A 115,343-nucleotide genomic window follows, 5' to 3' on the forward strand; every position below is an offset into this window, starting at 1 on the left:
GATTACTCACCAATATGGACGTAAAGCCGGTTGCTCACTGTTTCCGGACGCGACACGCCGATGGAACGGGCTGTACGTGGCGGAAAATAGTGAGCGACCGGCTTGGTGGCGGATTTGGTGAGTTACCAGGGGAGCCGGTGTGCTCACCAAATCGGTTGGTCGCGGGAAATCAGGCGATCTGGGCGATCAGGGTCGGCAGCTCGGCCATCGTGTTGATGACGGCGTCGGCGCCGGCCTCGGTGAACGCGGCCTTCGCCTTCGCACGGGCCTCGGCCTTCTCGGCTTCGGACAGCGCCTCGAACTCCTCCTGGCTCAGCGCCAGCTGCGAGCTGCCCTCGACCACGCCGATCGTGAACACACCCGCGTTCTTGCCCTCGCGGATGTCGGACAGCGTATCGCCGACCTTGGCGGCCGCGTGCACGGAGGAGACGCCCAGCTTCTCAAGGTTCCTGAAGATCATGTACGGGTAGGGGCGGCCGAAGCCGTTCGTGCCGTCCGGGCTGATCCAGAAGTCCGGGGCGTAGCCGTTCTCCTTGGCCTTCGGTACCACGATGTCCATCATCTTGTCGGTGTAGCCCGTGGTCGAACCGATCTTCAGACCGGCCTCGCGCAGCGCGGCCACCGCATCAAGCACACCCGGCTTCGGGTCGGTGTAGCCGTCCAGAATCGACAGCAGCTTCGGCTCGAAATGCGCGTACACGTCATCCACGTCCTTGTCGGTGGGGGCGTGGCCGTGCTCGTCCTCCCATGCGCGGGCGATGCGCTCCATGTGCAGCATCGTGTTGATGTGGTCGTGCTTGAGCATGCCCATCGGCTTGCGGGTCTCCGCCATCGTCGGATCGATGCCGAACTCGCGGAACGCCTCCTGGAAGGCGCGGACGGGGGCGAAGCAGCCGTAGTCGACGGTGGTGCCGGCCCAATCGAAGATGACGGCCTCAAAACGGTTGGTCATAGTGATGTTTCCTTTTTGCTGGTTTGTTGATGATGTCATGTAACGCGCGGTAGGCCGGAGTCGAGATTGGCACCCTTGTTCGACACACTCAAGGCCGTTCGGCCTCGCTCCGTCGTTTGCTACGCAAAGCGTAGCAAACGACTTCGCTGCTTACGGTCGAACAAGGGTGCCAATCTCTCCAGAGGATTCCACGTTGATGCCCGGCCTGTTTTGATCGGGCCGGGGAGCGGGAGGGTCAGGCGGCGAGCTTGACGCCCATGGGGGCGGCGGCCTTGATGGGCTCGCCGGCCTTGTCCATGGCGGCGATGGCGGCCGGCACGGAGGCCGAGCCGGTGGCGGCCTCAAGCAGGCCGCGTTCGCCCATGTACATGGCCAGCAGCTCGGTAACCTTCTCGATGTCGTCGGCGTAGATCTCGCCGATGTTGCCCAGACGGAACGTGTCCTCGTTCGTCAGCTTGCCCGGGTAGATGGCGTAGCCGCGCTCCTTGATGAACTCGTACATGTCGTGGAAGTCGAAGCTCGTGCCCTTCGGGTAGAGGAACGTCGTGATGATCGGGCCCTGATGATCGGCGAGGAACGTGGAGAAGCCCAGCGCCTTCATGCGGGCGATCAGCAGGTCGTTGTTCAGCTGGTAGCGGGCCGAACGCACGGGGATGCCGCCCTCCTCGAACATCTCGTCAAGCGCCTTGGAGAAGGCGAGCACCACGTGCGTCGGCGAGGTGTAGCGCCACTTGCCGTTCGCCTTCTCCAGCGTGTTCCACTGGTCCCACAGGTCCAGTGACAGGCTGCGGGCCTTGCCCTTCGAGGCCTCGAGCTTCGCCTTGTTGCAGATGATGAAGCTGAAGCCGGGCACGCCCTGGATGCACTTGTTGGCCGAGGAGACGATGAAGTCGATGCCCCAGTCGGCCACCGGGATGTCCACGCCGCCGAAGGAGCTCATCGCATCCACCATGAACGTCTTGCCGTGCGCCTTGACGACCTTCGCCACGGCCTGGATGTCGTTGAGCAGTCCGGACGTGGTCTCGGAGTGGATCATCGACACATGCGTGATCGACGGATCGGCGTCGAGGTACTCGGCCACCTTCTTGGCATCCGGGATGCGGTCGTACGGCTCGGCGTACTGCGTGTACGCGATGCCCGCGTGCTCGCAGATCTTCACCTGACGGTCGCCGTAGGCGCCGTTCGTGCACAGCAGCACCTTCTCATCCTTGCCGACCACCGAGGTCAGCACGCTCTCCACGCCGAACGTGCCGGAGCCCTGCATGACCACGACGGTGTACTCCTGCGGATCGCAGTGCGCGAGCTCGAGCAGCTGGCGGCGGATCTTCTGCGTGATCTGCTGGTAGTCCTCGTCCCACGTGCAGTGGTCGAAGAGCATCTCCTCCTTGACCGTTCGGGTCGTGGTCAGCGGTCCGGGGGTGAGCAGCTTGTATTCGTTGGTCATTGTTGTTCCTTCTCTATTGGTTGGTTGAATTATGGGATGAAAGGTTGGGCTGTGCGGGAGGGCTGCCTTCGAAGGGTCAGCCCTACTTGGCTGCGCGCTTGCAGGCCTCGGAGAAGTCCTGGTGCTGTTGCAGCAGGTCCACCGTCAGCGGCTTGTCGAAGGTCTTCGGATACTTCGAGCCGTTGGCCGGTTCCTTCTCGCCCTGGTAGAGCGGCGTCGGATATGTCTCGAGCAGTTCCTTGCGGCCCTGGTCGATGATCACGCCCGCCATCTTCTGCGCCAGAGGATTGGTCTTGGAGCCCTTGTCGAGCACCGCCACCGATTCGGTCAGCGAGTAGTTGCCCTCGGTCGGGTCCACGTAGTCGATGGGCAGACCCTTCTTCTTGTCGGCCGCGGCCTGATGCCTCAGACCGAATCCGACGGCCACCTCGCCCGAACGCACGGACTTGAGCGGGCCGGAACCGGACTGTTCAAGATGCGGGCCGGCGTTCCTGTAGATGTCGGTCAGGATCTGCTTGCCCTCGTCGCCGGTGCCGTAGGCGCCCACGATGGCCTGCACCATGAGCCAGCCAGTGGAGGAGCCCTCCATGTCGGGCACGGAGATCAGGCCCTTGTACTTCGGGTCGGCGAGGTCCTTGAAGCTCGTCGGCACGGGCACGCCGGCCTGCTTGATGGCCTCGGTGTTGTAGAAGATCGCGCCCTCCTGGGCGGTGGTCGGGCGGCGGTAGTCCGGCGCCTTGGTGTTCACGTTCGTGTTCAGCAGCCTCGACTTCACGTCGGTGAGCGGCTGGAACATGTGGTTGCGCTCCTGGGCGGAGTCCACGTAGTAGGAGCTCATGGTGATCATGTCGGCCTCGAGGCTCCTGCCCTCGGCCAGCATCTTGCCGCCGAGCTCGGAGGTGCCGAAGCCCTGCATGATGTACTTGCCCTTGTAGCCGTTGTTGTCGAGCGCGTGCTCGAACGCGGCCACGGCCTCGTCGTCGGCGTTCGTGTAGATGACGACCTGCTGGCTGGCGGCGGCGGTGCCGGAGAAGGCGCCGAAGCCGAAGGCCACGAGAATCGCGGCGGCCACGCCGGAGGCGATGCCCGTCACCACGTTGCGGTTGCGCGAACGCGGGTTGATGGGAGGCAGTGCGAAGCTGCCGGCGGCGACCTGCTCGGTCGTCCTGCGGGCGCCCTGCTTCACGGTGGCGGCCGCGGCCTCGGTGGCCTTGACCTTCACCGGCTTCTTGCGGGTGGCGAAGGCGATGACGCCCTTGACCACGAGGTTCGTCACGAGGATGAGCAGCGACAGGGCGAAGATGTCGTCGAACTTGGCGAGGTGCTGGAGCGCGGAGATCTTCGTGGTGATGACCTGCGTCTTGGCGCCGGTGAGGAACACCACCGCGGAGATGGTGACCATGGCGTTCACGAAGTAATAGCCGAACACCTGCAGCACGGTGGGCCACGCGTTCGGCGTGACCACGCGCACGATGGTCTTGAACCAGCTGTCGCCCATGAGCTTGGCCGTGGTCTCCCACGAGGCGTTCATCTTCGACAGCGAGTCCTTCATCATCTGGTACGGGGTGGCGAAGTAGTGGATCATGTTCGCGATGATGAGGATCCAGAAGGTGTTCTGCATCGGCGTGCCGCTGAACGCGAACAGGAACGCGATGCCGAGCACCATGCCCGGCACGGTGTTGATGATGGAGCTGATGGAGTCCACGAACCGCTTGGCGGCGGCCGGCAGCTTCGAGCGCGACGTCACCAGGGCGGCGGCGTAGGCGAACACGCAGCCGAGGATGGCGGTCATCACGGCCACGTACACCGAGTTGGTGAACACGGCCGTCAGCTCGGAGTCGGCGAAGATGCCGGTGATGTGGCTGAGCGTGAAGTTCAGCTTGAACGGCCACATCTCGACGAACGGGATGAGCAGGATCACGGCGAACACGCTCAGCACGCACACGAGCACGACCACGGAGGCGACGGCGCAGAACGTGTCGCGCTTCCTGCCTTCCGGCAGGTCGATCTGCGAGACCTTGGAGTAGCGGATTGAGTACTTCTCGAGGATCGTCATCAGGATGATGGAGATGATCGACGGGATGAGCATGAACACGGCGATGACGGCGCCACGGTTGAAGTTCGGGATGGAGCCGAGCATCTGGTTGAACAGCGTCATGGCCAGCACATCGTAGGTGCCGCCCACGGAGGTCGGGATGCCGTAATCGGTGAAGCTCAGGAAGAAGCTCTGGATGAACGCCACGCACATCGTGCCGATGAGCGGGCGCACGGTCGTCATGAAGAACGTCTTGACGTGGCTGTCGCCCATGATGTGGGAGACGATGATGAACTTCTTGTCGACGAACTGGAACGAGTTGTTGATGAGCAGGAAGCAGGTCGGCAGCGTGTAGATGACGTAGCCGATGAGCAGGCCGTTGAACCCGTAGATGTCGAACAGCTGGTGGCCGAACAGCTTGGTGATCAGGCCCTCCTTGCCGAATGAGTAGATGATGGCGAAGCCGTACGTGATGGTCGGCAGCAGCATCGGCACCTGCGTGAGCAGGGCGATGGCCTTCTTGAACTTCGGCGGCAGGTTCGTGCAGTTGACGGCGTAGGCCAGCAGGAACGCCAGCAGCATGGCCACGAGGGCGGCGGCCGCGGCGACCTTGAGGCTGTTGAACACGGAGGTGAGGAACTCGGGCCGTGCGAGGATGGCCGCGTAGTTCTCCATGGTGGCCGCGCCGCTTCCGGTCTGGAACGACTTGGCGAGCACGAGGATCATCGGCACCACCAGGAAGATGGCGAAGATGACGGTGACGGCGACGAGCAGGGCGGTCAGCTCGGGCTGCCGCGGCTTCATCGGGCGGGGTTCGTGGTTTTTGATCTCAGGCGCGATGTTCGGCAATTGCTTGCCGGCCTGAATGGATTCGACGCTCATGCTCAGGCCTCCTGTCCGGCGAGGGCGGGCTGCTTGGCGGCGGGGGAGCCGTCCTCGTTGAACAGCGTGTAGATGTTGTTGCGCTTGACCTCCAGCTGGTGGAGGATGAACTTGCGCACGAACTCGCTGGCCGGATGGTGGATGATGTCGTCGGGCGAGGCGAACTGGGCGATCCTGCCCTGGTTGAGGATCAGTACCTTGTCGCTCATCGTGCAGGCCTCCTCGGGATCGTGGGTGACCATGATCGTGGTGAGGTTGTACTGGTTGACGATCTGCTTGATCTTCGACTTGATGGACTCCTTGATGACGCCGTCCAGTGCGGAGAGCGGCTCGTCGAGCAGCAGCAGCTTCGGCTTCATCACCAGCGTGCGGGCGAGGGCCACGCGCTGCTTCTGGCCGCCGGAGAGCTCGTCGATCTTCTTGGTCAGATGCTCCTCGAGACCGAGCAGCGAGATCATCTCCTTGATCTCCTTCTCGGTGGAGATGCCGGGGTTGTTCTTCAGACCGTACGTGATGTTCTCGTAGGCGTTGAGGTTCGGGAACAGCGCGTAGTCCTGGAACACGATGTTGAATCCGCGCTTCTCCATCGGCACGTTCGTCAGGTCCTCGCCGTTGTAGACGATCTGCCCGCTGGTCGGCTGCGAGATACCGAGGATGATGTTCAGCAGCGTGGTCTTGCCGCCGCCGGAAGGACCGAGGATCGACATGATCTGGCCGTCCCCAATGGCCAGTGAGATGCCGTTGAGCACATGGGTGTCACCAAACGACTTGGTGATGTCCTTGAGTTCCAACATGATGTTGCCTTTCACGGAACATTGACCGGTTCCGCACGGTGTGATGGTCTGTATGTCTTTACTGCAAAATTCGTGACTTACACATGTTCATTTGTATGGAGATCAGGTGTTTCCCCGACTTCCTCTACGATTCTGGCATCGAAATCGGCGGCGATGGGAGGCCTGCGCTGAAGCTTTGAGGAAACCAAGGTGAACAGCAAACGAACTTACGCGTCGAGCATGTAGTTTCTTGTGTTTTTCGATTGACTATGTAAATGGATTACATATGAAAAGGCCTCGGATTCGCAAGGAACCCGAGGCCTTGATATGAAAACCGTTCAGCCGTGGAACACGCGGTCGCGGATGTAGCGTCCGGAGTCGTCCAGCGCGGACGAGTACCTGGTGTAGTTGCTCAATATGAGCCCCATGTACAGCATGTCGACGATCGCGACGTGCGAGACCCTGGAGAAGATGGCGTTGCCGTAGATCGTGCGCTCGCCATGCCCGGCGCACAGGCAGATGTCCGCCCAGTTGGCGAGCGGCGTGCCCGACGAATTGGTCACGGCGATGGTCTTCGCCCCCTGGTTGCGTGCCAGACGCAGCGCCTTGACGGTATCGTCGGAGCTGCCGGAGTACGAGAACGCCACCGCCGCGTCCTCGTCGGTGAGATGTCCGGCGGAGATCTGCTGCATGTAGGCGTCAGTGTGCATGCGGCACTGCAGGCCGAGATACGTGAGCTTCGTCAGCAGGTCGTTGGCCGGGACCATGGAGTTCTCCACGCCGTAGATATCGATGACGCGCGCCTTGCCCAGGGCGTTGACCGCCTTGTGGAATTCCTTGAGCGACAACGAATCGAGCATGTCGTCCAGCATGGATTTCGCCCCGGCCGCGGCGCGCGCCGGAACGTCGTCGATGCTGTCCCACGGATGCAGGTCGAATCCTTCGAGCGGATCGAACGACTGCGCGTTGTCCGTCGGATGCCGGAGCACATAGCGCATCTCCCGGTAGCCGTTGAACCCGAGCTTTCGGGCGAAGCGGATGACCGTCGGCTGGCTCACCGACGCCGCGTCGGCCAGCTCGGAGACGGTGAGCGAGGCTATCTCGTCGTAATGGTCCCGGATGTACGAGGCCACGGACTTCTCCGCGGGACGAAGCGCGGAATAGATGTTGCTGATGCGCTGCCGAATATCGACCGGAACGCCCACGTCGTCCCCTTTCGTGTCCCGAACATGCGGATTGAGAGCGGATTGAAATACCAGAACCGACAATAGCGGTCGTTTGCGTATGCATGCCCCCGCCAATCTGACGGCAATATGAATTGTTGATGAATCCGCTCCGCACGGTCCCACGCCCGTGAGTTACAGTTGACCCATGCCATTGACTCAAGGAACGATGACCAATCCCAATGCCGACCGCGTCCGCCGCATCGCCGAGCTGACGCGCGCCAAGACCCGCCGCAAGGTGGGCAGGATGCTGGTGGAGGCGCCCCAGGCCGTGCGCGAGGCCGTGACGTTCCATCCGGAACGCGTCGAGGACGTCTACATCGCCATCGACGAGGACGGCAACACCGTCAGCGCGAGGGCCGCCGAGATCGCCGCATACATCATGGGCCACAAGGACGAATGCGGGGGCATCTATGTGCACTACGTCACGCAGCGTGTGATGGACGCCATCAGCGGCGACGCCCAGGGCATCGCCGCGGTGGCGTCCACGAAGGGCATGGCCGGCCGCCTCGCCGATTTCGCCGCCGGAGGCGATAACGACGTCGACGGCCGGCGCGGCCCGTTGACCATCGCCGCATTCTGGCAGGTGCGCGACCCCGGCAACGCCGGCACGGTCATCCGCACCGCCGACGCGGCGGGCGCCGACGCCGTGGTGTTCGTGGACGACTGCGTCGACCCGCTCGGCCCCAAGGTCGTGCGATCCACCGCCGGCTCGCTGTTCCATATTCCCGTGCTGCGCGCGAGCGTCGACGAACTGTTCGCGTGGAACACCGACCACAACGCATCCGTGCTCGCGGCCGACGTGCGCGGCACGGGAGACCTGAAGCCGGTGCCGCTGCCCGAGCTGCTCGCCGCCGAACCGAAGGACGATGCGCACACGTCGCGTTCGATCCTGTTCGGAAACGAGGCCCGCGGATTGGACGACGACATCCTCGAGAGATGCGACGGCATCGTCTCCATCCCCATATACGGCAAGGCCGAATCGCTGAACCTCGCCACCAGTGCGGCGGTGCTGCTGTATTCCCTCGCTATGTCTAGTCATGTGGGGAAAATGTGAGATTGGTGTTTCGCGTGTATGCCACGCGATATGCAGTTGTGTAAGCGAAATTTTGCCAACGGAAAGGTGTCCCTGTGGCAGATATTGCAACCTTCGACGCCCAGGCGGTGACGGCAGACGTCGCCGAGGGTATCGAAAAGATTCAGAACGCCTCCACACTGGAGGAATTGAAGGCTTTGAAGTCCCGCTACGCCGGGGCTGATTCGGCGATGACCAAGGCCAGCAAGGCCATCGGCGGTCTGCCGAAGGACCAGAAGAAGGACGCGGGCAAGCTCATGGGCAAGCTGCGTGCCGATTTCGGCCGCGCGTTCGGAGCCAAGGAGGCCGAGGTCAAGCAGGCCGCGGAAAAGGCCAGGCTCGCCGCCGAGACGGTCGACATGACCCAGCCCGTGCGCCGCCACCCGCTCGGCGCCCGCCACCCGCTGCCCAAGCTGCTCGAGGACGTCGAGGACTTCTTCGTCTCCATGGGCTGGCAGATCGCCGACGGTCCCGAGGTGGAGACCGAATGGTACGACTTCGACGCCCTGAACTTCGGCCCCGACCACCCGGCCCGCCAGATGCAGGATACCTTCTACGTCAAGGGCAACCAGGCCAAGGACGCCGCCGGATTCGTCGGCTCCAACATGGTCATGCGCACGCAGACCTCCTCCGACCAGGTCCGCGCCCTGCTCACCCGCGGCGTGCCGCTGTACATCGCCAGCCCCGGCCGTGTGTTCCGCACCGACGAGCTCGACGCCACGCACACCCCGGTCTTCCACCAGTGCGAGGCGCTCGCCGTCGACAAGCACCTGACCATGGCGAACCTCAAGGGCGTGCTCGACAAGCTCGCCGTCGCCATGTTCGGCCCCGAGGCCAAGACCCGACTGCGTCCGAGCTACTTCCCGTTCACCGAGCCGAGCGCCGAGCTCGACCTGTGGTTCCCCGACAAGAAGGGCGGCGCCGGCTGGCTCGAATGGGGCGGCTGCGGCATGGTGAACCCGAACGTGCTCAAGTCCGCCGGCATCGACCCGGACGTCTACACCGGCTTCGCGTTCGGCGTGGGCATGGAGCGCACGCTGCTGCTGCGCCACGACATCAACGACATGCACGATCTGGTCGAGGGCGACGTGCGTTTCAGCGAACAGTTTGTTATGGGGGAGTGAATCCACATGCCAATGATTGATATTGACTGGCTCAAGGACCATGTCGAAGTCCCCGAAGGCCTGACGTACGAACAGCTCGCCAAGGACCTGGTGAGGGTCGGCCTTGAGGAGGAGGAGATCCACCAGTCCCAGGTGACCGGACCCATCGTGGTCGGCTACGTGGTGGATGCCACCCCGGAGCCGCAGAAGAACGGCAAGACCATCAACTGGTGCCACGTGGACGTCGGCGACGAATACAACGACGTCGACGAGAACGGCAACAAGGTGCCGCGCGGCATCGTGTGCGGCGCGCCCAACATGGCCGCCGGCGAGAAGGTCGTCGTGACCCTGCCGGGCGCCGTGCTGCCGGGCGACTTCCGCATCGAGCCTCGCAAGACCTACGGCCACATCTCCGACGGCATGTGCGCCTCCGAGCGCGAGCTCGGCCTCGGCGACAGCCACAACGGCATCATCCTGCTGCGCGAATACGGCTTCTCCAAGGAGGAGTATGAGGCGCTCAAGCCGGGTGACGACGCCATGGAGCTGCTGCACATGAACAACCCCGTGCTGGAGATCAACATCACGCCGGACCGCGGCTATGCGTTCTCCTACCGTGGCGTGGCCCGCGAATACCATCACTCCACCGGCGCCAAGTACACCGATCCGGTAATCGGCCTGAACGAGAAGGCCCCCGCCGAGCCGAAGGGCATCGACGGCCAGGCCGAACACGACATGGACGTGCTCATCGAGGACAACCACCCGATTCACGGCGTCGTCGGCTGCGACCGCTACTACGGCCGCATCGTGCGCGGGTTCAACCCCGCCGCCCCGACGCCGAACTGGATGCGCCGCCGCCTGATCCGCGCCGGCATGCGCTCCATCTCGCTTGCCGTGGACGTGACCAACTACGTGATGCTCGACCTCGGTCAGCCGCTGCACGCCTACGACCTGAACAAGATCGAAGGCCCGGTCGTGGTCCGTCGTGCCAACGAGGGCGAGGAGCTCACCACCCTCGACGAGAAGAACCACAAGCTCAGCCCCGAGGACCTGCTCATCACCGATTCGCCGAACGGCGAGCACGGCTCGCGCATCCTCGGACTTGCCGGCGTGATGGGCGGCCTGTACGGCGAGGTCACCTCGGAGACCACCGACCTGTTCATCGAGGCCGCGCACTTCGACCAGGTGTCCATCGCCCGCTCCGCCCGCCGTCACAAGACCCCGTCCGAGGCGTCCCGTCGCTTCGAGCGCGGCGTCGACACGCAGCTGCAGCCCGCGGCCGTGGAGAAGGCCGTCGAGCTGCTCACCCGCTACGGCGCCGGCGAAGGCTCGCGCACCCCGGTGGACGTGAACAACACCAAGCGCCCGGCCGACATCCGCTTCAAGGTGAGCGAGGTCGCCCGCGTCGCCGGTCTCGACACCGACACCAACACCATCTCCGACATCCTCACCGACATCGGCTGCAACGTCGGAGGCGGCGGCAATGGCGAGTTCTCCGTGGCCCCGCCCACGTGGCGCCCGGACCTCACCGAGCCGTGCGACCTGGTCGAGGAGGTCGCCCGACTGGTCGGCTACGATGAGATCCCCGTCACCGTGCCTGCGGTCCCGGTCACCGGCGTCACCGGTCTGACGCTCGAACAGCAGCGTCAGCGCTGGATCGCCAACACGCTCGCCCAGTACGGTCTCGTGGAGACGCTGAGCTACCCGTTCGTCGGCGATGCCGACTACAAGGCGTTCGCCATCGACGCCGAGGCCATCAAGCCCGTCAGCGTCGAGATCGCCAACCCGCTGGCCGGCGACCGTCCGTTCCTGCGCCGTTCGCTGCTGCCCACGCTCGCCCGCACCGTGCAGCGCAACATCCGCCGCGGCCTGATGGACGTGAGCCTGTACGAGATCGGCCATGTGTTCCTGTGGGATCCCGAGGCCCCGGCCATCCCGGCGCTGCCCGGCGGCGTCAAGCCGACCGACGAGCAGCTCGCCGCGCTCGACGCCGGCCTGCCCGAGCAGCCGCAGCACGTCGCCGCCATCCTCACCGGCAAGGCCGAAAACTCCGGCTGGCTGGGCGAGACGCGTGACGTCGACTGGTCCGACGCCGTCGAGGCCGTCATGCGCGTTTCCGACCGTCTCGGCGCCAAGCTGCAGCTCAAGCAGCCCGCCGCCGAGGACGTTCCGGCCACCTGGCACCCCGGACGCTTCGCCGAGGTCGTGCTGCCCGATGGCACGAAGGTCGGCACGGTCGGCGAATTCCATCCGCACGTCAACGAGGCCCTGGGCTTCCCAGAGCACTCCGCCGCGTTCGAGCTGAATCTCTCCGCCTTGCTGCCGGCCCTGAACGACAAGCCGGTGCAGGCCAGGCCGATCTCCACCTTTCCGCCGGTCCGTCAGGACCTGGCGTTCACGGTGCCGGCCGAGGTCACCGCCCAGCAGCTCAGCGATGCGATTCGCGCGGCCGCCGGCGACAGCCTCGAGTCCATCGAGCTGTTCGATGTCTTCACCGGCGATCAGGTGGGCGAGGGCGCGAAGTCGCTGGCATTCGCCGTCACGTTCCGGTCCCCGGACAAGACGCTCGAATCCTCCGACAGCGAGGCCATCCGCAAGGCGATCGTGGAGAAGGCCGCCGAGCTCGGCGCGCAGCTGCGCGCCTGATTCGATGGGATGCGGCCGGGCATCGAGCCGAACCGCATCCCGTGGCTCCCTCCGCCGCCCATAGGGCGTGACGGAGGGAGCCACGACGGCCGGTACGGCCGTCTTCCACTCTTACACTGCGGGCGGAATCCTGTGATTTCCCCGCAGTTACTGCTATCAAGGGAACTATGAACCGCATCGTATGGAACAGCCAGAGCGACGGACCCGCTCCGCAGCAGCCCGCCTACGGTGGCGCACCACGGCAGGACCAGCCGCAATACGGCCAGTACAAGGAGCCGGAATACGGCGAGATGGCCAGCCGATATCCAGGCTGGAACCCCTATGTATATGGAGCCCCCGAACCTGAGCCGAGCGACAAGGACGAAGCGGACGGTGAGCGTCGGAATCCGAAGGTGCCGGGCGGTCCGGGCAATGCCGGCGACAATTACCGCAACGGCATCGATCTCGACGATCCCGTGCAGAACCCGTTGTACGGGCGCTGGGACCCGGCCGCCATCATCGCCTTCATCTCGGCGCTGATCGGAGTTCCCGTCCTGCCCGTGCTGCTCGGCGCCTTCGCCATATACCGTTCCGGGCTCTTCCGCATGAAGGGCAGGGCATTGGCCGTCGCCGCCGTGATCATCGGGCTGCTGACCACCGCTTTCGACATCTATGTGATGGCGACAGGCATCGACCCCTATCAGCTGATATATCAGCTGTACGGCATCGACATGGGCGGCTCGTCGGGCTCGGGGGAGACCTCGGTCTGAGCCGTGTGTTTCCGGTTGCGCGGCCGTATGTTACGGCTTGATGACATCGTGAGAAACGCGAACTGCATAGTTATGCATAAGTCTGCATAGTGTGTATAATCGGCGCTGTTGTAGTTTTCTAACGAACTCGAAAAGAGAGACCTATGCCGAAATACACGGTCGCGGTCGCCGGAGCCACCGGATACGCGGGTGGCGAGGCCCTGCGAATTCTCGCCGCGCATCCCGATATGGAGGTCACCTGCGTTGCCGGCCATTCCTCGGTCGGAGACAAGCTGGGCAAGCACATGCCGCACATTCCGCAGCTCGCAGACCTGACGGTGGAGGACACCACCGCCGACGTGCTCAACGGGCACGACGTCATCGTGCTGGCGCTGCCGCACGGCGCCTCGGGCGCACTGGCCGCACAGCTCGACCCGAACAGCGTCGTCGTGGACCTCGGCGCCGACCACCGACTTGAGGAGCGTTCGGCCTGGGACGAATACTACGGCGGCGACTTCTACGAACACTGGACGTACGGCATGCCGGAGCTCATCGTCGGACGCGAGGCCGACGGCTCCTATGCCCGCCAGCGCGAGGCGCTCAAGGGCGTCAAACGCATCGCCGGACCGGGCTGCAACGTGACCGCCACCACGCTGGCCATGCAGCCGGGCATCGCCGAAGGCCTTGTGCAGCAGGACGATCTGGTCACCGACCTGGTGGTCGGGTACTCCGGTGCCGGCAAGAACCTCAAGCGCACCAACCTGCTGGCCGCCGAGGCATTCGGTTCGGCCGTCCCCTACGGCGTCGGCGGCACCCACCGCCACATTCCCGAGATTCTGCAGAACTTTGCGCACGCCGCCGGCCTGAGCGCCGACAAGGCCGACGAGTTCACCCTCGGCTTCACCCCGATCCTGGCTCCGATGTCGCGCGGCATCCTTGCCACCGTATCCGCCAAGCTTACCGACAAGGCCCTGGCGATGAGCGACGCCGAGATTCGCACCGTCTGGGAGAACGCCTATGCCGGCGAGCACTTCATGAACCTGCTGCCCGAGGGCGTGCTGCCCGCCACCGCGAACATCATCGGCTCGAACACCGCCCACATCCAGGTGGCCGTGGACCGCAAGGCCGGCAGGCTTCTGGCGTTCAGCGCCATCGACAACCTCAACAGGGGAACCGCCGGACAGGCGGTGCAGTCGCTGAACATCGCATTGGGACTTGACGAAAGCACAGGATTGACGACGATTGGAGTGGCACCGTGAGTGTAACGTTCGCACAGGGATTTTCCGCAAGTGGAGTGGCGGCCGGGGTCTCGGCCGTCGAAGGCAAGAAGGACCTCGCCGTAGTGGTGAACAACGGTCCTCTTGACGTGGCCGCAGGCGTGTTCACCGCCAACCGATTCTGCGCCGCGCCCGTGCAGTGGTCGCGCAAGGCCGTGGCCGACGGCCACATCAAGGCCGTGGTGCTCAACTCCGGCTGCGCCAACGCATGCACCGGCAAGGAGGGCTTCCAGCAGTCCGCCGACACCGCCGCCAGGCTCGGCGAGCTCGCCGGTGTGCCGGCCGAGTCCATCGCCGTATGCTCCACCGGTATGATCGGTGATCTGCTGCCGCTCGACAACGTGCTTTCCGGCGTGGAGAAGGCCTACGGCGAAGTCTCCGACTCCGCCGAGGCCGGCGAGCTCGCCGCCGAGGCCATCCTCACCACCGACACGAAGAAGAAGACCGTCGCGCTCGAAGGCGCCGGCTACCGCATCGGCGGCATGGTGAAGGGCTCCGGCATGATCGCCCCGCAGCTGGCCACCATGCTGTGCGTGATCACCACCGACGCCAAGGTCACCGCCGAACAGGCCAGGGCCGCGCTGTCCGCTGGAGTGGAGACCTCGTTCAACCGCATCGACGTGGACGGCTGCATGTCGACCAACGACACCGTGCTGCTGCTCGCCTCCGGCGCCTCCGGCGTGGAGCCCGACGCGGCCGAGTTCAACAAGCTGGTCGCCGATGCGTGCGCGTCGCTGTCCCGCCAGATCATCGGCGACGGCGAAGGCGCCTCCCACGACATCCGCGTGAAGGTGACCGGCGCCACCGGCGAGGACGCGGCCCTAGCCTGCGCCCGCGCGGTCGCCGCATCCAACCTGCTCAAGTGCGCCGTCGCCGGCAACGACCCGAACTGGGGTCGTGTGGTCTCCTCCCTCGGCACCGTGCCGCAGGACGTGGCCCCCTACGATCCGAACAACGTGACCGTCGACGTCAACGGCGTGCGCGTATGCGACGGCGGCCGTCCGGGCCGTCCCCGCGCCGAGGTCGACATGACGCCGCGCGAGGTGCACTTCGACATCGACCTGGGCGAGGGCGACGCCGAGGCCACCGTATGGACCGATGATCTGACGCACGAGTACGTGCATATCAACGCCGACTACGAGTCGTGACGAAACAAGGGGCCGTCGGGCGGGACCAGCCCGGCGGCCATAGGAGCAAGCATGGTTAAAGCAGAGACAAAGAACGTAATCGGACCGGGATTCCACTTCGACGTGCATACCGACCTCCGTGCCGATCAGAAGGCGGAGGTGCTCATCGAGGCACTGCCGTGGCTTGAGGAGTTCTACGGCCAGCGCATCGTCATCAAGTACGGCGGCAACGCCATGGTCGACGAAAAGCTCAAGCAGAACTTCGCCGAGGACATGGTGTTCCTGCGTCAGGTCGGCCTCCACCCGGTCGTGGTGCATGGCGGCGGCCCGCAGATCTCCTCCATGCTCAAGGCATTGGGCATCAAGTCGGAGTTCAAGGGCGGCCTGCGCGTCACCACGCCCGAGGCCATGGACGTGGTGCGCATGGTGCTCACCGGCAAGGTCTCCCGCGAACTGGTCGGCCTCATCAACTCGCACGGTCCGCTCGCCGTCGGTCTTTCCGGCGAGGACGGCGGACTGTTCTCCGCCATGCAGCGCAAGCCCATCATCGACGGCAAGCCGACCGACATCGGCCTCGTCGGCGACGTGGTCTCCGTCGATGCATCCGCCGTGGAGGACCTCATCTCCGCCGGCCGCATCCCCGTGGTCTCGTCCGTCGCGCCGAACGAGGACGACCCCACCGAAGTGCTCAACGTGAACGCCGATTCGGCCGCCGCCGCACTGGCCGCCGCGCTCGGCGCCCGCAAGCTGGTGATCCTCACCGACGTGGACGGTCTGTACGCCGACTGGCCCGACAAGGATTCGCTGATCGGCCGCATCGGCGTGGAGAACCTGCGCGACATGCTTCCCGATCTCGAGTCCGGCATGAGGCCGAAAATGGAAGCGTGCGTGCGCGCGCTCGACGGCGGCGTCGAGGAGGCCCACATCATCGACGGGCGCAAGCCGCATTCGATTCTGAACGAGATATTCACCTCCCAGGGCATCGGCACCATGGTCATCCCCGAGGACGGCATTGAAATGAGGAGCTCCTATGTCAGGTCTTGAAACAGCAGGCATCAACGACAACAAGTGGCTGGGCGAGTACAGGAACGTCCACATGAACGTGTTCGGCACCCCGCTGCGCGTCATGGACCACGGTGAAGGCGCGCACATCTGGGACGTCGACGGCAACAAGTACCTCGACTTCCTCGGCGGCATCGCCGTGAACTCCCTCGGCTACGCCCACCCCAAGTGGGTCAAGGCCGTGGCCGAGCAGGCCGCCAAGGTGGCCCACACCAGCAACTACTTCGCCACCGAGCCGCAGATCGAGCTCGCCGCCAAGCTCATCGAGCTCGCCGGCGCGCCCGAAGGCTCCCACGTGTACTTCGGCAATTCCGGCGCCGAAGGCAACGAGGCGGCCATCAAGCTGGCCAAGCTCTACGGTCGCACGCTGCCGGGCGCCCTGCCCGACATCGGCGGCAAGCCCGCCCGCATCATCTCGATGACCCACGGATTCCACGGCCGCACGCTGGGTGCACTGAGCGCCACCTGGAAGCCCGCCATCCGCAAGCCGTTCGAACCGCTGGTCCCGGCCATCGAATTCGCCGAGGCCGGCAACATCGAATCGCTGCAGCGAGCCTTCAACGAGACCGGCGTCGGCCGCTACGGCAAGGGGCCCGTCGCCGCCGTGATCATGGAGCTCATCCAGGGCGAGGCCGGCGTGGTGCCGATCGGCGCGGACTTCGTCAAGGCCGCCCGCGAACTGTGCGACAGGAACAACGCCCTGCTCATCGTGGACGAGGTGCAGACCGGCGTCGGCCGCACCGGCGAATGGTTCGCCTTCCAGCGCGAGGACCTTTCCGGCGGCGTGACCCCTGACGCCATCACCTTCGCCAAGGGCGTGGCCGGCGGCTTCCCCATGGGCGGACTCATCGCATTCGGCGAGAAGCTCTCCGCGCTGTTCACCCCCGGCTCCCATGGTTCCACCTTCGCCGGCAACCCGCTCGGCGCGGCGGCCGGTCTGGCCACGCTCGGCGTGATCGAGGACGAGGGCCTGGTCGAGAACGCCGAGGCGCGCGGCAAGCAGCTGCGTGAAGGCCTTGCCGGTCTCGACAACCCGCTGTTCGGCGAGGTCCGCGGACGCGGTCTGCTCGACGCCGTCGAACTGGCGCACCCGTGCGCGCACGCCGTCGCCGACTGGGCCCTCGAACGCGGCCTCATCGTCAACGCCGTGGCGCCGAACGCCCTGCGTTTCGCCCCGCCGCTGATCGTCAGCGAACAGGACGTCGACGAATGCCTGTCCATCCTCTCCGGCGTGCCCGCCGACCTGCCCAACGACTGAGTCCCGGACGATACCGCCAATCAAGCAAAGGGGAGCGGCCTTCGCAGACCGGCATGCCGGATACGCCGCGGAAGGCCGCTCCCGCACCTTTTCCAAGTAAGGAGTCCACGATGACCCACGAACTGCGCCACATGCTGCGCGACGACGACATCAACCACGAGGAGCAGAAGCAGATCCTCAAGCTCGGCATGAAGTTCCGCGAGAACCGCTTCTACGCCCGACCGTTCGAAGGTCCGCAGGCCGTCGCCGTGCTGTTCGACAAGCCCAGCACCCGAACGCGCTCCAGCTTCTCCATCGGCGTGGCCGAGCTCGGCGGATACCCGCTGGTCATCGACAAGTCCAGCTCCCAGCTGGGCCGCGGCGAGCCGGTCGAGGACACCGCCCGCGTGCTCACCCGCATGGCGTACGGCATCGTGTGGCGCACGTTCGGCCAGGACCGCGTGGAGACCATGGCCAAGTACGCGAACTGCCCGGTCATCAACGCGCTGACCGACCAGTTCCACCCCTGCCAGATCCTCGCCGACTTCCTCACCATGGCGCAGTTCCGCGGGGGAGTGGACGCTCTGGCCGGCCAGACCATCGCCTACCTCGGCGATGCGGCCAACAACATGTCGAACTCCTACCTGCTCGGCGGCGCCGTCGCCGGCATGCACGTGCGTGTGGCCGGCCCCGAAGGATACCTGCCCGACCCGCAGATCGTCGCCGACGCCAAGGCCATCGCCGAGAAGACCGGCGGCTCCATCACCGTCACCACCGACCCGCAGGCCGCCGTCGCCGACGCCGACTGCGTGTTCACCGACACGTGGGTCTCCATGGGCGAGGAGGCCGAATACGCCATCCGCTCCAAGCCGTTCTGGGATTATCAGGTGAACCCCGAGCTCATGAAGCTCGCCAAGCCCGACGCGCTCTTCCAGCATTGCCTGCCCGCCTACCGCGGCAAGGAGGTCACCGCCAGCGTGATCGACGGCCCGCAGTCCGTCGTCTGGGACGAGGCGGAGAACCGTCTGCACGCGCAGAAGGCGCTGATGACCTGGCTGATCGCATGGCAGCGTGAGGATCCGTCCCTGCTCGGCGACCTCGACTGACCGCATTTCACAAGAGGGGAATATGTCCGGCGATACTCCGTCTTTGCAGCGTCCGACGACGCGGGCGGCGCGACTGAGCGCCATCGAGCAGGCCCTGCTCACCCATGTCGTCACCTCGCAGTCGCAGCTTTCCGAGATTCTGTCGAATCAGGGAATCGAGGTCACACAGGCCACGCTCAGCCGCGATCTCGACGAGATGAACGCCGTCAAGGTGCGCACGGCAAACGGTTCGATGGCCTATGCCATCGAACCGGTATCCAAGCATGCCGCGTCCTCGCATCCGAACATGGATACGAACCGCGGCAAGGGAGAGCAGCAGATGACCCGCGTGCTTTCCGGCCTGGTCACCTCCGTGGCGGCGGCCCGCAACCTCGTCGTCGTGCACACGCCGTCGGGCGCCGCGCAATACGTCGCCAGCGTGATCGACAAGCAGCCCATGGCCGATATTTTGGGTACCATCGCCGGTGATGATACGGTGATGATGATTTGCACGGATGACGATACCGCGCGCACCAGCGCCGAATGGCTGCTGTCCCTCGCCTCGCAAGGCCGTGACAAGGCCTGACGGGCGTAGCGCGACGCACCGATTGCATAAATATACGGGATTATGTATATAATACATCCCAGTGTTCGATAACCGTTAAGAAAGGTAGCCACTCTCATGGCAGATAACAAGCGCCTCGTTCTGGCGTATTCCGGTGGTCTTGACACCTCCGTCGCCATTCCGTACCTCAAGGAGCGCACCGGCAAGGACGTCGTCGCCGTCTCGCTCGACGTCGGTCAGGGCGGCGAAAGCCTCGAGACCATCAAGCAGCGCGCCCTCGCTTGCGGTGCCGTCGAAGCCTACGTGGTCGACGCCCGCAACGAGTTCGCCGAGGAATACTGCATGAAGGCCCTCAAGGCCAACGCCATGTACGAAGGCGTGTACCCGCTGGTCTCCGCCATCTCCCGCCCGCTCATCTCCAAGCACCTCGTGCGCGCCGCCCACCAGTTCGGCGCCGACACTATCTCCCACGGCTGCACCGGCAAGGGCAACGACCAGGTGCGCTTCGAGGTGTCCATCGCCTCCATCGACCCGACGCTCAAGGCCATCAGCCCGATTCGCGACCTCGCCCTGACCCGCGACGTGGAGATCGCGTTCGCCAAGGAGCACAAGCTGCCGATCACCCAGACCGAGAAGAGCCCGTACTCCATCGACCAGAACGTGTGGGGCCGCGCCATCGAGACCGGCTTCCTCGAGGATCCGTGGAACGGTCCTACCAAGGACTGCTACTCCTACACCGACGACCCGGCGTTCCCGCCGGTCGAGGACGAGGTCGTCATCGAGTTCAAGCAGGGCGTCCCCGTCAAGATCGACGGCCGCGACGTCACCCCGCTGCAGGCCATCGAGGAGATGAACCGCCGCGCCGGCGCCCAGGGCATCGGCCGCATCGACCTCATCGAGGACCGTCTCGTCGGTATCAAGTCCCGCGAGCTGTACGAAGCCCCGGGTGCAGTGGCCCTCATCACCGCCCACCAGGAGCTCGAGAACTGCTGCCTCGAGCGCGAGCAGCACCGCATCAAGCGCGACATCGACAAGCGCTGGGGCGAGCTCGTGTACGACGCCCAGTGGTTCAGCCCGGCCACCCAGTCGCTCAACGCCTTCATCGAGGACACGCAGAAGTACGTCTCCGGCGAGATTCGCATGACCCTGCATGGCGGCCGCGCCGTCGTCACCGGCCGTCGCTCCGACAGCTCGCTGTACGATTACAACCTCGCCACCTACGACTCCGGCGACAGCTTCGACTCGAAGTCCTCCAACGGCTTCATCGACATCTACGGCCTGCCGAGCCGCGTGGCCGCAGCCCGCGACGTCAAGTTCGGCAACGGCATCGACGTCCCGGAAAACGCCGTGGAGTAATCCGCTGATCCGTCGTCGCCTTTTCGGCTAATCGAGGCCCGCATTCCCCGCTGGGGGTGCGGGCCTTATCATGTTTTTATGAATGAGTTATTGGCGCGCAAAGATGATGATGGCAATGTGCAAACGCTGTTTGAGCATCTGCATAATGCCGGTGAATTAGCGGCGGGTTTCGAATCCCGTAGTGTTGTGACCGCTCGGATGGCGGGATTGCTGCATGACGAGGGGAAGGCTACCCAAACCTTTCAAAATTATCTGTTGCACGGCGACAAACGGCGTGGTGAAGTGGTTCATGCATGGCAGGGGGCTTTCACCGTCAGCGACCAACCCGTTGACAGTCCTGCCGAACTCCTAACTCAGGAGATGCTTGAACTGGCTATAGCAAACCACCACGGTTGCCTGCCGGATTGCATCAGCTTCGAAGGGGATAGTCCGTTCTTCGACAAATTGTCCGATGGAAATAAGACGGAGGAACGTTACCACTATCAGGAGGTGCTCAGTCATGTGCCTTCTTTGGATCTCGACGTACAGGACAATTTTGCACAGAGTGTTGCTGAATCGGTAGAACTACTGCAGACGATAGGTGCCAGTGTCTCTAGACTTCATTCTCGGAAACAAGCATGTAACTCCATGGGTTTTTATCTGGGACTATATGGGAAGTACATGTATTCCAGGCTTGTCGATGCTGATCGACTGGATGCAGCGCGTTTTGAGTCAAGACATCCTTATTATACACCGAATACCCCAGACTGGGCGGAACTGATTCGACGTTTGGAAACCCATCTCGGCGAATTGGATACGTCGAAGCCCATCAATCGGATTCGGTCTCGGATATCTGAAGACTGTCTCAAGGCCAGCGGGAGAACGACGGGTATTTACCGACTCGGTGTTCCTACCGGTGGCGGCAAGACCCTCGCATCACTGAGGTTTGCACTGCATCATGCTATGAAGACTGGCAAGAAACATATCATCTATGTCATTCCGTACCTGTCAATCACCTCGCAGACCGTGGATGTCTTCCGTAGTTTTCTCGATTTAGAAGATGATGGCAGTGACGTGTTACTGGAACACTACTCAAGCGTCATGAAGGACGATGAACAGAAGGAGGAGCGCCGCAGACTTGCCACCGAACGCTGGGACAACCCGATTATCGTGACGACGATGGTGCAGTTTCTGGAAACTGTAATGTCTGCACGTGCATCGAAGTTGCGCAAGTTCCACAACATGGCGGATAGCGTCATCATCTTCGATGAAATACAGGCGCTTCCCACCAATACAATCAACCTGTTCAATGAGATAGTGAGTTTTCTATCCAATATTCTGGACTCCACGATATTGTTATGCTCGGCTACGCAGCCGTTACTTGAGCATACCGCGCGTGAGAATCTGTTGCTCTCCGACAACCCCGATTTGATTGGACAGTCAGACGACTATGCGAAACGGTTGCGTCGCACCAATATCATCGCGTCGTCAAAGAATGTGACGGTCGATGAATTAGCCTCGATTATTTTTGATAAAGCTCAGGAGAATGGCAACTGCTTGGCAATCGTCAACCTGCGGTCTGAAGCCAGAAAACTGTACGAGAAAATCGGCAGTTTAAATGAAACGCTTGATGATGACAGACGATTCGTTGTAGTGCATTTGAGTACATCTATGTGTGGTCGGCACCGCAAGGACCGATTGCAGGAACTTCGGAAGATGCTCGCAAAGAATCGTCCAATCATCTGCCTGAGTACCCAGCTGATCGAGGCTGGTGTAGATGTGTCATTCGCTTGCGTGGTCCGTGCGATGGCTGGACTCGATAGCATTCTTCAGGCTGCAGGACGTTGCAATCGCAACGGAGAATCGAAAGAGCCGAAGAACGTCTATGTGTATCCGATTGCAGATGAACGAGGACTTGACCGTCTGAGGGATATCAAACTCGGTAAGGCCATCACTCAGCAACTCGTCCATATGAATCCCGATGCCGATCTGATGTCCGAGACGATGATTGCCGAATACTATCGGTTCTACTTGGATCGGCAGAAGGGAGAGATGATGGATTGCAAGATGAGTACCGGCGAGACTGCCTATGATTTGCTGTCGGCCGATTGGAGTCGGCGGAGGGAGTATGAGAATCGGAAGAAACAGAGGTATGCACATGTATTTGCTCAGGCGTTCAGAACGGTGAGTGACGACTTCCATGTCATTGCCAGGGAAACCACGGATGTGGTGGTACGGTATGGGAAGGCGATGGAGCTGATTGATCAACTGGGTGAGGAGGACTTGGCCACACAAATTCGGATACTGAGGCAACTGCAGGATTATTCGGTGTCCTTATTCGACAGTGAATTCAAAACGTTGAATGAAAACGGGCGTATTGCCATTGCCAATGAGGAATTCGGCGTCAGGATACTGAATGAGGAGAACTACAATCCGGAGTACGGCGTCGTACTAAATGCGGATATGCCTCTTCTTTCTATGTAAGTAGGCGATTATGCGGAGACAACGAAATTCGATTGAGTATGAGGTGTACGGGGGCTACGCACTCTTCTCGGATGCGGCGACACGAATTGGTGGTGAGAAGTTCTCGTATCAAGTGCCCACCTATCAGGCTTTGAAGGGCATTACGGAAAGCATCTACTGGAAGCCCACCTTGGTGTGGATTATCGATGCCGTGCGTGTGATGAACAAGATACAGACGGAGGGTAAGGGCATTCGTCCAATCAAGATGAGTCCAAGCAAGAAAAATGTTAGTAATGAATTGTCGTACTACACTTATCTTAAAGATGTTCGATATCAGGTGTTGGCCCACTTCGAATGGAATGAGCAGCGTCATGATCTCATGCCCGATAGAGATGAAAACAAGCATCATAACATTGCCAAGCGTGCCGTGGACCGTGGTGGACGCCGTGACATTTTTCTGGGAACACGGGAATGCCAAGCATATGTCGAACCGTGTGAGTTCGGGGCGGGGACCGGTTTCTACGATGAGTATGGTTAATGGGACATGGGATACATGGCGCATGGTTTCACATATCCCGACGAGAATCCGGACCATGATTTCATCGTCCGTTTCTGGCATCCGATTATGCGTAACGGTGTCATTGAGTTCGAACGACCGGATTCCGACAAACTCGATTGTCGAACGATTCGGGAACAACAGTCGGTTAAGAGTTTCGTGATCGGAGAAAATATGAGTCTGGCGGAGGATGAGCGATGAGCCTTTGGTCAAGTCTGCTACAGACTTATGATGCGGTACAGGACATTACCGGAATTGTTCCTATTAACTCGGATGGAGTGCCGGTTGTAAGAAAAGTGTTACTGCCTTTGTTTCATACGACAATGAAAACGAGGTTGTGCATCACTCTCAATCAACATGGTGAATTGGTAAGCATTGAGAAAGACAGTGAGGATTTCGAGACTATTATTCCATGCACGGAACAATCGGCCGGTCGTTCAGGGAAAAACATTCCGCCTCATCCATTGTGCGATAAGCTACAATATGTCGATAGCAAATACGACAAAGTCAAGTATCGCCATTATATGGATCAGCTTGCTGAATGGAAGGGGAATAATGTCAAGCTGAATGCCATTTACCTGTATCTTGCTGAACATAGTGTCATTGACGATGCGCGCTCTAAAGGGGTGGAGATTCACGAGAACAAGGACAAAGATCTTGGCGTACGATTTGCTGTATGGGGGGAGGACCACGTTCCAGAAACTTGGATGGATCGCGAAATCTGGGCTCTATGGATACAGCATGAAGAGCCGCGTGAGCCGCGTAACGGATTTGATATGTTAGGAGAGGATTTACATAAGGCCTCCTACAATTTCCCGAAGAACATCGTTAGTATCAAGGGTAATGCCAAATTAATTTCTTCTAATGATGAGAAGAACTTCACATTCCGCGGGAGATTTATTGATCAACGTGAAGCATTGAGTATTGATTCATTGACCTCACAGAAAGTGCATCTGGCATTGCGCTGGTTGGTGAACAACAACGGTACACTTACTGATACCCAAGATATCGTGGTATGGGCGGTTGACAAACAACCGACTGAGCATATCGTCGATTACTCTGGCAACTCATACGACGTTTATGAGAGCCTGCGTGACTTCTACTACGTCGATGATGATACAGAAGAGAACGATATCCTGACCGATAGCGAGAAACTCAGTGCCGCGCATTCTCAGGTAGCTGCCAATTATGCCGATCGTTTCGGTAAATTGCTGAGAGGATATGGCGAGAAGTCTGCTCTCGATGCGATTAAGGAACATAGTCGTCGTATAGTCGTGGCAATTCTCGATGCCGCGACACCAGGAAGACTGAGTGTCACATTCTACCGGGAATTAGCGGAAGATGAATACATTGAAAACGTGATTCGATGGCATGAAGATTCGGCATGGAACCTCACTCGGTTTGAATCATCATCCGACGGTGATCGTTCGGAAGTGAGCGTCGGAAAGAGAGAATCTAGTTCGGACTCTAGACGGATTGACTATATCGGTGCTCCATCATTCAAAGACATCATCAACTGTGTGTATGACAGTGATGATTGCAATCGCAACAAAACTGGATATATCAAATTCACTAAGAAAGTCAAGAAGCAGCTTGTTGAATGCATGTTCGGCAATAACAATCTGCCACAGTCATTGCTGCAAGCTGCATTCCGTCGAGTCACTCGGCCTCAAAGCTACACCGCTAACAAGGATCGCCGTAAGAATGAGATGACGTGGCGACGCGACTTCGAAGTTGCATGCAGTATGTGGAGAAAACACTTCATCGAACAGGAACGGCGGCGTTTCTCCGAAGTAGAAAGGAATCCGATGGCTTTACTGGAACTAGACGATAACCGCAGGGATAGAGATTACCTATACGGTCGGCTTTTGGCGCTCGCAGACAGCTTCGAGTACAGAGTGCTGAAAAACCAGCAGAAAAGAAACAGTGCGTCGAGCAGAGCAACGAACGCGATTCGGCTGATGAACAGTTTTTCGGCAAAGCCGTTCGTTACTTGGGGCAATCTGTGGAGCCAGCTTCAACCCTACCTGAAGAGTGCGTACACACAGTCGCCGTTGATTGCAAAAGGTTTTCAGGATGATATCGACTGCGTGATTAATGCATTCAAACCAGGAGACTTCGAAGACAATAGTACCCTGTCGGCATTATTCCTGCTCGGCTACTCTCATGAGCGCAAATATTTGATGGATCAGATGGGCAATAAGGGAAACAAGTCCCATGTATCCGAAACCAATGAAGGAGAATGACCCATGACTACTTTGCAGAACAAGATTGATTTCGTGTTGGTATTTTCTGTGGAGAATGCCAATCCGAATGGTGATCCCCTGTCGGGCAACCGCCCCCGTATGACTTCTGATGGCCGAGGAGAAGTGTCCGATGTCGCATTGAAGCGCAAGATTCGCAATCGTCTGCAAGATGATGGAGGGCGTATCTTCGTGCAGTCTGCTGACCGTGCCGATGACGGGGCGCGTTCTTTGTCTGATCGAATGCAGACGTTTTTGAAGACACTGGACAAGGATGAGCAGAAGCAGAAGGCCATTGTCTCTCGAAGAGTCTGTGAACAGTGGCTCGATGTGCGTGCCTTTGGACAGGTTTTTGCGTATAAGTCCCAGAAGGGCGACAAAAACAAAGGTGTTGATTCTGTATCCTTAGGCGTCCGTGGACCGGTATCCATTCAGCCTGCTTTCTCGTTAAACGAGATTTCGATTGACGATATCCAGATTACAAAGTCCGTGAACAGCGAAACAACCGAGAACGATTCAAAGTCGTCTGACACTATGGGCATGAAGTACCGTGTCTCGGGTCGTGCGGTGTATGTGACCCGCGGCAGTATCAGTCCCCAACTCGCGGAGAAGACTGGATTCTCTGATGAAGATGCGGAGAAGATTAAGGATGCTCTACTTACTCTGTTCGAGAACGACGAAAGCTCCGCGCGCCCGGCAGGTTCGATGGCGGTTCTCAAGATGGTGTGGTTCACACACGATTGCAAGAGTGGACAGTATTCGACGGCCAAGGTCCATCATTCTGTGAGTGTTGCAGCCGATGGCCATGTTGATGTCAATCGGACCGAAATTCCTGACCTGCACTTTGAAGTGCTTGACGGTCGCTGAACCGCTTATCGCGATCTTTGTTACCACTTCTAAAGCTTCTAGACGTCTGATTCGGAATTTCGTTCAGAGGAAAAGCCATGAATGGACCAACTGAGTACCCGGAAGATGATTGGTTGGCTCTTTCGGGCCTTCAGCATTTCGCGTTTTGCAGACGGCAGTGGGCGTTGATACATATCGAACAGCAGTGGCGAGACAACTATCTCACCACTGCTGGTTCTCTGGAGCACGATCGTGTCCACGACTACGGTGAATCGGAGACTCGTGGAGATTTGCTCATCATGCGTGATCTTCGCGTGTTTTCCCGGAGGCTCGGAATCACCGGTGCATGTGATGTGGTCGAATTCCGTGCGTCTGATGATGGCGTGTCTCTACATGGGAGGACTGGCCTGTGGAGGCCTTGTCCCGTGGAATACAAACACGGCAGGCCAAAACGGCAAGATGCGGATCGAATTCAGTTGTGTGCTGAGGCAATGTGCTTGGAAGAGATGCTTGTCTGCTCCATTCCTGAAGGTGCGTTATTCTATCAGCAGACCAGACGGCGGGAACAGGTTGAGCTCGATGCACCGCTGCGGGAACGGGTCACCTCTATGGCTCATGAAATGCATGGGTTGTTCAAGCGTGGATATACGCCGAAAGCGAGGCCGTCAAAGTCCTGTCAGGCATGTTCGCTACGCGAGATCTGTATGCCCAAACTAGCCAAGATGCAATCTGCCAAGCGATTCATCGAGGAAGTCATGCAGGCGGAAGCCGGAAAAGAAGGTGCTCAAGAATGAAGCAACTGCTTAACACGTTGTACGTGACCAGTGAGGACGCCTATTTGTCCCTGAAAAACGACAATGTCGTCGTGCAGCAAGGGGAATCCTTGCTCGGCCGAATCCCACTTCGTTCCTTGGAAAGCATTATGTGCTTTTCGTACAAAGGCGCTTCGCCGGGATTGATGGGCAAATGCGCGGAGTTCGGAGTAGGGCTTTCATTCTTCTCTCCGCAGGGGAGGTATTACTGCTCCATCCTCGGGGAGAAGAACCGTAATGTGCTCCTTCGACGGGAACAGTTCCGTTTCGCCGATGACGAGAACGAGGCCTTGACCTTTGCCCAATCGTTCATCGTCGGAAAAATATACAACTGCCGCTGGGTTCTTGAGCGGACCAAACGTGACCATGCGCTGCGAGTCAACAGCGAACGCATTGCCGGGCAAAGCGAAAAGCTGCGGCAAGCCCTGTTGAATGTTCGTGATTGTTCGTCCATAGACGAGTTGCGTGGCGTGGAAGGATTGGCCGCCAAGGATTATTTCTTTACGTTTGACGATCTGATTCTGCGCAACAAGGACGATTTCTTCTTCCAAGAGCGGAGTCGCCGCCCGCCGTTGGACCGAATGAACGCGCTGCTGTCGTTCATATATGCACTGTTGACCAGTGACTGTGTTGCCGCGTTGCAGGGAGTGGGACTCGATCCCTATGTGGGGTTTCTGCATGCCGATAGGCCGGGGAGAGCGTCCTTGGCATTGGACCTCGTTGAGGAATTCCGTCCCGCCATTGCCGACCGGTTCGCACTGACTCTGGTCAATACCGGGAAAATCAAACCAGCTCAGTTTGAGATTCGCGAAAATGGTGGTGTTTTCCTTACGGAAGGAGGACGTAAAAGCGTGCTCGCCGCTTGGCAGAAGCGCAAGCAGGAAACACTTACTCATCCGTTCTTCAACGAAAAGATGCAGTGGGGGTTGATTCCATATGCACAAGCACTGTTGTTGAGTCGTGCGATTCGCGGAGATTTGGATGCATATCCGCCGTTTATGTGGAAATGAGGTACGGGATGATGGTTGTTGTAACCTACGACGTCAACACGGAGACGCCGGCGGGAAGGCGGAGACTGCGCAATGTAGCCAAGATATGCATGAAGTATGGGCAGCGAGTGCAGAACAGTGTTTTTGAGTGTTCGGTAACGCCATCTGACTACTTGGTGTTGAAGCATGATTTAGCAGCAATTGTGGATGAAACGTGCGATAGCTTGCGCTATTACAATCTCGGTTCTCGCTATTCTTCAAAAATCGAACACTACGGAGTCCGGAGGCATGTGCCGATTGACGAGGTGATGATGCTCTGACGATAGAATGGTCATGGAGTATTTCCGTGCTTAGAGGTCGTTGGCTTCGTCATCGATGTTTGGCGCGAAAGGTAAGCTCTCATAGAATCTGCCATCTTTCGCACCTTCGTGAGTGAATTTTGAAGACGGTTTTTCCGTTCTTCTAGATGCTTGATAGCTTCAGAGTGGATGCTCCTCCGCCTTTTATGGAAGAGTTTCGCGATTTCGTGGGCGGAGAGACGAATGATTATTCGCTATAATCAGCATCGGTAATGGGCATTGTTTCCATATAATGGAATATGGTGTCCATTTCCGCAGTCGCCCCTCACCCGAGGGGCGTGGATTGAAATACATCACGGCCCGCGTGGCCGACACCGAACTCGGGTCGCCCCTCACCCGAGGGGCGTGGATTGAAATTGCGAGAGGGACGCTGCACTGCCAATTGTCTGCGTCGCCCCTCACCCGAGGGGCGTGGATTGAAATACCGGAGGGTCCGACCACGAGATCGGCGAGACCGGTCGCCCCTCACCCGAGGGGCGTGGATTGAAATTTCAGCTTAGCCGCCTAGGATGAAATATGGTGCGTCGCCCCTCACCCGAGGGGCGTGGATTGAAATAGGTCATCGAGCGTCTTCTGCGACGCGTCGAGGGTCGCCCCTCACCCGAGGGGCGTGGATTGAAATCTTTCGATGATTGGGCGGGTATGAAGCCCCCGCCGTCGCCCCTCACCCGAGGGGCGTGGATTGAAATCACTTCCAGCATCACAGGAGACAAGGGGCCGGGGCGTCGCCCCTCACCCGAGGGGCGTGGATTGAAATAAACACGACGACTAAATAAAGGATTAAACATGGTGTCGCCCCTCACCCGAGGGGCGTGGATTGAAATCAGAACGCCTTTTGGCAGACGCTCGTACACGATGGTCGCCCCTCACCCGAGGGGCGTGGATTGAAATTGGCTGTAGGTCCAGTAGGTGGCCTCGGTCTTACGGTCGCCCCTCACCCGAGGGGCGTGGATTGAAATAGCATGCGCGGACAGTCCGAGACCGACAACGTGTGTCGCCCCTCACCCGAGGGGCGTGGATTGAAATCGCTTCGACCCCGAAAAGCCGTTCGCCCGCCAATGGTCGCCCCTCACCCGAGGGGCGTGGATTGAAATTGCCTCCAAAACCCACACGCGCCATGGACCGTCGTCGCCCCTCACCCGAGGGGCGTGGATTGAAATATCCGCGGCGCCAGGAACATCGGCGGACGATGGGGTCGCCCCTCACCCGAGGGGCGTGGATTGAAATACGGTACAGGGGTCGAGCCAGCCCGTCACCACCGTCGCCCCTCACCCGAGGGGCGTGGATTGAAATGATTCCCGCACGGTCCACTAGGGTGCCGCGTCAAGTCGCCCCTCACCCGAGGGGCGTGGATTGAAATCTTCCGTCGCACAGGGGGTACGGTGCGTACTGGTCGCCCCTCACCCGAGGGGCGTGGATTGAAATCGCAGGGATGGAGACCTGCCATCACCAGCGTGACCGTCGCCCCTCACCCGAGGGGCGTGGATTGAAATGGATACGACCCCCACGACGAACACGACCAGGCCGGTCGCTCCTCACCCGAGGGGCGTGGATTGAAATTCCGAGAAGGAGACGAGAGCGTTCCGCCGCCGTGTCGCCCCTCACCCGAGGGGCGTGGATTGAAATTCGATGGCGACGATAACCCTATGGATATCACGTGTCGCCCCTCACCCGAGGGGCGTGGATTGAAATGTCCGGCATGGGGAGCCTCCACCACCCGAGAATCGGTCGCTCCTCACCCGAGGGGCGTGGATTGAAATCACGTCATGGAAGGCACCTATGACACCATCGACGTCGCCCCTCACCCGAGGGGCGTGGATTGAAATATCAAATACGGCGAGGACGGCTCGTCCCTGACCAGTCGCCCCTCACCCGAGGGGTGTGGATTGAAATTGGCTCGGCCTCGCACCACACGACCTCGAACACAGTCGCCCCTCACCCGAGGGGCGTGGATTGAAATACCGGGTAGGCGTTCAGGATTCCCCCGAGCATTGGTCGCCCCTCATCCGGGGGCGTGGATTGAAATTGGTCAGTGTTCATTCTCACGCTCATATCCGGTGGCCGCCCCTCACATGAGGGGCATGGATTTAAGAAGGACTGGAACAACCCCGCCTAAGAGGCATAGATTGAAATATGAAGGAGGAATGATGACCATTCATTATCTTGGCGTTACCGACGTTGCCAATAAACTTGGCATAGCCACGTCTGCCGTCAGCGCCTATAAGCTTCCCGAGCCGGACGTCATGATAGGACGTACCCGAGGGTGGAAAGAGGAGACCATCGATGCATGGAATGCCGCTCGTCCTGGGCGTGGTGTTGGCGGAGGTCGGCCGCGCAAGAAGCCGAAGACCGACTGAAAAATGACGGGGCTTCAAAGTTAGGTGAAGAACATGGTACGGAATACGATATCGCGTTGATTTAGGATTCCGTGCCATGTTACGGGCTGTCATCGTTGATGAAATCGTTGAAATTTCAACGATGATGACTGCCTGACTTGCGTGGATTGCGGTAGGGAAGGATGATTTGGGCGAAATTGGCGTTCCGTGCCGCGAATTTGTGGCAGGGAGTGGCGATGGCGGGAGGATTGTCGCTCCGTGACAGAGGCCGAGGGCACGGAGCGGCGATTTCGGAAGTCGCCGCGTTCCGTGACGGATATCGGTGGCAGGGAGGAACAAGGAACGCATGTTATGCCGTTCCGTGACAAGAAGTCGTGCCATGGGACGACGATGCCGGGAATTCTTTCGTTCCGCGACAAGGAACCATGCCTCGGAACGACGATACGGGAAATTGTCGCGTTCCGTGCCGTGGGACCTGGCCGTGGAACGGCTGCGCCGAACGCGTCTCGCATTCCGCCGCAAACCGCCGCTATGTAGCCATACGCTGATAGCCTTGCAAGCAGCTTCGTACACGCGCGTGCGTTCGCATCTACGCATACGTACGTGCGTACACGCATGTCCACGATGACAGAAGGAGTGCATCCATGACCGAACAGTCCGAACACCTCGCCCTGTGGGGCGGCCGCTTCACCTCCGGCCCCTCGCCCGAACTGGCCCGGCTGAGCAAGTCCACCCAGTTCGACTGGCGACTGGCCGACGACGACATCGCCGGCTCGCGCGCCCACGCCCGCGCCCTCGGTCGCGCCGGCCTGCTCACCGATGACGAGCTCAAGCGCATGGAGGATGCCCTCGATGAGCTGCAGCGTCGCGTCGACTCCGGCGAATTCGCCCCCATCGAGGACGACGAGGACGAGGCCACGGCCCTTGAGCGCGGACTCATCGAGATCGCCGGCGACGAACTCGGCGGCAAGCTGCGCGCCGGCCGCTCCCGCAACGACCAGATCGCCTGCCTCATCCGCATGTGGCTGCGCCGTCACTCCCGCGTGATCGTCGGCGAGCTCATCAAGCTCGTCAACGCCATCATCAAGCAGTCCGAGGCCGCCGGCCACACCGTCATGCCGGGCCGCACCCACATGCAGCACGCCCAGCCGGTGCTGCTGGCCCACCAGCTCATGGCCCACGCCTGGCCGCTCATCCGCGACATCCAGCGCTTCATCGACTGGGACAAGCGCATCGACGCCAGCCCGTACGGCTCCGGCGCGCTCGCCGGCAACACGCTCGGCCTCGACCCGCAGGCCGTGGCCCGTGAGCTCGGCTTCTCCCGCGTGACCGACAACTCCATCGACGGCACCGCCGCCCGCGACTGCGTGGCCGAATTCGCGTTCATCGCCGCCATGACCGGCGTGGACATCTCCCGCCTTTCCGAGGAGATCATCATCTGGAACACGCAGGAGTTCGCGTTCGTCAAGCTCGACGACGCCTACTCCACCGGCTCCTCCATCATGCCGCAGAAGAAGAACCCCGACATCGCCGAGCTCGCCCGCGGCAAGTCCGGCCGTCTCATCGGCGATCTGACCGGCCTGCTCGCCACGCTCAAGGGCCTGCCCACCGCATACGCCCGCGACCTGCAGGAAGACAAGGAAGCCGTGTTCGACCAGGTCGACACGCTCGAGGTGCTGCTGCCCGCCTTCACCGGCATGGTCGCAACCATGCGCTTCGACGCCGACCGTCTCGAGGCCGAGGCCCCCACCGGCTTCGCCCTCGCCACCGACATCGCCGAATGGCTCGTGAAGAACGGCGTGCCGTTCCGTCACGCGCACGAGCTCTCCGGCGCCTGCGTGAAGATCGCCGAAGGCCGCGGCCAGGAGCTGTGGGACCTCACCGACAAGGACTTCGCCGAGACGTTCGCCGGGTTCCTGCCCGAGGAGAAGGCCCCCGGCGTGCGCGAGGTGCTCTCCAGCCGCGGCTCCGTCAACTCCCGCAACGGCAAGGGCGGCACCGCCTACGGCTGCGTGCGCGAGCAGATCGTCGACGCCAAGGCCACCATCGAACCGCTCAAGCTGTTCGCCGACTCCCGTTCCGACGGCACCGCCTACAAGGCCCCGAGCGAGGTCCTGCGCTAGTCGCCTCATAGGATTCGCAGGACTCCGGGAAGACCGGGAAGACCATTGAAGGCCCGCATCCCCGAACGCAAGCAGGGGAGCGCGGGCCTTTTCATGCATACGCCGGCTAATGTGATGTTGCTCATGGTTTGCCGCGTGTCCCGGTGTTGTTGCGCCGAGGGTGAAGCCCCGGCGGATACACTGGAACACGGATAGCACAGGACCGCGGAATCGCGGTCGCGCAGTTGCGCAGAAAGGACATCGCATGGGCAACTTCATCAACACCGAACTCGAGGACTTCACCGTCAACGCCTACCACGACGGCGAAATCGAGACCGTCTCCAAGCAGGACCTGCTGGGCCACTGGTCCGTCGTCTTCTTCTACCCGGCCGACTTCACCTTCGTGTGCCCGACCGAGCTGGGCGACCTCGCCGACCACTACGCCGAGTTCAAGGACGCCGACGCCGAGGTCTACTCCGTCTCCGAAGACACCGAATTCGTGCACAAGGCCTGGGCCGAGGCCACCGACACCATCGCCAAGGTCAAGTACCCGATGCTCGCCGACCCGGCCGGCAAGCTCGCCCGCTTCTTCGGCGTGCTCGACGAGGAGGCCGGCCTGGCCTTCCGCGGCGTGTTCATCATCGACCCCGACGGCAAGATCAAGTCCTACACCATCAACGACAACGGCATCGGCCGCAACGCCGAGGAGATCCTCCGCACGCTCGAGGCCGCCAAGTTCGTGCGCGAGCACGGTGACAAGGTGTGCCCGGCCAACTGGCACCCGGGCGAGGACACCATCGCCCCGAGCCTCGACCTCGTCGGCAAGATCTGATTTCCCGATAACCGTCGATAATCGATAGTTTTCTCAAGGCGCCCGAATCGTATTCGAGCGCCTTTTTGACAATTCCAGTCATTTCTCCCATCAGCCGTTTCATCAGCAAAGGCAGAAGCAAACCATGACCAACGAACACATCTACGACGTCATCATCGTCGGCAGCGGACCGGCCGGACTTTCGGCCGGCATCTATGCGGGCCGCGCCACCATGGACACCCTGATCATCGAAAAGGACCAGGTCGGCGGCCAGGTCACCACCACATCCATCGTCGTCAACTACCCGGCCGTCAAGGAGATCGAGGGCACCGCCCTGATGAACCTCATGAAGCAGCAGGCCGAGGGCTTCGGAGTCGAGATCGCCCACGACGACGTCACCTCCTATGAACTTGACGGCGACGTCAAAGTGCTGCACGGCAGCAAGGGCGACTACAGGGCCCGCGCCGTCATCATCGCCTCCGGCGCGCAGCCGCGGCAGCTCGGCATCCCCGGCGAGCGCGAGCTGCGGGGCAGGGGAGTGGCCTACTGCTCCACCTGCGACGGCGAACTGTTCAGCGGACTGCAGGTGTTCGTCGTCGGCGGCGGATTCGCCGCGGCCGAGGAGGCCGACTACCTCACCCGCTACGCCCGCAAGGTCACCGTGCTTGTGCGCGGCTCGCAGTTCAGCTGCCCGCCGCTCACCGCCGCCCGCGCGCTCGACAATCCCAAGGTCGAAGTGCTCTACAACACCGAGGTCGAATCCCTCTCGGGTGACGACTACCTCACCGACGCCACGTTCGTGAACAACAAGACCGGCGAGAAGACCCACTACCACGTCGAGGACGGCGACAACGTGTTCGGCATGTTCATCTACGTGGGTACCACGCCGGAGACCACCGGTCTCGACGTGCTCGACAAGGACGACCGTGGCTACATCACCGTGGACTCATGGCAGCGCACCAACGTCCCCGGCGTGTTCGCCGCCGGCGACGTCGTCTCCAAGCCGCTGCGCCAGATCGTCACCGCCACGGCCGACGGCGCCACCGCCGCCACCGGCGCCGAGGAATATGTGACCGCAGAGAAGAAGCGTCTCGACATCCCCGTCGTCCCCAAGCAGGCCAAGCCCAAGGCCGCCGCGAACGACGCAGGCGAGGCGGCCGCGAAGAACGCAACGAAGTCCGCCGCCAAGCCGCAGGGATCCGCCACCGTCGGCCAGACCAGCGCCATCTCCGACACCCCGTCCGTGCCTCAGCACAAGGGCGTATGGTTCAGCGCCGAAATGAAGCAGCAGCTCGCCGGCATCTTCAACCGCCTCACCGAGGACGTCACCCTCCTGCAGGTCGACGACGGCGGCCAGCCGAGCATCGAGCTCGCCAGCTTCGCCAAGGAGTTCGCCTCCATGCACGCGCGCCTGCACTACCGCGGCGTCGCCGCCGATTCGGAGGAAGGCAAGGCCATCATCGACAAGGCCGCCATCGTGCGCTACCCGGTCTTCGTGCTCCTCGACAAGGACGGCGAATACACCGGCGTCAAATACAGCGGCATCCCCACCGGCCACGAGGTCAACTCGCTTGTGCTCGGCGTCTACAACATCGCCGGCCCCGGCCAGGCCGTGGACCCGCAGCTCGCCGAGCGCATCAAGGCCCTGCCCGAAACGCACATCGAGATCGGCGTCTCGCTCACCTGCCACTTCTGCCCCGACGTGGTCGCCGCCTGCCAGCACATGGCCGCGATGAACCCTAACGTCACCGCCGAGATGATCGACCTCGGCCTCTTCCCCGAGATCCGCAAGGAACGCAAGATCATGAGCGTGCCCGCCACCACCATCAACGGCGGCGACATCCTCTTCGGCAGCCAGAGCCTCGAACAGCTCGTCGCAGCCTGCGAAGCGGCCTGACGGCGCCGACGGCATGAATCATCCATAGGGATGAGCACGCCCGCAAAACCCATCGTCTACAATCGGAATGTCGAAATACCATCGTCATTCCGATTGCGGACCCGGGAAGGGGCTTTATCGTGCTGGCACGCCAGAGAATCCACGAACTCGTACACGAATACGGCCACGATGTGCTCGAACACGAGCGCATGCGCATCGAAAAGCACTGCTACCAGCATGGCGCCGTCACCACCTTCGAGCATTCCGTACGCGTCGCGTGCCTTGCCGTCTACTTCGCCGACCGACTGCACCTGTGGCGTTTCGTCGACCTGCGGTCGCTCGTCCGCGCGGCGCTTCTGCACGACTACTTCCTCTACGACTGGCACTACGACGGCGACGGCACGCACAAGCTCCACGGATTCACCCATCCACGCCGCGCCCTGACCAACGCGCTCGAGGACTTCGACCTCAACCCCGTGGAACGCGACTCCATCCTGCGGCACATGTTCCCGCTCACCCCGGTGCCGCCGCGCTACATCGAAGGCTACCTCGTCACCATGGCCGACAAGATCAGCGCCACCCGCGAGACCTTCTCCATGGCACGCTTCTCCAAGCCCGCGCTCACGCCCGTCCCCGAACGCCTCGCTATCGCCGACAGCACGAAGAAAGCCGCGTGATGGCCTCGGAACTGCTCAACGACATCCACTATCTCGACAGCATCCAGTACCTCGAACGGCTCTTCCTCTGGGCCGTGTTCTACAGCTTCCTCGGCTGGGTATACGAATCCATCCTCGTCTCCGTGCAGGAGCGCCGACCCGTCAACCGAGGATTCCTCAACGGGCCGCTCTGCCCCATATACGGCGCCGGGGCGGCGCTCGCCATCGTCGTGCTCACCCCGCTCAAGGACGTCCCCGCCGCACCGGCCGTGATGTTCATGCTCGGCGCGTTGGGCGCATCCGTATTGGAATACGTGACCTCATGGGCCATGGAGAGGATATTCCATGCCAGATGGTGGGATTACTCGCATTTCCGGTTCAACATCAACGGCCGCGTATGTCTCATCGGAGCCATCGTCTTCGGCGTGTTCGGCATCATCATCGTCGACGTCACCCAGCCATGGGTCGAGCATTGGACCGACATGATACCCACGACGGCGTTCCACATCCTGGTCTCGGTGCTCTTCGTGGCGTGCCTCTCCGACTTCATCGTCACCGTCGTCGGCTTCAGCGGATTCCACCGTCGTCTCGCCGAATTCGCCCGCGTGCTCGAACGGGGCAGGGAGAGGATGGCCGACGGAGTCAATCTGCTCGACGGCGTCAGCCTGCTTGATGTGAGCGAGGCGCTGCAGCAGTACACCGATGCGGCCGCCGGCCGTCTGCAGACATACCGCGACGCAGCCACCGGCAAGGTGCGCAGGCTTTCCGAAAACCTCACGGAGAACATGCCGAAACCGTCCGTACCGTCCGTGCCCGTGGCCAAGCTGTATGGCAAGCTGCTCGGAGCCCTGAACTTCCAGCAGCGCCGTATGCTGAGCTCCTTCCCGCGCATGACGTCCGACGAATACGGCGACCTCATCAAGAAGCTCCGCGAGAAGCTGGTGCGCAAATAGCCAATAAAGAAACATCGCGCTCGCACGGCGAAGACGTCCTGCGAGCGCGATGCTCCTTATGTTTCGTTCTGGCATGCGCGGCATGCCGTCTCCCGCGTCGGCGGGATTCTTTGTTATCGCATCATCAGCGCCATCATCAGTGCAGATAGCCGGTCGTCGGGCTGGAGGGGACGGCGTGGCCCTCCGTCACCTTGCCGAGGCCCGAAAGATAGGCGGCGCGGCCGGCGGCGATCGCGTCCTTGAACGCCTTCGCCATCAGCGGGATGTTGCCGGCGCTGGCCACGGCGGTGTACGCCATCACCGCGTCCGCGCCCATCTCCATCGCCTCGCATGCCTGGCTCGGCCTTCCGATGCCGGCGTCGATGATGACCGGCACGTTCGCGTTCGCGATGATGATCTGGATGAAGTCGCGCATACGCAGACCCATGTTCGAACCGATCAGCGAACCGAGCGGCATCACTGCGGCGGCGCCCGCCTCCTCGAGCTGACGGGCCGCGATGGGATCGGGGAACATGTACGGCATGACCACGAATCCCTCCTTCGCCAGCATCTCCGTCGCACGAATCGTCTCCGCGTTGTCGGGCAGCAGATACTTGGTCTCATGCTCGATCTCGACCTTCACGAAATCGGTCTGGCACACCTCGCGGGCCAGACGCGCGATGCGCACCGCCTCCTCGGCGTTGCGCGCGCCCGATGTGTTCGGCAGCAGCGTGATGCCTTCGGGAATGTAGTCGAGCACGCTGTTCTCCGTGGTCTGCGCACGACGCAACGCCATCGTCACGATCTGCGTGCCGGCATGCTCCACCGTGGCCTTGATGAGATTGAGGTCGTAACGGCCGGAACCCAGAATGAACCGGGACTCGAACTCATGGCCGCCGAGATTCAGCGGCTTGTCGACGACGGGCGCCACCGGCGCGGACGTGCCCACCGGATTCGTGACCTCCGGCTGCGGCGGCAGGGGAGTGCTGGCTACGGACTCTTCGGTTACGGGATTGGGAATCATGATTGCTCCTTGATTGCTTGACGACGATTTGCCTGACGGCTCAGCCGCCCTGAACGAACTGGACGATCTCCATCACGGACCGATCGTCGAGCATGGCCTCCTCTCGCTTGCCGCGGGGCACGATGGCGCCGTTGAGCTCCACCGCCACGCGCTCCGCACGATAGCCGTGCTCGGCAAGGTAGTCGGCCACGCTCAGCGGCTTCTCCAACGTGACCTGTTCGCCATTGACCTGCATATATCCTCCGACTATGAGATTCCAACTATGAAAAACGCACAGTATGAAAAAAGGGCGCACGAAAGCAAGCCGTACCCGTGGTGGTGCGCCCCTTCATGAACCCAATCATTCTGTATTCGGTTATCGTCGATAATCCGTTATCTCCGTCCCATTCAGCGTACCTGCTCGCCCAGACCGGTGTTTCGCGTTTCGCGGGACGCATGCACAGCCCCCGTATGGGAAGATGGAACCACATCGGCCGCGGAAACGGGTTCGCGCCGCGATCCCAAGGAGGGGAAGCCATCATGATCGTCACCACCACGCCCACCGTCGAGGGCTACACCATCACCGGCTACTACGGCATCGTGTTCGGCGAGGTCATCTCCGGCGTCAACGTGCTCAAGGACATCGGCGCCGGACTGCGCAACGTGTTCGGCGGCCGCAGCCAGGGCTACGAGGACGAGCTCGTCAAGGCGCGCGAGGGCGCGCTCGCCGAAATGCAGCAGCGTGCCTCGGCCCTGGGCGCGCACGCCGTGGTCGGCGTCGACATCGACTACGAGGTGCTCGGCGAAGGAGGCAACATGCTCATGGTCACCGCATCCGGCACCGCCGTGCAGCTCGCCAGGGCGTAGCCCGGCCGGCTTCCGGTCGTGGCCTCCCGTCCAGCCTTGAACCCAAGATGATGAACAATCGACTTGGCCAGAAAGGACGGCACCAATGACCGAACCGCAGCAGACGGGCTCGCCGAAGCCCCGCATCACGCTTTCGGACGAGCAGCTCGAACGCTACGCACGGCATCTGATCCTCAAGGGCGTCGGCGTACGCGGGCAGAAGCGTCTGCTTGCGGCGAAGGTGCTCATCATCGGCGCGGGTGGACTCGGATCGCCGGTCGCGCTGTACCTCGCCGCGGCCGGCGTCGGCACGATCGGCATCGTGGACGACGACGTGGTGGACGTGAGCAACCTGCAGCGCCAGGTCATCCACGACGACGACCGGGTCGGCATGCCGAAGACCGAGTCCGCGAAACTGAGCATCAACCGTCTCAACCCCGACGTGAAGGTGAACGTGCATAGGACGCTGTTCACCGCCGACAATGCCGCGGACATCATCGCCGGCTACGACCTCGTGGTCGACGCCACCGACAACTTCGCCGCGAAATTCCTCATCAACGACGCATGCGTGCTCGCCGGCAAGCCGTTCATCCACGGCGGCGTGGTGCGCTTCGCCGGCCAGCTCATGACCTACGTGCCCGGCGAGGGCCCCTGCTACCGGTGCATCTTCCGCGAGATGCCCGCGGCCGGCGAGGTGCCCACCTGCCGCGAGGCCGGCGTGCTTGGCGCGGCCGTGGGAGTCATCGGCAGCCTGCAGGCCGTGGAGGCGGTGAAGATGATCACCGGCGCCGGGGACCTCCTGACGGCGCGCATGCTCACCGTGGACCTGCTCACCATGAACATCCGCACCGTGCCGCTGCCCGGTCACGAGCCCGACTGCCCGGTATGCGGTGACCATCCCACGATCACGACACTCGAGCCGGACAACTACATCCAGCCCGCGTGCGCGGTCTGAGCCGTCGGGATACGGCGGCTACGCTCAGGAAGAATCGAGACAACAGGGAACGAGAGGGGACCGATATGTTCGACGACGTGTTCGATGACGACGAGACCGAGGTGCGGCAGATGACGCCCGAGGAGTTCGCCGGCCTCGACTATTCCACGGTGACGCTGCTCGATCTGCGTGAGCCGCACGAGGTGGCGGCGCATGGCATCCCCGGCGCATTGAACGTGCCGTTCGACCCGTTGCCGCACGTATTGCGCAACGTGCCGAAGACCAAGCCGGTCGTGGTGTACTGCCGTGAGGGCAGCTGGAGCGAGGAGGTCGCCGAGATCCTCGCCGACCGCGGGTACGACGCCGTCAACCTCACCGGCGGCTTCGAGGCCTACGAACGCTACCTCGCCGAACAGGGGGAGTAGCGACTCGGCGACTCCGATAGGCGCGTCCCTTCCTCGGCCGCCCGTCCGAGCTTGTCATACTCTACTGTCAAACTGATGGATGCGAATGTTCGCGTTTTCCACCAATTCAACAGGGAGTGACAGGGAACACATGTCTCAGGTCAGAAGTTACAAGGAAGCGGGGTTCGATTCTCTTCTCGAAGAGCTCGAATGGCGCGGTCTGGTCAATCAGTCCACTGACAAAGAGCAGCTTGCCGAAGCGTTGAACGGCGATCCCATCACCTATTATTGCGGATTCGACCCCACGGCGGCGTCCCTGCACATCGGCAACCTCGTGCAGCTCATCAACATGCGGCACCTGCAGGCGGCCGGCCATCACCCCATCGCATTGGTCGGAGGCGCCACCGGTCTGATCGGCGACCCGCGCCAGTCGGGCGAGCGCACGCTCAACCCCAAGGAGATCGTGGCCCAGTGGGCCGAGAAGCTGCGCGTGCAGATCAGCCGGTTCCTCGAGGCCGACGGCGAGAACCCCGTGCGCTTCGTGAGCAACTACGACTGGACGGCGCAGATGTCGGTCATCGACTTCCTGCGCGACGTCGGCAAGAACTTCCGCATGGGCACCATGCTGGCCAAGGACACCGTCGCCCGTCGTCTGAACTCCGAGGAGGGCATCTCCTTCACCGAGTTCAGCTACCAGGTGCTGCAGGGCAACGACTTCCTGCACCTGTTCGACGAATACCACTGCGTGCTCGAGCTGGGCGGCTCCGACCAGTGGGGCAACCTCACCTCCGGCCTCGACCTCATCCGCAAGGTGCGCGGCGAGAGCGTGAACGTGTTCACCAGCCCGATCATCACCGACAGCCAGGGCAAGAAGTTCGGCAAGTCGGAGGGCAACGCCATGTGGCTCGACCCGACCATGCTCAGCCCGTACAAGTTCTACCAGTTCTGGTTCAACCAGCCCGACGACCAGGTGGTGAAGCTGCTCAAGGCGTTCACCTTCCTGCCGAAGAGCGAGATCGAGCGTCTCGCCGTCGAGGTGGAGGAGAACCCGGGCCGCCGCGAGGCGCAGAAGACCCTCGCCTGGGAGGTCACCAGCTACGTGCATGGCGAACAGGCCACGCAGCAGGCCATCGACGCGGCCGCAGCCCTGTTCGGCCGTGGCGGCGACCTCGGCTCCATCGACGAGGACACACTCGAATCCGCGCTTGGCGGCCTGAAGCAGGCCGACGGCACGTTCGCCCAGGCCAAGGCCGGCGACCGCATCATCGACGCGGCCGCGGCGGCCGGACTGTTCAAGTCCGCGTCCGAGGCGCGTCGCGCCATCAAGTCCGGCGGCGTGTACGTGAACAACGCCCGCGTGGAGGACCAGGAGCAGACCCTTACCGCAGATGATTTTCTGCATGACCGATTCGTATTGATCCGCCGCGGCAAGAAGTCGCTGGCAGCATTGGAGGAGACTCGATGAGCGCTGAGAATTCCGGCAATCGTTCAGGAGGCAACCGTTCGGGACATTCCGGCGGCTACGGCAACCGCGGCGGCAAGTCCTACGGCCCGCGCCGCGGCGGCTTCGGCCATCGCAACGGCGGCAACGGCGGCAGGCGCTTCCACCGCGACGGTGAGTTCCACAAGGACCGCGACTTCCGCAGGGACGGCGACGCCCCGCGTCGCGACGGCGAGCATGGCGAGGGCCAGCGTCGCGAGAACGGCCAGCACGGCGGCTTCCGTCGAGGCGACCGTCAGGGCTTCCGCGGCAACGGCGGCGGCTTCCGTCGAGACGGCGACCGCCGCGGATTCCGCCGTGACGACCGTCGCGACAACCGCGACGGCGAGCGCAGGGACTTCCATAAGGACGGCGAGCGTCGTGATGGCGAGCGTCGTTTCGAGGGACGCCGTGACGACCGTCGCGACAACCGTCGTTTCGACGACCGTGGCGGCAAGCGTCGCTTTGACGACCGTCGTGGCGATCGCCGCGGCAATGACGGCGGCTACGACAAGGGCGGCCGCAGGTTCGACCGTGATGACCGTCGCGGCGGCCGTGACTTCGACCGCAAGCCCCGCCGCGCCTTCGATGACAAGCCGCGCAACCCGCGTTACGAGCGCGACGGCGAGCGTCAGGAGCGTCGTTTCGACGGTCAGGGCGAGCAGCGCGAGAACCGTCGCGACTTCCATCGCGACGACCGCCGCAACAACCGTTACGAGCGCAGCGGCAAGGGGTCGCACGGCTTCTACCAGGACGGCCGTCGCAATTCCGACGGCACGGTGAGCTATCCGTCGCAGAACCCGTACACGCATCGCCGCCCCGATGAGCCGAAGATGCCGAAGGGCCTGGAATGGTCGATGCTGTCGACCGACGAGCGTGAGCGTCTGCGCGGCCTGAGCAAGGAGCATGCCGAGAACATCGGTCTGCACATGCTTGCCGCCTACACGCTGGAGGAGGAGCATCCCGAGGAGGCGCTCGAGCACGCCAAGTGGATCGCCCGACAGGCCTCCCGCATCGACATGACCCGTGAGGTGCTGGCTCTGATCGCGTACCGTCAGGGCGATTACAAGCTCGCGCTGCGCGAGTTCCGCACCGCCTACCGCATGAACGGCTTCCTCGACTACCTGCCGTTCATCGCCGACTGCGAGCGTGGCGTGGGCAATCCGAAGAAGGCCATCGAGCTCGCCGCCTCCGACGAGGCCAGGGCGCTGCGTGGCGAGGCCAAGGCCGAGATGTTCCTCGTCGTGGCCGGCGCCTACGGCGACCTCGGCAACTGGGACAAGGCCATCGAGCTCGTGCACACCGTCGGCCGTTCCAAGGGCATTTCGGGCGAGTACCGCATGCGTGCCGTGCAGGCCGAGCAGAACTTCCTCGAGCAGGCCGGCCGCACCGACGAGTCCCTGGCCCTGGATGGTCTGGTCGACCGTCTTGAGGACGAGTACGCAGAAGTCGATGACGAGGACGACGACACCATCATCGACAACGATCTCGAGGACATCGACGACGAGCTGCTCGAAGGCCTCGGCATCGACCTGTCCGTTCCCGACGATGACGAGAGCGAATCCGAGGATGCCGACGCCGATACGGCGGAGGACTCCGAGGAAGATGCCGCGGAAGAAGCCGGCGAGCAGACCGGGGATGCGGATGCCGAAGAGGCGGCCCCTGCCGATTCCGATGACTCCGAGGAAGCCGAAGCCGAATCCGAGGCTGAGACCGAGTCCGAAGCCGAGTCCACGGACGGCGAGCCGGCCGAGGAGGACGCCGAGCCTGCCGAGTCCGGTGAAGCCGACGCCGAGTCCGAAGCCGAGGAGCAGGCCGAGTAATGACCGGCGCATACCTCAAAGGCTCCGACCAGCCGCTGAGCCAGGCGTACCGTCTGGCGCTGCTCGACCTTGACGGCGTGGTTTACCGTGGCAAGAACCCGGTGGAGCACGCCGCCGACTCCATCGCCCAGGCCGAATCATCCGGCATGGCGATGGAGTACACGACGAACAACTCCTCGCGGTTCCAGTCCGTCGTCGCCGAACAGCTGCGCGGCTTCGGACTGCACGTCGAGCCCTGGCAGGTCATCACCTCGTCGGTGGTGGCCGCCCGCATGGTCGCCCATCACGTCCCCGCCGGCACCAAGGTGCTGGCGGCCGGCGCCCCGCATCTGCGCGAGGAGGTCGCCAAGGCCGGACTGACCCTGGTGGAACGCGTGGAGGACGGGCCGGAGGCCGTCATCCAGGGCTGGTATCCCGAGATCACGTGGAACGAGCTCGCCGCCGTGGCATACGCCGCACAGCGCGGAGCCAAGTTCTTCGTGACCAACCGCGATCTGACGATTCCGCGTGAGCTGGGCATCGCACCCGGTTGCGGATCGCTGGTGAACGCCGTCATCGAGGCCGTGGGACGTCAGCCCCTCGGCTCTGCGGGCAAGCCCGAATCCGCCATGTACGACGAGGCCCGACAGCTCGTGGCCGACGCGCAGAGCGCACAGGGCAAGGCCGCCGAACCCGTGGCCAAGGAACGATGCCTTGCGATCGGCGACCGTCTCGACACCGACATCGAAGCGGGCAACCGCGGCGGATACGATTCGCTCGTCGTGCTCACCGGCGTCGCCGATCCCAAGGGAATCATGCTCGCCGAGCCGATTCTGCGTCCCACGTACATCGCCAAGGACCTGCGGGGCCTCAACGAGACGCATCCGACCCCGACCCCGCTCCCGGAGGGAGGGTACTCCTGCGGCAAGGCCAGCGCCTGGATCGATGGCGGCGAACTGCATGTGGCATCACAGGGCGACGTCGAGGCGCCATCGGCGCTCGACGCGCTGCGCGCCGCCTGCTGCACGATGTGGCAGGCCGCCGACCGAGGCATCGACACCAGCGCCATCATCCTTCCCGATTTCAACATCTGACGGACGATCGATGCAATCCATGAACGACAGCATTGACACCGGCATCGTCGATCTTGCCGAGCGCTTCCCCGCACTTGGCAAGATCGACGATGCCGACTACGACGCCCAGCTCGCCGCCTACCGCGACATCCTGCGCAGTCTCGGCGACGAACTCGGACGGCTCAAGAACTAACCGAAAGGCGGCACATGGCATCATCGCGTCTCGACGCCGAACTCGTCTCCCGCGGACTGGCCGACTCCCGCTCGCGCGCGCAACGGCTCATCAAGGACGGCGCGGTGGTCGTCAACGGCACGGTCGTGACCAAGCCCGCCGCCAAGGTGTACACCGCCGACGACATCGTCGCCGATCCGGGCGACGACTACGTCTCCCGCGGTGCCTACAAGCTCATCGGTGCCTACGAACGCTTCGCCCCGATGGGGCTGCTTTCGCCCAAGGGACTGGACTGCCTCGACATCGGCGCCTCCACGGGAGGCTTCACCGAGGTCCTGCTGCGCAAGGGCGCGGCCCACGTGCTGGCCCTCGACGTCGGCCATGGCCAGCTTCATCCGCGCATCGCGGACGACCCGAGGGTCATCGACATGAGCGGCACGAACATCCGCGACGTGCAGTCCGGCGACCTGCCGTTCGTCCCCCGACTCATCGTCTCCGACGTCTCGTTCATCTCGCTCACCTACGTGATACCCGTCATCGAACGCATCGCACCTGCCGGAGCCGACGTCGTACTGCTGGTCAAACCGCAGTTCGAGGTCGGCCGGGAGCACCTCGGCAGGGGCGGCATCGTGACCGACGACGTCGCACGGCGACAGGCCTTCGACCGTGTCATCGCCTGCGCCAGGGACCATGGCTTCGAGGTGAGGGCCACATCCCCCTCGCCGATCACCGGCACCCACGGCAACGTCGAATACCTGCTGTGGATCGCCCGCGCATAGCGACGCCTTCCCGACGCCACGCCGGCGTCGCCGCCGCCGAACGTCGGAAGCAAGGTGTGCCGGAGGTTACATCTCCATGAAGAGGCTCCCCATCATCCCGCCACGCGGTCTTCGCGGCGGAATAATGGCGGTATGAGGGATAAGATCATCGCGGCCGTCATGGGGGCGGTCCTCGTCATTCTCGCCGGTCTCATCGGCGTCGGGGGATTCCTCGGCTATCAGGCCATCGAACGCCTCGACGCCAGCATGCAGACCACGGCATCGAACGTGAAGGACCTCGGCGAATCCGTCGAGGAGCAGTCCGACGGCCAGGAGTCACGCATCAACGATTCGCTCAGCGGCGTCGACCTCGGACTCAAGATCAACGGCATTCCCACGCCGGTCAAACTCAACGTCATCAACCCCCGCGTCAACGCCAAGTCGCTGGCCGTCGGCGTCGACAACCGTCTGACGCTCGACGTCCCCGTGAACAGCGTCGTCATGGTCAACGGACGACGGTACACCGGGGCCGTGAACCTCCGGTTCGACAGGCTGTCGCGGGAGGTCAGCCACAACACCGTCATCAAGATCAGCCGGTCGACGGGCGAACAGCGCACGATCACCATCCCCTCGCTGCCCAGCGACTTCCCGAACCTGGAGGTGTCCGGCCAGAACTTCGCCACCCCGAAGGGCGACTACTACGGCAACGTCGGCACCGGAGCGAACACCTACGTCTACCGCATGACCCCCGCCGGGGCCATCCTTTACTACCGCCGCGGACAGGACATCGACAACCTTAAGAAATACACGTTCGGCGGCAAGACCTACTATTCGTTCTTCGAGGCCGTGCCCGAATACAACCAGATCAGGAACTTCAGCCTCAAATTCGGGCAGATCGTACTGCTCGACGACCAGTACCGCCAGATCAGGCGCATCCGCCTGACCCCCACGAAGAAGCTCCCGCAAGGCGGGTACGCGGAGAACCACGACTACATCTTCCTCTCGCCCACGCACTACATCCTCATGGGGGAGGTGTACTCGCCCATCAGGGACGGCAAGGGCAACACCAACGAGATGCGCTCCACGTACATCCAGGAGCTCGATGGAGGCAAGGTCACGTTCGAATGGCTCAGCAGCGAGCACCGCGAACTTGACGACAGCTACCAGGAGCTCATGGACAACAACGAGGACTACATGCATTCCAACAGCCTCGTCATCGACCCGAAGGACGGCAATTTCGTCCTTTCGGCGCGCAACCAGGACGCCGTCATGAAGATCGACCACCATACCGGTGCCATCGTATGGACCCTCGGCGGCAAGAACGACCGGTTCTCCCTGCCCAAGGACCAGCGGTTCTCGCGCCAGCACTACGCGTACTTCGACGACGACCACAACCTGCTGCTGTTCGACAACGGCGTCTCGACCGGACACACGACCATCAAGCGCTACACACTGGACGAGAGGAACCACAAGGTGACGGCGTTCAGGAACTTCGACCTCGGCGACCACTTCTCCATGTACTGCGGCAGTGTGCAGCAGATATCACCGGACCGGTACTTCATCGGATGGGGCATGGCCTCCAACAAGGTGCTCGCCACGCTCTACGACTTCAAGAACGACAAGGTGATCAGCGAAATCGTGTCGTCGACGTCGCAAAGCTACCGCACGCAGTATTTCGAATAGACGGCGACGCTTCCGAAGGGGACGCTGTTACTTGCGCTTCGAGCCCTTCTTCGGGGATTTCCGGGACGGGCCCTTCGCGGGTTCGTCCTTCTCGGGACTGACCGGGGGAGCGAAAAGCACGAAGCGCTCCTGCAACCCGCGCTTCACCGGCGGGATGGAGCAGACCACGAAGCCGACGAGGCCGCCGCCGATGATGCCCCATGACTCCAGATCGCGTCCGGCGATCATGAAGACGAAGAACAGCAGGCAGAACACGACGCCCAACGCCTGGGAGACCTTGCGCTGCAGCGCGTCCATATCGGTCGTGCGGCGGGGCAGCACCGCGAAGACGCCGCCGATGACGGCGCATGCCACGGCGATCACCGCGACGAAGACATACTGCATGGCCCTATCCTTTCCCTGATTTCGCCATAAGCATAAACAGGCATGTATGCATGGCAGTCGCCGACGACCGCCGGAACCATTCCATCGTCCGCAGCATGCCATATCCGTCCCATTTTATGGGCATTAACGGAAAAACAATGGAAATATCAGGAAAAAATCCGGGGTTTCGGATATAACTCTAAGTTGTACTTCCGTACCCCGGGTTTGTTTCGGCTTCATGCCGCGGCAACATATTCGTTGCCCGCCGGACACGTCGCTGAAATCCGGGCCCCGCGGCCCGACCGCAGGGACGATTGATATGAAGAGAGGTACTCGTGCAGAGTAAAAAGATTCTCGCGGCAGTCGCTTCCATCGCCGCGATCGCGTCGCTCGCGGCCTGCGGCGGCGTCAAGGACGGCGGCACCGCCTCCGATGCCAACGCCATCACCATCGGTACGACCGACAAGATCGTCAGCCTCGATCCGGCCGGCCAGTACGACAACGGCTCCTTCGCCGTGATCATCAACGTGTTCCCGTTCCTGTTCTCCCAGAACTACAACGAGTCCGAGATGAGCCCCGACATCGCCGCCGATGACGGCAGCTGGAACGCCGACGGCACCGAGTTCACCGTCAAGATCAAGCCGGGCCTCAAGTGGGCCAACGGCCACACGCTCGACTCCAAGGACGTCAAGTTCTCCTTCGACCGCGTGAAGAAGATCAACGACGAGAACGGCCCCGCCTCGCTGCTCGCCAACATCACCGACATCGAGACCCCGGACGCCACCACCGTGGTGTTCAAGGACTCCGTGAAGAACGACGTGACCCTCAAGCAGGTCCTCGGCTCCCCGGCCGGCCCGATCGTCGACGACGAGGTCTTCAGCGCCGACAAGCTCACCTCCGCCGACGACATCATCAAGGCCAACGCCTTCGGCGGCCCGTACAAGCTCACCTCGTTCAAGCTCAACGAGGCCGTCAGCTACGAGAAGTACGACGGCTACAAGGGCCTGACCCCGGCCAAGAACAACGCCGTGCAGGTGAAGTACTTCGCCGACGCCTCCAACCTGAAGATGGCCATCGAGCAGAACCAGGTCGACGTCGCCTACCGCACCCTGACCCCGACCGACATCTCCGACCTCAAGAAGAACGACAAGGTCAAGGTCGTCACCGGCCCCGGCGGTGAGGAACGCTTCATCACGTTCAACATGAACATCATGCCGTACGGCACCAAGCAGAAGGACGCCGACGCCAACAAGGCCAAGGCCGTCCGCCAGGCCGTCGCCAACCTCATCGACCGCGAGGAGCTGGCCCAGACCGTGTACAAGGGCACCTACACCCCAATGTACTCCTACATCCCGTCCGGCATCACCGGCCAGGTGAACACCTTCAAGGAGAAGTACGGCGAGAACGGCAAGCCGAGCCTCGAGAAGGCCAAGAAGGTCCTCGCCGACGCCGGCGTGAAGACCCCGGTCGACCTCAAGCTCCAGTACAACGCCGAGCACTACGGCTCCAGCTCCGCCGACGAGTACTCCGCCATCAAGTCCCAGCTCGAGCAGGGCGGCCTCTTCAAGGTCGACCTCCAGCAGACCGAGTGGACGCAGTACCAGAAGGAACGCGTCGTCACCGACTCCTCCGACGGCGTGTACCCGGCCTACCAGCTCGGCTGGTACCCGGACTACTCCGATCCGGACAACTACCTGTCCCCGTTCTTCCGCGACGGCAACTTCGTGAACAACGGCTACTCCAACAAGAAGATCAACGACCTGATCGTGCAGCAGGCCGGCGAGCAGGACAAGGCCAAGCGCGTCGCCCTGCTCAAGCAGATCCAGGAGCTGGAGACCGAGGACATCTCGACCCTGCCGCTGCTGCAGGGCGCCCAGGTCGCCGTCACCGGCACCAACATCTCGGGCGTGACGCTGGACGCTTCGTTCCGCTTCCGCTACGCGTCCGTCACCAAGTCCTGAACACGGGTTCCCCGATGACGACGTGATGATTTTCACGAAACATTGGGGAACTACGCTCGGCGCTTAGCCATTTGGGGGATGCCAGAGGCCACGCGGTCGTCTTCGGATGACCGCCACGGCCCCTGACATCCCCCTTCAACCGTAATTTCATCAATCCAAGGAGAAACGAGTGGCGTCGAAAGCCCAAGCTCAGACCGAGCAGCCGCAGAACAAGGCGGTTGACACTCCTGAGAACAAACCGAAAAAGAACAGGATATCGGGCGGGTTCTTCCGATTCGTCATCGTCCGCTTCCTGCTGATCATCCCCACCATCTTCATTCTGGTCACCATCGTGTTCTTCGTGATGCGCGCCACCGGCGACCCCATCACCGCAGCGCTCGGCGGGCGACTCACCCCGCAGGAGCTGCAGGCCAGAATCCACGCCGCCGGCTATGACCGGCCGCTGCTGTCGCAGTACATCGACTACCTCGGCGGCCTGCTGCACGGCGACCTGGGAACCACCCTCACCGACAACCAGCCGGTCATCACCGTGCTGACCCGCTACGGCGCCGCCACGTTCGAGCTCGCGCTGCTCGCGCTCATCATCGCCCTCATCGTCGGCATCGGACTCGGCCGCATCGCCGCCCGCCGCCGCGACCAGGCCGTCGACGCCGGCATCCGCACGTTCGCCATCCTGTGCTACGCCACCCCGGTGTTCTTCCTCGGCCTGCTGCTCAAGCTCATCTTCTCCGTCTGGCTCGGCTGGCTGCCCAGCTCCGGACGAAGCTCGCTGGCCTCCGAGATGCAGTTCTCGCGTCTCGTCTCGCCGACCGGCTTCTACATCATCGACGCCCTGCAGCTCGGCGACCCGGCGGTGCTGCTCGACGTGCTCGAGCACGCCATCCTGCCGGCGCTGGCCCTCGGCCTGCTGACCGCCGGCGTCTTCATCCGTCTGGTGCGCACCAACGTGATCAGCACCTACACCTCCGGCTACGTCGAGGCGGCCCGCTCACGCGGCGTCTCCGAGAAGCGCCTGCTGAGCAAGCACGCCTGGAAGCCGGCCCTCATCCCGATCATCACCGTCATGGGCATGCAGATCGCCCTGATGCTCGCCGGCGCCGTGCTCACCGAGACCACCTTCGAATGGAAGGGCCTCGGATTCATGCTCTCCACGTACCTCAAGGCCCGAGACTTCGTGGCCGTGCAGGGCATCGTGATCCTTATCGCAATCATCGTTTCGGTGGTGAACTTCATCGTGGATGTCGTCAGCGCCCTTATCGACCCGAGAGTGAGGTACTGACATGAGTGCAGCGAATTCCACTCCCACCGTTCCCGGCGACGACCGTCTCGCCGAACTCAAGGCCAAGAGCCGTGAGACCTTCTTCTCCAAGCTGCCGATCGTCAAGCAGCTGAAGATCGCCGTCGGCTGGCAGAAGGGCATGCTCATCACCGGTCTGGTGCTGTGCGCCTTCTTCCTGCTGGTCGCCATCTTCGCACCGCTCATCGCCCCCTACGGCTTCTCCCAGATCAAGGACGCCTCCGGCAAGGCCTTCGATACGCAGGCCGCGCCGAGCGCCGAGCACATCTGGGGCACCACGGTCGGCGGCTTCGACGTGTTCAGCCGCACCGTCTGGGGCGCCCGCACCGCCGTCATCGCCATCATCATCGCCGTGCTGTGCTCCATCTTCATCGGCGTGATCCTCGGCCTCGTCTCCGGCTACTTCGGCGGCTGGATCGACCGCGTGCTCGTGGTCATCGCCGACGCCATCTACTCCTTCCCGTCGCTGCTGCTCGCCATCCTCATGGCCATCATGATCTCCGGCGGCCAGTCCAGCCTGTGGGGCGGCATCCTCGCCTCCGGCCTGTCGATCACCGTGGTGTACATCCCGCAGTACTTCCGCACCATCCGTGCCGAGGTCGTGCGCATGAAGGAATCCGCGTTCATCGAGTCGGCCCGCGTCATCGGCGCGCCGACGTGGCGAATCCTCACCAAGCACCTGCTGAAGAACTCGACGCGAACCCTTCCGGTCATCCTCACGCTGAACTCCTCCGAAGCCATCCTGACCCTCGCCGGTCTGGGCTTCCTCGGCTTCGGCATCGAACCGACCGCCGCCGCCGAATGGGGCTACGACCTCAACCGCTCCGTCTCCGACGTGACCGCAGGCATCTGGTGGACCGCCGTGTTCCCCGGCGTCGCCATCGTGCTCATCGTGCTCGGCATCACGCTCGTCGGCGAATCGCTGAACGATCTGGCCGATCCGCGACTGCGCGCACGCAAGTCCGCCGGCGAGGTCATCGGCAGCATCGAGGACACGTCCGTCGATCCCTCCACCCAGAAGTCCGCCGCCGAGGTCGTGCTTCCCGGCGAGCAGACGTCCGACGCCAAGGCAAGCAAGGGAGAAGAATCATGAGTGATTCCGTGAAGACCACGCAGGACGCCGTCGCCGACGGCGACCTTGCCGCCATCAAGGACCTGAGCGTCTCGTTCGTCACCGACGCCGGCCCCATCAAGGCCGTTGACAAGGTGAACCTCACCATTCCGAAGAAGTCCATCGTCGGCATCGTCGGCGAATCCGGCTCCGGAAAGTCGGTCACCGCACGCTCCATCCTCAAGCTGCTGCCGGCCACCGCCTCGACCGCAGGCGCCATCTACCTCAAGAGCCGCGACGGCTCCAAGGAGCTGGACGTGCTTTCGCTCTCGGGCGAGGAGCTGCGCCAGATGCGCGGCGAAGAGGCGGCCATGGTGTTCCAGGAGCCGAACTCCGTGCTCAACCCGGTGTACACCATCGGCTGGCAGATCGCCGAGGGCCTGCGCGCCCACGGCATCACCGACAAGCACGAGCAGCGCGCCAAGGCCGTCGACATCCTCAAGAAGGTCGGCATCCCCGACGCCGAGACCCGCATCGACTACTACCCGCACCAGTTCTCGGGCGGCCAGAAGCAGCGCATCGTCATCGCCATGGCGCTCGTGCTCAACGCCGGCCTGATCCTGGCCGACGAGCCGACCACCGCCCTCGACGTGACCGTGCAGGCCGAGATCCTCGACCTGCTGCGCATGGCCCGCGACGAGTTCGACGCCTCCGTGCTCATCATCACCCACAACATGGGTGTGATCGCCGACGTGGCCGACAACGTCATCGTCATGTACCGCGGCCACGTGGTCGAGCAGGGCAGCGTGGAGCAGATCTTCTACTCCCCGCAGCACGCCTACACCAAGCGTCTGCTCTCCGCCGTGCCGCGCATCGGACAGAAGCTCGTCGTGCGTGGCGACGACGGCAGGATCGTCGAGCGCAAGCAGGACTGGCGCACCCAGCCCATCGCCGTCAAGGCCAAGGGCCTGGAGATCACCTACCCCGGCCACCTCATGCAGCCCGACTTCAAGGCCGTCAAGGGCATCGACTTCGAGATCCACCGTTCCGAGGTGCTCGGCCTCGTGGGCGAGTCCGGTTCCGGCAAGTCCACCACCGGCCGCGCCATCGCCGGCCTGCAGCGCATCTCCGGCGGCTCGCTCAACGTGCTCGGCATGGAGATGAACGGATTCAAGGAGCGCGAGTTCAAGGCCAAGCGCGCCGACATCGGCTTCGTGTTCCAGGACCCGGGCAGCTCGTTCAACCCGCTGATGACCATCGCGCAGAACGTGGCCGAGCCGCTGCTCGTGCACAAGAAGTACGATTCGCTCGCCGCGGCCCGCAAGTATGTGGAGGAGCTGCTCGAAATGGTGCAGCTGCCCAAGGCGTACATGGACCGCTTCCCGCACGAGCTCTCCGGCGGCCAGCGCCAGCGTGCCTCCCTGGCCCGCGCCCTCGCCCTCAAGCCGTCGCTGCTCATCGCCGACGAGCCGACCTCCGCACTCGATGTGTCGGTGCAGGCCAAGGTGCTCGAGCTGTTCAAGCGCCTGCAGGTCGAGATCGGCTTCGCCTGCCTGTTCATCACCCATGACCTCGCCGTCGTCGACATGCTCGCCGACCGCATCATGGTGATGCACCAGGGCGAGATCGTCGAACACGGCGAGGCCGACCAGATCCTCGGCGACCCGAAGAACCCGTACACGAAGAAGCTGCTCGCCTCGCTGCCGATCCCCGATCCGCGCGAACAGCAGAAGCACCGTGCCCATCTGCACGAGCTGCTCGCCGCCGAATAGTCGGCAGGATTTCGTCGCGATACGGAAAACAAGGGCGCGCATCGTTGAGATGCGCGCCCTTCGTTTATTTCACGCAGGAAAATTCCGTACGTCATTGTCGTTTCCGCATAATCTACGTGAAATCGAAGTGCAACACCATCGCCGGATAGTACTCCTTAGTCCCATGGTTTTCAGATGGGCAAGGAGGACGGAAGTACATGAACATCAAGAAGATCGGAGCGGCGGTGGCATCACTCGCCGCCATAGCATCGCTCGCGGCATGCGGCGTGAAAGGCGGCGACTCCGCGGCGGACGGCAACGCCATCACCATCGGCACGACCGACAAGATCGTCAGCCTCGATCCGGCCGCATCATACGACAACGGCTCCTACGCCGTGCAGATCCAGGTGTTCCCGTTCCTGTACGCGCAGGACTACGGCAGCTCCGAAATGAGCCCGGACATCGCGGCCGACAACGGCACGTGGAGCAAGGACGGCACCGAGTTCACCGTCAAGCTCAAGAGCGGCCTCAAGTTCGCCAACGGCCACGATCTGACCGCCTCCGACGTGAAGTTCTCCCTCGACCGCATCAAGAAGATCAACGACGAGAACGGCCCGGCGTCACTGCTCGCCAACATCTCGTCCGTCGAAGCGCCTGACGACACGACGGTCGTCATCAAGGACTCCGTGAAGAACGACGTGACGTTGAAGCAGGTGCTCGGCTCCCCGGCCGGTCCGATCGTCGACGAGCAGGTGTTCTCCGGCAGCAAGGTCACCGACGCCGACACCATCGTCAAGGGCGACGCGTTCGCCGGCCCGTACAAGCTCACCTCCTTCAAGCTCAACGAGGCGCTGAGCTACGAGAAGAACACCAGCTACAAGGGACTCACGCCCGCGAAGAACGACGCCGTGCAGGTCAAGTACTTCGCCGACGCCTCCAACCTCAAGCTCGCCATCCAGCAGGGGCAGGTCGACGTGGCCTACCGCCAGCTGACCCCGACCGACATCTCCGACCTCCAGAAGGACAAGAACGTCAAGGTCGTCAACGGCCCCGGCGGCGAGGAACGCTTCATCACCTTCAACATGAAGATCCAGCCGTACGGCACCGCCCAGAAGGACGCCGACGCCAACAAGGCCAAGGCCGTGCGCCAGGCCGTCGCCAACCTCATCGACCGCGAGGCCCTCGCCACCGACGTGTACAAGGGCACCTACACCCCGCTGTACTCGTTCATCCCCGACGGGCTCTCCGGCCATGACGACACGCTCAAGGCCGCTTATGGCGAAAACGGCAAGCCGAGCCTCGAGAAGGCCAAGAAGGTGCTGGAGGCCGCCGGCGTGAAGACCCCCGTGGAGCTCAAGCTCCAGTACAACGCCGAGCACTATGGCGCATCCTCCGCCGACGAATACTCGGCCATCAAGTCGCAGCTGGAGACCGGCGGCCTCTTCAAGGTCGACCTGCAGCAGACCGAGTGGACGCAGTACCAGAAGGAACGCGTCGTCACCGAAAGCTCCGACGGCGCCTACCCGGCCTACCAGCTCGGCTGGTTCCCCGACTATTCGGACCCCGACAACTACCTGTCCCCGTTCTTCCGCGACGGCAACTTCGTGAACAACGGCTATGCGAACAAGGAGGTCAACGACCTGATCGTCAAGCAGGCCGGCGAACAGGACAAGACCAAGCGCGAGGAACTGCTCAAGCAGATCCAGAAGCTCGAGACCGACGACCTCTCCACGCTGCCGCTATTGCAGGGCGCCCAGGTCGCGGTGACGCGCACGAACATCTCGGGTGTCAAGCTCGACGCTTCGTTCCGCTTCCGCTACGCCTCGGTGACCAAGGGCTGACATCCGTGTGAGGCTCCCCATCGGCGGCAGCACCGACGCGGAAACCGGCTGAGGGGTGGTCCGAACCTCCATGGTTCGGACCACCCCTTCTTTCGTGCCCGTCATCGTGCCCGCCATTGTCTTTCGTGCGCAGTCCATCGCAACGTCATGCTATAGATTTTTCCTATGCCGTTTCCGGCTTTCGTCCATGGCGTTTGCACCATAATGGGACGCGGTTGCATGCATATAAGCAAGTAATGGGGGAGCTGACGACATATGACGAAAACGCTGCGGGCGTTTACGGCCATCATGGCCGCGATCATGGCATTGACCGCATTGTCGGGATGCGGAACACGAACGGATTCGAATGGGGATGCGGCGGCCGGCACGCGGACCGTCACCATTGGCACGACCGACAAGGTCTCGGCCATCGACCCGGCGGGATCGTACGACATCGGATCGTCGACCGTGAAAATCCAGATATACCCGTTCCTCTACGCCCAGGACTACGGCAAGACGGCCATGAGCCGAGACCTCGCCGCCGACGACGGCGCATGGAACGACGACGGCACCGAATTCACCGTCCACATCAAACCCGGACTCACATGGGCAAACGGCCACGTATTGGACGCGCATGACGTGAAGTTCTCACTTGACCGCATGAAGTCCATCGACGACCCCAACGGGCCGGCCTCGCTGCTCGCCAACATCAAGGACGTTTCCGCGCCCAACGCCACCACCATCGTAATCGCCGACAAGCTGTCGTATGATGTCACGTTGAAGCAGGTGCTCGGCTCGCCTGCCGCCGCCATCGTGGACGACGAGGTCTTCCCGGCGAACAAGCTGGCCGACGACCAGGGCATCATCGCTGCGAACGCATTCGGCGGCCCGTACACGCTCGCGTCGATGAAACGTGACGAACTGTTCGAATACCGACGCAACCCGAACTATCACGGACTCACGTCGGCGAAGAACGACATCGTGCAGGTGAGGTACTTCGCCGACTCGTCCAATCTGAAGCTCGCCGTGCAGCAGGGGCAGGTCGATGTGGCCTACCGTTCGATGACGTCCACCGACGTCAACGACCTGCGGCGGCATGACGGGCTGAAGGTCATCACCGGCGCGGCCGGCTCGCAACGATACCTGACGTTCAACCTGCGCACCCAGCCATACGGGACGAAACAATCCGACGCCGACGCGAAGAAAGCGCTCGCAGTGCGTCGCGCCGTCGCCGACCTCATCGACCGCAAGGCGTTGAGCCGCAGTGTATATTTCAAAACATACCTGCCTACATATTCGTATCTTCCCGACGAATACCTCGGCCATGAAGACACGTTCAGGTCGTCGTACGGCGACGGCAGGGGAGGGGCGAGCCTCGCCGCCGCCCGCCGCGTGCTGGCCGACGCCGGCGTGACGACGCCGGTGACGCTGCGCATCCAGTACAACACCGACCATTACGGGCAGAGCTCCACCGAGGAGTACGCGGCCATCAAGTCGCAGCTGGAGACCGGCGGCCTGTTCCGCGTGGACGTGCGGTCCACCGAATGGACGCAGTACAACAAGGAGCGTGTGGCCTCCGGGGATTCCGACGGCGCCTACCCGGCCTACCAGCTCGGCTGGGGCCCCGACTTCCCCGATTCGGACGACTATCTCTCGCCGTTGCTGCGCGACGTCGGGCTCGGCAACTATCTCGGCAACGGCTACCGCAGCGACGTGGTGAACAGGCTGATCGCACGGCAGCAGTCGGAACGCGACGAAAGCCGACGCGCCGAATTGCTGCGACAGGTGCAGCGGCAGGCCACAAAGGACGTGCCGGCGATACCGCTGCTTGAGGTGCCGCAGATCGCCGTGACTCGGAACGGCGTCTCGGGAGTGGTGCTCGACTCGTCGCTGCGTCTCCGTTACGCAGGGATCTCCAAGTAGCAGCCCCGGCGCCCCGGCGGTGGTTTTTCGCATGCCGGCAAGGGGACGAACGCGCCATGGTTGGTTTTTTCATTTGACAAACTTAGTTCAAGCGATTTACTATATGGTCATCGGCGAGGCCGGCGAGTACGGCGCATCGCGGAAAACGGCATGCATCATGACGCGGAAACGCCGCGTACAGGACCAAAGGAGATCTCATGGCATTGTGGGACATCGACAAGATTCCGTTCGTCGGCAAGGAGAAGGGTCTGCAGCAGGGCCTCGGCTTCCACTACTACGACGCCGACCGCGTGGTCGCCGGCAAGAAGATGAAGGACTGGCTGCGCTTCGGCGTCGCCTGGTGGCACACCTTTGACCAGGAGCTCGTCGATCCGTTCGGCGTGGGCACCGCGCATCGTCCGTGGCAGGGCAAGTACTCCGATCCGATGGACGAGGCCCTCGCCAAGGTGGACTACGCCTTCGAGTTCTTCACCAAGCTCGGCGCCGAATACTTCTGCTTCCACGATCGCGACATCGCCCCCGAAGGCGACACCCTGCGCGAGACCAACGCCAACCTCGACAAGGTCGTCGACAGGATCGAGGCGAACATGAAGTCCACCGGCGTCAAGCTGCTGTGGAACACCTCCTCGCTGTTCACCAACCCGCGCTTCGTCGCCGGCGCGGCCACCTCGCCGTACGCCGACATCTACGCCTACTCCGCCGGCCAGCTCAAGCACTCGCTCGAGATCGCCAAGCGTCTCGGCGCCGAGAACTACGTGTTCTGGGGCGGCCGCGAAGGCTACGAGAACCTGTGGAACACGCAGATGAAGCGCGAACAGGAGCACATGGCCAGGTTCTTCCACATGTGCCACGACTACGCCAAGGAGATCGGCCTCGACGCCCAGTTCCTCATCGAGCCGAAGGCCAAGGAGCCCACCACCCACCAGTACGACTTCGACGCCGCCACCGCCATCGCCTTCCTGCGTGGCTACGACCTCATCGACATCATGAAGCTCAATCTGGAAGGCAACCACGCCAACCTCGCCGGCCACACCTACCAGCACGAGATCCGCACCGCCCGCGATGCCGGCGTGCTCGGCTCCCTCGACGCCAACCAGGGCGACAAGCTGCTCGGCTGGGACCTCGACGAGTTCCCCACCGACCTCATGGAAACCGTCTCCGTGATGTGGGAGGTGCTCGACGAAGGACAGATCGGCCCCCACGGCGGCCTCAACTTCGACGCCAAGCCGCGCCGCTCCTCCTTCTACGCCGAGGACCTGTTCCGTTCGCACATCGCCGGCATGGACACCTACGCCGCCGGCCTGCTCGTCGCCGCCAAGCTGCACGAGGACAAGGTCATCGAGAACCTGACCGCCGACCGCTACAGCTCCTACGACTCCGGCATCGGCGCCACCATCGAGAACGGCACCGCCACCCTGGCCTCGCTGGAGGAGTACGCGCTCGACAAGCCGCAGGCCGAGCTGATCGCCGCCACCAGGTCCGACCACCTCGAATGCGTCAAGGCGACCCTCAACAACTACATGGTCGAGGCGCTCGCCGAGGCGTGATGCAGATTTCGGCGGCATGCGCCGTCGCTTTGCCAAGGGAATGAAGGGCATCCGGTTCGTGCCGGATGCCCTTTTTCGTGTATTGCCTTGATGCCGAGGACATACGAGGCCCGGTCATGCGAACCACTGCGCATGACCGGGCCTCCGTCGTTTTTTAAATAATCAGCCGCGCCACTTGGCATAGGCCGCGTAGACCTCGGGGGTGGGCTCCGCGGACTCCGTGCCGTCGATGGAGATCTGCCAGGCGGGCGGCTGCGTGGCGGAATCATCCTGCGACGCCAGCACCCAGGCGGCCTGACGCGCGGCGCCGATGGCCACGTACTCGTCCGTCGCCGGCAGGGTCACGTCCATGCCGAAGACCGCGGGCGCGAGCTCGCGAATCGCCTGGGACCTGGCGCCGCCGCCGATGAGCAGGATGCGGTCGATGCTGGCGCCGAGCGCACGGACCAGCTCGATGCAGTCGCGCTGGGAACACAGCAGGGACTCCACGAACGCCCTCGCCAGATTCTCCTTCGTGGTGTTCGCCAGCGTCAGTCCCTCGAGACGGGCCTTGTCGTCCGGACGGTTCGGCGTGCGCTCGCCGTCGAAGTAGGGGATGAGCGTGATGCCGCCGGCTCCCGGCTCGGCGGCAAAGGCCAGCTCGGCCAGTTCGTCGTAGTCGACCCCGAGGGCGTGACGGCCGGCATCGAGGATGCGCGAGCCATTGATGGTGCAGGCCAGCGGCAGGAAGTGGCCCGTGCAGTCGGCGAAACCGCTGATGGCGCCCGTCATGTCGTACACCGGGTTCTCGGCGATCGCCGCCGCCACGCCCGACGTGCCCAGCGACACCGACACGTCGCCGACCGCCATGCCCAATCCGAAGGACGCCATGGCGTTGTCGCCGCCGCCGGGTCCGATGAGGCAGCCGCCGGGCACGTCCTTGCCGGCGATGGCGGGATCGGCCTTCACCGGGGCCGCAGTGTTGGGGCCAAGCACCACGGGCAGGATGATGTCGTGACGGCCGATCGCCATGTCGATGAGGTCCGGACGGTACGTGTCATGGGCGGCGTCGTAGTAGCTGGTGCCGGAGGCGTCGGAACGGTCGGTGAACAGGGCGTCGAGATGCGCGTCCTCGCCGGGGCCGACCGGGCCGAATCCGGCGATGCGCCAGCTGAGCCAGTCGTGGGGCAGGCAGACGGCGGCGATGCGCGCCGCATTGTCCGGCTCGTTCTGGGCCACCCACATGATCTTGGTCAGCGTGTATGAGGCGACGGGGGAGGAGCCGACGGCCTTCACCCAACGCTGGACGCCGCGCTCGTGCGGGTCGTCACTTTCGCCCTCGGCGGCCGGGGCCTCGCCGAGCATGTCGATGAGCCGTTCGGCCTGCGGGGCGCTGCGTGTATCGTTCCACAGCAACGCGTCTCGGATCACACGGCCCTGTTCGTCGAGCAGCACCATGCCATGCTGCTGGCCTCCCACGGCGATGGCGGCCACGTCGTCGAGGCCGCCCGCCTGTTCGGAAGCCTCAAGAAAAGCGTCCCACCAGGCTGCGGGGTCCACGCTGGTGCCGTCGGGATGCCTCGCCTGACCGAACCGGACGAGTTCGCCGGTGGCGGCATCGGTGACGCGCACCTTGCAGGACTGCGTGGACGTATCCACGCCGGCAACGAGAATTCGATCGACCATTGATGACTCCTTTTGATATCGGGGAAAACTGATGGAAGATCCCGGATGGGAACTTCGTTGTTGCTCCATCGGTTTTCAGTATACTTGTTTATTAGACGGAAAAACTAAGCGGGTTAAAAATGTATCACTTCTTATCACCTTGTAGGTGTATATGACTTGTGCCTACTGTATTCTGGGTGTTAAGAGTTAGTTCATTACGATTCCAAACCCTGAAGGTGGATTATTATGCCACGTGCACGCAGCATCAATCAGGACGACCTGCGCAACCACAACCTGTCCGTGGTGCTCACCGCGCTGCTGCAGTCGACGTCGCCGTTGTCCCGCGCGCAGTTGGCCAAGGAAACCGGTCTGACGAAGGCGACCATGTCGTTGCTTTCCGAGATTCTGCTCGGCAACGGCGTCGTCGAGCAGCTCGCGCCGCAGCAGGAGTCGTCGAATGGGCGTCCCAGCACTCCCTTGGGCTTCCGCTCCGGGAAATGGGCCGGCATCGGCATGCAGATCAACACGGACGGATACGGCTACATGGTTCTCGACATCGCCGGGAAGACCGTGGCCCATGAATGGGTCGGATGCGATCTCACCAATGTCGATCCGAACGACGCCTTCTCCCGTCTGGACGCCCTTGTCGCTCCCGTTGAGGCCCGTCTGAAGCGACGGCGGTTTCGGGTCGTCGGCACGGGTCTTGCCCTTCCCGGGCTGGTCACGGCGGACCGCAGCCTCATCATGGCGCCCAATCTGGGCTGGTCGAATCTGGAACTGGACCGTTTCGACGTGGTGCGTCGCCTTGGCGCCGTGGGGGAGAACGAGGCGAACCTCGCCGCCATCGCCCAGGTGCCCGGTTACGCCGTTCGTCGGAACCGGGCGGAGACGCCTCTCGATCCAAACGACTCCTTTCTGTACATCTCCACGGACGTCGGTGTCGGCGGTGCCATCGTGCGTTCCGGGAGCGTGGTGCGGGGGGACCATGGGTTCGGCGGAGAGCTCGGCCATGTTTCCGTGGATATGAACGGACCGCAGTGCCGCTGCGGCCGCCGGGGCTGTCTGGAGATGTATGCGGGACGTCGCGAGCTGGTCCGTGCTGCAGGCATCGCCGAAGGCGACGAGGCGGCCAGGCCCGAATACGCGGACGAACTCTACCGCCGTTGGCGAGAGGGCGACGGCAAAGCCGTGCGTGCCATCGAACAGGCGCTGGACGCGATGTCGTCGGTGGCGGTGTCGGTCATCAACATGGTGGACGTCAGCACCATCGTGCTCGGCGGATTCTGGTCCACGTTCGAGGAGGACCTGACCGCGAGGCTCCGTATGCGCATCGTGCCGCAGATACTCGCCAGATATGCCCTGAACATCCGGGTGATCGGATGCCGGACGGTGTCCAGGCCGGCGCTGTACGGAGCTGCCTGCCACGGGCTGCGGCAGTTCGTCGAGCATCCGGTTCGATATCTGGACGTCTGAGCGCGTCTGGGCGCAGAGGCCCGTCGCGCCTCCCGCCTACTTGCCGTAGGAGCCGCGATACGCGGACGGGGTCATGCCGATCTCCTCCAGGAACCTCCGGTTGAAGTTCGACGCGTTACGGTATCCGCAGGCCGTACGTATACGGCTGATGGGCTGGCTGGTGGTCACCAGCAGCTTGCAGGCGTGCGATATGCGCAACCGCGAAACCAGGTCGGAGAAGTTGATGCCGGTGGTCTGGTGGAAGAACCGGGAGAACGCCGCCGGATTCATGGCCACCCGGTCGGCGATGTCGTCAAGGGAGATGTCGCCGCCCAGATTGGCGTTGATGTAGGCCAGGGTCGTGTTGATGCGTTCGGAGACGTCGGAGCCGGTGTCCGGGGCGAACGACGGGGTGACGATGGTCTCCCATTCGTCGTCCGGAGCGAGCGCGAACACCTGCAGCAGCGAGAGCACGTCGATGAGCCGCTGGTACGGCGAATGGTCCTTCGCCGACTCCAGAAGCTCCGCCGCTCGGGCCGCGGATCCGCCCTTGAGCAGGATGCCGTGGCGTGAGCGCTCAAGCACGGTGTGGATGGGTGCGGCTTCGGGGAACAGGCGCACCAGCGAGGCGAGCTTGTTCGGATGGATCTGGCAGGCGACGTCGCGTTCGTCGAGCACCTCGTCGGCGTCGATGTTGGAGATCCAATGATGGGGTACGTTGCTGCCGATCAGCGTGAACTGTCCGGGCTCGAACGGAATGAGACCATCGCCCACCATCATGTAGCCGGTGGATTTGCGGATGAGATGGAACTCGACCTCCGGATGATAGTGCCATTTGGTCAGATTGCAGGGGTATCCGTGTTCGATCCATCGAATCGATGTGTTGTAATCAGGCACGATCACCTCAAGCTGTCCGTTGCCGCTCATCGATGCTGGCATGACTCACCCCCTCGCCGTTGGTTGCGGAAATCGGTTTTCACCATACCGCATTCGTCGCACGACATACCGTATGCCGTGCGACGAATGATGGGGGCATGTCGTTGTCGTCCTTTCGGATTCCAGCGATTCCGGCGTTTTATGCTGCAGGTCAGGCCGGCTGCGCTGCGGTGAAGGCGGCGGCCTCCAGCTCCAGCTCCTTGCGGCGCTGCTCCTCCGGGAGCTTGCGGCCGTTAAGGTCGAAGCCCGGCTGCTTGGGGTGGATGAACCAGGTGAGCAGCGATCCGATGATGTAGAAGATCGCGTAGGCCCAGCACACGCCGCCGAATCCGACCACGGGGATGAGCAGGGTGGCAATCAGCGGACCGCCGAAGGTGGAGAGGCCGCTGGCGAGATTGTTGGCCGAGACCGCGGCGCCCGGATGGTCGGGGATCAGCGCCGGGAAGATGGCGGCCATGGGCACGAACGCCGTGAATCCGAAGGCGAGGATGACGGCGCCGACGATCATCAGCGGCCAGCTCTTGCCGAAGAACTGCGGCACGTAGTAGAACCACAGCGTGCCGAGGGCACACAGGCCGGCGCCGAACCAGCGCATCTGGCGAATCCAGCCGTGCTTGTCGCCGATACGCCCCCACATCACGTTCGTGAACACGGTGATCACGTTCATCGTGCCCCAGATGACCATCCAGTCGGTCACCTCGAACCATGCGCCGCCGCCGTTCGTGTGGCTGGCCAGATACAGCGGCATGATGACGGGCAGGCCGTAGAGGGAGAAGTTGCAGATGGCGCGGGCGCATACGGCGAGGAACACCTGACGGTCCTGGAAGATCACCGTGACGCCGCGGGCCAGTTCGCGACCGACCTCCTTGCCGGTCATGCCCTTGCCCTTGGCATCGCTGGTCGGCTTGAGGAAGAGCACGACCACGAGCGTGCCGACCACGGCGAACGGCACGGCCACCCATAGCGTGGTGTATTCGCCGAACGCGCGAATCACGGCACTGGGCACGTAGGTGCCGAGCACGCCGATGCCGATTTCGAACGCCGCCCAGAACAGACCGACCGCGGAGGCGAGATGACGCTTGTCGGTGACTTCGGTGATCATCACCAGGAACGAGTACATGAGCAGCGGGTAGCCGATGCCTCGGATGGCGTAGACGGTGAGGATGAACGGATAGGATCCGGACGGAATGGCAACGCCCAACAGGATGACCTGCAGCGCCACCCAGGACACGCCGCCAAAGATCATGACCCGCTTTGTGCCGCACAGTTCCGAGACCACGCCGGACGCCCATGCGGCGAACGCGCCCACAAGGCCGTAGATGGTGGGCATCATCGAGGCCTGCACGGCCGAGAATCCCTGGCCGACCATGAATCGCGAAAGGAAGGTGAGTTCGAAGCCGTCGCCCGTCATGAAGATAGCGATGGCGATGTAGCCGGCGATGAGTTTCTTGTTGACGCCGAAAAGCATAGTTACCCCTTGGAAAAGAATGAGCAAAGAAGTCGATGCTACGCCGGGGCGCTCCCAAGGTTGGCGCTTGCGAACACACGGGTTACCGGCCCGTGCCCGGAGACCTCGGCGTGGCATCGCGGAAGGAGAGGAAGAAAACCGAAAGGAGGGGGCGTTGGCACCGGTCCGATGCGTGCTCCGGCGCCAACGACCAGTGGAACCGGCTTTACTGCTGGTCCACGGTGATCTGGATCTTGACGTCCTCCGGACGCACCTCCTCGACGCGCTTGAACGCGTCGATGGATTCGTCCATGGAGTAGGTCTTCGTGATGAACGGCTTGAGGTTGAGCTTGCCGGCGGCGACCAGATCGATGGCCTTCTGGTAGACGTTGCGGTAGCGGAAGATCGTCATGATGGTGGTCTCGCGGGCCTGGGCGGCGACCACGTCGAAAGGCACCTTGTCCACGGGCATGCCCACGAACACGGTGGTGTTGCCGGGGGCGCCGACCTCGAGGATCGTCTCGAAGGACTTCTCGGCGCCGGAGCATTCGAACACCACGTCCGCGCCCCATCCGCCGGTCTCGTCCTTGACCTTCTCGACGAGGTCCTCCTTCTTGAGATCGACCGGGACGACTCCGGGGATCTGCGAGACGATGTCGAGCTTGACGTCGGATACGTCGGAGACATACACCTTGGATGCGCCGGCGGCCAGCGCGGAGGCCGCGGTCAGGATGCCGACGGTGCCCGAACCGGCCACGACGGCGATGTCGCCGGGCTTGATGCCGGCCTTGGTGGCCGAATGCATACCCACCGAAAGGGGCTCGAGCAGCGCGCCCTCGCCGAAGCTCATGTTGTCGGGCAGCTTGTAGGTGAACGCGGCCGGATGGATGACCTGCTCGCACAGGCAGCCGTCGACCGGCGGGGTGGCGAAGAAGCGCACGGCCGGGTCGACGTTGTACATGCCCATGCGGCTGGCGCGGGAGGTCATGTCGGGGATGCCCGGCTCCATGGCCACGCGGTCGCCCGGCTTGAAGTCGGTGACGCCGGGGCCGACCTCAAGCACGGTGCCGGCGGCTTCGTGTCCGAGAATCATCGGGGCCTTGACGACGAACTGTCCGATGCGACCGTGCGTGTAGTAGTGCACGTCGGATCCGCAGATGCCCACGGTGTGCGGGGCGATACGCAGTTCGCCCGGTCCCGGAGCGGGGACGTCCGGCACCTCACGGATGTTGATCAGACCCTGATGCTCGAGAACGACTGCCTTCATGATTTTCCTCCTGTATGGTATGGACCGTTCCTCAGCTCTGAGAATCGGTGCGCCTTCGTTGGCGTTGACACCATCGTAGGATGGAAAAAACCGTCATATAGCGGGTGTCAATAACGAGAAATGATATTAATTTTGCATTGTCGATTGATGACTTTCGAAATGTCGCATCTGTGGGGTTTGTGGGGGCTATTGGATTCCAGACTTTTGTGATGTATCGCACACCTTGAATCGCTTGGTTGTCGAAGGATGTTGCGCATGTCTTTATAGTTGGGATTTGATATGCAAAGAAAGTATTCATCTATGTTAAGAGATGCAAAATTGTATCAATCTGCGTTGTATCTGAAAAAAAGAATGACCGTCTATCCCATATATCGGGATAGACGGTCGGTAGTGGTCTGGGCGGCCGAGTCTCTGATTATCGCAGTGCGAACAGGTCCCAGGGGTCGTGGCCGACGATGAACTCGTTGACCGGGCGCAGACGGCCGATGATGTTGCCTGCGAATGCGGCGATGATGATCGCCCACGACGCCGGCTCGCTGTGGAACATATAGGTGGCCGCCAGCACGCCGATGAGCAGTATGGTCAGAAACAGCATGACGATGAGCTGCGCGCGGCTCATCATACGGGCCGAACGCGGCAGCGACGCCATCAGCATGCCGATCAGGAACGCGGCGATGGTCAATACGGTGATCAGTGCATAGAACATGGTCACCATCATCGCTCACCGATTCGACCGCGCACGATCGCTCGTCGTATCCGTCGCCATATGTCGGCGGACGGGGGATGCGCGGTGGATGGGCGAATGGCCGGGGACTGTGGCAGGACCGGCAGACAACCCGGCTGCAAATCCCCGGCCATCCGTCTCGCGAAACCGTCGTCGTTCGCGTTATTCGATGGAGAACAAGGCCCGGTGGTCTCCGCGGCGTCTGAACTCGTTCACATAACCCATACGCTCCACCGTTGTCTTCGCCAGCGGCTGCGGCAGGTTGTCGGGGGAGAACCAGCCCACGGTGAGGCTTTCGTCGTCGCCGACAAACGGCTCCGCATTGCCGCCCGGCTTCAGCGAGCACAGGAACAGATGATCCATGTACATGGCCTGGTCGCCGTTCGCATACGTGAGCATGACGGTGGAGGACTTGACCGAGACCAGTTCCGCGGGCACGCAGTCCACGCCGGTCTCCTCCTTCACTTCGCGCATCACCGTGACGGCCGGCTCCTCGCCCGGCTCGTTGATGCCGTAGACCAGGGCCCATTCGCCCGTGTCGGCGCGGCGGCCGAGCAGCACCCGGCCCTCGTCGTCCTCCACGTAGGCGGAGACGCCGCTGAGCCACAACGGATCATGCCCGATCTTCTTGCGCAGCTCGAGGATGAACTCGGGGGTCGCCATATCAGTCGGCCTCTCCGTCGGCCGTGGCGGAACCGGCCTTCGCCGCCTGCGCGGCCATCCACGCCTCGACGTCGTCGGGCTGCTTCGGGATGGCCTTGCTGATCCATTCGGGGCCGTCCTCGGTCATGAGCACGTCATCCTCGATGCGGATGCCGATGCCGCGGTATTCCGGCGGCACGAGCAGGTCGTTCTCCTTGAAGTAAAGGCCCGGCTCGATGGTGAACGTGATGCCCTGCGTGATCGGACGCTCCTGATACGACTCGAAACGCGCCTGCGCGCAGTCATGCACGTCAAGGCCGAGATGATGCGCCACGCCGCAGGCAAGCCAACGACGATGCTGCTGGCCTTCGGGGGAGAGCGACTCCTCCACGCTCACCGGCAGGATGCCGAACTCATGCAGCGACTCGGCGATCGAACGCATCACCGCGTCGTGGATGTGATGGTAGGTCACACCCGGCCTGGCGGCGTCGAAACCGGCCTGCTGCGCCTTCAACACGGCCTCATAGAGGCGCCGCTGGAACGGAGTGAACTTGCCGTTCGTCGGGAAGGTTCGCGTGATATCGGCCGTGTACAGGCTGTTGACCTCCACGCCGGCGTCGATGAGCAGCAGCTCGCCGCTGCCGATGCTGCCCGTGTTGCGCACCCAGTGCAGCGTGGCCGCGTGCGGACCGGACGCCACGATGGTCTCGTAGCCTTCGTCGTTGCCCTCCTCGCGGGCGTTCGCATTGAACGCGCCTTCGAGGATGCGTTCGCTGCGCGGCTTGTCGAGCGCACGCGGCAGGGCGGCGAGCATGCGGTCGAAACCGCGATGGGTGGCGGCCACGGCCTTGCGCAGCTCGCCCACCTCGTACTCGTCCTTGACCATGCGCGCCTCGGCCGCGAACTCGTGCAGACGGTCGTCGGCCGCACGGTTGCGGTCCGGGTCGTCCCAGCCGTTCTGCTCACGGATGCGCTCCACCTCGCCGGTGACCTGCGGGTCGGCCTCGCGGATCACACGCAGCTGCACGGCGCCCTCCTCGGGGCCGACGTCCTTGCTCAGCGCATCGTCGAGCTGGGAGATGTCGCGGGTCTCGAGCCCGGTCATCGTGGTGAACTCCTCCAGACCCGGACGCGCACCCACCCAGTACTCGCCGTAGCCGGAACGGTAGTAGTCCTCGGTGGTCTGGTCGGCGCGGGGCTTGAGGAACAGCGTGGCCGTATGCGTCCTGCCGGCCTTCGCCTCGGGCGAATCCGGGGCGACCGGGTCGAGCACCAGCACGGCGCCCGCCTCGTAGTCCTCGCCGAGACCCGTGTAGTAGGCGAACGACGTGTCGGCGCGGAACGCGTAGTCGCAGTCGTTGTTGCGGGCCTTCGGCTGGCCCGCCGGCAGCACGATGCGGCTGTCGGGGAACCGGCGGCCCAGGGCCTCGAGACGGGCCGGGATGTACTTGCTGGACTCCAGCGGCTTGACGCCGGGATCGACCGCGCCCCAGCCCTCGGTCATGAACGCCTTGAACGACTCCGACTTCGGGGAGAGCGTACGGTTCGTCACGCGCTCGCCGACCGCCTGCGCCGTCAGCTCCTCCTCATCCGCCTCGTATCGTTTCGCCGCCTGCGCCCTGCGCGCCTCGTCATCTGCCGACACCGTCCGCTCCTTTCATGAGAACAGTCAATAACCTCTGCTCATTGTAGGGCCCGAAAGCTGGTCCATCCGTTCACAAAGACGTCGTTTTCCGCCTCTTCGTGAACGCTTTGACCAAGTGTCCGTTGGATGGAAGACCGTTCGGCCTTATTGCGGCGACACGGAGTGAATGGACACACCATTCGATGATTCCGTGCCAGGAAATCGTGGCGGGGAACGTCGATGACGTACGGATTTGGATTCCGTGGCAAAACCATAGCCCGTCGGCCGATGGGGAACGTTGAAATCATGCGGTTCTGTATTGAAAAGGTACGGGGAATCCTGGCAGGGAGCGATGAAAAAGGGAGTTTCGTTTTTGTGTGACAGGGAATTGTGGCAAGGAATGGCAGGATGAGGTACTTTGGCACTCCGTGCCAAGGAATCACGCTACGGAATGGAATTTTGACGGTGATGAATGTTCCATGGCACCGTGCTCATGCGGAAAGGCTTGATTCTTCGGGAATACGCGGCGGATGTTCGCCCACGCCGTAGCGGGGTAGGTCGGTCACGGCGATTGCCTAGAATACATCGAGCGAAAAAGTAAGTGATTCGACGCCCTGACGGGGCAATGAAGGCGGAGTATGTCGTTCGAACATCCCAACAGGGAGGGCAAGACCCTCGACGAAGTGTACCGTACGATCATGGGTCGTGCCCCGGAGCATGACTTCGATCCGAAGATTGACCGCATGGCCGAGATCATGGACATGCTGGGCAATCCCCAGCAGTCGTTCCGCGTGGTGCATATCACCGGCACCAACGGCAAGGGGTCCACGGCCCGCATGGTCGAATCCCTGTGCCGCCACTACGGCCTGCGCACCGGCCTGTATACGTCGCCGCATGTGGAGAAGGTGACCGAACGCATCCGCATCGACGGGCAGCAGCTCTCCGACGACGAGTTCATCGACATCTGGGATCAGGTCAAGGGCTTCATCGACATGCTCGACGCCAAGTCCGCCAAGCTCGGCGACCCGAAGATGAGCTTCTTCGAGGTGCTCACCACCATGGCGTTCTGGGCGTTCGCCGACGCCCCGGTCGACGTCGCCGTCGTCGAGGTCGGCATGGGCGGCCTGTGGGACGCCACCAATGTGCTTGATGGCGACGCCTCCATCATCGGTCCGGTCGACATGGACCACATGCAGTGGCTGGGCGACACCATCGAACAGATCGCCGAGCAGAAGGCCGGCATCATCAAGTCGAACTCCACCGTGATCGTCGGCCCCCAGCCGCACGCCGAACAGGTCATGCCGATCATCGAACGCACCGCGCAGGAGAAGCACGCGCAGGGACTGGTGCGTGACGGCGAGGAGATGGAGGTCGTCTCCCGCAAGCCCGCGGTCGGCGGCCAGCTCGTCACGCTGCGTACGCCCAACGGCCTGTACGAGGACGTCCCCGTCTCCATGTTCGGCGAGCACCAGGCGCACAACGCGCTGAGCGCCCTGGCCGCGGCCGAGGTGGTGGTGCCGGTCAACGGTCCGCTCGACGGCGACGTCGTCGCCGAATCGCTGAGCTCCGTCAAGGTGCCGGGCCGCATCGAGGTGGTCCGCACCTCGCCGACCATCATCGTGGACGGCGGCCACAACCTCAACGCCGTCAACGCGCTGCGTGACGCCATCGAGGAGAACTTCGACTTCCAGCAGCTCGTCGGCGTGGTCTCCATGATGGCCGACAAGGACGTGGAGGACGTGCTCGGCGTGCTCGAGCCCATGCTCGACACCATCGTCGTCACCGAGAACTCGTGGAAGGGCCGCGTCATGTCGGCCGAGGACCTGGAGAAGATCGCCATCGACGTGTTCGGAGAGGATCGCGTGATCCGCAAGGACTTCCTGCCCGACGCCATCCAGACGGCCGTCGACCTCGTCGACGCCGCCGACGAGACGGGGGTCGGCTACGGCCACGGCGTGCTTGTCTGCGGCAGCTTCGTCACCGCCGGCGACGCCCGTCACCTGCTCAAGGAGCAGATGAACGAGGACCTGAAGAAGCCGAAGTCCGAACGCGCCGATTCCGGGCGGAACTGAACGAGACGTCCCGTCATGCACCACGGCGCCGCCACGCGCGGCGCCCAGATCACCATATAGGCATCACCATATGTATCTCAAGGAACTCACGCTCAAGGGGTTCAAATCCTTCGCGTCGGCCACCACGCTGCGGTTCGAGCCGGGAATCACCGCCGTGGTCGGTCCCAATGGGTCCGGCAAATCCAACATCGTCGACGCCCTGACCTGGGTCATGGGCGAGCAGGGGGCCAGGAACCTCCGCGGCACCTCCATGGAGGACGTCATCTTTGCGGGCACGTCCTCCAAACCGCCGTTGGGACGCGCGCAGGTGAGCCTCACCATCGACAACACCGACCGCACGCTCGACATCGACTACACGGAAGTCACCATCACCCGCACGATCTTCCGCAACGGCGGCTCGGAATACGCCATCAACGGCTCCCCATGCCGACTGCTCGACATCCAGGAGCTGCTCAGCGACACCGGCCTCGGCTCGCACATGCATGTGATCGTGGGCCAGGGGCGGCTCGACCAGATCCTGCGCGCCGACCCCTCCGGCCACCGCGCCTTCATCGAGGAGGCCGCCGGCATCCTTAAGCACCGCAAGCGCAAGGAACGCGCGCTGCGCAAGCTCGCCGCCACGCAGACGAACCTCTCCCGACTCGACGACCTGCTCGGCGAGATTCGCCGGCAGATGGGACCGCTCGGACGACAGGCCCGCGTCTCCCGCCGCGCCGACGCCATACAGATCGCCCTGCGCGACGCCCAGGCGAGACTGCTGGCCGACGACGCATCCCAAATCATCAGTCGCCGCGACGATATACGCGGCCGGCTCACGAAGGTCCGTGGCGAACTCTCCGGACTGCAGCGAGAGATGGCGAGCGTCAGACTGCGCATCGAGCAGGCCGAGAACGCCTCGCGCGCGGCCAGCCCCGAAATATCGAGACTCACCGGCATCTGGCATGAGATGGGGCAGATACAGGAGCGCCTGCGCTCCCTGCGCTCCCTCGCCGAGGAGCGCCGACGCTCATTCGAGGAACAAATCGCCACCGACTTCGGCGACGACCCGCAGATGCTCGACAACCGCGCAGACGAGCTTGCCGCCCAGGCACGGCAGCGCGAACGGGAGACCGACGAACTGCGCCGGGAGCTCGACGGCATCATCGAGCGGCGTTCCGACACTGAGCGGCGCCTCGCATCGCTGCAACGGACCGGCGAGGAACTGCGCACGGCCACACGGCAGCGCGAATCGCAGCGGGCGTCCCTGCGCGAGCGCATAGCCCGCGAGGAGGCGATGGCACAGGCAGCGGCCATACGCCACGACGACGCCATCGCCCAACGTGACGCATTGGCCTCCGACCTTGCCGCCGCAACGGACGCGTTGCATACGGCTCAGGCCGCGGCCACGGAATCCGGCGACGACGAGACGGCTCTGGCCAAGGCAAGGCACGATCTTTCGCAGGCAAACGTCGCCGCCGGCGATATGGAAAACCATCTGCGCAGCCTTGACACGGACATCGCCTCGCTGCAGGCCAAGGCCGAGGCGCTCGCCGACACGTTGGCGAGCCGCGGCTCCTCGACGGTGTGGGAGAGGAACCGTTCATTGCCGACATTGGGACGGCTCGTGGACTTCATCCACGTCTCCGACGGCTGGGAGGACGCCATCTCCCATGCGCTCGGCGATTTCGCCGGCGCCATGGTCGTACCCGACGACGACGGCATGCTCGCCGCACTGCGACAGGCCGTCGACGACCGCATGGGCAAAGCCGCGATAGTGCGGCCGGACATGGACGCCGACCATGACGGCGACAACCGTTCGGATGATACGGCCGATGCCGGGATGATTCCGGCGTCGGCGCTGATCGGCGCCAATCCCCGTGCCGAGGACGAGGGAATCGCGCACGCGGTCGTGCATGCGGTGATTATGCTGCTCGACGACGTCGCATTCGTGCACACCAGGCAGGAGGCGCTGGACGCCATGGCCCGCGGGCATCACCGTGCGGTGACGATTCGCGGCGAGGTGTTCCAGCAGGGCGTCGCCGCCACGGGAGGCACGGCGTCATCCCACAGCGACCTGAGTCTGGCCGCACGCCGTGACAAGGCCATCGCGCGGGCCGTCGAACTGCAGTCTGAACGCGAACGCATCGTCGGTCGCCTCGACGAGGCGCAGCGAGCCGTCGACGCCGCCGCGAGGCGCGTGCAGCAGGAACAGGACGCACTCACCGAGCGCAGGATGCAGGCGAAGCAGGCCGCCGCCGCCGTGCGCGCGGCGCGGCATGACGTCGAATCGTTGGGTTGCGCCATGGATGCGGCTGAGCAGAAGATCATGCGGCTCGTCGAGGAGAGCAAGGCCCATCTGGCGGCGGTGCAGGACCTGCGCGAAGCATTGCAGGCGTTGGAGAACACCGAAGACGTGGATGCGGACATCGATGCGCTCGCCGGGCGCGAGCGTGAGCTTGCGGCCTCGCTCGCGTCCGTTCGGGAGACCGAGCTTGCGACCACCATGCGGTGGAAGGACGCCGGACGTGAGGCCGCCTCATATCGCCGTCAGGAGACGCTGCTGAGGGACAATGCCGAACGCAGTCGACGCCGGCGGACGGAGCTCGAGGCATCGAACCGCCGCCGGCGCGAACAGGCCGCGCAGGCCGCCGGCGTCGCCGCCATGGCCGCCATGGCAGCGGAAAGCCTCTCCGCGAGGATCGCGGCGGTGGAGACGCGACGCGAGGAGCTCCAGCGGGAGTCCTCGGTGCATGACGACGAGCTTGCGGGCCTTAGGGCCCGTCGCGACGAACTCGAGCCGCAGGTGGCCGAACTCCAGCGCAGCGAGCATTCGCTGGACGTGGACCGCGAGCGCCTGACGACGCGGTACGACGAGCTTGCCGGACGGATATCGGATGCACTGGGCATGACGTTCGACGAGGCCATCGCGCAATACGGTCCCGACAGGCCCGTGCCGGTCGTCGACTCCGATGGTGAGGTGACCGGCGGCATGCTGTATGTGCGCGAGGAGCAGGAGCGCAGGCTGGAGCAGGCCCGTCGCGACCTGGCCAGACTCGGCAGGGTCAATCCGCTGGCCACGGAGGAGTTCGAGGCGTTGCAGGCCCGCAACAAGTACCTCAACGAGCAGCGCAACGATGTCGTCAAGTCGCGCGACGATCTGATGACGCTGGTGGATGAGCTCGACCGGACGATGATCGACGTGTTCCGCAAGGCCTTCGACGACACCGCCAAGGCGTTCGAGCGCATGTTCGCCGTGCTGTTCCCCGGCGGTCAGGGCTCGCTTGTGCTCGAGAACCCCGACGATCTGCTGTCCACGGGCGTGCTGGTGCGGGCCAGGCCCGCCGGCAAGCGGGTGCGTCAGCTGAGCCTGCTTTCCGGAGGCGAACGGTCGTTGACCGCGCTGGCGTTCCTGTTCGCCATCTTCGAGGCGCGTCCCAGCCCGTTCTATGTGATGGACGAGGTCGAGGCCGCTCTTGACGACGTGAACCTCACGCGTCTGCTCAACGCGTTCGATGAGCTGCGTGAGCATGCGCAGCTCATCGTCATCACGCATCAGCAGCGCACCATGGGCGTCGCCGATGCGCTGTATGGGGTCACCATGCGTGCGGACGGCGTCACCGCCGTGGTCTCGCAGCGGATGGGGCATTCCCCGGAACGGATAGCCGAGGGAGAATAGCCGGAGAATAGCCCTGGACGGACGGCCCTGAACGAATATGAAAGTGGGGCGGGAGGATTCGTTGGATCCATCCCGCCCCGCCTCGCATCTGCCGTAGGGAGACGCCGTTCCCGAAGATTTCTAGAAGCCGGTGTTCGTCGGCTTCGGATAGTACCTGCCGAATTTACGGTACTGGTTGAGCTCCGATTCGGTCAGGTGCAGCCAGCGCTTGAATCCGCCGTCCTTCGGGTTGCGCTGCGGGTTGATGCGGCCCGCCTTCTGCAGCCGCCTCACCTGCGCCTTGAGGTCGGGGTCGACCACGTAGCGCAGCAGCAGACGGTCGGGGATGATGGAGTACAGCACTTCGCCGTCGGCCACGCGGGGCGCCATCGGATGCCCGTCGATGACGTCGGAGACGAGCACCTCCATCGGATTGATGCCGGCGCCATACACGTAGAAGCTGTTGCGGCCGATGCGCGGATTGACCTCGAGGAAATAGAACCTGCCGGTGTTCGGGTCGCGCTTGACGTCGAAGTTGGCGAAGCCGCGGTAGGGGAGCGATTCGAGGAATCGCTTCGCCGGCTGGAGGATCTCGTCGATCGGCTCGGTGATCATGGCGCACGGGTTGCCCAGCGTGGCGGGATGATGCTCCTCCAGCAGCACGCGTGCCGAGCAGAGCAGCGACACCGTTCCCGTGGAGTCCACGTACGCGGTGACCGAGTACATCTCGGTGTCGTCGCCCTCGACGAGCTCCTGCGCGACGAACGTGCCGCGGAATCCGGCTTCAGCCAGCTTGCGCCACAGGTCGGTCAGCTGTTCGTTCGTGTCGATGCGGTAGACCTTCTGCCGCCCCTCGAACATCAGGTTCTCGTATTCGGAGCTGTCGGCCGGCTTGGCCACCACGGGGAACGTGAGGTCGGCCGGCGTGGGCTGCGGCTGCCAGCCGTTCGTGTCGGCGCCGGAGAAGTCCTCGTAGAACGACTTCGGCACGGGCATGCCCTGCGCGGTCGCCAGTCGTTCGAAGCCCTGCTTGTCGCTCACCTGTTCGATGACGTCCAGCGGCGGAATCGGCACCACGTAGTAGCGTTCCAGCTCCTCACGATGCGACGCCAGCACATGGATGCGCCAGTCGGTGTTGGCCAGCAGCAGCAGTCTGCGCTTCGGATTGCGCGTCTTGAGGTCCTTGCCCAGTCGGAGCAGTTCCTCGATCAGGGGGCCTTCCTCGTTGGCCTCGGCGAATTCATGACGCGTGATGATCGCCGAATCGCGGATGGCGTTGGGGTTGTAGGCGGTCACCATGATCGGCTTGACGCCGTAGGCGTCGTTGAGTTCGCGGGCCAGCGCATAGGCGCCGAGGTCGCCGCCGAGGATGATCGGCTGAAAAGATGCCATATTGTATTACGTCCTTACCAAATACCATTGTCGTATGCTCGGCCAGCCCCGTGGGATGACCGTTCCAAGGCTTCTGTCATTCTACAATCACGTATGATGGCGTGGCGCGATTCGACCGGCAAATGCGGTACCGGCCATGCCGCATCATCGGCCGTGCCGCGATATCGTGGTGTCATCACCGTCGAGGAAAGAGGTTTCATGAACGATCGACTTTCGGCCCGTGAGCGGGTCTCGGGACTGTGCGACGTCCTGGCCGCACGTACGGGAACGGACGCTCGGGACTGGTTCCCGGTGTTCAAGGCGCGCTACGGCATGCAGGTGGCGTTCGACGTCATTGAGGGCAGACACGGCAGGGGAGCCGTAATGACCCAGCTGTTCACCTGCTGCACAGCCGTCGACCCCATCGTATGCACCGGATTCGCGCCGCGGTACGCCGACGTGGACGCCGACACGCTGTCCATCGACACGGACTCGGCGAAACGGCTCGCCGACGCCGACGATGATCTTCGCGCGGTCATGCTGCAGCACACGTTCGGCCTGATCGACGACGCGTCATCCCGACGCCTGACCGCCTTCGCCCGCGAAAGGGGAGCCCTGGTCATCGAGGACTGCGCCCACTGCGTGACGCGCATGGCCCGCGACGGCGGGGGCACGCCTCTGGCCGACATATCCGTGCACTCCTTCGGCGTGGAGAAGATCCTGCCCACACGATTCGGCGGCGCCATCTGGATCAATCCGAAACTCGCCGAGACCGACCCCCAGCTGGACTCCGACCTGCGCCGCCATCTCGGCAGGCTGCCGCGCCCCACGAAACGCATAGGCATGGTCACCAGACTGTATGTGAACGAGAACCGCATACTGAGCAGGCTTCCCGGAGGTTCGGGCGGTGCATTGCGCTCGCTGTTGACGAACATCGGACTATACGAGCCGCCGATCGCCGAAGCCGAACGCCGCGGCGGACTCGCCTACGAGCCCATGGGCATGACCCCGTGGATGGCGCGTCGGGCCACGGCCGGCATCGACGGGCTCGACGCCAACGAGACGGGTCGTCGCCGGGTGACGGCGATATACCGCGACGGTCTGCACGGCCTCGGAGACGTGCACATCCCGGGCCGCATCCTCGACGGCGAGGCCCAGCCCCTGCTGCGTTTCCCGCTGTTCGCCCAGGACACGCAGCAGGCCGAACGCATCATCGCCGCGGTACGTGCCGTGGGCGGCTACGCCGAACGCTGGTACCGGCCCGAACTGTTCCCCGGAGTCACCGACGAGCACGCCTACGGTCTCGATGCGCTCGACCGCTCGACGGTGCAGGTCACCGGACGACTGGTCGAAGGCGCGGTGAGCCTGCCCACCGAGGTCAGCCTCGACAGGGCCGGCGAGATCGTCACGGCGGTACGCGGAGCCGCCGCATGACGGACGTCGCCGGCGGACGGCGGACGTCCGGTCGTTGACAAGTTGACAACGTGACAGGGGCCTCATCCGGGATGAACCGGATGAGGCCCCTGTCACGTGCCATATGCGTGTGCCATACGGCGAAGGCGGGAATCGCCCCGACCTACTTCTTCAGCGCGTTCTTAACGGACTTGGCGACCTTGAGCGAACGGTAGAACGCCTTTTTGATCGGCATGTCGTGTCCGGCGGCCACCGGCGTGATCTCGTCGGTGAACTTGCACTTGAACTCGTTGAGGCCCTTGAGGCTCGGCGCGAAGTCGGAGCCGATGCCCATGAGATCGTATTCGGTGATGCCCTGCGCGCCCAGCATGCAGCACTCGTTGTACAGCAGCTTGTCGGTCACGTGCAGGCGCATGACCTCGTTGCGCATGCCGGCGTAGTAGCGCACCGCATGCGTGCCGTTCACGGTGACGATGGACCAGGCGACCACGCGGCCGTCGATGCGGGCTGCGAACACACGGCAGTGGTCGGGGCCGAGCGCGCCGATCATGTCGGAGTAGTCGGTGATGGGGGCAGGGGTGAAGCCGTCGCGCTTGCCGGTCTCCACCATCACGTCGTAGTACTCGGTGAAGTCCTTGAGCGCCTGCTGGGTCTCGTCGGCGCTGTCGGCCGGGCATTCGCGCAGCGCCTTGCGCACGTCGCGGCGTCCGCGACGCTTCATGCGCTTGAGGATTTCCTCGTCGCCGCCGGTCACGTCGATGACCACGGTCTGATCGTACGGCACGGTGGACAGCACGGTGTCGTAGTCCTCTCCGAACCACACGTCGAGACGCAGGAACGCCTGGCGCTTGTCCTCGCCATGCACGAAATCGACGATGGCCTTCACCACGTCGCGCTCCAGCTCCTGCTCCGGCTTGCCGGACAGCCACACCGGTCCGTGCATGGAACGCAGGTAATGGTAGCCGTGCGTCTCCATGTCGATGAGCAGCAGCACGGCCACCGGCTCGCCGTCGCGCTTCGCGACGAGCGTGCCCCACGGCTCACGGCCGGGGATGTCCTTCTGGAACCCCGCCCACACCTCGGTCTGCTCGATCGGCAGCGTGACGCCGGCCTCGCCGGCCAGTCGCTCGCATTCCTCGAACGACGTCTTCTCAACGGAAATCATGAAACCTCCACTTGGGTTCTTCATTTGCATAAGTCAACAGATCGGCGGCCGAGATCCGGACCGCCGCTTCAGGCGTTGCCGAGCCGGTCGTCAGGCGTTGCCGCCCAGACCGAACAGACGCTCGATGATACGGTCGTCGCCCTCGAACGGCACATGCTTGTTGTGCTCCTTGATCCAGCGCTCGTCGCCCTTGCCGATGATCAGGATCACGTCGAAACGGTCCTGATGCGCACGGGCGTCGTACACGGCGCTGGTGATGGCGGTCGGACGGTCGGAGATGACCGTGGAGGCGACGTCCTTGTTCGTGATGTATCCCTGCATCTGCATGCAGATGTCGATGAACGGCTCGGTGTCGGTGTCCTCCGCGGTGAACACGAAGCTGCCGATGCGGTCCTGCGCGGCCCTGACGATCTCCTCGCGGCGGTCGTACGCCTTGTTGCCGGCCGAACCGGTGATCAGCGTGATGTGCGGGGAACGGGCGCCGTAGCGTTCGTCCACGAAGTCCAGCAGAGCGGTGACGCTGGCATAGTTATGGGCGTAGTCCACGATGGCCAGCGTATTGCTCTGCGTGTCGGTGAACTGCTCCATACGGCCGGCGATGCGGACCGATTCGAGCGCATGCAGCGCCTCGGCGTCGTCGGGCGACACCCCGGCCGCACGCGCGATGGTGATGGCCGCCGCGGCGTTGGCGTAGTTGAAGTCGCCGTCGATGGCCAGATGGAACCTGCCGAGGTCGTCGCCCTTGCACGTGATGTCGAAATCGACGTGGTCGGCGTCGGCGGGGCTTGCCACCGTGTCGGCCGGGGTCATGGAGCCGGCGGTGTGTAATGCGAACGTGTCGACGTCGATGCCGTGGGCCGCCGCGTCCTCGCGCAGCAGGTCGGCGTGCGCGGCGTCGGCGTTGAGCACCAGACGTCGGCTGTTGGCCACCAGCTGGCGCTTGCAGTGGAAGTAGTCCTCGAACGTCGGATGCTCGATGGGGCTGATGTGGTCGGGGGAGATGTTGAGGAACGCGCCGACGTCGAACGTCAGACCGTAGACGCGGTCGACCTTGTACGCCTGCGACGAGACCTCCATGACCAGGTACTTCATGCCGTTGTCGACGGCGGTTCGCATCATGCGGAACGCGTCCATGGACTCCGGCGTGGTCAGGTCCGACTCCTCGTAATGCTCGCCGTCGAGGCAGTTGTCGACGGAGGAGAACAGCGCGGCCTTGCCATGCGAGGCCGCATTGAGGATGGCCTGCGTGAAGTACGCCGTGGTCGTCTTGCCCTTGGTTCCGGTCACGCCGACCACCGTGAGCGAATCCTGCGGCCGGCCGTAGAACGCCGCCGACAGCAGGCTCATGGCCTTGCGCACATCGTTGACGATCAGACCCGTGGCGCCGGTCACACCGGAGTAGTCCGTCTCGGCCACGTAGCATGGCAGCTTGGCGGCGTCGGCGCCCGCCAGATACTCGGCCTTGAACCGTCCCTTGCAGAACAGCAGCGTGCCGTCGTCGATGGCACGCGAATCATAGGAGACCGCGGTGAACTCGGTTTCGGGCAGACGGCCCGGATCGAGGGTCCACATGGACGGGGTGATGATTTCACGAAGCAGATGATGCTCTTTGAGCAGGTCTACGGCCGAAGCGAGTGTAAGGGTCATGTTCTCCATAGTTCTTTCATGCGCCGATGGTTGTGCATCGTCGGCTTCCATGACCGTATGCGGCCGTGAAAGCCAACTGCCAGTTTACATCCCACGCGCTCGCGGGATATGTCGAGCGTGTACCGATTTGGTGAGGAAGCACGGGGCGGCCTCCTCTGGTTCTAGTCCTGGTCCTTCCCGAACCAGCCCTCGCGGATGGGGCGTCGTCCCCTCGCCTCGAGCCAGCGGTTGAACGACTCCTTCCATTCGGCGTGGGCCGTGCGCTGCCAATCCATGAGTTCATCGAGCCTCAGGGCGGCGGCGTCCGGATGCAGCCGTGCGATCGGCGCGACCAGGTCCACGGCGGCTATGGTGTCGGCGGTGGCGTCGTGGAAGTCCCCATGGGGCTCCACGCCGTAGTAGAAGGTGGTGTCGGTAAGCGTGCGCTTGCCCTTACGGTGGGAGACCTTGCGGTCGATGACCAGAGGGTCGATGACGAGCAGGTCGTCGTTCAGGCGCTCATGCAGCGGCTTGAGGTCCCACCGGGCCAGATCGCCCTCCAGCATATGCACGTCGAACGGCGCGTTGTAGGCGAGCAGGGGGATGCGACGGTTCTGCGCCTCGGCGATGACGGAGGCGATGGCTTCGAGCAGCTCGACCGGCTCGCCGCCGTTGGCCTGCAGGAATTCGTCGGTGAAGCCGTTGACGCGCGACGCGCCGGGGGAGACGGGGCGGTGCGGGTTCATCAGCCATTCATCGACGACGTCGCCGTCGTGTCCCAGGGCCGGGTCGCGCAGCACCAGCGTCGCCGAGCAGATGGCGTCGCTGCCGGCCCGTGTGCCGGTGGTCTCGGTGTCGAATCCCAGGATGCGGGTGTCCGCCAGCGTCGTGTCCTCGGATTGGGCGGCAATGGAGTCAAGGGCCTGAAGCAATTCGGTCATGCCATGTATTGTCGTGACATTGCCCGACAAATCACGGCCGTGAATCGCCGGCCCGTTCCTCAGGGGCGTCGCCGGACGGCGTGGCACAATGGAGGGGTGGCTGAGACGAATACACCGGAAACCGATGACGAGGCGAGGCGCGCCGAATTCGAGGCGCTGGCCATGCCCGTCGTCGACGGCCTGTACCGGCAGGCCATGAAGCTCACCAACAACCCCGACGACGCGCAGGACCTCGTGCAGGACACGTTCGAGCGCGCCTACAAGCATTACGGCTCGTTCAAGCAGGGCACGAACTTCGCCGCATGGATGACCACCATCGAACGCAACCTCTACTTCAACCAGTACCAGAAGGCCAAGCGCCGCCCGCAGCGCGCCAACGACTCGACCGGCGAATACGACGACTGGGACATCTACTCCGCGTCCGAGCACAGTTCGGAGGGCCTCAAATCCGCCGAGGAGACATATCAGGACGCGTTCGCGCCCGAGGAGATCATGGCGGCGTTGGACAAGCTCAGTCCCGAACGCCGGCAGGTGTTCATCGACGCGGCCATCGACGGCAAGTCGTACCAGCAGGTGGCCGACGAGCAGGGCGTGAAGATCGGCACGGTGATGAGCCGTCTCAACCGCGCCCGCGCCCAGCTCAAGCAGGAGCTCGCCGCATATGCGAAGGAACGCGGATACCGGACCGGCACCGTACGCCGCGGACGGGTTTCACCAACCGCGAACGGCAAGGCCGAGCGTTCGGGCGATAATGGAAGCGGCGCCGCAAAACACGGCGAGAGCAAGGAAGGGAAGCGACTATGAACGGGCATGTGGAACGCCATACCAGCGTGAGCGTCACCGGCGACGCTTCCGGCGTCGTACGACGCACCATGGTGGAGGAGACGGTCATCAGGGTCGACGGCGGTGATGCCGCGACGACGACGTCGCCGGCATCCGACGGCATGGGAGACTGCTTCGACATCGACAGCTGCTGCGATGCGCGCGAGAAGGCCATGATTGAGGCGCTGCGCGCCTACCTGCGGCCGGTGAACGCCCCGGACTGCCTGATAGACAGACTCCATCGATGCATCCGGTCGGCTGCGCAGGACGCCGCCCGTGAACAGCGATAGCCTCCGACGGCATGTGCGGTCCCGAAAGGGCGGAAACGTACGAAAAAGGCTCCACGGTTTCCCGTGGAGCCTTTTGAGCTTCATCGAAGCCTGAATGAAATCAGGCGTTCGGCCTCTTGCCGTGGTTTGCAGCCTTCTTACGGCGGTCACGACGCAGACGTCCGCGCTTGCCCATGTTGGACTCCTTTACTTTGATAGATAAGCCTTGTGGATTATCTCACACATCGCGCGAGTTTACAACTCGCACCGGAAAACACGGAATCACGCGGTCGCACGTCATGGCCGGAAACGATGCGATCAGACCTCGGCGGCGCTGATGAACAGCTTCGTCTCGCTCGTCTCGCCCGGCTTGATGACGATGAGGTCGTTGCCGGTGTTGAAGGCGTTGGCATAGGCGGTCTGCGGCTCGACGGCGGTGCCGGCGGGATGCTGGAACGCCGGGAAGCCGGTGCCGGTGCACACCTGGAAGGAGGTGACGGTCTCGTCGCCGCCGACCTTGATCTGCAGGCCGTCGGGGCGGGTGAACGTCGCGTGCACGCTGCCGTCCTCCTCGCGGTGCAGGTCGGTCCAAGCGTCGTCGAACGGCTGGTTGACCAGCAGCGGGTTGTCCCGCAGGTCGTACTTCGTGCCGTCCACCGGCTCGGTGCCCGTGGGGATGAGGTTCTCGTCCACGGTCACGTGCGTGTCGGCCGGGACGGTCAGATGGCACTGCGCGTTGTGGCCGTCGATCTCATCGCCGTAGCCGTTGAAGCCGTTGTCGAGCCACGGGTGGATGGCCAGGGCCCACGGGGCGTCCTCGCCGCCGTTGTTGTAGGCGCTCACCGTGATGTGCAGACCGTCCTCGGCGAGCTCGTGCTTCGCGGTGACGATCACGTCGAACGGGTAGCCGTTCATGTTCGGCACGCGCCACGACTGCGTGACGGACGATTCGGTGAGCTCCTCGAGCTTCCAGTAGGAGCGGTAGCCGTAGCCGTGGATGGCGGTGTTGCGCTCATGCTCGTCGATCGGCAGCACGTAGGTCTTGCCCTCGAACGTGTAGGTGCCGGCCTCGATGCGGTTCGGGAACGGGACGAGCAGCTGGCCATGGCAGCAGGTGATCGGATCGTCCGCGCCCAGCGGCACGATCACGTTCTTGCCCTTGTAGGTGACCTTGCGCATGGTGGCGCCGAGCTCGGTGATTACGGCCTTGTAGTCGCCGTAGGAAATCGAATACTGCTGACCGGTGCGCGGAGGCAGGTTCTTTGCCATAATCCATCACTCCCATAGTGAATCGTGTGTATGAACGAATGGTATCGTCACCGCCCAAGTCTACCCTCGGCGAATCCCCATGCCCTACTATGTTATGAGTTCGTTATGGTGGATGCACAGGAAGGCGGCGATATGGGCGGACGAATCGTGTTGGCGGACCCGAGGGGGTTCTGCGCGGGCGTGGACCGGGCCATCCAGACGGTGGAGACCATCCTCTCCGCGGCCGACGGCGCGGCACGGCCCGACGGCGTGCCTCCCGTCTACGTGCGTCGGCAGATCGTGCACAACCGGCACGTGGTCGGGGACCTCGCCGCACAGGGCGCCGTGTTCGTCGAGGAGCTCGACGAGATTCCGGACGAGGCCGTCGAGCACGGCGTCCCCGTCGTGTTCTCCGCCCACGGCGTATCGCCGGCCATTCAGCAGGAGGCCCGTCGCCGTGGCATGCACGTGGTGGACGCCACATGCCCGCTGGTGAGCAAGGTGCATCGCGAGGTGCTGCGCTATGTGCGCGAGGGCTACGAGATCGTCTACATCGGCCATCGGGGCCACGACGAGGCCGTCGGCGTGGTGGGGGAGTCGCCCGAGCACGTGCACCTCGTCGAACACGCCAGCGACGTGGAATCCTTGGACTTCCGGCCGGATGTAAAGCTCATCTACCTTTCGCAGACCACGCTGTCCATCGACGAGACCCATGCGGTCATCGAGGCGCTCAAGGCACGGTTCCCGTGGATCATCGAGCCGCCGAGCTCCGACATCTGCTACGCCACGCAGAACCGGCAGACCGCCGTCAAATCCGTGGCCGAACAGTCCGACTGCGTCGTGGTCGTCGGCTCGGCGAACTCCTCGAACTCGGTACGTCTCATGGAGGTGGCCGAGCAGGCGCTCGCCGGTCGCGGCCACGCCCATAGGGTGGACGATGCCGGCGAGCTCGACCCGTCATGGTTCGACGGCGTGGGCACGGTGGGCATCACCTCGGGCGCCTCCGTTCCCGAGGGCCTGGTCTCCGGGGTCGTGGACGCCCTTGGGGGGCTCGGCTACGACGAGGTCTCCTATGTGACCACCACCAAGGAGAAGATGCATTTCGTGCTGCCCGCCGAACTGCGCAAGGCCAGATAGTCCCGCAAGTCCCACAGTCGCGGACCGTCGCACCGGGCCGCCGTCCGGCGGCACTACAATGTGGGGGAGAACGCCCTATGGAGAGCGGAGAGGCGAGGACGGGAGCGGATATGACATGCGTCGGATGCGGTAATGCACTGGATCCCGAGGATAGCTTCTGCCCGCAGTGCGGCCGGCCGGTCGCATCCCCGTCCGCAGCTGACGAGACCGTCCTGCGTGATTCCGTGCTCGGCGGTCAGGTGTGCCCGCGATGCGGCGCCACCGTGGAGGCCGGCAACATGTTCTGCACCCAATGCGGAGGCAGGATCGACGCGGCGCGGACCGCGTCCGGCGTCGCCGGCGAAGGCGACCTGCCGCCGATCGCCATGCCGGACCGTGCCGAGGCCCCGGTTCCCCTCCCCGCGGAACAGGCGGGAGCGCAGCCGCAGGCAGAACCCATGGCAGCTCCTGCCGGTTCGAAGGCCGACAAACGATTCATCATGGCCATCGCAGCCATCGTCGCGGCCGTGCTTGTGGTGGTCATCGGCGCATTCGTCTTCGCCAGGGCATGGAACTCGGGCGTGCATGATGCCGGCGGCGATTCGACGACACAGACGCAATCGGACTCGACGGACGGCCCCTCGGGTTCCGGTTCCTCCACGGCTTGCGATACCGCGCCCAAGGCCACGGTCACCTCGGCAGATGACGTGAACGGAGGACTCCTGCTCGACGTCGAGTTCTCGTCCGCATGCCAATCCGCCGACAAGGACACGCTCGACGATTCCGGCACGAAGATCACCGTCACCGATGCGGATGGCAACACCGTGGCGGCGGCCGTATTCGACTTCTCCGCCGACCCCGTCGACCTGACGGCCTCGGCGCCCGGCGCCCGACTCGGATTCTCATCGGGGCAGTTCTGGCAGCTCGCCGACCAGATCAGCCCCAGCGCGCTCACCGTATCCGTGCAGTACGGAGCCAAGGGGAGCGGCGCCGCATCCGAATTGCAGTCCGGAGCCAAGGCCGGCTCCGACGCATTGGACGGCGACGCCCGCGAGAACGTGGCCCACGCCGCCCTCGAACAGCGCATCAAGCAGGACAAGTCCACCGCATCGGGCTTCTACACCACGTACACCACGCAGCTTTCCAGCAAGAGGCTCGGTCTCAAGGCCGACGGCAAAACGTGGACGTATCAGGACATCTGGAACGAATTCGTCTCATTCCGCGCCAAGTACCCGAACTCCATCCTCATCTGGTCGAACGATTACCCCACCTACACGAAGAACGGTCCGAGCCAGTGGTACGTCACGCTTTCGGGCGAGCGGTTCGCCACCACCGACGCCGGCGACTCATGGTGCACCGCCAAGGGACTCAACGACGGCGAGCACTGCCTCGTCGTGGACCTGCAATAGGGAATAGGGTCCGCGGTCCGCGCGGAGACGAGAAACCGCCCCTCACCATGTGGCGATGGGAGCGGTGACGGCGTCGAGCACGGCGATGAGATCATGCGGATCCACGCCGATGCTCAGACCGCGCTTGCCTCCCGAGACCAGAATCTCATCGAATTCGAGCGCCCCCTCGTCGAGCACGGTGCGATGCCGGGTCTTCTGCCCGAGCGGCGATATGCCGCCGACCACATAGCCGGTCTGGCGCATGGCCTTCTTCGGGTCGGCCATCGCCGCCTTCTTCGCGCCCACGGCCGTGGCCAGCGCCTTCATGTCGAGATGCCCGCTCACCGGCACCACGCCCGTCACGAGCTCATCGCCGGTATCGGCCAGCAGCGTCTTGTACACCTGATGCCGGTCGAAGCCGAGCTTCTCCGCCGCCTCGATGCCGTAGCCGTCATCCATGTGGTCGTTCGAATGCTCGTACTCGTACAGACGGAACTCCACGCCCGCACGCTCCAGTTGCAGCGTGGCCGGCGTGGAGCCCTTGCCCTTGTCATGCTTCTTTTTGCCCATGACCATCAGTAATACTCGCGGCCTCGAACCTTGACGGCCGGCCATGCCGTCCTATCTGCCGAGGGCGCGCACGAAGCGTGCCGCATCGGCCGGCTTCATGTCGGGCAGATAGCTCTGCACCACGGCGAGCGCGATCTGCGGCAGCTTCGCCGAATCCGGATAGGCGACGTACACGCTCTCCTCATGCGGCTGGAACTTCCTCTTGAACCGGAACAGCGAGTGGAATCCGTACACCGGCTCGATGATGTCGGCCACGGCCATGAGCACGTGCTGGAGGAATGCGACGCCGGACGGCTCCCCGTCCATCGTCATCACCGATATGCCGGCCAGGGGCGCCGCGGAAAGGCTCATGAATTCGGCGCCCTCGTCACGCAGCCGTTCGGCCATGCGGGCGATGAGGAACTCCATCACCCCGTTGGGGCTGTCGTCCCGGTGCCTCATGAAGTCGAGCGTCCAGCCGACGACCTCGCCATCGCGCCAGGTGGGCAGCCAGCTGGTCACGGCCTGCACGACGCCGTCCGTATCCACGGCATACAGCAGCCGCACGCGCGGGTCCATGAGCTCGTCCACGCCGCCGAGCGTGAACCTCATCTCCGGAAGCGACTTCTCCTCCGCCCATTGTTCGGAGATGTCGACGATCTGCGTCTGCACGTTCAGCGGCGAATCATCGAACGTGCACATCACGTCGGTGATGCCCACGCGCTTCGCCTTGTTGATGGCGGTGCGCACATCCTGCCACTTCCTACCGCGCGTCTGCCATTCGGCGGGATGCACCACCATCTCCGTGCCGATATCGAGCGAGGAGAACCCCATGGCCGCAAGCTCGTCGCGTTGCCCCTCATGCACGCTGTAGAACACGGGCGTCCATGAATGCTCGGCGCAGAACATGGCGAATTCGCGCAGGTCGCGCGACCATTCGCCGCGTTCGCCGAACGGTCCGGTCACGGTCAGGGCGATGCCGTGGACCACGCGGTAGGCGATCGCCGAGCGTCCGGACGACGAGAACCAGTAGCGGTTGCCTCCCCATGTGCCCATGAACGACATCGACTCGCCGCCTTGCTCCACCAGCTCGGAGGCGTGGCGACGCTCCTCGCGCCCCGCCATGGCGGCGTCGGTGAAGCACCAGAGCGCGGCCATGGTCAGCACGGACCAGAACGCCGGGCCGATGCCCTGATAGACGACCGACGTGATCGTCGAGGCCGGCAGGAAATACGGCTGGATGCTGTTGAGGAAGCCGATGGGCAGGAACCGCTGCGGCAGGTCCGCGAGCAGCATGGCAAAGGTCGGCGCGACGGTGAACTCATGGGGCCGCGTGATGCCGACGGCGAGATAGGCGCCGCACAATACGAGAGACGTGACGCCTGCCAGACCGGCGGATTCGATGAGCCGGCCGCGCCTGGTACGCAGCGGGAAGCATCGACGGAACAGGCACACCAGTATGGCGCATGCCAGCGGAGGCATGGCCGTGGCGAACGCAGCGCGCACCGCGCCATGGGCGATCAGCGCGCGAAGACCGTCGGGGGACTGAGCGATGGGCAGCATGAAGCAATACACCAAAGCCATAACCACCGTGCAGGAGTTGAGCAGCACGCTGAGTGCGGCGGCCGTGCGACGCCCACGGTATAGGCCATAGGCCACGACGAGCATGAGCAGCAGCGGCAGCACCGACACGATGACGCCGCCGGGCATGGAGACCCGCTGCACGCGATACTGCAGGAAGCAGTCCGCATGCCCCGCATCCGTAAGGCATTCATGCAGACGGGAGTAATCAAGGCGGTTCGGGCCCAGCAGCAGGCCGAGCGTGGAAAGCGGGCCGCGATGCATCGGGGACGCCAGTGCGACCAGCGGTCCGAGGGCGCAGACGGCGCTGAGCACGCCCACCATCTTGCGTGCCTCCAACGCGGTGATGCGCGGACGTGCCCCGCCGGCATCCAGGGAGCTCGCGTCCGGGGAATCCTCCTTTCGTGAGGCGTCGTCGCCCGGAATGGCCTCCTGCACGGCGGCGGGCGCCATGAGGTAGCCGAGCAGATGGCCGAACACGGCGGCGAAGGCGATGCAATAGTCTCCCGGCTCCCCGCGATACAGCACGAACGCCGCCACGATGGCATACGTGACCACGCGGATGCGACGACGCCACATCAGGGATGAGAATGTGCTCGCCGCCATAAGCGGTCCCACGGCCAGCGTCAGCGGTCCCAGCACATAGCCGAACCGGACCAGCGAACCCCATGCGGGGGAGTGGCCGTTGACCATGACGCTGACCCCCATGCCGGCGGCGATGCCGCCGATCGAACACAGCAGCGCGATCCATATGGTCTTGGCCGCACCGAACCGCGATTCGGGGACCGAACCCGCGGCCAGCAGCGCCGGCACGTCGATGAGCAGCCGCAGCGGATGGGCGACCAGCACCAGTGCGGACGGCACGACGTAGAGCATGCCCGCGGCGAGACGGCTGTAGCTGACGCGTCCGAACGACGGCGGGAACACGCCACCCGTCAGCGCGCACCATACGGCGAGGACGACGTTCGTCAGCAGGACGAGCGCCGTGAACACGATGGTCAGCGGGTGCGTCCTCGCCCATGCCAGGGCATCCTGCATAATCGGCTTCCAACGTGTCATCAGCGCTTTCCTTCCATATCGTATGCCATATCGTGCGGGTCGGCCGTGACGGCCATGATGTGAATATGCGTCGACGGGACGATCCGTCCTTCGGCTTCATCCGCCAGTCCCATGCGCGCGCCGAGCCTGCCGAGGCCGGCCTCGAACGCCTGCCGCACGGCATGCCAGTCGTGCCCGGTGTCCGCCACCGTGAACGCGGTGACGTCCATGCCGATGGACTTCGCCACGGGGGCGATGGCGCCGATGTTCCTGATGGACTCGGCGTCCATCGCCCCGGACGCCATGATGAGCATCTGGTCGGAGCGTCCCCGGGCGCGCATGATGTCGATGGGCACGTGCCGGCGATATGCCGCCGCATCGCCGTCGAAGAACTCTCGGATCATCGAGCGTTCGCTGCCGTTATGCGGCCCGAGTTCGGAGCCCACGGTAAGCATCGAGCCGTAGAGGTCCGGATGGCTCGGCCCCAGTTGCACGGTGCAGGTGCCGCCTTGCGAGAACCCGCCGATGGCCCATTGACGGGCATCATGCGAGACGGGCAGGCGGCTCTTCGCCCAATCGGTCACGTCGCGGGTCAGGTAGGTTTCCACGTTGCCGTATCTGGCCGAATCCACGCACAGGGTGTTATGCAGGGGATTGCCCAGCTGGTCGGCGGAGATCACGATGGGGGCCAGCCCGTGGTGGGCGGCGGCGTAGGAATCGAGGACGTCCGACAGCCCGCCCGCCAGGAACGTACGGTCGGGGCTGCCGGGCTGCCCGGAGAGCATGAGCATCACCGGTAGCCTCGGCGGACGGTCCGACAATGCGGCCGGCGGCAGGTACACCACCGCCTCGCGGGCGTGGAACCCCGATGACGTGGCCGGGATGTCGACCGAGCCGACCCTGCCATGCCCGGGAACCCTCGGCAGGTCGCCGTCCCGCGCCATGCGCCGCCATTGCCCGACCGTCATCGTCGCCGGGCGCAGGGCGGCGACGTCCAGGCCGGAGAACGCCGAGACGCCGAGCGCGCTGCCCAGCGTCGGATACTCCCCGTACACGACATTGATGTTCGCCGCGCAGGACAATATGCCGACGGGGACCATGACCGCGGCGATCGTTCTGGCAACGCCCGAGGATGCGATCGACGCCGCGACGAGGGCCCCGACGAGGGCCGTCCCCGCAGCGGCGGCCCAGACCACCTTCATGCCCAGCGAGACGCCGAACACCGTGAAGCGGTCCAGCAGCCATGTGACGGCGAACCCGAGGGCGAATCCTCCCGCCGCGCCGGCGCAAGGCGCGGCGACGGCGCGGAGGCGACGGCGGACGGCGACGCGCGTCGTCGCCACGATGACGACGGCCGCGCACGTCGCGACGGCCAGCGTCATCGGAACCCATCCCGAATCGATGCGCAGCCCCAGCGTCCATCTCAACCATTGCGCCCGCATGCAGACCTCCCGATGCACATGCCGGCCGAATCCCGACCGGCGAACAGGGAAACACGATAGTTCGGCGGCGGATGACGCCACATCATCCAAAAGAATGAAATGCCGCCGTGCCGGCATCATGGCGCCGCACGGTCCCGTCCGCGCCGGTCGGCGCGCCGACGGTGCGGGCAAATACGTCGTTTTTCTCGACACGTGGAATAAACAATGAACAAACTTTCAGCGTAAACGCCGAAAAAGTACAGAATACCCAGTAGGATGAGAGTCGTTGGCAACAGCTGGCACAAGTATGTGAGCGTACGCACAGCGCCGTTCCCACGTTTGGGCCACTTCCATTCAGGAGATACATAAATGACAGTAAAGATTGGTATCAACGGCTTTGGCCGCATCGGTCGTCTCGCCTTCCGCCGCATCTTCGAGCTGCAGGCTCGCGGTGGCCAGGCCGGCGATATTGAAGTCGCCGCCATCAACGATCTGACCACGCCTTCGATGCTCGCCTACCTGCTGAAGTACGACAGCACGCATGGCACCTTCCGTCACGACGACGGCACTCCGGTCGAGGTCTCCGCCACCGACACCGCCATCGTGGTGGACGGCAAGGAATACACCGTGTACGCCGAGAAGGATGCTAACAACATTCCGTGGGTCAAGAACGACGGTGTCGAGTACGTGCTCGAGTGCACCGGCTTCTACACCTCCGCCGAGAAGTCCCAGGCCCACATCAACGCCGGCGCCAAGAAGGTCCTGATCTCCGCCCCGGCCAAGGACGACACCACCCCGACCGTCGTGTTCGGCGTGAACCACGAGATCCTCAAGCCGTCCGACGTCATCGTCTCCGCCGGCTCCTGCACCACCAACTCCATGGCCGCCATGGTCAAGCTGCTCCAGGAGAAGTGGGGCATCAAGGCCGGCTTCATGACCACCATCCACGCCTACACCGGCACCCAGATGATCCTCGACGGCCCCCGTGGCTCCAAGCCGCGCAACAACCGCGCCGCCGCCATCAACACCATCGAGCACTCCACCGGCGCCGCCAAGGCCATCGGCAAGGTCGTGCCCGAGGTCAACGGCAAGCTGCAGGGCCACGCCCAGCGCATCCAGGTCCCGGACGGCTCCGTCACCGAGCTGACCTCCGTCCTCGACAAGCCGGCCACCGCCGACGAGATCAACGAGGCCTTCAAGGCCGCCTTCTCCGACACCGAGTACTTCGGCTACAACGGTGACGGCATCGTCTCCTCCGACATCATCGGAGACACCCACGGTGGCGTCTTCGACCCGACCCAGACCGACGTCAACACCGTTGACGGCGTGACCCTGGCCCGCACGGTCACCTTCTACGACAACGAGTACGGCTTCACCTCCAACATGATCCGCACCCTGCTGTACTTCGCCGAGATCTCCGAGTGAGACCAGCGACGCGACAGTAGTCTCGTAGCATAACGAAAGGTCCCGCCCCGGTTCGCCGGGACGGGACCTTTCTCGTCGTTCGGCCCTCGGGAGAGGAACCGGATGATCGTCACGCCAGCGCCTGCTCCCATTGGGGTTCGCGGAACCCGACAAGTACGGACGGGTCCCCGCCATCGGCGGACGGCACGACGAGCAGCGGCCGTTTGACGAGCATGCCGTCGGTCGCGAGCAGGTCGATGGCCTCCCCGTCGGTCATCGACGGCAGCCGGTCCTTGAGCCCCATCTCCCGATACAGCCGTCCGGACGTATTGAAGAACCGCCGTACCGGCAGCCCGCTGGCCCGATGCCATGCGGCAAGCTCTTCGGCATTCGGGTTCTCGCCCTTGATGTCGCGTTCCGTATACGCGACCCCATGCCCGTCCAGCCACTTCCGGGCCTTGGTGCATGTGGAGCAGCGTGCATAGCAGAGGAACAACGCCTCGTTCATGATTGACTTCCTTCCCTGATGATCGATGGCGGGGCATCGGCTTTCATGCCGATGCGCTCAACGCCCGCCCGCGTTGCCGGCCACCGCCCCGGCGTTTGACGGGCCATCCGGTGGCGCCAGCAGTGAGGACACATGGGTGTTGATGGCTCCGAGTGCGTCCGGCCCCTCCTCGGGGCGGTCGGTGCGCCATTGCGGTGTCGGCGCGGCGGCCGGATAGACGATGTCCAGCGTGCCGTCCGTCACCGATACGGTCGCGGCGATGTTGTTCCGGAATTCGTTGCTCACCCCCAGCGCCCGCGTGTTGCGCAGCGTCGCATCGTCGACCTCGTATTTCAGTCCCCGGATGGAGACGTGCCGGGCGACGTCGCTGTGGGCGAACACCGATATCATGCGTCCGGTTTCCGGTTCCGGGCTCCATGCGGGGAACGACAGCGTCGCATCGGTGACCGCCGTCGCCACCGTGCCGTCACCGTGCAGGAATCCGATGCCTCCATGACGGGATATCTGCGCCAGCATCTGCATGTTCGCCAGCGTATGGTCGAGGCGGCCTCCAAGACCGCCGAGGATGTGGAATCGGCGTGCGCCCTTCGACCAGCCAAGCTTCACCGCGGCGAACATGTCGGTGTCGTCCTTCTCGCTGGGCAGGCGCATGACGTTCGGATACCGCGAGTATTCGGCGAAGTCATCGGCCGCGGAATCGAAGTCGCCGATGACGGCGTCGGGGACGACCCCGAACGATTCCGCATGGTCGATGCCGCCGTCCGCGGCGATCACGTACGCGCCCTGGGGAATCTCCGGACCCCGGCCGTAGTATTCGCCGGCGCCGAAGATGAAGCAGACGTCGATGCTCATGATGATGCCTCCCTGTCGTTTTCGTCGTCGGCCGCTAGCGGATGTTTTCGGACTGGTTGGGGAACATGGTGGTCAGCGCGAACGCGATGAACCGGTCGAGCGGCATGCGGTTGCCGGAGTTCAGCCATGCGCCGATCACGGCGATGAGGCCGGAGAGATAGAACTGCTTGAGCAGTTCGCGCTCGTCGCGCGTCATCTCCACCGACTGCGTGATGCCGAGGTAGCGGTCCACCAGCGGCCACAGCAGCTCCTTGAGCCTGGTCACGAACGTCGGGTCGCCGTGGTCGCTGAGCAGCACCGACATATACGCCGAATGCGTCTTCGCCATGGTCAGTATCGTGCCCATGTTCGAGCTGATGTCGATGCGTCCCTCCTGCGCCAGCATGTCCTCGATGAGATCCTCCACGATGTTGAGCAGGCTTTCCTCGATCTGGGAGAACATGTCGTGCACGTCGCGGTAATACAGGTAGAACGTGCCCCGGTTGTATCCGGCGATCTCGGTGATCTCGCGCACCGTGATCTTGTCCATCGGCCGGGTCCGGTACAGTTTCCAGAACGCCTTGCACAGGTTGGCCTTGGTCCGTTCCGTCACCTGGGGCTGTTTCTTCATCGTCTGCTCCAATCCTCATGCATGGCGGCGCCGGTGCGACGGGCGCGGGCCATGCCGCATCGCTCAACATCGGCCGGCGCCGATGTCTATTGATGGCCGTGCGATCCGGCGATACTGTGATTGTATAACACAACACGATGTGCAGTGATTCATGTCCGCACGACGACGGCGGAAGGGGTACGGGCGATGGCGCATACCAGATTCGATGGCGCGGCGAGGAGCGGCGGCGGGCGGCCGGGCCCCGCCGGGTCCGCGTTCGCCAAGGACGTCCGGCGCACGATGACGCATCATATCGGCAGATTCCTCTCCATCCTCGTCATCACCGCATTGGGCGTCACCGTGGCGACGGGCCTGCAGGCCGCGTGCACCGACCTCAAGCGCACGGCCGACGCGTTCTTCGACGGCCAGCATCTCCACGACATCGCCATCGTCTCCACGCTCGGGCTGACCGACGACGACGTTCGGGCACTGGGCGACGTCGACGGCGTGAAGGCGGTCGAGGGACGCCATGGCGAGACCGCCATCGTCGACCTCGACGGCAGTCGGACGAAGGTGACGGTGAATGCGCTACCCGCCGCCACGGATTCCAAGGTCATGGACGAGCCGTATGTCGTCGACGGTCGGCTGCCGGCCGACGGCGACGAAGTCGCCGTGACCCAGGGGTTTCTGACGGCAAGCGGTCTGCGAATCGGCGGCAAGGTGACATTCTCCGCGGACGATACGGCATCGTCGACGGGGAAGGCCTCTGAATCGTCGGACGCCGCCACGGAGATCTTCAAACAACACGAATACACCATCGTCGGCACGGTGATCGACGCCACCGATGTGGGCGGGGGAGAGGGATCGTCCACGGCGTTCCGCAAAAGCTCCACCGTACCCGACCACACGTTCTTCGTCGCCGGTGGCGCCGTGAACGACGACGCCAGGGACGTCTATACCTCCGTGATCCTCACCGTCGGCGGCGCGGCGGACGGACAATCGTTCTCCGACTCGTACAAGACGAACGTCGACGCGGTCAGAACCCGTATCGACGACATCAGTGAAAAGAGGGAGAGGGCGCGCACCGATGCCGTCAAGGCCGCGGCCAATGCGACGATAGACAAGGAGAAGGCCAAGGCCGACAAGGATCTCGACGACGCCGAGACGCGGCTCGACGACGCCGGTCGGCAGCTGGAGCAACAGCGCGCATACCTTGTCATGCTGGGCATGGACACCACGCAGATCGACGCGGCGCAACGCCGGTTGGATGAACAGCGGAACACGTTGAACGAGCAGAGGTCCAAGGCCGAGACCGAATTCGCCGATGCAAGGGCCGAGGTGGAGAAGACCGACGAGGCGCAATGGTATGTGCGCGACCGCACGGCGCTGAGCGGCTATTCCAGCATCGACAGCGACTCCAAATCCATCGAGGCCATCGGCACCGTGTTCCCCGTGCTGTTCCTGCTCGTCGCCGTGCTCATCAGCCTCACGGCCATAACCCGCATGGTCGAGGAGGAGCGCGGCCTCATCGGCGTATACAAGGCGCTGGGCTACCGCAAACGCGAGATCCTCGCCAAGTACGTCGTCTACGCGCTGCTCGCCTGCGTGCTCGGCGGCATACTCGGCGACGCGGTCGGATTCATCGTCATGCCGAAGATCCTGTTCTCCATATTCGCCACCATGTACCAGCTGCCCGCATATCACCTGTACTTTGACACGGCGTACGGGCTCGCCTTCGCCGCGCTGTTCGTCGTGGCGGTGGTCGGCAGCGCCATATGGGCGTGCCGCAGCGAACTGCGGCTCAACCCGGCCGCACTGCTGCGTCCCAAGGCGCCGCGCGCGGGCAGGCGAATACTGTTGGAACGCTTCGGTCTCCTATGGCGTCGCATGTCGTTCCTCAACAAGGTGACGGCCCGCAACCTCTTCCGCTATAAAAGCCGTGCGGTCATGACCATCGCCGGCATCATGGGATGCACCATGCTCATGATGTGCGGGTTCGCCATCAAGGATTCCGTGGTGCAGCTGCGCCCCAACCAATACGGCGGCGTCGTGGCCTACGATCTCATGGCGGTGACCGGCGACGACGACAACGCCGAGGCGCTGCGGCGGCTGAGGGCCTCCGACGAGGTGAAGGACGTGCTCGGCGTGCGTGTCGACTCGGGCACCGTCTCGTCCGTGGGCGGCGGGCGCGAGGAGAACGTGCAGCTCATCGTCATACCGACCGGGTCGGAGCGCCGGTTCGACGACTACCAGCATCTGCGTTCCGCGCAAAGCGACTGGAGCGCCGCCCTAGGCGGCGGGGAGCGTCTGACGCCGACGGACTCCGGCGCCATCATGACCAAGAACGCCATGCAGATGCTCGATCTGCGGCCGGGCGACTCCGTGCATTTCAAGGATTCGACGTTCAATGGCGTCGACGTCGTCATCCACGACACCGCAGAGAACTACATGGGCAACACCATCATCATGACGCAGAAGCTCTATGAACGGCTGTTCGGCAAAGCGTACCGGGCCAACGGCATGCTCATGCATCTCAACGGCGACGACACGGCGCAGATCGACTTCGCCGACACGCTCAAACGCGACGACTCGTACCTGTCGGTGACGAGCGTGGCGGAACTGCGACACGAGTTCGAAAAGAACTTCACGCTCATCAACACCGTCGTCTACGTACTGCTCGTCCTGGCCGGCGTGCTCGCCTTCGTGGTGCTGTTCACGTTGTCGACCACCAACATCTCGGAGCGCGAACGCGAGCTCGCCACCATCAAGGTGCTTGGATTCCGACGGGGCGAGGTGAGGCACTACGTGAACAAGGAGATGCTGCTGCTCACCCTGATGGGCGTGGCGCTGGGCCTGCCGCTCGGACGTCTGGTGAGCGAGGGCTTCACCATGGTGCTGCGCATGCCCGGCATCTACTTCGCCGTGCACGTGCATTGGGCCAGCTACGTGATATCCGCGGCACTGGCGCTGGGCTTCGCCGTGGTCGTCACGTTCGTCACCGACCGGATGCTCGACCGCATCGACATGGTCGGCGCGCTGAAAAGCCCCGAATGACATCCGTCCCCGGTGCGGCGCAATCGCGTGATGTTTCTCACAGGCGTGCATCGTGCGTGTCACCGCGCCGGCGAGTACCCTTGAATCGGATACCGAACGACTGCTGAAAGGATCGCATTATGGCAACGCTCACCGCTGAGATGAAGACCTTCATCGAGAACAACCTGGGCTGGATCGCCACCCAGAACGAGGACGGCACGCTCGACCTCGGCCCGAAGATGTCGCTGTTCGTTCTCGACGACAACCACATCGCCTACCACGAGCGCACCGCCGGCCAGGCCTACAAGAACGTGCAGGCCAACGGCAAGCTCGTCATCGCCTTCGCCAACCTCGCCGAGAAGAAGGGCTACCGCTTCCGCGGCAACGTCGTGCTGCACACCGACGACGCCATCTACGAGGAGCAGGTGAAGGTCGCCGAGGAGAAGGGCACCAAGAAGCCCGCCGCCATCCCGGTGCTCGAGATCACCGAGATCGAGGACCTTGCCTCCGGCCCGAACGCCGGCAAGACCATCGTCAAGGACTGATCGGCGGACGATTGCTCGTATCGCGACGGAACGGAACCGTGGACATGCTCCCGGTTCCGTTCCGTTTTTTCATGGACGCATCGGACGTCCGGTCGCCCAGTCGTGCAGACGCCGGGCGTCGGCGGGGCGAATCGCGGCGAACCGCAGACGCGAGTAGCCGTTCATCACGAACAGCGGCATGACCATGGACTCCGCCGTGGCCTTTCCCCGGGCCTTTCCGCGCCATGCGTAGCGACGTCGGCGCACATACTGGATGCGGGACCTGCATGTGACCATGGTGACGAAGGTGAGCCCCCGCGAACCGGTGACGACGATCCGGTTGCTGGGCAGCAGCGCATACCCCTCCGTACGCCACCGCAGCCAGCGCCGCGCGAAGGCATACGCCCCGGCAAGAGCCGTCGGAAGCAGCAGCCACAGCAGCCATATCACACGGAACCATGGCTCGAAGACCGGATTGCCGTCCGGGAATGCGGCCTCGCGCAACGGCGCACCTTCGACCGAGGCGTAGAAGGAGGTCATGGTCATCACCGCCGCCGCCAGGGCAAGCATGGCCGCGAGCGTCCACGCCACGGACAGGGCCAACAGATACCGTCCCAGGCCCTGCGCCGTGCGTCGGATGGGGACCTCGTGCGGATTCCATTCGGGCAACATGTCGTGAAGCGTGCCGTAGAGCCTGTCGTCCCTGATGACGGGCAGCACGTTGCCGCGGGTGTTGTCGTCGTCTCCGTCTCCCTCGGTGCCAGGCGTGGTGAGTCCGACCTGCACGGAACTCAGCCGCAGCATGCGACGCAGCACCGACTGACGGATGATGATGGTCTGCACGCGACGCACCGGAATGGTGACGGAACGGCGGGTGAACAGACCCCGAACGATGATGAGGTCGTCGCCGTGCCGCCACACCTCGAACCGATGGTATTGCAGCAGCGACTTGACGACGCTGACGACGAGCATCGACGCCAACACGGCCGCCGCGACCATGAAGGCGGTCAGGACGCTGCCGGCCGCGTACCGGAAGACGGCGTACTCGGCCGCGTCGACCATGCCTTCGGGCAGCAGGTCGCGCAGATTCTGGGCGAATCCGTAGATCACGGCCAAGGCCGCGAGGAACCCCAGATCGGTGAGGGCGAACAGCAGGGTGTCGCGTGTGGATGCGCGGAATACGAGCCGTCCTCGCGTGTCCGTTGTACCCGTGGCTGGTGCAGAGTCCGGCTGTCGGTCCGTCGCGCTCGCCGTCCGTGGGCCGTGCGTGGCGGAGTCGTGTAGGGCCTGGCCACAGGCTTGCCGGCGCAGTCGTTCCAGCGTTGCGGACAGCGTCGCCGGGACGGCGGTCAGCGTTGTCGTGGAGCCGTCCGAGACACCGCCCGAATCCACGGTCAGCGTCACCAACGAGAACGGGCGGAAGAAGAACGGGGCGGAGACGTCGATCGCATGGATGTGGTCGTAGGGGATGGTCTTGCGCGTGTCGGTGAACAGGCCGGTCCGGAGGGTCAGCGCATCGCGTTCCAGCCGGTACCGTCGGGACGCCCATTCGGCGACGAGCCATACGACGCCCGCCAGGATGATTCCCGCCGCAATCATGCAGGCGGTACGGAACGTCATGTGCAATCGGGGCAGTATCACCAGCATGGAGAAGACGAATCCGATGATCGCCTTGCCCCAGTTGTAGGCGTCGATGACCAGCGACAGAGGATGCGTTCGGTGCCATGCGCCGGAGGCCTGCGGCATGGGGGATGTCGTCTGTTCGTCGGTCATACGTCGTCCTTCGAGGCGAGCACGCGTGCGCTGATCTGTTCGACGATCGCCGTCGCGTCCGCGTTCGCCAGCGCGGGGATCTCATGCTCGCCCACGGCGGTGTGAATCTCCACGGCTGTCAGACCGAACCGTCGCAGCAGCGACCCCTGTTTGGTCTCCACATGCTGCACGCGGTTGTAGGGGATGGTGGTGGTGTCGCGCAGCAGCCAGCCCCGATGCAGCATCACATCGTGTTCGCCGATGGAATACCGGCTGAACGCGTAGGAGTATGTCGTACGCAACGGTTGGGTGACGAGGTCCAGCAGCAGCAACGCCGCGGCCGCCCCCAACACGAGGCAGTGCCAGACCGACCACCAGCCGATGATGCGGCAGGCCGCCGCCACGGCCGCACAGCAGGCCAGTCCGGCGCCGTCGCGTGACAGGGCCCGCAGCAGCCACACCCGTTTCACCGCCGCCGGCAGACTGTGCCATCGGCGTGCGCCGCCTGCCATGGCGTCCATCGATATATCCGGGATGCCGTTCCCCGCCATCGTCATCGCCCTCCCATCGTTATGCACAGCGTACCAGCCGGAGCCACGGCCGCGCATCGTCGGCCGTTGGTAAGCTGATGGCGATACGACCAACGGAGGAGACGCCCATGGCGCAGCAGATCAAAGCCGTGTTCTTCGACATCGACGGCACCCTGACCAGTTTCACCACTCACGAGGTGCCGCAGTCCACCAAGGACGCCATCGAGGCGTTGAAGGCGAAGGATGTCAAGGTGTTCATAGCCACGGGGCGCTCGCCCACGCAGATGGGCATCGTCACCGCAAGGCTCGGCATCGACTTCGACGGCTACATGACCATGACCGGCCAGTACTGCTTCGATGACGACGGATTCCTCAAGACTCACGACATCGACAAGACCGACCTGCGCATCTTCCTCGACTATCTGGCCGCCCATCCCGAGGTCGGCGCGAACTTCGCCGAATCGGACTATGTGTACTTCAACCAGATCACGCCGAAGATCCGCGAACAGTACGCCGGTCTCGGCGCCACCGCGCCGTCGCTGGTCATCGACGACCCCGCCCGCACGCTCGAGCACCCCACCTTCCAGTTCTCCGCGTTCGTGGACGAGGCGGAGGAGGAGCGCATCGTCGCCATGCTGCCCGGATGCCGGTCGGTGCGCTGGCATCCCTCGTTCTGCGACTTCATCCCCGCCGACGGCGGCAAGCCCGCCGGCATCAAGGCGTTCATGGAGCTGTATGGATTCGGCCGCGAGGAGACCATGGCGTTCGGCGACGGCGGCAACGACGCCGACATGCTCGCCTACGCCGGCATCGGCGTGGCCATGGGCTCCGGCGGCGACAAGGCGAAGGCCGCCGCCGACTACGTCACCGCCTCCGTGGACGACGACGGCATCCTCAAGGCCCTCAGGCACTTCGGCGTGCTCTAGCCGCGAACGGATGCCGTCGCGTGGGGAAGGGCAACGCGAATCAGTGCTTGCAGGCCTCGATGTTGTTGCCCTCGGGATCATGCACGAACGCCGCATAGTACGTCGGTCCGTAGTTCGGCCGCGGCCCCGGCTCGCCGTTGTCGGTGCCGCCGGCCGCAAGACCGGCCTTGTGGAACGCGGCGATCGCATCCTCGTCTCCGGTGAACGCCACATGCATGGGCGTCACCTCGCCATCGGCCTGGCTCACCCATACGCTCGAACCGTCGGCGGCGGCGAACTGCACGGCGCCGGGGAACTCCACGCCCTTCGCATAGCCGAGCGGCGCCAATGCGGCCTCGTAGAACGCCGCCTCCCTCTCGAAATCCTTCGCCTTGATGGTCAGATGATCGATCATGATGGTTCTCCTTCGTCGTCGATGGAACACTCACGTCTCATTGTAGGGGCGAAACACGGCCCGTCCGACGCTGCGGCGGCATAATGGGGAAGTCGGAAAACAGCTGCAGGACGGGCGGGGGAACCATGAGGAAAACGGAAGCGAAGGAACGGCCGATACTGAACTCCAAGGTATTCCTCTACGTCACCGAGTTCTTCTCCGGCATGGCCGTCATGGCGGCCGAGCTCGGCGCATCGCGCCTGCTCGCCCCCTACTTCTCCAGCTCGCAGATCGTATGGACCATCATCATCGGCACCATCATGATCGCCCTCGCGCTGGGCGCCGTGTTCGGAGGCCGGTGGGCCGATCGCAACCCCGACCCCGACCGCCTGTACCTGCGCATCCTCGCCGCCGCCGTATGGATATCGCTCATCCCGCTGGCCGGCAAATACATCATCCTGCTGGTCTCCGGACTGCTCATTGTCACCGTCTCCACGAACTTCCTGGTCATCGCCGCGTTCGTCAGCTGCATGCTCATCTTCGTGCCGCCGCTGTTCCTGCTCGGCACCGTCACCCCCGGACTCAGCAAGTTCGCCACCGACTCGCTCGACGACAACGCATCCGTCGTCGGCCGGCTCTCCGCATGCAACACCGTCGGCTCCATCCTCGGCACGTTCCTTCCCACATTCGTCACCATCCCCGCCGCCGGCACGTTCGTGACCTTCCTCATCTTCTCCGGCATGCTGCTGGTCCTGCCGCTGGCCTACTTCATCAGCGCCCGCGCCAGACTCGTCGCCTCGGCCGTCTCCGTCGTCGTGTTCGTCGGCAGCGCCGTCGTCTCGCCGCTCACCGGATTCGCGTTCTGGGAGAACAGGACCACCCTCGCCTACGAGGGGGAATCCATCTACAACTACCTGCAGGTCAAGAACCTCGCCGACCGGACCATACTCTCCACCAACGTATTGTTCGGCGTGCAGTCCGTCACCATGAAATCCGACGGGCTCACCGGCATGTACTATGACACCGCGCTCGCGGCCCCCGCGCTCGCCGACCGCGCGGACTCGGCGCTGATTCTCGGCATGGGCACCGGCACCTACGCCCGCCAGCTCAAACGGTATTACCCGAAGATGCGCATCCAGGGCGTGGAGATCGACGGCGCGATCACCCGATTGGCGGGGGAGTACTTCGACGAGCCCGCAGACATCCCCGTAAGCACCTACGACGGCCGTGCATGGCTCGCCGCCAGCCGGGACAAATACGACGTCATCATGGTCGACGCGTACCAGGACATCACCATCCCCTTCCAGATGAGCTCCGACGAGTTCTTCTCGATGGTGCGCAGGCACCTCAACCCCGGCGGCGTGATGGTCGTCAACATGAACATGATCTCCGACGGCAAGGGCTCGATCAACGAGGCGTTGCAGACGACGATAGCCAACGTGTTCAACGGCGCCTGCCGCGTGGGCACCACCTACACCGCCGACGTGCCCGGCACGACGAACCGCGAGCTGTTCGCCAAGTCCCCCACCGAAAGGGAGATGAGGAAATTCTCCGATCCGAGGACGCCATGCGACGACTCGTGGCGCAGGACCGGCGGCATCGACACGGTCGGCGAGCCTGTTGCCAGCACGATGCTGCGCGACACGGACGCCGAATCATTGGTCTTCACGACCCTGCGGCGCACCGGCGACCAGGACCTCGCCGCCTACATGGGCTCGGTCGCAGGCCGGATGAAGGCCGTACGCGATCCCTCGCCCGGTTCCGGCGACCAGTCGCTCATCCTCACCGACGACCATGCGCCCGTCGAACTGCTCGGCATGAAGGCCATCGACCAGCTCATCGCCGAACAGGCCGGACCGTATCGCACGATTCTCAAGGAGCAGGGCATCCAGGGGCTGCTCAAGGCCGTGCGGTAGGCCGATGCGGCCGATGCCATGTGGACGCGCCACGCCGGTTGCACGCCGGAAAAACTGTGGTATTATCTTCAAGGCTTGAGTAATCAAGAAAGTGGAGAAATCCCACCTGGAAGCCTTTCATGGCCTCGGGTCCAAGGCATACAGCCTTACGAGAGGCATCTCGTATGAGGGAGCGAAGACTCCCATGGAATTCGTTTGGCGGCCGTTCATGGCCTTCGACATTCCCAAGGACATGCTTTTTGCATGCGCGCTGTAGTTTCGGACGCAGATAGGATTTCGCCGGGCAATAGGGAATGGAGTCATCATTAGCGCCGAACCACGTATCAACGAAGAGATTCGCGTACCGCAAGTACGCCTGATCGGCCCGAAGGGCGAGCAGGTGGGCGTCATCGCAACCTCGGTCGCGCTGAATCTGGCGCGTGAGGCCAGCCTCGATCTCGTCGAGGTGGCGCCGAACGCCAAGCCGCCGGTGGCCAAGCTTATTGACTACGGCAAGTACAAGTACAACGAGAAGATCAAGGCGCGCGAGGCCCGTCGTAACCAGAGCACCGCCGAGATCAAGGAGATTCGTTTCCGCCTGAAGATCGACGACCATGACTTCGACGTCAAGAAGGGTCATGTGGAGCGCTTCCTCTCCGGCGGCGACAAGGTGAAGGTCACCATCATGCTGCGTGGCCGCGAGCAGTCCCGCCCCATCGGCGGCGTCGAACTGCTGCGTCGCCTTGCCGACGAGGTCTCCGAGCTGGGCACCATCGAATCCCAGCCCCGTCAGGACGGCCGCAACATCATCATGGTGCTGGCCCCGAAGGGCAAGAAGGTGCACACCCAGTCCGAGCAGCGTCGTCGTGGCGCCTCCGCACGCGCCGAGCGCCAGGCCCGTCAGGCCGCGCGCCTGGCCGCCAAGAAGGAGGCACAGGCCGAGGCCGCAGCCGAAGCCAGCGCCGAGCTGAAGAACTCTTCCCCGAAGAACACCACTCATAAGGAGGGCAGCAATGCCGAAGATGAAAAGTAACTCCGCTGCATCCAAGCGCGTCCGCGTCACCGGCACGGGCAAGCTGATGCACGCTGGCAGCTCCATGCGCCACAACCTCGAGCACAAGTCCGCTCGCGTGCGCCGCGCCCTGAAGGCCGACAAGGCCCTCGCCAAGGCCCAGACCGCGAACCTGAAGAACATGCTCAACCACTGATCCGTGGTCTGAACGCATACAAGACGTATTAGAAAGCTGAGGAATACCATATGGCACGTGTAAAGCGCGCAGTCAACGCCCACAAGAAGCGTCGCGTCGTTCTCGAAAGGGCTTCGGGCTACCGCGGCCAGCGTTCCCGCCTGTACCGCAAGGCCAAGGAACAGCTGCTGCACTCCTTCAACTACAACTTCCGCGACCGCAAGGCTCGCAAGGGTGACTTCCGCAAGCTGTGGATCCAGCGCATCAACGCCGCCGTCCGCGCCGAAGGCATCACCTACAACCGCTTCATCCAGGGCCTGCGCCTCGCCGACATCGATCTGGATCGTCGCGCCCTCGCCGAGATCGCCGTCTCCGATCCCGACACGTTCAAGACCATCGTGGAGGCCGCCAAGGCCGCCCTCCCCGAGGACGTGAACGCTCCGGCCAACGCCTGATAGCGATTCCTTCGTGAAACCGCGGACCGCGCCATTCGCAGCGCGGCCCGCGGTTTTTTTTTATTCACGGACCGGGCGGATGCGGCAGGGGAGTCGGGTACGATTGCCTGATGTGAACGATATGGATGAGCTCGTCGAACGGTTCCTGGCCTACATCGACGTGGAACGGGGATTGGCGAAATCCACCATCGCCGCCTACCGGTCCGACCTCAGGCGATACACGGCCTGGCTGGCGAAGAACGGCGTAAGCGCGCCCGACGCCATCGCCCGGGGCCATGTCGAGGGATTCGTCGCCTCCCTTGCCGATGAAAGCGCGCGAAGCCGTGCGCGCCGTCTCGCCGCCGTGCACGAGCTGCACCGGTTCATCGTGGCCGAAGGCAAGGCGCCGGCCGACGTCTCCGAAGGCGTGAAAGCGCCGAAAAGCCTCGACACCCTGCCCGACGTGCTCACCATCGACGAGGTGAAGGCGCTTCTCGACGCCGCCTCACCACAGGGGGACGACGACGCCGTGGGGCTTCGCGACAAGGCGCTGCTCGAATTCATGTACGCCACCGGATGCCGCGTCTCCGAGGCCGTCGGCGCCGACCTCGCCGACCTCGACCTCGAGGCGCACGTCGCCAGGCTCATGGGCAAGGGGTCCAAACAGCGGCTCGTCCCCATAGGCTCCTACGCGTGCGCCGCCCTGCACGACTATCTTGCCGGCGCCCGCACCGCGCTGATGGAACGGGCGAAACGGGCGCCCGAACTGCGGGCGGTGTTCCTCAACAAGCGGGGGAGGCGCCTGTCGAGACAATCCGTATGGGAGATCGTCAAGCTCGCCGGCCGCCGTGCCGGCATCACCCGGCCGTTGCATCCGCACACCCTGCGGCATTCCTACGCCACGCACCTGATCCAGGGCGGCGCCGACGTGCGCAGCGTGCAGGAGCTGCTCGGCCACGCCTCGGTGACCACCACGCAGATCTACACGCATGTGAGCCCCCAGACGCTCATCGAGACGTACATCACCTCGCATCCACGGGCGCGATGAAGGCGCGACGAAGACCGCCGGGCGACCGAACCACATGTTGTCGAGTAATACTTGATTGATGCACGGCTGTTGTTAGCATGGTGGCTATGCCTACTGATCTGTTGGGGCGCGACTACGAGACCTTTCCCGCGCCAGAAGCTTTGGACCATCACGGACCCGCGACCATCATCGCCATGTGCAACCAAAAGGGCGGCGTAGGCAAGACCACCTCCTCCATCAACATCGCCGGCGCGCTGACGAACTTCGGACGCAAGGTGCTCATCGTGGACTTCGACCCCCAGGGCGCATCCTCCGTCGGGCTCGGCATCAACGCGAACTCCGTGGACAACACCATCTACACGGCGATGTTCAACATGTCGATGGATCCGCATGCCGTCATCCACCACACGCGGTTCCCCGACCTCGACATCATCCCCGCCAACATCGACCTGTCCGCCGCGGAGGTGCAGCTCGTCACCGAGGTCGGCCGCGAGCAGGTGCTCGCCGGCGTGCTGCGTCCGCTGCGCGACGAATACGACGTCATCATCATCGACTGCCAGCCCTCCCTGGGACTGCTCACCGTGAACGCGCTGACCGCCGCCGACGGCGTCATCATCCCCGTCGCCGCCGAGTTCTTCGCATTGCGCGGCGTGGCGCTGCTCATGCAGTCCATCGAAAAGGTCAAGAGCCGCATCAACCCCGGACTCGAGGTCTACGGCGTGCTGGTGACCATGTACACGCGCACCCTGCACTCCGAAGAGGTGCTCGACCGCATCTACGAGGCCTTCCAGGACAAGGTGTTCCACACCGTCATCACCCGTTCCATCAAACTGCCCGACGCCACCATCGCCGCCGCGCCCATCACCATGTACGCGCCGCAGCACAAGACCGCCAAGGAATACCGCGAGGTGGCCCGCGAACTCGTCGCCCGTGGTGTCGTCGCCTGAGCGGCTGCCCTCGCCGGCCCCCGCGGCCGCCGGCGAGGCGGTGCCGGGCGGGTTCACCGTCGACCTCGAGGCGTATCAGGGTCCGTTCGACGTGCTCCTCGGCCTGCTGGCCAACAAGCGTCTCGAACTGACCGAGGTCTCGCTCTCCGCCATCACCGAGGAGTTCCTGCACCACCTCGACGTCCTGGACTTCGAACGCAACATGGACGAGGCCAGCGCGTTCATCGATGTGGCCTCGGTGCTCATCGAGGCGAAAAGCGCGGCGTTGCTGCCATCGGACGACGAAGACGAGCCTGACGGCCACGGCATGGATGCGCTGCGCGAGCGCGACCTGCTGTTCGCCAGACTGCTGCAGTATCGCGCGTTCAAGCAGGCCGGCGAGGACTTCCGCCGGCGTCTCGCCGACAACGCCGGCGGCATGCCCCACCCGGGCGGCGCCGTCGACGTCGTAGCCGAGCCCCCGGAACTCGTCTGGACCGTCACGCCCGAGCGGCTCGCCGGATTGGCGGCGCACGCCCTGGCCAACGCGCCCGCAAGCGAGGTGTCGCTGCGTCAGCTGCATGTGCCGTTGGTCGATCTGCGCCAGCAGGCGGCGATCGTGCGCACCCGTCTGCGTTCGCTGCCCGCCGGCGAATCGCTCACCTTCGCCGAGCTCACCGCCGACGCCGAGACGCGCCTGCAGGTCGCGGCGAGGTTCCTTGCGCTGCTGGCGTTCTTCAAACACGGCGTCGTGCAGTTCCGACAGGACGAACCGTATGCCGCCCTGCATCTGCGCTGGGCCGACCATGACGGGTCGCGGCACGACGCCGCGATCGACGACATCGCAATGATCGACGAGGGGGATTTCGCCTGATGGGCAATACCGCAGAACACCGCACCGAACGATTCGACCCCGCCGACTTCCCCGGTGGGCTGGACGCATGCCTGGAGGCGATGCTCATGGTGGCCGACCATCCGTGCGGCGCCGACGAACTGGCGCGGGCGCTTACCGTGGACGTGGCATCCATCGAGCACGCCTTGCGGTCCCTGCAGGACCGCTATGACGACGATTCGACCCCGCATGGCTTCGAACTGCGCCACACCGTACGGGGCTGGCAGTTCGCCAGCCGCAGGGAGTTCGACCCGGTGGTGACAGCCTACCTCGGCGGCGGCCAGCAGGCGAGGCTGTCGCAGGCCGCGTTGGAGGCGCTGGCCATCATCGCCTACCAGCAGCCGATCACGCGCGCCCAGGTGGCTGCGATCCGCGGCGTGAACTCCGACGGCGTCATCCGCTCCCTCGCCATGAGGGGGCTCATCGCCGAACGGGGCGTGGACGACGAGACCCATGCGGCGCTGCTGGCCACCAGCGACCTGTTCCTCGAACACATGGGCCTGCATGGTCTTGACGAACTGCCCTCGCTGGCGCCGTTCCTGCCCGGCTCCGCCGACGAGGCGGCGCAGTAGCCGAATCGGCGGCGTTGCGGCAGGCGCCCTGTCGGGTCTTCTGTCAAGGAATACGGCTATCATTGGTGCGGTTTGTGTATTTCAGGGATAAAGACAGAACCAGTTTTTCCGAAATAATCCATTCGAGACGCAAATAGACAGTCAACTAAGAGAGGTTTTCGATGGCGGTACGCGGTGATATCCGTAATGTGGCGATTGTGGCTCACGTCGACCACGGCAAGACCACGCTGGTGAACGCGATGCTCCAGCAGTCCCACGTGTTCAACGAGCGCGAGGAAGTCCCGGATCGCGTGATGGACTCCAACGATCTGGAACGCGAGAAGGGCATCACCATTCTCGCCAAGAACACGGCCGTCGAGTACACCGGCCCGCTGGCCGCCAAGTACGGCCACCCCGAAGGCATCACCCTCAACATCATCGACACCCCCGGCCACGCCGACTTCGGCGGCGAGGTGGAACGCGGCATCTCCATGGTCGACGGCGTCGTCCTGCTCGTGGACGCCTCTGAAGGCCCGCTGCCGCAGACCCGCTTCGTGCTGCGCAAGGCCCTCGAGGCCAAGCTGCCGGTCATCCTGTGCGTGAACAAGGTGGACCGTCCCGACGCCCGTATCGAAGAGGTCGTCGGCGAGACCTCCGACCTGCTGCTCGGCCTGGCCGACGACGTGCAGCACGAAGGCATCGACCTCGATCTCGACCAGTTGCTCGAAATGCCGGTGATCTACTGCGCCGCCAAGGCCGGTTACGCCTCCACCGACCAGCCCGCCGACGGCGGCCTGCCCGACAACGACAACCTCGAGCCGCTGTTCGAGGCCATCATCTCCAACATCCCGGCCCCCGAATACGAGGAGGGCGCCCCGCTGCAGGCGCATGTGGCCAACATCGACTCCTCCGACTTCCTCGGCCGACTCGGTCTGGTCCGCATCTACAACGGCACCCTGAAGAAGGGCGCCACCTACGGCCTGTCCCGTGTGGACGGCTCCATCGAGAACTTCCGCGTCTCCGAGCTGCTGCGCACCCAGGGCCTCGACCGCCAGCCGGTCGAGGAGGCGGGTCCCGGCGACATCGTGGCCGTCGCCGGCGTCAACGACATCATGATCGGCGAGACCATCGTCGACCCCAACGACCCGAAGCCGCTGCCGCTCATCCACGTGGACGACCCGGCCATCTCCATGACCTTCGGCGTCAACGACTCGCCGCTGGCCGGCACCGAGGGCAAGGACCACAAGCTCACCGCCCGCATGATCAAGGACCGCCTCGACCGCGAGCTCATCGGCAACGTGTCCATCAAGGTGCTGCCCACCGAGCGTCCCGACGCCTGGGAGGTCCAGGGCCGCGGCGAGCTGGCGCTGGCCGTGCTCGCTGAGCAGATGCGCCGCGAAGGCTACGAGCTGACCGTCGGCCGTCCTCAGGTGGTCACCAAGACCATCGACGGCAAGGTCAACGAGCCGATGGAGAACACCACCATCGACGTGCCCGAGGAGTACATGGGCGCCGTCACCCAGCTCATGGCCGACCGCAAGGGCCGCATGGACAACATGACCAACCACGGCTCCGGCTGGGTGCGTCTGCAGTTCACCGTGCCGTCCCGCGGCCTCATCGGCTTCCGCACCGCGCTGCTGAGCGCCACCCGCGGCACCGGCATCGCCTCCTCCATCTCCGCCGGATACGCCCCGTGGGCCGGCGAGATTACCATCCGCCAGAACGGCTCCATGGTCTCCGACCGTCAGGGCGTCGCCACCCCGTACGCCATGCAGCGTCTGCAGGCCCGCGGCAACTTCTTCGTCGAGCCGCAGTCCCCGGTCTACGAGGGCCAGGTCGTCGGCATCAACAACAAGCCCGACGAGCTCGACGTGAACATCACGCTGGCCAAGCACATGACCAACATGCGCTCCGCCACCGCCGACGTGCTCGAGACCCTCACCCCGCCGATCAAGATGAGCCTCGAGGAGTCCCTGGACTTCGCCAACGAGGACGAGTGCGTCGAGGTCACGCCCGAATCCATCCGCGTGCGCAAGATCATCCTCAGCCGCGACGAATGGTACAAGTGGCGCGCCAAGCAGCGTCGTCAGAACAACAACAAGTAGTTGTTCTGACGACCGTCGACGGCCTTGGCGGCCGTCTCCCCTCACCTACGGGGAGCCCTGTGGGGCTCCCCGCTTGACGGTTCAGCAGAACAACAACAAGTAGTTGTTCTGACGATCGTCGAGCGACCGTAGCGGTCGCCCGGCGGTCGCAACATCGCGCCATACTGGAGCGTATGGCTCAGCGAACGATGAAACGAACTCCACGGCAGCAATCCGACGACATCATGCGGCGGATGCCGTGGAGTTTTCGTTTGCCCCTGTGGGGACGTCTGCTCGTCGACGTGCTCGCCGGCTTCGCCGTCGGTCTCGTGGGCTCGGCCGCGCACCGCATGGGCGTGCCGTGGAACGTCCCCTACGGTCTCGTGCTCTCGCTGCTGCTGGTCGGCGTCTCCGCATGGTCGGCGCGCGCCCGCTCCGACGGCCTCGGCGTGGGATTCCACCTCATCGCCTCCGGCGCGGCCGTCATGCTCATCGCATCGCATGCGTCGAACTCCAGGGCGCTCATCATCTTCGGATACACGTCCGACGCCTATTCCCCGATCATGCAGAAGGCCGGCATCGTCTGGCTGCTGGGCATGGTGCTCGTCCAGGTGCTCGTATTGGTCATGCCCCGGCAATGGTGCCACGTCCCGCCGAGGGAACGCTACGAGCACGAGTCCACGCACTGAAACGGCCGCATCGCATCGGCGTCGCCTCGCCTATGGTGGGTACACGCCCATCTGCGCCGTTCATCGATTCGGGAAAGGACCGGCATGGCCACAACGCTGCATTATCTCGGCCCGAAAGGGTCGTTCACCCATCAGGCCGCATTGGAGGCGTCACGGCTCATCGACGACGCGGGGGAGTGCGTGGCCGAACCGAACGTCACCGCCATCTTCGACGCCGTAGGCAGGCGCGAGGGCTGGGGCGTCATCGCATGGGAGAACAACGTCGAAGGCTACGTCGTACCGAATCTCGATGCCCTCATCGACGCCGACGACGTCGTGGGCTTCGCCAGGATCGGCATCGACATCTCGTTCGACGCGCTGGTCAAACCGAATCATACGAAACTCACCACCATATGCGCCCATCCGCATGGACTGGCGCAATGCACCGGCTTCATCGCCGACCGTGATCTCGCGGTCCGACCGACGGCGTCGAACGCAGCGGCCTGCCGGGACATCACAGATGACCAGGTCGCCCTCGCGCCATCCGTATGCGCCGACATCTACGGCCTCGACGTGCTGGCCCGCTCCGTGCAGGACTTCAGCGGCGGCCGCACCGAATTCCTTGTCCTCGCCCCGCGTGACGACGCGCGACGGCAGCTCGGGGCCATACGGGCCCAGGGCGCCGTGCAGGCGAACGGGGAACGGGACTTCGAATCCATCGTGGCGTTCATCCTGCTGAACACCGGGCCCGGCGTGCTTGCCAACCTGCTCGACGTGCTCCGATACGCCGGACTCAACATGACCAGCTTCATCTCCCGACCCATCAAAGGCAACGACGGCACCTACAGCTTCATCGCCACGTTCGACGCCGCCCCATGGCAGCCGCAGTTCAAGGCGGCGCTCTCCCAGGTGCTCGCCCACGGGGACTGGGTGAAGACGCTCGCCGTCTATCCCCGAAGGGAACGACCCAGCCCGCCCGTCAGCGCCTGGATGCTCCCACAGGGCGGCGTCCATCTCGACGATACGACGACAAGCTGGAACGACGACCCCGAAACCGATAGGGAACTGCTGTGGAAATGAACATCATGAACAACGAGGGACTGCCCAACGCGGACACCATCGCCATCGCCGGACTCGGCCTCATCGGCGGATCGCTGGCGCGCCGCCTCGTCGCCAACGGCCGCCGCGTCGTGGCGTGGAACCACCGTCCTCATCCGTACGAGCAGGCGCGTGCCGCCGGCATCGAATGCGTGGGAAGCATCGAGGATCTCGCCCTGGCGAAACCCGACGTGCTCGTATTATGCACCCCGCTGAAGGCCATGCCGCAGGCATTGGCAAGGCTCGCCCCGGTGCTCGACCCCCATGCGACGCTCACCGACGTCGGCAGCGTCAAGGGACAGGTGCGCGACGAGGTCAGGGCCGCCGGCCTCGAAGACCGCTACGTCGGCGCCCACCCCATGGCCGGCAGCGAATTCTCCGGCTACGGCGCCTCCAGCCCCGAGCTCTACGACGACGCGCTCTGGGCCGTCACCGTGGACGACGACACCGACTACGACCGGTTCCTGCTCGTCGCCGACATGATCTGCACCGGCGTCGGCAATCGCATCATCGTGCTTGACGACGACACCCACGACTGTGCGGCCGCCATGATCTCGCACATGCCGCACGTGGTCGCCACCGCGCTCGCCAACGAGCTGACCGATATGCCCGAACGCAACATCGCCCAGGCGCTCGCCGCCGGCTGCTGGCGCGACATGACGCGTGTGGCGCTCACCGATCCGGACCGCACCCGCGCCATGGTGGAGGAGGACGCGACGAACGTGGCCGAACTGCTGCGCCATATGAGCGGCCGTCTCGCCGACATGGCCGACCTGCTGGAGAGCGAATCCTCCGACGCACGGGGCGAGGCGGCCGAATCCGCCCGCGACTCCATACGCGCGTTCTTCGCCGTCGCGCAGCCCTACCGGGAATTCAAGGCCTGGCAGCGTTCCGGGGACATCGACTACGACGAGGTGTCGCTGTCGATCGACGGAGGGGAATGGCAGTCCGATCTGCTGGAATCGGCGAAGCGGGGCGAACACATCATCCGGCTCGCCGGCCGGGAATCCTTCGTGGCGCAGGTGCGCACGGCGCTATAGGGATGCGCGTCTGCGCCTAGTGGCGGGCGGCGCCGTCATACGGAGGCGTGACGGCGGTCGGGGGAGTGGCGAGCGGCCTGTCGAATGCGCTTTTCTTCGCCCGTTCGATGAACATGGCCACGTCCTCCGGCGATTCGTCGCAGCCGCGTCGCAGCCATATCCAGATGGCCGAGGTCAGGGCCGAGGCCATCATCTCCGTGCCGTACATGACGGGGATGCCGTCCGCCTCCAGGCGTATCCCCGATTTCTCCGTTTCGACCACCAGCAGGTCGGCGATCAGCTCCTTCGTCTTGGTGTAGAGCTCCATGTCGGAGCCGCTGTGCGATATGGTGTCGAAGAAGTCGAAATCCCCCTTGATATAGCGCAGGCCGCCGAGAATGGCCTCATAGGGGACGAACTCCTGCCCGGGATGATGCTGCGATCTGAGGATGATGTCGGCCAGATCGCCCACGGCGTTGGCGATAAGCTGCTGTCGCAGGTCGAACTTGTCGGTGTAATGCGTGTAGAACGTACCGCGGTTGATCCGCGCCTCACGGGCGATGTCGCTCACCGTGGTGGCGTCGAACCCCTTCTTCCGGGTCAGGGTGATGAACGCCTGCTTGACCGCCGCCTCGGTCCGCGTGTTCCTACGCTGTGCCATGCCGTCTCCTTGCCGATGGTCGTTGCGATGATTATCCTGTCGGCAATATCTTACAGCATCAACACGTTGTACGAATAAGAAATCAGTCTCGATGTCCGGCGCGCAGGCGTTCGATGTTCGTCGGACGTTCGGGAACCGGCTTGAACCGAACGATGTCGGCCGCCCTGATATCGACCAGCTGGGCCGGACGACGCCCGTTCGCGGATTCGTCGCGCAGCAGGCTCAGCGTCACCCCGTCCCATGCCGTCACATGGCCGACGAAATCGCGGTACTGCTCGCGTCCCTCTTCGTTCGTTCCGATCGTCGTGCGGACCACGAGCCGGGCCCCGATTGGAATATGGACAATGGTCATGCCCCGAGTCTATGGCTGACGTCTCGGACCGGATTCCTCGATTCCTGTGATTTGCGTCACATTTAACGTTTGCCTTTGGGGCTGTAGAGGTGTGTCGGGACAAATAAGGGTAGCGTGAGAGGTGGCGGGAAGCTCACTGCCCTCGATACCGCGATACGCGTATGAGGAACCAAGGACGACGACGGGCCTCTTCGCCGGCGATGGCGCCGGGAAGAGGCCGGGCGCGAATGATTCCGCGTCTATGGTCCGGACGTCGTTCCGATCACCAGATGCCGATGATCTTCCACCAGCCCATGCCGACCGTGAGCCAGACGGCCACGGCGACGATGCCGCACAGGAAGCCGATCTTCAGGAACTCGGGCGTCTTCACGTAGCCGGCGCCGTAGATCAGCGCCGCCGGTCCGGAGGCGTAGTGCGTCATCGCGCCGATCAGACCGGTGGCGCAGCCGAGCATGAGCGCCGCGGCGGCCGGGGGAGCGCCGGCGGCGACGGCCACGCCGAGGAACAGCGTGTACAGGGCCACTGCCTGGGCGAGCTCGGCGGCGAACATGTAGTGCATGAGGAAGTAGCAGACCGTGAGCAGCGCCAGCACCGCCATCCACGGCAGGCCGTCCGTGGCCTGCGCGATGATCTCGCCGGCCCATTCGGCCACGCCGAGCTTGTTGATCGGGGTGGCCATGCCGACCAGCACGCCGAAGAAGATGAGCGTGGACCAGGCGGAGGTGTTGGCGGCCATGTCCTTCCACGTGATGATGCCGGAGACGAGCAGCACGGCCACGCCGAGGAACGCGACGGTGGTGGCGTTGATGCCGGTCACCGAACCGGTGGCCCACAGCACCAGCATGACGACGAACGTGGCGGCCATGATCCACTCCTTGACGCTCAGCTTCCCCAGCTCCTTAAGTTCCCTGCGGGCGTCGCTCTGCGCGGCCGGCACATGCTTGATGGTCGGCGGATACACCTTGTACACCAGTGCCGGGATGATGAGCAGGCACAGCACGCCGGGGACGATGCCGGCGAGCGCCCACGTGCCCCAGCCGATGGTGACGCCGGAGTCGGCGGCGAGCTGGGCGACGACGGGGCCGGCGGCCATGGCGGTGGTGAACATGGCGGAGGTGATGGCGTTGACGTTGTTGGCGGTGACGGCGAGGTATGCGCCGATGCGGCGCCGGGATTCGTCGGATTCGGGCGTGGATTTCTGCACGTCGCTGATGGACGTGATGATGGGGAAGAGGATGCCGCCGAGTCGCGCCGTGTTCGACGGGGTGGCGGG

98 protein-coding genes and 1 CRISPR repeat array (1 of these 99 only partly in view) are annotated in these 115,343 nt (G+C 63.7%); of the genes, 65 read left to right on the forward strand and 33 right to left on the reverse strand.

Translation table 11 applies throughout. From position 1 onward, the window contains the following. Positions 1-169: 169 nt before the first annotated feature. From phnX to GFD18_RS03355, 5 genes are all read right to left on the reverse strand, one after another. Positions 170-952 (reverse strand): phosphonoacetaldehyde hydrolase, encoded by a 783-nt coding sequence (gene phnX, locus GFD18_RS03335; RefSeq protein WP_163199166.1) that lies wholly within the window; start codon positions 950-952, stop codon positions 170-172. A 235-nt stretch (positions 953-1,187) separates the two neighbouring features. Continuing rightward, positions 1,188-2,396 carry a 2-aminoethylphosphonate--pyruvate transaminase gene (locus tag GFD18_RS03340; RefSeq protein WP_163199168.1) on the reverse strand — a complete coding sequence of 403 codons (1,209 nt, stop codon included), beginning with the start codon at positions 2,394-2,396 and terminating at the stop codon, positions 1,188-1,190. A gap of 82 nt (positions 2,397-2,478) precedes the next feature. Continuing rightward, positions 2,479-5,313 carry an extracellular solute-binding protein gene (locus tag GFD18_RS03345; RefSeq protein WP_204313976.1) on the reverse strand — a complete coding sequence of 945 codons (2,835 nt, stop codon included), beginning with the start codon at positions 5,311-5,313 and terminating at the stop codon, positions 2,479-2,481. 2 nt (positions 5,314-5,315) lie between these two features. Beyond that, positions 5,316-6,107: an ABC transporter ATP-binding protein gene (locus GFD18_RS03350; RefSeq protein ID WP_163199170.1), complete on the reverse strand. Its 792-nt coding sequence runs from the start codon at positions 6,105-6,107 to the stop codon at positions 5,316-5,318. A gap of 317 nt (positions 6,108-6,424) precedes the next feature. Further along, positions 6,425-7,291 carry a MurR/RpiR family transcriptional regulator gene (locus GFD18_RS03355; RefSeq protein ID WP_100511475.1) on the reverse strand — a complete coding sequence of 289 codons (867 nt, stop codon included), beginning with the start codon at positions 7,289-7,291 and terminating at the stop codon, positions 6,425-6,427. A gap of 166 nt (positions 7,292-7,457) precedes the next feature. Here GFD18_RS03355 and GFD18_RS03360 point away from each other — a divergent pair, with 166 nt between their 5' ends. From GFD18_RS03360 to GFD18_RS03475, 25 genes are all read left to right on the forward strand, one after another. Beyond that, positions 7,458-8,366, forward strand: a complete 909-nt coding sequence (locus GFD18_RS03360) for a TrmH family RNA methyltransferase (RefSeq protein ID WP_163199172.1) — start codon at positions 7,458-7,460, stop codon at positions 8,364-8,366. A gap of 74 nt (positions 8,367-8,440) precedes the next feature. Then, positions 8,441-9,508: a phenylalanine--tRNA ligase subunit alpha gene (gene pheS / locus GFD18_RS03365; RefSeq protein ID WP_163199174.1), complete on the forward strand. Its 1,068-nt coding sequence runs from the start codon at positions 8,441-8,443 to the stop codon at positions 9,506-9,508. Positions 9,509-9,514: 6 nt separating this feature from the next. Beyond that, positions 9,515-12,130, forward strand: a complete 2,616-nt coding sequence (gene pheT / locus GFD18_RS03370; protein WP_191997293.1) for a phenylalanine--tRNA ligase subunit beta — start codon at positions 9,515-9,517, stop codon at positions 12,128-12,130. Between the two features lie 167 nt (positions 12,131-12,297). Next, a complete protein-coding gene (locus GFD18_RS03375) occupies positions 12,298-12,879 on the forward strand; it encodes a hypothetical protein (RefSeq protein WP_163199176.1) in 582 nt (193 codons plus the stop codon). A gap of 143 nt (positions 12,880-13,022) precedes the next feature. Continuing rightward, positions 13,023-14,117, forward strand: a complete 1,095-nt coding sequence (gene argC / locus GFD18_RS03380) for an N-acetyl-gamma-glutamyl-phosphate reductase (RefSeq protein ID WP_163199178.1) — start codon at positions 13,023-13,025, stop codon at positions 14,115-14,117. After that, positions 14,114-15,283 carry a bifunctional glutamate N-acetyltransferase/amino-acid acetyltransferase ArgJ gene (gene argJ / locus GFD18_RS03385; RefSeq protein ID WP_163199180.1) on the forward strand — a complete coding sequence of 390 codons (1,170 nt, stop codon included), beginning with the start codon at positions 14,114-14,116 and terminating at the stop codon, positions 15,281-15,283. Before argC ends, argJ begins: the two co-directional genes overlap by 4 nt. A gap of 51 nt (positions 15,284-15,334) precedes the next feature. Further along, the gene (argB, locus tag GFD18_RS03390) at positions 15,335-16,306 is read left to right on the forward strand and encodes an acetylglutamate kinase (protein WP_100511468.1); all 972 of its coding nucleotides are present in this window, start codon (positions 15,335-15,337) and stop codon (positions 16,304-16,306) included. Continuing rightward, positions 16,293-17,582: an acetylornithine transaminase gene (locus tag GFD18_RS03395; RefSeq protein WP_163199182.1), complete on the forward strand. Its 1,290-nt coding sequence runs from the start codon at positions 16,293-16,295 to the stop codon at positions 17,580-17,582. The genes argB and GFD18_RS03395 overlap by 14 nt, the downstream gene beginning before the upstream one ends. 110 nt (positions 17,583-17,692) lie before the next feature. Beyond that, a complete protein-coding gene (gene argF / locus GFD18_RS03400) occupies positions 17,693-18,667 on the forward strand; it encodes an ornithine carbamoyltransferase (RefSeq protein WP_163199185.1) in 975 nt (324 codons plus the stop codon). A 22-nt stretch (positions 18,668-18,689) separates the two neighbouring features. After that, positions 18,690-19,232, forward strand: a complete 543-nt coding sequence (locus tag GFD18_RS03405) for an arginine repressor (RefSeq protein WP_163199187.1) — start codon at positions 18,690-18,692, stop codon at positions 19,230-19,232. 96 nt (positions 19,233-19,328) lie between these two features. Next, the gene (locus tag GFD18_RS03410) at positions 19,329-20,567 is read left to right on the forward strand and encodes an argininosuccinate synthase (protein WP_100511464.1); all 1,239 of its coding nucleotides are present in this window, start codon (positions 19,329-19,331) and stop codon (positions 20,565-20,567) included. 90 nt (positions 20,568-20,657) lie between these two features. Further along, complete coding sequence (gene cas3 / locus GFD18_RS03415) at positions 20,658-23,030, forward strand: CRISPR-associated helicase Cas3' (protein ID WP_318644310.1); 2,373 nt, start codon at positions 20,658-20,660, stop codon at positions 23,028-23,030. 10 nt (positions 23,031-23,040) lie between these two features. Further along, a complete protein-coding gene (cas5c, locus tag GFD18_RS03420) occupies positions 23,041-23,547 on the forward strand; it encodes a type I-C CRISPR-associated protein Cas5c (RefSeq protein WP_449727615.1) in 507 nt (168 codons plus the stop codon). Positions 23,548-23,553: 6 nt separating this feature from the next. Beyond that, on the forward strand, positions 23,554-23,766 hold the full coding sequence (locus GFD18_RS11420; protein ID WP_449727616.1) for a hypothetical protein: 213 nt from the start codon (positions 23,554-23,556) through the stop codon (positions 23,764-23,766). Next, positions 23,763-25,811: a type I-C CRISPR-associated protein Cas8c/Csd1 gene (gene cas8c, locus GFD18_RS03425; protein WP_163199191.1), complete on the forward strand. Its 2,049-nt coding sequence runs from the start codon at positions 23,763-23,765 to the stop codon at positions 25,809-25,811. The genes GFD18_RS11420 and cas8c overlap by 4 nt, the downstream gene beginning before the upstream one ends. Before the next feature lie 3 nt (positions 25,812-25,814). After that, positions 25,815-26,675, forward strand: coding sequence for a type I-C CRISPR-associated protein Cas7/Csd2 (cas7c, locus tag GFD18_RS03430; RefSeq protein ID WP_163199193.1), 861 nt, complete (start codon positions 25,815-25,817; stop codon positions 26,673-26,675). A gap of 77 nt (positions 26,676-26,752) precedes the next feature. Beyond that, positions 26,753-27,448 carry a CRISPR-associated protein Cas4 gene (gene cas4, locus GFD18_RS03435; RefSeq protein WP_163199195.1) on the forward strand — a complete coding sequence of 232 codons (696 nt, stop codon included), beginning with the start codon at positions 26,753-26,755 and terminating at the stop codon, positions 27,446-27,448. Next, a complete protein-coding gene (cas1c, locus tag GFD18_RS03440) occupies positions 27,445-28,476 on the forward strand; it encodes a type I-C CRISPR-associated endonuclease Cas1c (protein ID WP_163199197.1) in 1,032 nt (343 codons plus the stop codon). The genes cas4 and cas1c overlap by 4 nt, the downstream gene beginning before the upstream one ends. Positions 28,477-28,484: 8 nt before the next feature. After that, positions 28,485-28,775, forward strand: coding sequence for a CRISPR-associated endonuclease Cas2 (gene cas2 / locus GFD18_RS03445; RefSeq protein ID WP_163199199.1), 291 nt, complete (start codon positions 28,485-28,487; stop codon positions 28,773-28,775). 296 nt (positions 28,776-29,071) lie between these two features. Further along, a CRISPR array of direct repeats spans positions 29,072-30,774; the repeat unit is 33 nt; unit sequence GTCGCCCCTCACCCGAGGGGCGTGGATTGAAAT. Positions 30,775-30,961: 187 nt separating this feature from the next. Further along, entirely contained in the window at positions 30,962-31,171 is a 210-nt protein-coding gene (locus GFD18_RS03450) for a hypothetical protein (protein WP_100511457.1), read from the forward strand. Positions 31,172-31,794: 623 nt separating this feature from the next. Next, a complete protein-coding gene (gene argH / locus GFD18_RS03455) occupies positions 31,795-33,273 on the forward strand; it encodes an argininosuccinate lyase (RefSeq protein ID WP_163199201.1) in 1,479 nt (492 codons plus the stop codon). A gap of 244 nt (positions 33,274-33,517) precedes the next feature. Beyond that, positions 33,518-34,084: an alkyl hydroperoxide reductase subunit C gene (ahpC, locus tag GFD18_RS03460; protein ID WP_100511455.1), complete on the forward strand. Its 567-nt coding sequence runs from the start codon at positions 33,518-33,520 to the stop codon at positions 34,082-34,084. A 124-nt stretch (positions 34,085-34,208) separates the two neighbouring features. Beyond that, positions 34,209-35,960, forward strand: a complete 1,752-nt coding sequence (locus tag GFD18_RS03465) for an FAD-dependent oxidoreductase (protein ID WP_163199203.1) — start codon at positions 34,209-34,211, stop codon at positions 35,958-35,960. 119 nt (positions 35,961-36,079) lie between these two features. Beyond that, the gene (locus tag GFD18_RS03470) at positions 36,080-36,616 is read left to right on the forward strand and encodes an HD domain-containing protein (protein ID WP_163199205.1); all 537 of its coding nucleotides are present in this window, start codon (positions 36,080-36,082) and stop codon (positions 36,614-36,616) included. After that, on the forward strand, positions 36,616-37,548 hold the full coding sequence (locus tag GFD18_RS03475; RefSeq protein WP_191997303.1) for a putative ABC transporter permease: 933 nt from the start codon (positions 36,616-36,618) through the stop codon (positions 37,546-37,548). Before GFD18_RS03470 ends, GFD18_RS03475 begins: the two co-directional genes overlap by 1 nt. A gap of 136 nt (positions 37,549-37,684) precedes the next feature. Here GFD18_RS03475 and GFD18_RS03480 read toward each other — a convergent pair whose 3' ends face one another. Together GFD18_RS03480 and thiS are read right to left on the reverse strand one after the other, a co-directional pair. Next, a complete protein-coding gene (locus tag GFD18_RS03480; RefSeq protein WP_163199207.1) occupies positions 37,685-38,551 on the reverse strand; it encodes a thiazole synthase in 867 nt (288 codons plus the stop codon). 40 nt (positions 38,552-38,591) lie between these two features. Next, on the reverse strand, positions 38,592-38,786 hold the full coding sequence (gene thiS / locus GFD18_RS03485; protein ID WP_163199209.1) for a sulfur carrier protein ThiS: 195 nt from the start codon (positions 38,784-38,786) through the stop codon (positions 38,592-38,594). Positions 38,787-39,067: 281 nt separating this feature from the next. Here thiS and GFD18_RS03490 point away from each other — a divergent pair, with 281 nt between their 5' ends. The 9 genes from GFD18_RS03490 to GFD18_RS03530 all read left to right on the forward strand — a co-directional run bounded on the left by GFD18_RS03490 (position 39,068) and on the right by GFD18_RS03530 (position 47,682). Then, entirely contained in the window at positions 39,068-39,397 is a 330-nt protein-coding gene (locus tag GFD18_RS03490; RefSeq protein ID WP_163199492.1) for a putative heavy metal-binding protein, read from the forward strand. 124 nt (positions 39,398-39,521) lie between these two features. Next, on the forward strand, positions 39,522-40,331 hold the full coding sequence (locus GFD18_RS03495; protein WP_163199494.1) for a HesA/MoeB/ThiF family protein: 810 nt from the start codon (positions 39,522-39,524) through the stop codon (positions 40,329-40,331). Positions 40,332-40,396: 65 nt separating this feature from the next. Next, complete coding sequence (locus GFD18_RS03500) at positions 40,397-40,735, forward strand: rhodanese-like domain-containing protein (RefSeq protein ID WP_163199212.1); 339 nt, start codon at positions 40,397-40,399, stop codon at positions 40,733-40,735. Between the two features lie 130 nt (positions 40,736-40,865). Next, positions 40,866-42,179, forward strand: a complete 1,314-nt coding sequence (tyrS, locus tag GFD18_RS03505; protein ID WP_163199218.1) for a tyrosine--tRNA ligase — start codon at positions 40,866-40,868, stop codon at positions 42,177-42,179. Beyond that, positions 42,176-44,017 carry a tetratricopeptide repeat protein gene (locus tag GFD18_RS03510; protein ID WP_163199219.1) on the forward strand — a complete coding sequence of 614 codons (1,842 nt, stop codon included), beginning with the start codon at positions 42,176-42,178 and terminating at the stop codon, positions 44,015-44,017. Before tyrS ends, GFD18_RS03510 begins: the two co-directional genes overlap by 4 nt. Continuing rightward, complete coding sequence (locus tag GFD18_RS03515; protein WP_163199220.1) at positions 44,017-45,090, forward strand: HAD-IIA family hydrolase; 1,074 nt, start codon at positions 44,017-44,019, stop codon at positions 45,088-45,090. Before GFD18_RS03510 ends, GFD18_RS03515 begins: the two co-directional genes overlap by 1 nt. A 19-nt stretch (positions 45,091-45,109) precedes the next feature. Continuing rightward, a complete protein-coding gene (locus GFD18_RS03520; protein ID WP_163199221.1) occupies positions 45,110-45,262 on the forward strand; it encodes a hypothetical protein in 153 nt (50 codons plus the stop codon). A gap of 14 nt (positions 45,263-45,276) precedes the next feature. Continuing rightward, a complete protein-coding gene (locus GFD18_RS03525) occupies positions 45,277-46,020 on the forward strand; it encodes a TlyA family RNA methyltransferase (protein ID WP_163199222.1) in 744 nt (247 codons plus the stop codon). 132 nt (positions 46,021-46,152) lie between these two features. After that, positions 46,153-47,682, forward strand: coding sequence for an aryl-sulfate sulfotransferase (locus GFD18_RS03530; RefSeq protein ID WP_163199223.1), 1,530 nt, complete (start codon positions 46,153-46,155; stop codon positions 47,680-47,682). 27 nt (positions 47,683-47,709) lie between these two features. Here GFD18_RS03530 and GFD18_RS03535 read toward each other — a convergent pair whose 3' ends face one another. Beyond that, on the reverse strand, positions 47,710-48,066 hold the full coding sequence (locus GFD18_RS03535) for a hypothetical protein (RefSeq protein ID WP_163199224.1): 357 nt from the start codon (positions 48,064-48,066) through the stop codon (positions 47,710-47,712). 314 nt (positions 48,067-48,380) lie between these two features. Here GFD18_RS03535 and GFD18_RS03540 point away from each other — a divergent pair, with 314 nt between their 5' ends. The 7 genes from GFD18_RS03540 (at position 48,381) to xylA (ending at position 59,395) form a co-directional block, all read left to right on the forward strand. After that, positions 48,381-50,006 (forward strand): ABC transporter substrate-binding protein, encoded by a 1,626-nt coding sequence (locus tag GFD18_RS03540; RefSeq protein WP_163199225.1) that lies wholly within the window; start codon positions 48,381-48,383, stop codon positions 50,004-50,006. 253 nt (positions 50,007-50,259) lie between these two features. Then, positions 50,260-51,285 (forward strand): ABC transporter permease, encoded by a 1,026-nt coding sequence (locus GFD18_RS03545; protein WP_318644311.1) that lies wholly within the window; start codon positions 50,260-50,262, stop codon positions 51,283-51,285. Position 51,286: 1 nt separating this feature from the next. Next, on the forward strand, positions 51,287-52,396 hold the full coding sequence (locus GFD18_RS03550) for an ABC transporter permease (RefSeq protein WP_163199229.1): 1,110 nt from the start codon (positions 51,287-51,289) through the stop codon (positions 52,394-52,396). After that, a complete protein-coding gene (locus GFD18_RS03555) occupies positions 52,393-54,126 on the forward strand; it encodes a dipeptide ABC transporter ATP-binding protein (protein WP_163199231.1) in 1,734 nt (577 codons plus the stop codon). Before GFD18_RS03550 ends, GFD18_RS03555 begins: the two co-directional genes overlap by 4 nt. 197 nt (positions 54,127-54,323) lie before the next feature. Continuing rightward, the gene (locus GFD18_RS03560; RefSeq protein WP_163199233.1) at positions 54,324-55,946 is read left to right on the forward strand and encodes an ABC transporter substrate-binding protein; all 1,623 of its coding nucleotides are present in this window, start codon (positions 54,324-54,326) and stop codon (positions 55,944-55,946) included. A gap of 255 nt (positions 55,947-56,201) precedes the next feature. Next, complete coding sequence (locus tag GFD18_RS03565; protein WP_163199235.1) at positions 56,202-57,848, forward strand: ABC transporter substrate-binding protein; 1,647 nt, start codon at positions 56,202-56,204, stop codon at positions 57,846-57,848. 197 nt (positions 57,849-58,045) lie between these two features. After that, entirely contained in the window at positions 58,046-59,395 is a 1,350-nt protein-coding gene (gene xylA, locus GFD18_RS03570) for a xylose isomerase (RefSeq protein WP_163199237.1), read from the forward strand. Positions 59,396-59,557: 162 nt separating this feature from the next. Here the strand turns inward: xylA and GFD18_RS03575 are convergent, their stop codons facing one another. After that, the gene (locus GFD18_RS03575; protein ID WP_163199239.1) at positions 59,558-61,060 is read right to left on the reverse strand and encodes a xylulokinase; all 1,503 of its coding nucleotides are present in this window, start codon (positions 61,058-61,060) and stop codon (positions 59,558-59,560) included. Positions 61,061-61,285: 225 nt separating this feature from the next. Between GFD18_RS03575 and GFD18_RS03580 the strand changes: the two genes are divergently transcribed. After that, entirely contained in the window at positions 61,286-62,512 is a 1,227-nt protein-coding gene (locus GFD18_RS03580; protein WP_163199241.1) for an ROK family protein, read from the forward strand. A gap of 36 nt (positions 62,513-62,548) precedes the next feature. On the opposite strand, the gene GFD18_RS03585 is transcribed toward GFD18_RS03580, so the two are convergent. The 6 genes from GFD18_RS03585 to GFD18_RS03610 all read right to left on the reverse strand — a co-directional run bounded on the left by GFD18_RS03585 (position 62,549) and on the right by GFD18_RS03610 (position 69,152). After that, a complete protein-coding gene (locus GFD18_RS03585) occupies positions 62,549-63,430 on the reverse strand; it encodes a helix-turn-helix domain-containing protein (protein WP_163199243.1) in 882 nt (293 codons plus the stop codon). A gap of 148 nt (positions 63,431-63,578) precedes the next feature. Further along, positions 63,579-64,895: an MFS transporter gene (locus GFD18_RS03590; protein WP_163199245.1), complete on the reverse strand. Its 1,317-nt coding sequence runs from the start codon at positions 64,893-64,895 to the stop codon at positions 63,579-63,581. 205 nt (positions 64,896-65,100) lie between these two features. Then, the gene (locus GFD18_RS03595) at positions 65,101-66,141 is read right to left on the reverse strand and encodes an NAD(P)-dependent alcohol dehydrogenase (protein ID WP_163199247.1); all 1,041 of its coding nucleotides are present in this window, start codon (positions 66,139-66,141) and stop codon (positions 65,101-65,103) included. Positions 66,142-66,556: 415 nt separating this feature from the next. Then, complete coding sequence (locus tag GFD18_RS03600; protein ID WP_163199249.1) at positions 66,557-66,847, reverse strand: hypothetical protein; 291 nt, start codon at positions 66,845-66,847, stop codon at positions 66,557-66,559. A 180-nt stretch (positions 66,848-67,027) separates the two neighbouring features. After that, entirely contained in the window at positions 67,028-67,528 is a 501-nt protein-coding gene (locus tag GFD18_RS03605) for an NUDIX hydrolase (protein WP_163199251.1), read from the reverse strand. Between the two features lies 1 nt (position 67,529). Continuing rightward, the gene (locus GFD18_RS03610) at positions 67,530-69,152 is read right to left on the reverse strand and encodes an aminopeptidase P family protein (RefSeq protein WP_404801600.1); all 1,623 of its coding nucleotides are present in this window, start codon (positions 69,150-69,152) and stop codon (positions 67,530-67,532) included. 617 nt (positions 69,153-69,769) lie between these two features. On the opposite strand from GFD18_RS03610, the gene GFD18_RS03615 reads away from it, so the two are divergent. Both GFD18_RS03615 and smc read left to right on the forward strand, forming a co-directional pair. Continuing rightward, a complete protein-coding gene (locus tag GFD18_RS03615; protein WP_163199253.1) occupies positions 69,770-71,203 on the forward strand; it encodes a bifunctional folylpolyglutamate synthase/dihydrofolate synthase in 1,434 nt (477 codons plus the stop codon). A 70-nt stretch (positions 71,204-71,273) separates the two neighbouring features. Continuing rightward, entirely contained in the window at positions 71,274-74,858 is a 3,585-nt protein-coding gene (smc, locus tag GFD18_RS03620; RefSeq protein ID WP_163199254.1) for a chromosome segregation protein SMC, read from the forward strand. A 120-nt stretch (positions 74,859-74,978) separates the two neighbouring features. Here the strand turns inward: smc and GFD18_RS03625 are convergent, their stop codons facing one another. Next, the gene (locus tag GFD18_RS03625) at positions 74,979-76,229 is read right to left on the reverse strand and encodes a carboxylate--amine ligase (protein ID WP_163199256.1); all 1,251 of its coding nucleotides are present in this window, start codon (positions 76,227-76,229) and stop codon (positions 74,979-74,981) included. A gap of 198 nt (positions 76,230-76,427) precedes the next feature. Between GFD18_RS03625 and GFD18_RS03630 the strand changes: the two genes are divergently transcribed. Beyond that, positions 76,428-77,642: a DegT/DnrJ/EryC1/StrS family aminotransferase gene (locus tag GFD18_RS03630; protein ID WP_163199258.1), complete on the forward strand. Its 1,215-nt coding sequence runs from the start codon at positions 76,428-76,430 to the stop codon at positions 77,640-77,642. A gap of 142 nt (positions 77,643-77,784) precedes the next feature. Here GFD18_RS03630 and GFD18_RS03635 read toward each other — a convergent pair whose 3' ends face one another. The 3 genes from GFD18_RS03635 to GFD18_RS03645 all read right to left on the reverse strand — a co-directional run bounded on the left by GFD18_RS03635 (position 77,785) and on the right by GFD18_RS03645 (position 81,353). Continuing rightward, a complete protein-coding gene (locus GFD18_RS03635) occupies positions 77,785-78,786 on the reverse strand; it encodes a lipid II:glycine glycyltransferase FemX (protein ID WP_163199260.1) in 1,002 nt (333 codons plus the stop codon). A gap of 90 nt (positions 78,787-78,876) precedes the next feature. Next, positions 78,877-80,433, reverse strand: coding sequence for a UDP-N-acetylmuramoyl-L-alanyl-D-glutamate--2,6-diaminopimelate ligase (locus GFD18_RS03640; protein ID WP_163199262.1), 1,557 nt, complete (start codon positions 80,431-80,433; stop codon positions 78,877-78,879). 161 nt (positions 80,434-80,594) lie between these two features. Further along, a complete protein-coding gene (locus tag GFD18_RS03645) occupies positions 80,595-81,353 on the reverse strand; it encodes an exonuclease domain-containing protein (RefSeq protein WP_163199264.1) in 759 nt (252 codons plus the stop codon). Between the two features lie 162 nt (positions 81,354-81,515). On the opposite strand from GFD18_RS03645, the gene GFD18_RS03650 reads away from it, so the two are divergent. Beyond that, positions 81,516-82,157 (forward strand): sigma-70 family RNA polymerase sigma factor, encoded by a 642-nt coding sequence (locus tag GFD18_RS03650; RefSeq protein ID WP_225432882.1) that lies wholly within the window; start codon positions 81,516-81,518, stop codon positions 82,155-82,157. Then, positions 82,154-82,465, forward strand: coding sequence for a hypothetical protein (locus GFD18_RS03655; RefSeq protein ID WP_163199268.1), 312 nt, complete (start codon positions 82,154-82,156; stop codon positions 82,463-82,465). Before GFD18_RS03650 ends, GFD18_RS03655 begins: the two co-directional genes overlap by 4 nt. 100 nt (positions 82,466-82,565) lie before the next feature. Here GFD18_RS03655 and GFD18_RS11375 read toward each other — a convergent pair whose 3' ends face one another. Together GFD18_RS11375 and GFD18_RS03660 are read right to left on the reverse strand one after the other, a co-directional pair. After that, positions 82,566-82,640 (reverse strand): 50S ribosomal protein bL37, encoded by a 75-nt coding sequence (locus GFD18_RS11375; RefSeq protein WP_369299097.1) that lies wholly within the window; start codon positions 82,638-82,640, stop codon positions 82,566-82,568. 122 nt (positions 82,641-82,762) lie between these two features. Further along, a complete protein-coding gene (locus tag GFD18_RS03660) occupies positions 82,763-83,716 on the reverse strand; it encodes an aldose 1-epimerase family protein (protein ID WP_163199499.1) in 954 nt (317 codons plus the stop codon). Between the two features lie 129 nt (positions 83,717-83,845). Between GFD18_RS03660 and GFD18_RS03665 the strand changes: the two genes are divergently transcribed. Together GFD18_RS03665 and GFD18_RS03670 are read left to right on the forward strand one after the other, a co-directional pair. Then, positions 83,846-84,829, forward strand: a complete 984-nt coding sequence (locus GFD18_RS03665) for a 4-hydroxy-3-methylbut-2-enyl diphosphate reductase (protein ID WP_163199269.1) — start codon at positions 83,846-83,848, stop codon at positions 84,827-84,829. A 110-nt stretch (positions 84,830-84,939) separates the two neighbouring features. Further along, positions 84,940-86,217, forward strand: a complete 1,278-nt coding sequence (locus GFD18_RS03670; protein ID WP_163199271.1) for a zinc ribbon domain-containing protein — start codon at positions 84,940-84,942, stop codon at positions 86,215-86,217. Positions 86,218-86,259: 42 nt separating this feature from the next. On the opposite strand, the gene ybaK is transcribed toward GFD18_RS03670, so the two are convergent. From ybaK to GFD18_RS03685, 3 genes are read right to left on the reverse strand one after another with little or no spacing between them, the layout of a single operon-like run. Beyond that, entirely contained in the window at positions 86,260-86,766 is a 507-nt protein-coding gene (gene ybaK / locus GFD18_RS03675) for a Cys-tRNA(Pro) deacylase (RefSeq protein WP_163199273.1), read from the reverse strand. Between the two features lie 51 nt (positions 86,767-86,817). Next, positions 86,818-89,385, reverse strand: coding sequence for a bifunctional lysylphosphatidylglycerol flippase/synthetase MprF (locus GFD18_RS03680; protein WP_225432874.1), 2,568 nt, complete (start codon positions 89,383-89,385; stop codon positions 86,818-86,820). Then, entirely contained in the window at positions 89,385-90,746 is a 1,362-nt protein-coding gene (locus GFD18_RS03685) for an alpha/beta hydrolase (protein WP_163199275.1), read from the reverse strand. Before GFD18_RS03685 ends, GFD18_RS03680 begins: the two co-directional genes overlap by 1 nt. A 408-nt stretch (positions 90,747-91,154) precedes the next feature. On the opposite strand from GFD18_RS03685, the gene gap reads away from it, so the two are divergent. Beyond that, positions 91,155-92,210, forward strand: a complete 1,056-nt coding sequence (gene gap, locus GFD18_RS03690) for a type I glyceraldehyde-3-phosphate dehydrogenase (protein WP_163199277.1) — start codon at positions 91,155-91,157, stop codon at positions 92,208-92,210. Positions 92,211-92,319: 109 nt separating this feature from the next. On the opposite strand, the gene GFD18_RS03695 is transcribed toward gap, so the two are convergent. The 3 genes from GFD18_RS03695 to GFD18_RS03705 are packed head-to-tail and all read right to left on the reverse strand — an operon-like array spanning position 92,320 to position 94,159. Continuing rightward, the gene (locus GFD18_RS03695) at positions 92,320-92,697 is read right to left on the reverse strand and encodes an arsenate reductase family protein (RefSeq protein WP_163199279.1); all 378 of its coding nucleotides are present in this window, start codon (positions 92,695-92,697) and stop codon (positions 92,320-92,322) included. Positions 92,698-92,754: 57 nt separating this feature from the next. Next, positions 92,755-93,549 (reverse strand): thiamine diphosphokinase, encoded by a 795-nt coding sequence (locus GFD18_RS03700; protein ID WP_163199281.1) that lies wholly within the window; start codon positions 93,547-93,549, stop codon positions 92,755-92,757. 34 nt (positions 93,550-93,583) lie between these two features. Continuing rightward, the gene (locus GFD18_RS03705; protein ID WP_100511417.1) at positions 93,584-94,159 is read right to left on the reverse strand and encodes a TetR/AcrR family transcriptional regulator; all 576 of its coding nucleotides are present in this window, start codon (positions 94,157-94,159) and stop codon (positions 93,584-93,586) included. Positions 94,160-94,345: 186 nt separating this feature from the next. Between GFD18_RS03705 and GFD18_RS03710 the strand changes: the two genes are divergently transcribed. Both GFD18_RS03710 and GFD18_RS03715 read left to right on the forward strand, forming a co-directional pair. After that, positions 94,346-97,192 (forward strand): FtsX-like permease family protein, encoded by a 2,847-nt coding sequence (locus GFD18_RS03710; RefSeq protein WP_163199283.1) that lies wholly within the window; start codon positions 94,346-94,348, stop codon positions 97,190-97,192. Positions 97,193-97,311: 119 nt separating this feature from the next. Then, on the forward strand, positions 97,312-97,716 hold the full coding sequence (locus GFD18_RS03715) for a pyridoxamine 5'-phosphate oxidase family protein (protein ID WP_163199285.1): 405 nt from the start codon (positions 97,312-97,314) through the stop codon (positions 97,714-97,716). A 69-nt stretch (positions 97,717-97,785) separates the two neighbouring features. On the opposite strand, the gene GFD18_RS03720 is transcribed toward GFD18_RS03715, so the two are convergent. Both GFD18_RS03720 and GFD18_RS03725 read right to left on the reverse strand, forming a co-directional pair. Further along, positions 97,786-99,468, reverse strand: coding sequence for a PH domain-containing protein (locus GFD18_RS03720; RefSeq protein ID WP_163199287.1), 1,683 nt, complete (start codon positions 99,466-99,468; stop codon positions 97,786-97,788). Further along, a complete protein-coding gene (locus tag GFD18_RS03725; protein WP_163199289.1) occupies positions 99,465-99,959 on the reverse strand; it encodes a PH domain-containing protein in 495 nt (164 codons plus the stop codon). Before GFD18_RS03725 ends, GFD18_RS03720 begins: the two co-directional genes overlap by 4 nt. A gap of 146 nt (positions 99,960-100,105) precedes the next feature. On the opposite strand from GFD18_RS03725, the gene GFD18_RS03730 reads away from it, so the two are divergent. Continuing rightward, entirely contained in the window at positions 100,106-100,903 is a 798-nt protein-coding gene (locus tag GFD18_RS03730) for a Cof-type HAD-IIB family hydrolase (protein WP_163199291.1), read from the forward strand. A gap of 40 nt (positions 100,904-100,943) precedes the next feature. On the opposite strand, the gene GFD18_RS03735 is transcribed toward GFD18_RS03730, so the two are convergent. Beyond that, complete coding sequence (locus GFD18_RS03735) at positions 100,944-101,297, reverse strand: VOC family protein (RefSeq protein ID WP_163199293.1); 354 nt, start codon at positions 101,295-101,297, stop codon at positions 100,944-100,946. 125 nt (positions 101,298-101,422) lie between these two features. Here GFD18_RS03735 and GFD18_RS03740 point away from each other — a divergent pair, with 125 nt between their 5' ends. The 12 genes from GFD18_RS03740 (at position 101,423) to GFD18_RS03795 (ending at position 113,078) form a co-directional block, all read left to right on the forward strand. Then, positions 101,423-103,192 (forward strand): spermidine synthase, encoded by a 1,770-nt coding sequence (locus GFD18_RS03740; RefSeq protein WP_225432875.1) that lies wholly within the window; start codon positions 101,423-101,425, stop codon positions 103,190-103,192. 286 nt (positions 103,193-103,478) lie between these two features. Continuing rightward, entirely contained in the window at positions 103,479-104,204 is a 726-nt protein-coding gene (gene infC, locus GFD18_RS03745) for a translation initiation factor IF-3 (RefSeq protein WP_163199505.1), read from the forward strand. After that, positions 104,185-104,379, forward strand: coding sequence for a 50S ribosomal protein L35 (gene rpmI, locus GFD18_RS03750; RefSeq protein WP_100511409.1), 195 nt, complete (start codon positions 104,185-104,187; stop codon positions 104,377-104,379). Before infC ends, rpmI begins: the two co-directional genes overlap by 20 nt. Before the next feature lie 50 nt (positions 104,380-104,429). Then, positions 104,430-104,813, forward strand: coding sequence for a 50S ribosomal protein L20 (gene rplT, locus GFD18_RS03755; protein WP_100511408.1), 384 nt, complete (start codon positions 104,430-104,432; stop codon positions 104,811-104,813). A gap of 79 nt (positions 104,814-104,892) precedes the next feature. Next, complete coding sequence (gene xerD, locus GFD18_RS03760; RefSeq protein WP_404801601.1) at positions 104,893-105,840, forward strand: site-specific tyrosine recombinase XerD; 948 nt, start codon at positions 104,893-104,895, stop codon at positions 105,838-105,840. Between the two features lie 86 nt (positions 105,841-105,926). Continuing rightward, positions 105,927-106,766 carry a ParA family protein gene (locus GFD18_RS03765; protein ID WP_100511406.1) on the forward strand — a complete coding sequence of 280 codons (840 nt, stop codon included), beginning with the start codon at positions 105,927-105,929 and terminating at the stop codon, positions 106,764-106,766. After that, positions 106,750-107,619, forward strand: a complete 870-nt coding sequence (locus tag GFD18_RS03770; protein WP_404801602.1) for a segregation and condensation protein A — start codon at positions 106,750-106,752, stop codon at positions 107,617-107,619. The genes GFD18_RS03765 and GFD18_RS03770 overlap by 17 nt, the downstream gene beginning before the upstream one ends. Continuing rightward, complete coding sequence (scpB, locus tag GFD18_RS03775) at positions 107,619-108,209, forward strand: SMC-Scp complex subunit ScpB (protein WP_163199295.1); 591 nt, start codon at positions 107,619-107,621, stop codon at positions 108,207-108,209. The genes GFD18_RS03770 and scpB overlap by 1 nt, the downstream gene beginning before the upstream one ends. Before the next feature lie 161 nt (positions 108,210-108,370). Beyond that, positions 108,371-110,293 carry a translational GTPase TypA gene (gene typA, locus GFD18_RS03780; protein ID WP_100511404.1) on the forward strand — a complete coding sequence of 641 codons (1,923 nt, stop codon included), beginning with the start codon at positions 108,371-108,373 and terminating at the stop codon, positions 110,291-110,293. A 173-nt stretch (positions 110,294-110,466) separates the two neighbouring features. Further along, positions 110,467-110,961 carry an alcohol dehydrogenase gene (locus GFD18_RS03785; protein WP_163199297.1) on the forward strand — a complete coding sequence of 165 codons (495 nt, stop codon included), beginning with the start codon at positions 110,467-110,469 and terminating at the stop codon, positions 110,959-110,961. 84 nt (positions 110,962-111,045) lie between these two features. Further along, the gene (locus GFD18_RS03790; protein ID WP_163199299.1) at positions 111,046-112,020 is read left to right on the forward strand and encodes a prephenate dehydratase; all 975 of its coding nucleotides are present in this window, start codon (positions 111,046-111,048) and stop codon (positions 112,018-112,020) included. After that, entirely contained in the window at positions 112,017-113,078 is a 1,062-nt protein-coding gene (locus tag GFD18_RS03795) for a prephenate dehydrogenase (protein ID WP_225432883.1), read from the forward strand. Before GFD18_RS03790 ends, GFD18_RS03795 begins: the two co-directional genes overlap by 4 nt. Positions 113,079-113,094: 16 nt before the next feature. Here GFD18_RS03795 and GFD18_RS03800 read toward each other — a convergent pair whose 3' ends face one another. The 3 genes from GFD18_RS03800 to GFD18_RS03810 all read right to left on the reverse strand — a co-directional run. After that, positions 113,095-113,718, reverse strand: coding sequence for a TetR/AcrR family transcriptional regulator (locus GFD18_RS03800; RefSeq protein ID WP_163199301.1), 624 nt, complete (start codon positions 113,716-113,718; stop codon positions 113,095-113,097). Positions 113,719-113,800: 82 nt separating this feature from the next. Beyond that, entirely contained in the window at positions 113,801-114,070 is a 270-nt protein-coding gene (locus tag GFD18_RS03805; protein WP_163199302.1) for a DUF6725 family protein, read from the reverse strand. Positions 114,071-114,332: 262 nt separating this feature from the next. Then, positions 114,333-115,343: the 3' portion of a DASS family sodium-coupled anion symporter gene (locus GFD18_RS03810; protein WP_163199304.1), read on the reverse strand. 420 nt of this gene lie beyond the right edge of the window; the window shows 1,011 of its 1,431 coding nt (coding positions 421-1,431); its start codon lies off the right edge, out of view; its stop codon occupies positions 114,333-114,335.

The sequence above is a fragment of the Bifidobacterium saimiriisciurei genome (assembly GCF_010667655.1).
In the GTDB taxonomy this organism is placed as follows: domain Bacteria; phylum Actinomycetota; class Actinomycetes; order Actinomycetales; family Bifidobacteriaceae; genus Galliscardovia; species Galliscardovia saimiriisciurei.

Excerpts from the sequence above, each read along its gene's own strand:
- phnX (WP_163199166.1), bottom strand. The coding sequence starts at position 952 with ATGACCAACCGTTTTGAGGCCGTCATCTTCGATTGGGCCGGCACCACC.
- GFD18_RS03340 (WP_163199168.1), bottom strand. The coding sequence starts at position 2,396 with ATGACCAACGAATACAAGCTGCTCACCCCCGGACCGCTGACCACGACC.
- GFD18_RS03345 (WP_204313976.1), bottom strand. The coding sequence starts at position 5,313 with ATGAGCGTCGAATCCATTCAGGCCGGCAAGCAATTGCCGAACATCGCG.
- GFD18_RS03350 (WP_163199170.1), bottom strand. The coding sequence starts at position 6,107 with ATGTTGGAACTCAAGGACATCACCAAGTCGTTTGGTGACACCCATGTG.
- GFD18_RS03360 (WP_163199172.1), top strand. The coding sequence starts at position 7,458 with ATGCCATTGACTCAAGGAACGATGACCAATCCCAATGCCGACCGCGTC.
- pheT (WP_191997293.1), top strand. The coding sequence starts at position 9,515 with ATGCCAATGATTGATATTGACTGGCTCAAGGACCATGTCGAAGTCCCC.
- GFD18_RS03375 (WP_163199176.1), top strand. The coding sequence starts at position 12,298 with ATGAACCGCATCGTATGGAACAGCCAGAGCGACGGACCCGCTCCGCAG.
- argC (WP_163199178.1), top strand. The coding sequence starts at position 13,023 with ATGCCGAAATACACGGTCGCGGTCGCCGGAGCCACCGGATACGCGGGT.
- argB (WP_100511468.1), top strand. The coding sequence starts at position 15,335 with ATGGTTAAAGCAGAGACAAAGAACGTAATCGGACCGGGATTCCACTTC.
- GFD18_RS03395 (WP_163199182.1), top strand. The coding sequence starts at position 16,293 with ATGTCAGGTCTTGAAACAGCAGGCATCAACGACAACAAGTGGCTGGGC.
- argF (WP_163199185.1), top strand. The coding sequence starts at position 17,693 with ATGACCCACGAACTGCGCCACATGCTGCGCGACGACGACATCAACCAC.
- GFD18_RS03405 (WP_163199187.1), top strand. The coding sequence starts at position 18,690 with ATGTCCGGCGATACTCCGTCTTTGCAGCGTCCGACGACGCGGGCGGCG.
- GFD18_RS03410 (WP_100511464.1), top strand. The coding sequence starts at position 19,329 with ATGGCAGATAACAAGCGCCTCGTTCTGGCGTATTCCGGTGGTCTTGAC.
- cas5c (WP_449727615.1), top strand. The coding sequence starts at position 23,041 with ATGCGGAGACAACGAAATTCGATTGAGTATGAGGTGTACGGGGGCTAC.
- GFD18_RS11420 (WP_449727616.1), top strand. The coding sequence starts at position 23,554 with ATGGGATACATGGCGCATGGTTTCACATATCCCGACGAGAATCCGGAC.
- cas8c (WP_163199191.1), top strand. The coding sequence starts at position 23,763 with ATGAGCCTTTGGTCAAGTCTGCTACAGACTTATGATGCGGTACAGGAC.
- cas7c (WP_163199193.1), top strand. The coding sequence starts at position 25,815 with ATGACTACTTTGCAGAACAAGATTGATTTCGTGTTGGTATTTTCTGTG.
- cas4 (WP_163199195.1), top strand. The coding sequence starts at position 26,753 with ATGAATGGACCAACTGAGTACCCGGAAGATGATTGGTTGGCTCTTTCG.
- cas1c (WP_163199197.1), top strand. The coding sequence starts at position 27,445 with ATGAAGCAACTGCTTAACACGTTGTACGTGACCAGTGAGGACGCCTAT.
- cas2 (WP_163199199.1), top strand. The coding sequence starts at position 28,485 with ATGATGGTTGTTGTAACCTACGACGTCAACACGGAGACGCCGGCGGGA.
- GFD18_RS03450 (WP_100511457.1), top strand. The coding sequence starts at position 30,962 with ATGACCATTCATTATCTTGGCGTTACCGACGTTGCCAATAAACTTGGC.
- argH (WP_163199201.1), top strand. The coding sequence starts at position 31,795 with ATGACCGAACAGTCCGAACACCTCGCCCTGTGGGGCGGCCGCTTCACC.
- ahpC (WP_100511455.1), top strand. The coding sequence starts at position 33,518 with ATGGGCAACTTCATCAACACCGAACTCGAGGACTTCACCGTCAACGCC.
- GFD18_RS03465 (WP_163199203.1), top strand. The coding sequence starts at position 34,209 with ATGACCAACGAACACATCTACGACGTCATCATCGTCGGCAGCGGACCG.
- GFD18_RS03475 (WP_191997303.1), top strand. The coding sequence starts at position 36,616 with ATGGCCTCGGAACTGCTCAACGACATCCACTATCTCGACAGCATCCAG.
- GFD18_RS03480 (WP_163199207.1), bottom strand. The coding sequence starts at position 38,551 with ATGATTCCCAATCCCGTAACCGAAGAGTCCGTAGCCAGCACTCCCCTG.
- thiS (WP_163199209.1), bottom strand. The coding sequence starts at position 38,786 with ATGCAGGTCAATGGCGAACAGGTCACGTTGGAGAAGCCGCTGAGCGTG.
- GFD18_RS03500 (WP_163199212.1), top strand. The coding sequence starts at position 40,397 with ATGTTCGACGACGTGTTCGATGACGACGAGACCGAGGTGCGGCAGATG.
- tyrS (WP_163199218.1), top strand. The coding sequence starts at position 40,866 with ATGTCTCAGGTCAGAAGTTACAAGGAAGCGGGGTTCGATTCTCTTCTC.
- GFD18_RS03510 (WP_163199219.1), top strand. The coding sequence starts at position 42,176 with ATGAGCGCTGAGAATTCCGGCAATCGTTCAGGAGGCAACCGTTCGGGA.
- GFD18_RS03515 (WP_163199220.1), top strand. The coding sequence starts at position 44,017 with ATGACCGGCGCATACCTCAAAGGCTCCGACCAGCCGCTGAGCCAGGCG.
- GFD18_RS03520 (WP_163199221.1), top strand. The coding sequence starts at position 45,110 with ATGAACGACAGCATTGACACCGGCATCGTCGATCTTGCCGAGCGCTTC.
- GFD18_RS03525 (WP_163199222.1), top strand. The coding sequence starts at position 45,277 with ATGGCATCATCGCGTCTCGACGCCGAACTCGTCTCCCGCGGACTGGCC.
- GFD18_RS03530 (WP_163199223.1), top strand. The coding sequence starts at position 46,153 with ATGAGGGATAAGATCATCGCGGCCGTCATGGGGGCGGTCCTCGTCATT.
- GFD18_RS03535 (WP_163199224.1), bottom strand. The coding sequence starts at position 48,066 with ATGCAGTATGTCTTCGTCGCGGTGATCGCCGTGGCATGCGCCGTCATC.
- GFD18_RS03550 (WP_163199229.1), top strand. The coding sequence starts at position 51,287 with ATGAGTGCAGCGAATTCCACTCCCACCGTTCCCGGCGACGACCGTCTC.
- GFD18_RS03555 (WP_163199231.1), top strand. The coding sequence starts at position 52,393 with ATGAGTGATTCCGTGAAGACCACGCAGGACGCCGTCGCCGACGGCGAC.
- GFD18_RS03560 (WP_163199233.1), top strand. The coding sequence starts at position 54,324 with ATGAACATCAAGAAGATCGGAGCGGCGGTGGCATCACTCGCCGCCATA.
- GFD18_RS03565 (WP_163199235.1), top strand. The coding sequence starts at position 56,202 with ATGACGAAAACGCTGCGGGCGTTTACGGCCATCATGGCCGCGATCATG.
- xylA (WP_163199237.1), top strand. The coding sequence starts at position 58,046 with ATGGCATTGTGGGACATCGACAAGATTCCGTTCGTCGGCAAGGAGAAG.
- GFD18_RS03575 (WP_163199239.1), bottom strand. The coding sequence starts at position 61,060 with ATGGTCGATCGAATTCTCGTTGCCGGCGTGGATACGTCCACGCAGTCC.
- GFD18_RS03580 (WP_163199241.1), top strand. The coding sequence starts at position 61,286 with ATGCCACGTGCACGCAGCATCAATCAGGACGACCTGCGCAACCACAAC.
- GFD18_RS03585 (WP_163199243.1), bottom strand. The coding sequence starts at position 63,430 with ATGCCAGCATCGATGAGCGGCAACGGACAGCTTGAGGTGATCGTGCCT.
- GFD18_RS03590 (WP_163199245.1), bottom strand. The coding sequence starts at position 64,895 with ATGCTTTTCGGCGTCAACAAGAAACTCATCGCCGGCTACATCGCCATC.
- GFD18_RS03595 (WP_163199247.1), bottom strand. The coding sequence starts at position 66,141 with ATGAAGGCAGTCGTTCTCGAGCATCAGGGTCTGATCAACATCCGTGAG.
- GFD18_RS03600 (WP_163199249.1), bottom strand. The coding sequence starts at position 66,847 with ATGTTCTATGCACTGATCACCGTATTGACCATCGCCGCGTTCCTGATC.
- GFD18_RS03605 (WP_163199251.1), bottom strand. The coding sequence starts at position 67,528 with ATGGCGACCCCCGAGTTCATCCTCGAGCTGCGCAAGAAGATCGGGCAT.
- GFD18_RS03615 (WP_163199253.1), top strand. The coding sequence starts at position 69,770 with ATGTCGTTCGAACATCCCAACAGGGAGGGCAAGACCCTCGACGAAGTG.
- smc (WP_163199254.1), top strand. The coding sequence starts at position 71,274 with ATGTATCTCAAGGAACTCACGCTCAAGGGGTTCAAATCCTTCGCGTCG.
- GFD18_RS03625 (WP_163199256.1), bottom strand. The coding sequence starts at position 76,229 with ATGGCATCTTTTCAGCCGATCATCCTCGGCGGCGACCTCGGCGCCTAT.
- GFD18_RS03630 (WP_163199258.1), top strand. The coding sequence starts at position 76,428 with ATGAACGATCGACTTTCGGCCCGTGAGCGGGTCTCGGGACTGTGCGAC.
- GFD18_RS03635 (WP_163199260.1), bottom strand. The coding sequence starts at position 78,786 with ATGATTTCCGTTGAGAAGACGTCGTTCGAGGAATGCGAGCGACTGGCC.
- GFD18_RS03640 (WP_163199262.1), bottom strand. The coding sequence starts at position 80,433 with ATGACCCTTACACTCGCTTCGGCCGTAGACCTGCTCAAAGAGCATCAT.
- GFD18_RS03645 (WP_163199264.1), bottom strand. The coding sequence starts at position 81,353 with ATGACCGAATTGCTTCAGGCCCTTGACTCCATTGCCGCCCAATCCGAG.
- GFD18_RS03650 (WP_225432882.1), top strand. The coding sequence starts at position 81,516 with ATGCCCGTCGTCGACGGCCTGTACCGGCAGGCCATGAAGCTCACCAAC.
- GFD18_RS03655 (WP_163199268.1), top strand. The coding sequence starts at position 82,154 with ATGAACGGGCATGTGGAACGCCATACCAGCGTGAGCGTCACCGGCGAC.
- GFD18_RS03665 (WP_163199269.1), top strand. The coding sequence starts at position 83,846 with ATGGGCGGACGAATCGTGTTGGCGGACCCGAGGGGGTTCTGCGCGGGC.
- GFD18_RS03670 (WP_163199271.1), top strand. The coding sequence starts at position 84,940 with ATGACATGCGTCGGATGCGGTAATGCACTGGATCCCGAGGATAGCTTC.
- ybaK (WP_163199273.1), bottom strand. The coding sequence starts at position 86,766 with ATGGGCAAAAAGAAGCATGACAAGGGCAAGGGCTCCACGCCGGCCACG.
- GFD18_RS03680 (WP_225432874.1), bottom strand. The coding sequence starts at position 89,385 with ATGACACGTTGGAAGCCGATTATGCAGGATGCCCTGGCATGGGCGAGG.
- GFD18_RS03685 (WP_163199275.1), bottom strand. The coding sequence starts at position 90,746 with ATGACGCTGGCCGTCGCGACGTGCGCGGCCGTCGTCATCGTGGCGACG.
- gap (WP_163199277.1), top strand. The coding sequence starts at position 91,155 with ATGACAGTAAAGATTGGTATCAACGGCTTTGGCCGCATCGGTCGTCTC.
- GFD18_RS03695 (WP_163199279.1), bottom strand. The coding sequence starts at position 92,697 with ATGAACGAGGCGTTGTTCCTCTGCTATGCACGCTGCTCCACATGCACC.
- GFD18_RS03700 (WP_163199281.1), bottom strand. The coding sequence starts at position 93,549 with ATGAGCATCGACGTCTGCTTCATCTTCGGCGCCGGCGAATACTACGGC.
- GFD18_RS03705 (WP_100511417.1), bottom strand. The coding sequence starts at position 94,159 with ATGAAGAAACAGCCCCAGGTGACGGAACGGACCAAGGCCAACCTGTGC.
- GFD18_RS03710 (WP_163199283.1), top strand. The coding sequence starts at position 94,346 with ATGGCGCATACCAGATTCGATGGCGCGGCGAGGAGCGGCGGCGGGCGG.
- GFD18_RS03715 (WP_163199285.1), top strand. The coding sequence starts at position 97,312 with ATGGCAACGCTCACCGCTGAGATGAAGACCTTCATCGAGAACAACCTG.
- GFD18_RS03720 (WP_163199287.1), bottom strand. The coding sequence starts at position 99,468 with ATGACCGACGAACAGACGACATCCCCCATGCCGCAGGCCTCCGGCGCA.
- GFD18_RS03725 (WP_163199289.1), bottom strand. The coding sequence starts at position 99,959 with ATGGCAGGCGGCGCACGCCGATGGCACAGTCTGCCGGCGGCGGTGAAA.
- GFD18_RS03730 (WP_163199291.1), top strand. The coding sequence starts at position 100,106 with ATGGCGCAGCAGATCAAAGCCGTGTTCTTCGACATCGACGGCACCCTG.
- GFD18_RS03735 (WP_163199293.1), bottom strand. The coding sequence starts at position 101,297 with ATGATCGATCATCTGACCATCAAGGCGAAGGATTTCGAGAGGGAGGCG.
- GFD18_RS03740 (WP_225432875.1), top strand. The coding sequence starts at position 101,423 with ATGAGGAAAACGGAAGCGAAGGAACGGCCGATACTGAACTCCAAGGTA.
- rpmI (WP_100511409.1), top strand. The coding sequence starts at position 104,185 with ATGCCGAAGATGAAAAGTAACTCCGCTGCATCCAAGCGCGTCCGCGTC.
- rplT (WP_100511408.1), top strand. The coding sequence starts at position 104,430 with ATGGCACGTGTAAAGCGCGCAGTCAACGCCCACAAGAAGCGTCGCGTC.
- xerD (WP_404801601.1), top strand. The coding sequence starts at position 104,893 with ATGCGGCAGGGGAGTCGGGTACGATTGCCTGATGTGAACGATATGGAT.
- GFD18_RS03765 (WP_100511406.1), top strand. The coding sequence starts at position 105,927 with ATGCCTACTGATCTGTTGGGGCGCGACTACGAGACCTTTCCCGCGCCA.
- scpB (WP_163199295.1), top strand. The coding sequence starts at position 107,619 with ATGGGCAATACCGCAGAACACCGCACCGAACGATTCGACCCCGCCGAC.
- typA (WP_100511404.1), top strand. The coding sequence starts at position 108,371 with ATGGCGGTACGCGGTGATATCCGTAATGTGGCGATTGTGGCTCACGTC.
- GFD18_RS03785 (WP_163199297.1), top strand. The coding sequence starts at position 110,467 with ATGGCTCAGCGAACGATGAAACGAACTCCACGGCAGCAATCCGACGAC.
- GFD18_RS03790 (WP_163199299.1), top strand. The coding sequence starts at position 111,046 with ATGGCCACAACGCTGCATTATCTCGGCCCGAAAGGGTCGTTCACCCAT.
- GFD18_RS03795 (WP_225432883.1), top strand. The coding sequence starts at position 112,017 with ATGAACATCATGAACAACGAGGGACTGCCCAACGCGGACACCATCGCC.
- GFD18_RS03800 (WP_163199301.1), bottom strand. The coding sequence starts at position 113,718 with ATGGCACAGCGTAGGAACACGCGGACCGAGGCGGCGGTCAAGCAGGCG.
- GFD18_RS03805 (WP_163199302.1), bottom strand. The coding sequence starts at position 114,070 with ATGACCATTGTCCATATTCCAATCGGGGCCCGGCTCGTGGTCCGCACG.